The organism is Microbulbifer sp. YPW1, from assembly GCF_013367775.1.
GTDB lineage: Bacteria > Pseudomonadota > Gammaproteobacteria > Pseudomonadales > Cellvibrionaceae > Microbulbifer.
On record NZ_CP055157.1, the window covers coordinates 690,412 to 805,754 of the forward strand.

General features: G+C 57.7%; 78 protein-coding genes and 1 pseudogene (2 of these 79 only partly in view). 28 read left to right on the top strand and 51 right to left on the bottom strand.

Annotation, left to right across the window (positions count from 1 at the left end; translation table 11 throughout):
- On the top strand, positions 1-116 hold the 3' portion of the coding sequence (locus tag HUW35_RS02995; RefSeq protein ID WP_161859444.1) for a lmo0937 family membrane protein. It extends 31 nt beyond the left edge of the window; the window shows 116 of its 147 coding nt (coding positions 32-147); the start codon falls outside the window, past its left edge; the stop codon is at positions 114-116.
- A 106-nt stretch (positions 117-222) separates the two neighbouring features.
- On the opposite strand, the gene ybaL is transcribed toward HUW35_RS02995, so the two are convergent.
- Positions 223-1,923: a YbaL family putative K(+) efflux transporter gene (ybaL, locus tag HUW35_RS03000; RefSeq protein ID WP_181254183.1), complete on the bottom strand. Its 1,701-nt coding sequence runs from the start codon at positions 1,921-1,923 to the stop codon at positions 223-225.
- Positions 1,924-2,013: 90 nt separating this feature from the next.
- Complete coding sequence (locus HUW35_RS03005) at positions 2,014-2,622, bottom strand: MarC family protein (RefSeq protein ID WP_181254184.1); 609 nt, start codon at positions 2,620-2,622, stop codon at positions 2,014-2,016.
- Positions 2,623-2,690: 68 nt separating this feature from the next.
- Here HUW35_RS03005 and aceK point away from each other — a divergent pair, with 68 nt between their 5' ends.
- The 3 genes from aceK (at position 2,691) to HUW35_RS03020 (ending at position 6,193) form a co-directional block, all read left to right on the top strand.
- The gene (aceK, locus tag HUW35_RS03010) at positions 2,691-4,454 is read left to right on the top strand and encodes a bifunctional isocitrate dehydrogenase kinase/phosphatase (protein WP_181254185.1); all 1,764 of its coding nucleotides are present in this window, start codon (positions 2,691-2,693) and stop codon (positions 4,452-4,454) included.
- Between the two features lie 131 nt (positions 4,455-4,585).
- The gene (locus HUW35_RS03015) at positions 4,586-5,626 is read left to right on the top strand and encodes an AraC family transcriptional regulator (protein ID WP_181254186.1); all 1,041 of its coding nucleotides are present in this window, start codon (positions 4,586-4,588) and stop codon (positions 5,624-5,626) included.
- Positions 5,627-5,662: 36 nt separating this feature from the next.
- The gene (locus tag HUW35_RS03020) at positions 5,663-6,193 is read left to right on the top strand and encodes a hypothetical protein (protein WP_181254187.1); all 531 of its coding nucleotides are present in this window, start codon (positions 5,663-5,665) and stop codon (positions 6,191-6,193) included.
- A gap of 22 nt (positions 6,194-6,215) precedes the next feature.
- Here HUW35_RS03020 and ppk1 read toward each other — a convergent pair whose 3' ends face one another.
- On the bottom strand, positions 6,216-8,285 hold the full coding sequence (gene ppk1 / locus HUW35_RS03025) for a polyphosphate kinase 1 (RefSeq protein WP_255463444.1): 2,070 nt from the start codon (positions 8,283-8,285) through the stop codon (positions 6,216-6,218).
- 154 nt (positions 8,286-8,439) lie between these two features.
- On the opposite strand from ppk1, the gene HUW35_RS03030 reads away from it, so the two are divergent.
- Positions 8,440-9,930 carry a Ppx/GppA phosphatase family protein gene (locus HUW35_RS03030; protein WP_181254189.1) on the top strand — a complete coding sequence of 497 codons (1,491 nt, stop codon included), beginning with the start codon at positions 8,440-8,442 and terminating at the stop codon, positions 9,928-9,930.
- Positions 9,931-9,937: 7 nt separating this feature from the next.
- Complete coding sequence (locus tag HUW35_RS03035; protein ID WP_181254190.1) at positions 9,938-11,428, top strand: YdiU family protein; 1,491 nt, start codon at positions 9,938-9,940, stop codon at positions 11,426-11,428.
- Between the two features lie 365 nt (positions 11,429-11,793).
- Here HUW35_RS03035 and HUW35_RS03040 read toward each other — a convergent pair whose 3' ends face one another.
- Positions 11,794-12,996, bottom strand: a complete 1,203-nt coding sequence (locus HUW35_RS03040) for an endo-1,4-beta-xylanase (RefSeq protein ID WP_219932638.1) — start codon at positions 12,994-12,996, stop codon at positions 11,794-11,796.
- A 276-nt stretch (positions 12,997-13,272) separates the two neighbouring features.
- Here HUW35_RS03040 and HUW35_RS03045 point away from each other — a divergent pair, with 276 nt between their 5' ends.
- On the top strand, positions 13,273-14,673 hold the full coding sequence (locus tag HUW35_RS03045) for a glycoside-pentoside-hexuronide (GPH):cation symporter (RefSeq protein WP_181254191.1): 1,401 nt from the start codon (positions 13,273-13,275) through the stop codon (positions 14,671-14,673).
- A gap of 25 nt (positions 14,674-14,698) precedes the next feature.
- On the top strand, positions 14,699-16,303 hold the full coding sequence (locus HUW35_RS03050) for a glycoside hydrolase family 43 protein (protein WP_181254192.1): 1,605 nt from the start codon (positions 14,699-14,701) through the stop codon (positions 16,301-16,303).
- Between the two features lie 136 nt (positions 16,304-16,439).
- Here HUW35_RS03050 and HUW35_RS03055 read toward each other — a convergent pair whose 3' ends face one another.
- Complete coding sequence (locus HUW35_RS03055) at positions 16,440-17,117, bottom strand: NUDIX domain-containing protein (protein WP_181254193.1); 678 nt, start codon at positions 17,115-17,117, stop codon at positions 16,440-16,442.
- A 223-nt stretch (positions 17,118-17,340) separates the two neighbouring features.
- Between HUW35_RS03055 and HUW35_RS03060 the strand changes: the two genes are divergently transcribed.
- Positions 17,341-17,754 carry a DUF2147 domain-containing protein gene (locus HUW35_RS03060; RefSeq protein WP_181254194.1) on the top strand — a complete coding sequence of 138 codons (414 nt, stop codon included), beginning with the start codon at positions 17,341-17,343 and terminating at the stop codon, positions 17,752-17,754.
- 20 nt (positions 17,755-17,774) lie between these two features.
- Here HUW35_RS03060 and HUW35_RS03065 read toward each other — a convergent pair whose 3' ends face one another.
- From HUW35_RS03065 to HUW35_RS03075, 3 genes are read right to left on the bottom strand one after another with little or no spacing between them, the layout of a single operon-like run.
- The gene (locus tag HUW35_RS03065; RefSeq protein ID WP_181254195.1) at positions 17,775-19,169 is read right to left on the bottom strand and encodes a DUF1566 domain-containing protein; all 1,395 of its coding nucleotides are present in this window, start codon (positions 19,167-19,169) and stop codon (positions 17,775-17,777) included.
- Between the two features lie 2 nt (positions 19,170-19,171).
- Complete coding sequence (locus tag HUW35_RS03070) at positions 19,172-20,419, bottom strand: DUF1552 domain-containing protein (protein ID WP_181254196.1); 1,248 nt, start codon at positions 20,417-20,419, stop codon at positions 19,172-19,174.
- A 51-nt stretch (positions 20,420-20,470) separates the two neighbouring features.
- Positions 20,471-24,415, bottom strand: coding sequence for a PQQ-dependent sugar dehydrogenase (locus tag HUW35_RS03075; protein WP_181254197.1), 3,945 nt, complete (start codon positions 24,413-24,415; stop codon positions 20,471-20,473).
- Between the two features lie 245 nt (positions 24,416-24,660).
- Here HUW35_RS03075 and HUW35_RS03080 point away from each other — a divergent pair, with 245 nt between their 5' ends.
- Complete coding sequence (locus tag HUW35_RS03080) at positions 24,661-24,912, top strand: DUF2147 domain-containing protein (RefSeq protein ID WP_181254198.1); 252 nt, start codon at positions 24,661-24,663, stop codon at positions 24,910-24,912.
- Between the two features lie 117 nt (positions 24,913-25,029).
- On the opposite strand, the gene HUW35_RS03085 is transcribed toward HUW35_RS03080, so the two are convergent.
- The 4 genes from HUW35_RS03085 to parC form a co-directional block, all read right to left on the bottom strand.
- Entirely contained in the window at positions 25,030-26,577 is a 1,548-nt protein-coding gene (locus HUW35_RS03085) for a DHA2 family efflux MFS transporter permease subunit (protein WP_255463445.1), read from the bottom strand.
- Positions 26,574-27,746, bottom strand: coding sequence for an HlyD family secretion protein (locus HUW35_RS03090; protein ID WP_219932639.1), 1,173 nt, complete (start codon positions 27,744-27,746; stop codon positions 26,574-26,576). The genes HUW35_RS03085 and HUW35_RS03090 overlap by 4 nt, the downstream gene beginning before the upstream one ends.
- Positions 27,739-28,188 (bottom strand): MarR family winged helix-turn-helix transcriptional regulator, encoded by a 450-nt coding sequence (locus HUW35_RS03095; protein WP_181254199.1) that lies wholly within the window; start codon positions 28,186-28,188, stop codon positions 27,739-27,741. Before HUW35_RS03095 ends, HUW35_RS03090 begins: the two co-directional genes overlap by 8 nt.
- Before the next feature lie 175 nt (positions 28,189-28,363).
- On the bottom strand, positions 28,364-30,613 hold the full coding sequence (gene parC, locus HUW35_RS03100) for a DNA topoisomerase IV subunit A (RefSeq protein ID WP_181254200.1): 2,250 nt from the start codon (positions 30,611-30,613) through the stop codon (positions 28,364-28,366).
- A gap of 199 nt (positions 30,614-30,812) precedes the next feature.
- Between parC and HUW35_RS03105 the strand changes: the two genes are divergently transcribed.
- Genes HUW35_RS03105 through fetB form a run of 3 tightly spaced genes read left to right on the top strand, consistent with a single transcriptional unit; the run spans position 30,813 to position 32,719 of the window.
- Positions 30,813-31,265 (top strand): DUF2214 family protein, encoded by a 453-nt coding sequence (locus tag HUW35_RS03105; RefSeq protein WP_181254201.1) that lies wholly within the window; start codon positions 30,813-30,815, stop codon positions 31,263-31,265.
- A 33-nt stretch (positions 31,266-31,298) separates the two neighbouring features.
- The gene (locus HUW35_RS03110) at positions 31,299-31,916 is read left to right on the top strand and encodes an ATP-binding cassette domain-containing protein (RefSeq protein WP_181254202.1); all 618 of its coding nucleotides are present in this window, start codon (positions 31,299-31,301) and stop codon (positions 31,914-31,916) included.
- The gene (gene fetB / locus HUW35_RS03115; RefSeq protein WP_181254203.1) at positions 31,913-32,719 is read left to right on the top strand and encodes an iron export ABC transporter permease subunit FetB; all 807 of its coding nucleotides are present in this window, start codon (positions 31,913-31,915) and stop codon (positions 32,717-32,719) included. The genes HUW35_RS03110 and fetB overlap by 4 nt, the downstream gene beginning before the upstream one ends.
- Positions 32,720-32,750: 31 nt before the next feature.
- Here fetB and HUW35_RS03120 read toward each other — a convergent pair whose 3' ends face one another.
- From HUW35_RS03120 to HUW35_RS03145, 6 genes are all read right to left on the bottom strand, one after another.
- Positions 32,751-33,920: a phosphatidylinositol-specific phospholipase C domain-containing protein gene (locus HUW35_RS03120; RefSeq protein WP_181254204.1), complete on the bottom strand. Its 1,170-nt coding sequence runs from the start codon at positions 33,918-33,920 to the stop codon at positions 32,751-32,753.
- A gap of 305 nt (positions 33,921-34,225) precedes the next feature.
- The gene (locus HUW35_RS03125) at positions 34,226-34,414 is read right to left on the bottom strand and encodes a hypothetical protein (protein ID WP_181254205.1); all 189 of its coding nucleotides are present in this window, start codon (positions 34,412-34,414) and stop codon (positions 34,226-34,228) included.
- Positions 34,415-34,480: 66 nt separating this feature from the next.
- Positions 34,481-34,945: a GNAT family N-acetyltransferase gene (locus tag HUW35_RS03130; protein WP_255463446.1), complete on the bottom strand. Its 465-nt coding sequence runs from the start codon at positions 34,943-34,945 to the stop codon at positions 34,481-34,483.
- 76 nt (positions 34,946-35,021) lie between these two features.
- Positions 35,022-35,165, bottom strand: a complete 144-nt coding sequence (locus tag HUW35_RS03135; RefSeq protein WP_181254206.1) for a hypothetical protein — start codon at positions 35,163-35,165, stop codon at positions 35,022-35,024.
- 148 nt (positions 35,166-35,313) lie between these two features.
- Positions 35,314-37,257 carry an aconitate hydratase gene (locus HUW35_RS03140; protein ID WP_181254207.1) on the bottom strand — a complete coding sequence of 648 codons (1,944 nt, stop codon included), beginning with the start codon at positions 37,255-37,257 and terminating at the stop codon, positions 35,314-35,316.
- A gap of 56 nt (positions 37,258-37,313) precedes the next feature.
- Positions 37,314-42,791: a DUF748 domain-containing protein gene (locus HUW35_RS03145; protein ID WP_181254208.1), complete on the bottom strand. Its 5,478-nt coding sequence runs from the start codon at positions 42,789-42,791 to the stop codon at positions 37,314-37,316.
- A gap of 427 nt (positions 42,792-43,218) precedes the next feature.
- On the opposite strand from HUW35_RS03145, the gene selD reads away from it, so the two are divergent.
- From selD to HUW35_RS03160, 3 genes are all read left to right on the top strand, one after another.
- Positions 43,219-45,600 carry a selenide, water dikinase SelD gene (gene selD / locus HUW35_RS03150; RefSeq protein ID WP_181254209.1) on the top strand — a complete coding sequence of 794 codons (2,382 nt, stop codon included), beginning with the start codon at positions 43,219-43,221 and terminating at the stop codon, positions 45,598-45,600.
- A gap of 250 nt (positions 45,601-45,850) precedes the next feature.
- On the top strand, positions 45,851-47,161 hold the full coding sequence (locus tag HUW35_RS03155; protein WP_181254210.1) for an NAD(P)/FAD-dependent oxidoreductase: 1,311 nt from the start codon (positions 45,851-45,853) through the stop codon (positions 47,159-47,161).
- Positions 47,162-47,392: 231 nt separating this feature from the next.
- On the top strand, positions 47,393-49,483 hold the full coding sequence (locus HUW35_RS03160) for a TonB-dependent receptor (RefSeq protein ID WP_181254211.1): 2,091 nt from the start codon (positions 47,393-47,395) through the stop codon (positions 49,481-49,483).
- A 30-nt stretch (positions 49,484-49,513) separates the two neighbouring features.
- Here the strand turns inward: HUW35_RS03160 and HUW35_RS03165 are convergent, their stop codons facing one another.
- Both HUW35_RS03165 and HUW35_RS03170 read right to left on the bottom strand, forming a co-directional pair.
- The gene (locus HUW35_RS03165; RefSeq protein ID WP_181254212.1) at positions 49,514-51,571 is read right to left on the bottom strand and encodes a hypothetical protein; all 2,058 of its coding nucleotides are present in this window, start codon (positions 51,569-51,571) and stop codon (positions 49,514-49,516) included.
- Positions 51,572-51,809: 238 nt separating this feature from the next.
- Positions 51,810-52,289 (bottom strand): hypothetical protein, encoded by a 480-nt coding sequence (locus HUW35_RS03170; RefSeq protein ID WP_181254213.1) that lies wholly within the window; start codon positions 52,287-52,289, stop codon positions 51,810-51,812.
- Positions 52,290-53,031: 742 nt separating this feature from the next.
- Between HUW35_RS03170 and HUW35_RS03175 the strand changes: the two genes are divergently transcribed.
- On the top strand, positions 53,032-53,478 hold the full coding sequence (locus tag HUW35_RS03175; protein WP_255463447.1) for a CBS domain-containing protein: 447 nt from the start codon (positions 53,032-53,034) through the stop codon (positions 53,476-53,478).
- 34 nt (positions 53,479-53,512) lie between these two features.
- Here the strand turns inward: HUW35_RS03175 and HUW35_RS18820 are convergent, their stop codons facing one another.
- From HUW35_RS18820 to HUW35_RS03200, 4 genes are all read right to left on the bottom strand, one after another.
- The gene (locus HUW35_RS18820; RefSeq protein ID WP_255463448.1) at positions 53,513-55,600 is read right to left on the bottom strand and encodes an SLC13 family permease; all 2,088 of its coding nucleotides are present in this window, start codon (positions 55,598-55,600) and stop codon (positions 53,513-53,515) included.
- Positions 55,601-55,753: 153 nt separating this feature from the next.
- Positions 55,754-56,683: an SDR family oxidoreductase gene (locus tag HUW35_RS03190; RefSeq protein ID WP_181254214.1), complete on the bottom strand. Its 930-nt coding sequence runs from the start codon at positions 56,681-56,683 to the stop codon at positions 55,754-55,756.
- 42 nt (positions 56,684-56,725) lie between these two features.
- Positions 56,726-57,097 carry a VOC family protein gene (locus HUW35_RS03195; RefSeq protein WP_181254215.1) on the bottom strand — a complete coding sequence of 124 codons (372 nt, stop codon included), beginning with the start codon at positions 57,095-57,097 and terminating at the stop codon, positions 56,726-56,728.
- Positions 57,098-57,177: 80 nt separating this feature from the next.
- Positions 57,178-57,546 carry a DUF2750 domain-containing protein gene (locus tag HUW35_RS03200; RefSeq protein WP_181254216.1) on the bottom strand — a complete coding sequence of 123 codons (369 nt, stop codon included), beginning with the start codon at positions 57,544-57,546 and terminating at the stop codon, positions 57,178-57,180.
- A 667-nt stretch (positions 57,547-58,213) separates the two neighbouring features.
- Here HUW35_RS03200 and pulA point away from each other — a divergent pair.
- The gene (gene pulA / locus HUW35_RS03205) at positions 58,214-61,624 is read left to right on the top strand and encodes a pullulanase-type alpha-1,6-glucosidase (protein ID WP_255463449.1); all 3,411 of its coding nucleotides are present in this window, start codon (positions 58,214-58,216) and stop codon (positions 61,622-61,624) included.
- Between the two features lie 102 nt (positions 61,625-61,726).
- On the opposite strand, the gene ribA is transcribed toward pulA, so the two are convergent.
- The 13 genes from ribA to HUW35_RS03270 form a co-directional block, all read right to left on the bottom strand.
- Positions 61,727-62,335: a GTP cyclohydrolase II gene (ribA, locus tag HUW35_RS03210; protein WP_078085155.1), complete on the bottom strand. Its 609-nt coding sequence runs from the start codon at positions 62,333-62,335 to the stop codon at positions 61,727-61,729.
- A 32-nt stretch (positions 62,336-62,367) separates the two neighbouring features.
- Positions 62,368-63,015 carry a TIGR02281 family clan AA aspartic protease gene (locus HUW35_RS03215; protein WP_255463450.1) on the bottom strand — a complete coding sequence of 216 codons (648 nt, stop codon included), beginning with the start codon at positions 63,013-63,015 and terminating at the stop codon, positions 62,368-62,370.
- A 12-nt stretch (positions 63,016-63,027) separates the two neighbouring features.
- Positions 63,028-63,510, bottom strand: a complete 483-nt coding sequence (locus HUW35_RS03220; RefSeq protein WP_181254217.1) for a phosphatidylglycerophosphatase A — start codon at positions 63,508-63,510, stop codon at positions 63,028-63,030.
- A gap of 18 nt (positions 63,511-63,528) precedes the next feature.
- Positions 63,529-64,518: a thiamine-phosphate kinase gene (gene thiL, locus HUW35_RS03225; RefSeq protein WP_181254218.1), complete on the bottom strand. Its 990-nt coding sequence runs from the start codon at positions 64,516-64,518 to the stop codon at positions 63,529-63,531.
- 8 nt (positions 64,519-64,526) lie between these two features.
- Complete coding sequence (gene nusB / locus HUW35_RS03230; protein ID WP_181254219.1) at positions 64,527-64,967, bottom strand: transcription antitermination factor NusB; 441 nt, start codon at positions 64,965-64,967, stop codon at positions 64,527-64,529.
- A gap of 17 nt (positions 64,968-64,984) precedes the next feature.
- Entirely contained in the window at positions 64,985-65,455 is a 471-nt protein-coding gene (gene ribE, locus HUW35_RS03235) for a 6,7-dimethyl-8-ribityllumazine synthase (protein WP_181254220.1), read from the bottom strand.
- A 209-nt stretch (positions 65,456-65,664) separates the two neighbouring features.
- Positions 65,665-66,780 (bottom strand): bifunctional 3,4-dihydroxy-2-butanone-4-phosphate synthase/GTP cyclohydrolase II, encoded by a 1,116-nt coding sequence (gene ribBA / locus HUW35_RS03240; protein ID WP_181254221.1) that lies wholly within the window; start codon positions 66,778-66,780, stop codon positions 65,665-65,667.
- Between the two features lie 137 nt (positions 66,781-66,917).
- Positions 66,918-67,580: a riboflavin synthase gene (locus HUW35_RS03245; protein ID WP_181254222.1), complete on the bottom strand. Its 663-nt coding sequence runs from the start codon at positions 67,578-67,580 to the stop codon at positions 66,918-66,920.
- An 11-nt stretch (positions 67,581-67,591) separates the two neighbouring features.
- Positions 67,592-68,725, bottom strand: a complete 1,134-nt coding sequence (gene ribD, locus HUW35_RS03250) for a bifunctional diaminohydroxyphosphoribosylaminopyrimidine deaminase/5-amino-6-(5-phosphoribosylamino)uracil reductase RibD (protein ID WP_181254223.1) — start codon at positions 68,723-68,725, stop codon at positions 67,592-67,594.
- Positions 68,722-69,210 (bottom strand): transcriptional regulator NrdR, encoded by a 489-nt coding sequence (nrdR, locus tag HUW35_RS03255; RefSeq protein WP_181254224.1) that lies wholly within the window; start codon positions 69,208-69,210, stop codon positions 68,722-68,724. Before nrdR ends, ribD begins: the two co-directional genes overlap by 4 nt.
- An 88-nt stretch (positions 69,211-69,298) precedes the next feature.
- Entirely contained in the window at positions 69,299-70,396 is a 1,098-nt protein-coding gene (locus tag HUW35_RS03260; protein ID WP_181254225.1) for an extracellular solute-binding protein, read from the bottom strand.
- Between the two features lie 405 nt (positions 70,397-70,801).
- Positions 70,802-72,067, bottom strand: a complete 1,266-nt coding sequence (gene glyA, locus HUW35_RS03265) for a serine hydroxymethyltransferase (protein WP_181254226.1) — start codon at positions 72,065-72,067, stop codon at positions 70,802-70,804.
- 332 nt (positions 72,068-72,399) lie between these two features.
- Entirely contained in the window at positions 72,400-72,897 is a 498-nt protein-coding gene (locus tag HUW35_RS03270) for an outer membrane beta-barrel protein (protein ID WP_181254227.1), read from the bottom strand.
- A gap of 250 nt (positions 72,898-73,147) precedes the next feature.
- Between HUW35_RS03270 and HUW35_RS03275 the strand changes: the two genes are divergently transcribed.
- Complete coding sequence (locus tag HUW35_RS03275; protein ID WP_181254228.1) at positions 73,148-73,540, top strand: hypothetical protein; 393 nt, start codon at positions 73,148-73,150, stop codon at positions 73,538-73,540.
- Positions 73,541-73,749: 209 nt separating this feature from the next.
- Entirely contained in the window at positions 73,750-74,316 is a 567-nt protein-coding gene (locus HUW35_RS03280; RefSeq protein WP_181254229.1) for a hemerythrin domain-containing protein, read from the top strand.
- 27 nt (positions 74,317-74,343) lie between these two features.
- Here HUW35_RS03280 and fnr read toward each other — a convergent pair whose 3' ends face one another.
- From fnr to HUW35_RS03300, 4 genes are all read right to left on the bottom strand, one after another.
- Positions 74,344-75,072 (bottom strand): fumarate/nitrate reduction transcriptional regulator Fnr, encoded by a 729-nt coding sequence (gene fnr, locus HUW35_RS03285; protein ID WP_181254230.1) that lies wholly within the window; start codon positions 75,070-75,072, stop codon positions 74,344-74,346.
- Positions 75,073-75,162: 90 nt separating this feature from the next.
- Complete coding sequence (gene hemN, locus HUW35_RS03290) at positions 75,163-76,605, bottom strand: oxygen-independent coproporphyrinogen III oxidase (RefSeq protein WP_181254231.1); 1,443 nt, start codon at positions 76,603-76,605, stop codon at positions 75,163-75,165.
- Between the two features lie 130 nt (positions 76,606-76,735).
- On the bottom strand, positions 76,736-77,644 hold the full coding sequence (gene mmsB / locus HUW35_RS03295) for a 3-hydroxyisobutyrate dehydrogenase (RefSeq protein WP_181254232.1): 909 nt from the start codon (positions 77,642-77,644) through the stop codon (positions 76,736-76,738).
- A 58-nt stretch (positions 77,645-77,702) separates the two neighbouring features.
- Complete coding sequence (locus HUW35_RS03300) at positions 77,703-78,806, bottom strand: enoyl-CoA hydratase/isomerase family protein (RefSeq protein WP_181254233.1); 1,104 nt, start codon at positions 78,804-78,806, stop codon at positions 77,703-77,705.
- Between the two features lie 568 nt (positions 78,807-79,374).
- On the opposite strand from HUW35_RS03300, the gene ettA reads away from it, so the two are divergent.
- Positions 79,375-81,039 (top strand): energy-dependent translational throttle protein EttA, encoded by a 1,665-nt coding sequence (gene ettA, locus HUW35_RS03305; protein ID WP_181254234.1) that lies wholly within the window; start codon positions 79,375-79,377, stop codon positions 81,037-81,039.
- A gap of 60 nt (positions 81,040-81,099) precedes the next feature.
- Here ettA and HUW35_RS03310 read toward each other — a convergent pair whose 3' ends face one another.
- The gene (locus tag HUW35_RS03310) at positions 81,100-83,805 is read right to left on the bottom strand and encodes a TonB-dependent receptor (protein WP_181254235.1); all 2,706 of its coding nucleotides are present in this window, start codon (positions 83,803-83,805) and stop codon (positions 81,100-81,102) included.
- Positions 83,806-84,286: 481 nt separating this feature from the next.
- Here HUW35_RS03310 and HUW35_RS03315 point away from each other — a divergent pair.
- Positions 84,287-84,609: pseudogene (locus tag HUW35_RS03315) on the top strand (energy-dependent translational throttle protein EttA); the annotation flags it as partial.
- A gap of 126 nt (positions 84,610-84,735) precedes the next feature.
- Here HUW35_RS03315 and HUW35_RS03320 read toward each other — a convergent pair.
- Positions 84,736-87,564 carry a TonB-dependent receptor gene (locus tag HUW35_RS03320; RefSeq protein ID WP_181254236.1) on the bottom strand — a complete coding sequence of 943 codons (2,829 nt, stop codon included), beginning with the start codon at positions 87,562-87,564 and terminating at the stop codon, positions 84,736-84,738.
- Positions 87,565-88,506: 942 nt separating this feature from the next.
- On the opposite strand from HUW35_RS03320, the gene HUW35_RS03325 reads away from it, so the two are divergent.
- The 5 genes from HUW35_RS03325 to HUW35_RS03345 all read left to right on the top strand — a co-directional run bounded on the left by HUW35_RS03325 (position 88,507) and on the right by HUW35_RS03345 (position 98,608).
- The gene (locus tag HUW35_RS03325) at positions 88,507-91,956 is read left to right on the top strand and encodes a LamG-like jellyroll fold domain-containing protein (RefSeq protein WP_181254237.1); all 3,450 of its coding nucleotides are present in this window, start codon (positions 88,507-88,509) and stop codon (positions 91,954-91,956) included.
- Between the two features lie 99 nt (positions 91,957-92,055).
- Positions 92,056-93,396, top strand: a complete 1,341-nt coding sequence (locus HUW35_RS03330) for a serine hydrolase (protein ID WP_181254238.1) — start codon at positions 92,056-92,058, stop codon at positions 93,394-93,396.
- Positions 93,397-93,590: 194 nt separating this feature from the next.
- The gene (locus HUW35_RS03335) at positions 93,591-94,979 is read left to right on the top strand and encodes an RICIN domain-containing protein (RefSeq protein ID WP_181254239.1); all 1,389 of its coding nucleotides are present in this window, start codon (positions 93,591-93,593) and stop codon (positions 94,977-94,979) included.
- A 149-nt stretch (positions 94,980-95,128) separates the two neighbouring features.
- On the top strand, positions 95,129-96,592 hold the full coding sequence (locus tag HUW35_RS03340) for a family 43 glycosylhydrolase (protein ID WP_181254240.1): 1,464 nt from the start codon (positions 95,129-95,131) through the stop codon (positions 96,590-96,592).
- A gap of 132 nt (positions 96,593-96,724) precedes the next feature.
- Complete coding sequence (locus HUW35_RS03345; protein ID WP_181254241.1) at positions 96,725-98,608, top strand: ATP-binding protein; 1,884 nt, start codon at positions 96,725-96,727, stop codon at positions 98,606-98,608.
- Positions 98,609-98,650: 42 nt separating this feature from the next.
- Here the strand turns inward: HUW35_RS03345 and HUW35_RS18940 are convergent, their stop codons facing one another.
- From HUW35_RS18940 to HUW35_RS03370, 5 genes are all read right to left on the bottom strand, one after another.
- Positions 98,651-100,198, bottom strand: coding sequence for a glycoside hydrolase family 11 protein (locus HUW35_RS18940; protein ID WP_305075971.1), 1,548 nt, complete (start codon positions 100,196-100,198; stop codon positions 98,651-98,653).
- A gap of 377 nt (positions 100,199-100,575) precedes the next feature.
- On the bottom strand, positions 100,576-102,792 hold the full coding sequence (katG, locus tag HUW35_RS03355) for a catalase/peroxidase HPI (RefSeq protein ID WP_181254242.1): 2,217 nt from the start codon (positions 102,790-102,792) through the stop codon (positions 100,576-100,578).
- 177 nt (positions 102,793-102,969) lie between these two features.
- On the bottom strand, positions 102,970-104,127 hold the full coding sequence (locus tag HUW35_RS03360; RefSeq protein WP_181254243.1) for a sialidase family protein: 1,158 nt from the start codon (positions 104,125-104,127) through the stop codon (positions 102,970-102,972).
- Between the two features lie 91 nt (positions 104,128-104,218).
- Positions 104,219-104,749 (bottom strand): DsrE family protein, encoded by a 531-nt coding sequence (locus HUW35_RS03365; protein WP_181254244.1) that lies wholly within the window; start codon positions 104,747-104,749, stop codon positions 104,219-104,221.
- A 32-nt stretch (positions 104,750-104,781) separates the two neighbouring features.
- Entirely contained in the window at positions 104,782-106,494 is a 1,713-nt protein-coding gene (locus HUW35_RS03370) for a diguanylate cyclase (protein WP_181254245.1), read from the bottom strand.
- Positions 106,495-106,705: 211 nt separating this feature from the next.
- Between HUW35_RS03370 and HUW35_RS03375 the strand changes: the two genes are divergently transcribed.
- Positions 106,706-109,825, top strand: coding sequence for an autotransporter domain-containing protein (locus tag HUW35_RS03375; protein WP_181254246.1), 3,120 nt, complete (start codon positions 106,706-106,708; stop codon positions 109,823-109,825).
- A gap of 83 nt (positions 109,826-109,908) precedes the next feature.
- On the opposite strand, the gene HUW35_RS03380 is transcribed toward HUW35_RS03375, so the two are convergent.
- The 3 genes from HUW35_RS03380 to HUW35_RS03390 all read right to left on the bottom strand — a co-directional run.
- Positions 109,909-111,462: an alpha-N-arabinofuranosidase gene (locus HUW35_RS03380; RefSeq protein ID WP_181254247.1), complete on the bottom strand. Its 1,554-nt coding sequence runs from the start codon at positions 111,460-111,462 to the stop codon at positions 109,909-109,911.
- A gap of 138 nt (positions 111,463-111,600) precedes the next feature.
- A complete protein-coding gene (locus tag HUW35_RS03385) occupies positions 111,601-113,508 on the bottom strand; it encodes a family 43 glycosylhydrolase (protein ID WP_181254248.1) in 1,908 nt (635 codons plus the stop codon).
- A gap of 15 nt (positions 113,509-113,523) precedes the next feature.
- On the bottom strand, positions 113,524-115,343 hold the 3' portion of the coding sequence (locus HUW35_RS03390; protein WP_219932640.1) for a glycoside hydrolase family 97 protein. 133 nt of this gene lie beyond the right edge of the window; 1,820 of the gene's 1,953 nt are visible here — the last part of the coding sequence; the start codon falls outside the window, past its right edge; it ends in the stop codon at positions 113,524-113,526.

Consider the following 115,343-nt stretch of genomic DNA (forward strand, 5'->3'; position numbering starts at 1 on the left):
TGCTCTGGCTGCTGGGGCTCGTGAGCTCTTACACCATGGGTGGCTTTCTGCACGTATTACTGGTGATTGCGGTAATCCTGCTGATTCTGCGCCTGGTGCGGGGTCGCGGACCGTAAGCAGGAGATCTCATTGACTGCCGGGCTTAATCGCCCGGCAGCCCTTCTCTTCCCCGAACGATTTCCCACGTTTTTATCTGTCACAGCAGCGCACATGCCGCACGCTTTATTTGTCCTGACCAGCCAGATGCTCGACCGCAAAGCGTCCCATATTGAGCGCGAGTTCCCGCTCTCCCACAAATACGGCGGTAGCCCCCTCCCCCAGCAGTAAACGCTCCACCTCTTCACTTTCCGCGCAGACCAGTATGGAAATTCCCGGGCGCAGCAGCTTTGCCGTTTCCAGCATTTTCCGGCTGCGCAAGGTATCCGGCACCGTCACTATCAGCATACGCGCCCGCGCCACATGAGCCTGGATCAACACCTCCTCGTCCGCGCCGTCGCCACAGACCGCGGGAATGCCCTCGGCACGTAGCGCCTCAACCCTTTCCCGGTGCGTATCCGCCACAACGATCGACATGCCGGTCTGGCGTAACTGCGTGCCGATACGCGAACCGAGGTCACCGTATCCGACGATCAGCGCGTGTCCGGTAAGCGAGCGCAAGTCTGTGGTCATGGGAAGCTCGGCCAGCGGATCTGTGGAGCGCTCCATGGCCCGCGCCAGTCTCGAGTGGACACGTATCCAGCGCTGCATCGGCTCAAGCAGATTGAATAAAAGCGGGTTGAGCGCAATAGAGATCAATGCGCCGGCCACGATCAGGTTCAGCCCCTCCTGCGGAAGCAGGCTCAGCGAAATACCCAGTGCAGCGAGGATAAACGAAAACTCACCGATCTGGGCCAGGCTGACGGACACGGTCAGTGCGGTATTCAGCGGGTAGCGGAACAGGAGCACCAGCAGAAACGCGGCGATGGTCTTGCCAAACACGATGATCGCCACCACCGTCATCACCCGCAGCGGTTCCTGCAGCAGCATGGCCGGGTCAAACAGCATGCCGACTGAAACGAAGAACAGAACCGCAAACGCATCGCGCAGCGGCAGGGACTCTTCCGCAGCGCGGTGGCTGAGTGCAGATTCCCGCAGCACCATGCCGGCGAAAAATGCCCCCAGTGCGAATGACACGCCAAAGATCACCGAGGAAAAATAGGCGATTCCCATGGCAATGGCGATAACACCGAGAGTAAACAGCTCACGGGAACCAGTACGCGCCACCTGCCAAAGCAGCCACGGAAAAAATCGGCCACCGCCAACTAGCATCAGTGCGATAAAGATGCCGACTTTGCCCAGCGTCAGCCCAACGGTAACCAGCAGGTTGTCCGAATCCCCGCCAGAAGCGCCGGCGCCTCCCAGCCACCCGGCCAACGCTGGCAGCACCACCAGCGCAAACACCATCACCAGGTCTTCCACGATCAGCCAGCCCACGGCTATCCGACCATTCAGAGTATCCAGCAGTCCGCGCGACTCGAGTCCGCGCAGCAGCACCACCGTGCTGGCGACCGATAACGCCAGGCCGAAAACCACACTGGCACCCGGCTCCCAGCCCCACCAGCGCGCCACAGAGGCCCCCAGCACGGTGGCCACCAGGATCTGCGCCAGGGCCCCCAATATGGCGATGCGTCGCACCGCCATCAGATCGGACAGGGAAAAGTGCAAGCCAACGCCAAACATCAGCAGAATGACGCCGATTTCCGCCAGCTGTTGTGAAAGCTCGACATCCGCGACAAATCCCGGTGTGGCGGGACCGATCAATACCCCGGCGATCATATAACCCAGCAACGCCGGCATACGCAGGCGAACGGCGGCAAAACCGAGGACCAGCGCCAGTCCGAGGGCGACAGAAATGGTGGTGATCAGCTCGACGTTGTGGTGCAAACGTCCTCCTCAGCGCACGTATCACCTGTATCAATAGAAAAGGGTTTGATCCGGCAGTGACGACATCAAGGCGAGTTGACGGCCGAAAAATCAGGTTATGAAAAACTGTTGCAGCCCCACCAGTACATTGGTGGTAGCGACCGATGCCAGTATCAGTCCCATCACCCGGCTGACGATGCTGGCGCCAGCATTGCCAATCCAGCGGAAAATCCAGTTAGCGGTGAGCAACAACAACAGCACAATGCCGAGCACCGCGAGCATGGCACTGGCGGTATTCACCTGGTGAATGGGGTCAAAACGGTGATTGTCGGTCAGCACCACCGCCGCCAGCATGGCGCCGGGGGAGGCGATGGACGGCACTGCCAGGGGGAAGATCGCGGTCTCGTGGCCTTCGCGGATGATTCCGACCTCCATTTCAGGTTTGCCCTCGCCGAAAATCATGGTCAGTGCAAACAGAAACAGCACGATACCACCGGCCACCTGGAAGGCAGACAGCGGCACGCCAATGGCTTCCAGCAGGTACTGGCCCAGCAGCAGGAAAAACATCAGGATACCCGTGGCGACCGCCACCGCCAGAATAGCAATCTTGCGCCGCTGCCACTCGCTGTGGCGGCCGGTGACAGCGATAAACACCGGCAGGGTGCCCACCGGGTCTATTACCGCAAAGAAAAAGACAAAGCTACTGATCCAATCGTCCAAGTGATCTCCCGAAGCGGCGTGCTAGTATCGGCAAGAAGGAAGGATGTGATTCCAACAGAGTCTAGTGCATGACAAACCATTCCCCGACCGCTCGTCGTATCGCCAAAACAATTCTCAATGGCTTTGATGCCTACTTTGCCGATTTCCAGAACATTACCCTGGGGGCAAAGGCGCGGTTCGAAACCGCTGCCTGGGACGCGGTGCAGGAGACCAACAAGGAGCGCATTGACCTGTACAAGGTCAAGGTCAATCAGGTGCTCAAACTGGTACACTCGGTGACCAGCAAGGACACCACCCAGCTGGAACTCTGGGGCCAGGCAAGGGCCACCTATGCCCAGCTGATTGCCAACAACAACAACTACGAGATTGCAGAAACCTTTTTCAATTCGGTGTTCTGCAGCCAGTTCCAGCACGCACACATTCACGACAGCCATATCTTCGTCAAGTCGTCCCGCGCCCCGGACGACAAGCCCCTGCGCGATTACAGCATCTATATCAGTTACAGCGGTCGCGACGGTCTGGAGGCGATGATCGAGGACATTCTTGCGGATTACGGTTTCTCCATCCCGTGGGAAGACATGCCGCGGGATGTGGCCAATATCTGCAACGCACTGCGCAAAGGCCCGCTGGAAGGAAAGCTGGACAGAGAAGAGGACGAACAGCGACTGCGGGTGGACATGCTGGAATCCGTCTTCTACCGCAACAAGGCAGCCTATCTGGTGGGGCGCCTGATGTTCGCCGGCGAGGTCATCCCCCTGATCATGCCCTGCCTGAATAACGGGCGCGGCAGGATATTTGTCGACACGCTCATTACCGACAACGATTCGGCGAGCATCATTTTCAGTTTTACCCGCTCCTACTTTATGGTGGATGCCCCCATTCCCTCGCGATTCGTGCGCTTCCTCTCCACCATCATGCCGCTCAAGGAAAAATCCGAGCTGTACAACTCCATCGGCTTCCACAAACACGGCAAGACCGAGTTCTACCGGCACATCCTCTCCCACATGAAGGTGAGCAACGACAAGTTCGTAATTGCACCCGGTATCAAGGGGATGGTGATGAGCGTATTCACGCTTCCGTCCTACCCGGTGGTGTTCAAGGTGATCAAGGACAAATTCGACAATCCGAAAACCGTCACCGAAGAAATCGTGCGCGAAAAATACAAGTTTGTATCCCGCGCCGACCGGGTGGGACGCATGGCGGATACCCAGGAATACACGAATTTCATTTTTTACCGTAACCGCTTCAGCGAGGAACTTCTGGAAGAGCTGCAGACCCTGGCGCCATCCAAGCTGCATGTCGACGACAAGTGGATCATCATCAAGCACCTCTATGTTGAACGGCGCATGGAGCCGCTCAACCTCTACCTGGATACTGCTGATGAGCAGCAGACTATCGAGGCCATGGAGGAATACGGCAACGCCATCAAGCAGCTGGCGGCCGCAAATATCTTCCCCGGTGACATGCTGCTGAAAAACTTCGGGGTCACTCGTCACGGCCGGGTGGTGTTTTACGATTACGACGAACTTTGCCCGCTGACCGAGTGCAATTTCCGCAAGATCCCGGAACCCCAGACCAACGAACAGGAACTGGCAGACCGCCCGTGGTATACGGTGGCGGAAGCGGATGTGTTCCCCGAGGAGTTTCGCCTGTTCTTCTCCGGCAACCCGGTAGCGCGCCAGGCGTTTGAAAAAGAACACAGCGACCTTTACGACTACCACTACTGGCAGCGTCTGCAAAAACGTATACGCGCCGGGCGGGTAGACAGCACCTTCCCGTATCGCCGCAAAATGCGCTTTCCTCGTCTTCCGATCAAACGCAGTTCACAATGAGGGCGTGGCGACGGTTGCCCGCCGCCGCGCAATTCAGTAAAACTGACTTGAACGAATATCCGCGGTGCAGATATCACCGCCGGTAATATCGGGATATTCCCCAGAAAAATAATAAAAATTCTGGATCAGTTATGGACTTCAATGCACGCCTGATTCCCCTGCACCGGCATCCGCTGGGATTTATCGAGGCATTCACGGCGCTCGGCGCCGACCAGTCAGCGCTGTTGGCCGGCACGGGTATTTCCCCCGCCATGTTCCAGATGCAGGAAGCTCGTATCAGCTACCACCAGTGGCGCGCCCTGCTCGCAAACGGCGTAAGCCAGTGCCGGCACCCACAGCTGGGGCTGATAGTCGGGCTCGAATTTGACTGGAGTTTCTGGGGCCCGATGGGCTTTATGCTGGGGTGCAGCCCGAGCCTGAAGGAAGTCGCGGAATCCTTTCGTCGCTATATGGTTACCGTGCAGCCGTTCTACGCACTGCATGCCGGTCGTTCAAACTCCTATCTGGACAAGGGCAATCGGGTAGTGGAACCGATCAATTACGCCACCTCCCAGGACGCAGACCCGGTACTGAAAGATTTCCTGCGACAGTTCCGCCTGGTCACTACCCTGCGCATCTGGGACAGCTGTGGCAACAAATCGGTCGCCGATCCCGACATCCACGTACGCCTGGATCTGCCACAGCCATCCAGCTACGGCTACTACGATCAGCTGCCCTGCCAATCCCTGGAATTCGGGCATACTGAGTCGAGCATTTCCGGCAGTATCGAACTGGTGTTCAAGCGCTTTCGTCCATTGCGGCTGCGCACTTACGAACATTTACAGCGGGAGTGTGAACAGGAGCTGGAACGTTTCGCCGAACGCTTCAGTTTCGCCGAGCGGGTACGCTGGCATATGCGCTCGCACTTTACCCCGGAACTCGAGCTGAACCAGGTGGCAGAGCAGTTGCAGATTGCTCCGCGCAATCTCTCACGACGGCTGTCTGCGGAGGGGGAGACATTTCGCAAACTGCTGCACGAGATCCGCATGGAAATCGCCGTGCACCATCTGCGTCAATCCTGCCTTGCGGTGGAAGAGATTGCCGACTATACGGGTTTTTCCTGCGCTTCCAGCCTGCGCCGTGCGGTGAAAAACTGGAGCGGCAAAACCGCCAATGAGCTGCGTATTGGCTGACGCCGGAGAATCAGCGGCTATAGTTAGGGAAGCGGTTTGGTACCGATGGAGGTAGAAGTGCGGTATTTCGGCTGTGATGCCCTGTGCGCCGGTGTGGCAATGTGGAGCCTGGCAATGACCGGCTGTGGCTACCTGCCCAGCGAGATGGAGCCAGACCCGAAAGCCGGCAAATCCAAGTCGCCCGCGGCGGCCGCCGGCGTGAGCATCCACGCTGCCAGCTGCGAGACCCGCGCCAAGGGCTACAAAATCCTGTCCTTCGACGATCTCTACCAGTTCACCGACGACCCGCACCATCCATTCCAGCCCGCTCCCAATCTGCCCGCCAAGTACGACGTACGCGCCTATGTGTGGGGATACGACAACTGCCTGGAAAAAGGCAGATGTGAGCACGGGGATTACTACTGGCTGATCAAGCGAGGACCGGAGGGGGACTTCAGTACCTGGGTGGTGACCCCGCAGTTCCCCCGCATCACTATCGAGTCCCGCTGCAAGAATGACCTGAAGGTGGGCCAGCGCTATCGCTTCTCCTTCGATGACGGCAAGCTGGTGGGATTCAGTAAAAACTGACCGACACCAGCCCTGGCCCCTGTCACAATTCGCGCTTCTTCAGAAAGCGATAGATCGCATCCTGCGAACGCACATCGCGCTTGCTATTGCGGTTGGCGATACGCCCGTTGCTCTGGTCCGCGTCCAGCACCCGCGCTTTCTGATTGTCCTGCCACTGCAGTTCCAGAATTTCCATCACCGTTTCCCGGTGCTCGGCCCGCAGCAGCGGGAAGGTAACCTCCACCCGGTGATCCAGATTGCGGGTCATCAAATCTGCCGATGACAGATAGACCTGCTCGTTGCCGCCGTTGTGAAACGCATACACCCGCGCATGCTCCAGATACTTGTCCACCAGGCTGATGACTTTGAAATTGTCCGAGAGCCCCTTGGTCTGGCACAACAGCGCACACATACTGCGCACGATAATCCGCACCTGAACCCCGGCGGCACCGGCGCGGTACAGATGCTGGATGATTTCCGAATCCACCAGGTTGTTGCACTTGATGAAAATCTCCGCCGGCTTCCCTGCGGTTGCCGCAATAATCTCCCGATCGATACACGCCAGCAGGTTCGGGCGGTTGGTATAGGGCGACATCCAGATATGGTGATATTCCGGCTGCAAGTGTGGCTGCTGGATAAAGTCGAATACCCGGTACGCATCTTCCCCCAGCTTTGCATCACTCGAGAGCAGGCTGAAATCACAGTAAAACCGCGCGGTGCTCTCGTTGAAGTTGCCGGTGCCCAGGTGGCTGTAGTAGCGATCGCGCCCGTTTTCTTCGCGCGCGATGGAAATCAGCTTGCAGTGGACCTTCAGCCCGGGCACCCCGTAGATGACATTGACGCCCGCATCACTCAGCTCGTTTGACCAGTGAATATTGGCCTGTTCGTCAAAGCGCGCCTGCAATTCCACCACCGCAGTCACCTGCTTCTGGTTGCGGACCGCATTGATCAGCGCCGCAACCACCCGCGAGTTCTGCGCCACCCGGTAGAGGTTGATGCGTATCTCGCGCACCTTGGGGTCGATCGCCGCCGAGGCGAGCAGCTTGGTAATCACCCGGAAGTCGTGATACGGGTAATAGCACAGGCGGTCGCCCTCCCGCAGCCAGTCGAAAATATTGGCGCTGTCCGGCAGGGTGGGCAGGGGATCAATATTGCGATAGGTGTGCCGCTTGCTATCCGCAGGAAAGCTCATGAAGTCCTTGGAGTTGTGGTAGCGACCACCGGGTGTGTAACTGTCATAGCGTCCCATCTTCAGCTTCTTTTTGATCAGCTGCAGTAGTGCTTCCGGCATGGTGGAGTCGTAAACCAGCCGCACCGGTTCGGCCTGTTTACGTTTCTTCAGGGACTTTGCCACCCGGTCGACAATATTCTGGGTAACGTGCTCCCCCAGCTCGAGTTCTGCATCGCGACTGATTTTGAAGGTGTAGGCGGCGGCGTTTTCGATGGGCAGTACATTGCGGAACACATCCACCAGACAGGCGCGGATCACATTGTCGAGTACGATGTAGACCTTCTCATGCCGCTTTTCCCGGTGAGGAATGGCGACAAATCGCGGCAGGATATCCGTGGGCAATTCCAGCCCGGCAAAGCGCAGCCCCCCATCCTCGAGTTCCAGATAGATACCGAAGTAAATACTCGCTTCATTGAGCAGCGGCATGGTATCCCGGTCATCGATAAAAAACGGCTCCAGCTCCGGCAATACCTCGCCGTGGAAATACTCCTCCACGTAGGCGCGCTGATTGTCGGTGAGCTGTCGTTCATTGATGACGTGGATATTGTTCTGCCCCAGGTCCTTCAGCACCTTGGTATAGGCGTGGCCGAAGCGCGCCTGCAGGCGCAGTACCTTTTCATTGATATGGCCGAGCAGGTCGGAAAAGCGCTCCTTTTTCTTGCTCCCCTTGGCAAAAGTGGCCAGTCGCCGTACATCCGCCACCCGTACCCGGTAGAATTCATCCAGATTGTTGGAGAAGATGCCAAGAAAGCGCACCCGTTCAATGATGGGCACACTCTCGTCTTCCACTTCCTGCAGTACGCGGGCGTTGAAGGAAAGCCAGCTCAGCTCCTTGGGATACAGGGGAATGTCTTTTGCCATACTCTCTACAGCATTCTCCATGGAAAGCGGCTCCGTACGATTCTGGTCCGAACGGAACAGGCCTGTTGGCAGAGCAAAATTATTCGGTTTCAAGCTGATAAGCGCTCTCAAAAGCCATAGGTGATGACTGCACAGTTTGCTACATTTTTGTTACGAGAATTTGACAACGATTAACATGACAGCCGATAACGCCGCTGACACCGGCCACGAACGCTACGCCGCACTCGATCTGGGCTCCAACAGTTTCCACCTGCTGCTGGCTGAATTTCGCGATCAACGGATGGTGCGCCTGCATACCGACCGCGCCATGGTGCGCCTGGCCGAGGGGCTCGACAATGAGCGCAATCTGGCACCGGACGTCGCCGAGCGTGCACTGGAGGCCCTGCGCCGGTTCGCCCCAGTGATCCGGGAACTGCCGCTGGACAATGTGCGGGTGGTAGGCACCAATACCCTGCGCGCCGCCAGCACCCGTGCCGATGGATTCCTCGAGGCAGCGGAATCCATTCTCGGCGCCCCAATCGAAATCATTTCCGGCATCGAGGAAGCGCGCCTGATTTATTCCGGCGTGATGGCCGCGGCAGAGGGAACGCCAAGCCTGCGCTGTGTGATCGACATCGGCGGCGGCTCCACGGAACTGGTGCGCGGCGTGGAAACACCCAAGTTGCTGCAAAGTGTCAGTATGGGCTGCGTGGCCTTCAATCGCCGCTTTTTTGACAGCGGAAAAATCGATGCAGGCAAGCGCAACAATTTTGTGCGCGCCCGTCGCGCCGCCCAGGCGGAGCTACAGGAACTCCAGCATATGGCGGACGATGCGCTGGTGATGGGGGCATCCGGTACCGTCAAATCCGTATCGCGGGTACTGAACGACGGCGAGCTGCTGCCGATCCTGCGCGACGATCTGGAAAAGCTCGCAGACAAGGTGGCCAACTGCAAGACCGTCGACGCCATCGACCTGCCCCATCTCGAGCCGCAACGGCGCCCGGTGTTTGCCGCCGGCCTCGCCATACTGCACGGTATTTTCCGCGAGCTGGATATCCAGCAGATGCATATCTCCCCCTATGCCATTCGCGAGGGCATCGTGCACGACCTCGCCGGCCGCGCCGCCGGTGGCGACCGCCGCGCCGATACCGTGGCGACCCTGATGGAGCACGGAGAAATCGATCCCGAGCAGGCGAGGCGGGTCGCGAATACCGCGCTGCAATTTCTCGGCCAGTTGAACCCTTATTCACAGGTTGCCCAGCGCCGCCTGCTGCACTGGGCGGCAGACCTGCACGAGATCGGTCTGGCTCTTTCCCACAGTAGCTTTCGCAAACTGGGGGCATACATGATCGAGCACGCGGATATGGCCGGATTCAGCAAAAGCGAACAGGAAAACCTGGCCTATCTGGTGCGCAATCAGCGCGGGGATATCAAGGCGATCAAAGAGCACTACGGTTTCCACCCCGGTAGCGAACTGCTACTGTGCCTGCGTCTTGCCTGCATCGTGCACCGGGATCATGTGGACCGCAGTATCGATGGCCTGAACCTGTCGGTGGATGGCCCCGGCTACCGTCTTGAGGTCCCGGAAGACTGGATGTACCAGCATCCGGCCATCGAGGACCTGCTGGAACTGGAAGTAGAATGCTGGGAAGACAAAAACATCAAACTGACCGTACAACAGACCTAGGCCCCCCGTGAGTAAACCCGCCACCAGCGCAACGCCCCTCAGTAAACTACACCTGCAGCATCACTTCGCCGACCTGGGCGCGGTGTTCGGCACTCCCACCGCGCCCACACCGCTGCAGAATCCGCACACCATTCATGTAAATAAATCGGTGATGGCTTTGCTGGGCATGGATCCCGGCGAAGCGGAGCACCCGGAGTGGGCCCTGCTGACCACTGGTGGCCAGCTTTTTCCCGGCAGCAAACCATTCGCGATGAAATATACCGGACACCAGTTCGGCGGTTACAACCCGGACCTGGGCGACGGCCGCGCGTTGTTGCTTGGGGAAATAGAACGCGATGGCGAACGCTGGGAACTGCACCTGAAGGGCGCAGGTAAAACCCCCTACTCCCGCTTTGGCGACGGCCGCGCGGTGTTGCGCTCGACCATTCGCGAATATCTGGCCGGGGAGGCACTGACCGCACTGGGTATCCGCAGTACCCGCGCACTGTCGATTGCAGGCAGTGACGAGCCGGTTGCGCGGGAAAAAATGGAAACCGGTGCGGCGCTGATTCGCGTGGCGCGCAGTCATGTGCGCTTCGGACATTTTGAATACCTGTTTTATACCCGTCAGCTGGAGGCCCAGAAAAAACTGGTCGATTTTTTGTGTGAGCAGTTTTTGCCGGAAGTGTGTGACCAGGCTACGGAGGTCCAGGCTGAGGCTCTGTTGCGGTATACCGTAGAGCGCAGTGCGGAGCTGGCGGCGGGGTGGCAGTCTGTGGGGTTCGCCCACGGTGTGTTGAATACGGACAACATGTCGATCATCGGTGATACGTTCGACTTCGGTCCTTACGGTTTCCTCGACGACTACGAGCCGGGCTTTATCTGCAACCACTCGGACCACACCGGTCGCTATGCCTTTGATGCACAGCCGGGGGTAGTGTTGTGGAACCTGAATGCGCTGGCACACGCCTTTTCCTCGCTGCTGGATACGGAGACGCTGAAGGATTGTCTGGGGAAATTCCAGCCGCTGCTGATCGACTACTACGCGGGGTTGATGCGGGCCAAGCTGGGACTGGCGGTGGAGGACGATGGGGATCAGCAGTTGTGCGCGGACCTGTTGCAGTTGATGGAGCAGGGGCGTGTGGATTATTCACTGTTTTTCCGCGCCCTCAGTCACTATGCCGGTGAGCGTCCGGCTGCCGCGCTGGAGGCGCTGGTTGCGCCGGCACAGCACCAGGCGCTCGCAGATTGGTTGCGACGCTACGACCAGCGGTTGCAAAAGGAATCCCGCTCTGCCCAGGAACGCAGTCGGGCGATGCTGGCAACGAATCCGAAATTTGTTCTGCGGAATTACCTGGCGCAACGGGTGATTGAAGCGGCGGAAGCCGGGGACTACCAGCCTCTGGCGACCTTATTTGACTTGCTGCAGTCACCGTTTGAGGAACATCCGGGATTTGAAGACTGGGCGGCGGCGCCTTCGGATTCAGGGAAGCATTTGCCTATCAGTTGCTCGTCTTAGGTCTTCCTGATCTTTGATTACTAGCTAGGTTACGGGGCACATTTTATTGGTGTCAGGTGGCGGCGGCGCACTGGGGATCTGTTTTTGAAACCGTCATGAATACATCCCTGTAGGCTGCGTCGGAAACATCCCCCAGCACTCCACCTTAATTTTAAATACCGTTACTTCGTTAGCGTTATTTCAAGCCGTCCTTGGCTAAATAATATTCCAGGCTATTCGCTAAGGCCTCGCTAGCAGGTACAACCTTCCCAGACCGTATGCGGCCCGGAAGGCCGCATACGAGCCCCCATGGATGGGTTCACGGCGTGTCTGGGAAGGTTGTACCTGCTGGCGAGGCCGCCACAGCTGCAGTTCAGCGCTCTTGGTCAACCCCGCTGAGTGCCAGATTTCAGACCAGCTACGGAGTAATAAGCCTGCTTGGGCTGCCCCTCTCGATCAAAAATCAGCGGATAGTTGGTGCGCCCTACCACGGGCCAGTCGTTCTTCCAGGACTCGCCATCGGTGGTTCCCCACAAAGAAACCCGGCGAATTTTGTCCCGGTGCTTCAGGAACAGCTTGAACAGAGACTCGTAGCGGAATGCCAGTTCATCGGCGACCTTTTGCGGCAGGGCTTCGGGGAACGGATTGAGCTCATCGGAATATTCGAAATTGGTGGATATCTCCGCGCCCATATAATCGTACGCCTTGGGCAGCACATCCACATCCAGCTCGGTGATATGCACATCCAGCCCGGCCGCAGCGATCGCCTCGATACTCGCCTCCAGTTCCGCCAGGGCCGGATCATCCAGGTGTACATGGGCCTGCATACCAACGCCATCTACCGGCATTCCTTTGCGGCGGAACCTGGTGATCTGCTCCAGTGCAAAGTCGCGCTTTGCCGGCAGGTGCATGCTGTAGTCGTTGTAGAGTAGCTCCGCGTTGGCATCTGCCTCCCGGGCGAGGTGGAAGGCACGGGCAAAGTAGCCCTCCCCCAGGGTGTTGTACCAGTGACTCTTTCGCCACTCGCCACTATCGGTAACCGCCTCGTTGACCACATCCCACGCCTGGATTTTCCCATGATAGCGATCCGTCAGTGTGGCAATGTGGTCCTCCATGGTTTTTTGCACCTCGGCTGCCGGGCGCAATCTACCGTGCTGGTCGACAAACACCGATTCCGGCATCTGAGAATGCCACACCAGGGTGTGACCGATGGTGTACATCTTGTGGCGCTGGCCGAAATCCACGAAGTGATCCGCCCGCTGCCAATCCCAGGTCTCCGCCTGTGGATGGATTTCCTCCCACTTCATGGCATTTTCCGCAGTGATCGCACTGAACTCACGGGCGACCAAGGCTTCAGTGTCGGGGTTCTGGGCCAGCAGCGTGGTATTGGACAGGGCCGTGCCAAGCTTGAAATCACCGGCGAAGAGCCCCGCCAGACCACCGGCCTGCACAGTGCCAGATGTGGTCCCGGCCAGTAGCCGGGTGGGCATGGCAGCACCGCTCACCAGGCCCAGCGCCGCTGTCGAGAGGACTCTGCGCAGGAACTGCCGTCTGTAGCGATTCATCGCCGGATTAATAGTTTGCTTCATGTTTCTCATCCTCTGCTTTATTGTTGTTCTGGAGCCTGACTGGGCAATTTTTGACCACTCCATACAGAAGCGTCCACGGGGGCTAAAACGCTAGACAGCCCGGGCGCCTGTGTTATAGTCAACAAGACTATTATGAATGTCCGGCGAAAGCCACTGGTTCGCCACAAGTTGACCAAAAGAAAAACAACAGCAAATAACAGCGCTGGCACGGAGCGATCCGCAGACCGGGGCAGATCCATATAGCGGTGGATAACAATAAAAACCTGAGAGAAAACCATGCAATCGTCAGCAATCAGCATCCGTGAAAAAATCGGCTACGGCCTTGGTGATACCGCCAGCAATATCGTATTCCAGGTGGTAATCAACTTCCTGCTGGTGTTTTACACCGATGTATTCGGGATTTCAGCGGCCGCAGCAGGCACCCTGTTACTGGTGGTACGTATCTTCGACGGCATCACTGATCCCCTGGTCGGCGGCATGGCAGACCGGACCCGCACTCGCTGGGGCCGCTACCGTCCCTACCTGTTATTGATGGCACTGCCCTATGCAGGCCTCGCTGTGCTGGCATTCACTACCCCGGACTTGGGGGAGAACGGCAAGCTGGTGTACGCCTATATCACCTACACCCTGCTGATGACCGTCTATACCGCGATCAATATTCCCTACTCTGCTCTCGGCGGCGTGATTACCGAAGATACCACCGAGCGCGCCTCCATCCAGTCCTACCGTTTCGCCATGGCCATGGTAGGTGGCGCACTGGTTTCAGCGCTGACCCTGCCGCTGGTCAGCCTGCTGGGCCAGGGGGACAAGGCCTTCGGCTACCAGATGGCGATGGCAGTGATGGCGGCGATCGCCGCGCTGTGCTTCTTTATCTGCTTCTGGTCCACCCGCGAGCGGGTGCAGCCGGAGGCCGACGAAAATGGCAGTGATCAGTTTCAGTTGAAGAGTTTCGCCGGGGATTTTTTCAACCTGTTCCGCAACAGCCAGTGGGCCATTATTGCCGCGGCAACGTTTTTCCTTTTGGTGCTGGTGGCCATGCGCGGCGCAGTCACTCCCTTCTATGTGACCTACTACTTCCAGTCCGAGAGCCTGGTGAGCATGTTTGTGACCCTGCCCATGCTGGCTGGGGTCGCAGGTGCGGTGAGCACCAACTTCCTGACCAAGCGTTTCTGCAAGGTTCAGCTGTTTAACTGGGCCATGATCGGCGTGATCGTGACCCACGCGGCTCTGCTGCCCCTGGGGCGCGACCAGGTGTACCTGGCGCTGGCACTGGCCATGGCCGCCAACTACGTGCACATGATTGCGATTCCCCTGGTGTTTTCCATGGTGCCCGACACGGTCGACTGGTTTGCGCAGAAAGGCCACCCGAAAAAAATGGCCATGGCCTATTCCGGTCACCTGATGGCACTGAAGCTCGGGCTGGCCTTCGGCGGCGCCAGCGCCGGCTGGCTGCTGGGATACTTCGACTACGTTCCCAACGCTGAGCAGAGCGAACGTACCCTCACTGGCATCGTGCTGATTTATGCAGCGGGCCCGGTGATCTGCACTTTGATCACCATGGCGATTTTCCGTCGCTACCGCCTGAGTAACGCCTACATCGCCCGAAGCGCAAACGATGCGCAAACAGCAGACGAAGGACCTACCCCTCCCGAGACTGCCTCCGCGGCTTCCCATTGAACCTGATTGTAGAAGTAAGGACGTGATGAACAATCCAATTCTGAAAGGCTTCAACCCAGATCCCTCCATCGTTCGGGTGGGTGACGACTACTACATCGCCACTTCCACCTTCGAGTGGTATCCCGGTGTGCAAATTCACCACTCGAAGGATCTGGTGAACTGGCGCCTGGTAAGCCGTCCGCTCAACCGGGCGGCACTGCTGGACATGCGTGGCAACCCGGATTCCTGCGGTGTCTGGGCGCCCTGCCTGTCTTATAGCGACGGCCTGTTTTATCTGGTGTATACCGATGTAAAACGCTTCAATGGCAGTTTCAAAGACGCGCACAATTACATTACCACTTGCGAAACCATCGACGGCGAGTGGAGTGATCCGGTGTACATCAACAGCAGTGGTTTCGATCCCTCCCTGTTCCACGATGACGACGGCCGCAAATGGTTTATGAACATGGTGTGGGACCACCGCACTGGCAAAAACCCGTTCGGCGGTATCCTGCTGCAGGAATACGATCCTGTAGAGAAGAAGCTGGTGGGGCCGATCACCAATATTTTCCGCGGCACCGAAGCGGGCCTGACGGAGGCCGCGCATATCTATCGCCGAAACGGCTATTACTACCTGCTCACCGCCGAGGGCGGCACCGGCTACGAGCACCGCATGACCTTTGCCCGCTCAAAAAACATCGAAGGTCCCTATGAGGTGGACCCGCAGGGCTATTTCCTGACCTCTGTGGATAATCCGGATCTGGTTCTGCAGCGCTCCGGCCACGGCGATATCGTGGAAACCCCGCAGGGCGAGATATTTGCGGTACATCTGAGCACCCGCCCCTTACCGGGACTGAAACGCAGCCCGCTGGGACGCGAGACCGCGATACAGCGAGCGATATGGAGTGAGGACGGCTGGCTGCGCCTGGCCCACGGCAACAACCAGCCCCGCGCCACCCTGGACGGGCCGGACCTGCCTCCACACCCCTGGCCTGCGGACCCGTCACTGGATGATTTCGACAGTGCGGAACTGCCCATGCACTATCAGTGGCCGCGCACCCCCTACCCGGAAAATTTCTACAGCCTGGAAGATCGCCCCGGCTACCTGCGCCTGTACGGCAAGCAGTCTATTGGCAATGAGTTTGAGCAGGCACTGATTGCACGACGCCAGCAGGCGTTCTGCTATAGCGCTACAACACGCGTTGAGTTCGAGCCGACAACCTTCCAGCAGATGGCCGGTATCACCTGTTACTACAACGGGCAGAAATTCCACTATCTGTATATTTCCCACGACGACGAGCACGGCAAGCACCTGGGTATCATGAGCCACAGCGAAGGCGAAGTGACCAATGTGCAGTTCCCACTGGGGAATTACGGTTCCGGTGCCGAAAAGGTTGTGCCGGTGCCAGCAAATACACCGATTTACCTGCGCGCGCAGGTGGCTTTTGAAAAGCTGGATTTCCTCTGGTCAACGGACGGGGAAACCTGGCAGAAAGTCGGGGATACGCTGGATTACAGCATTGTCTCTGACGAGGCGGGCAGAGGCGAGGGCGCCAGCTTTACCGGTGCCTTTGTTGGCATGGCCTGCCAGGATATTTCCGGGGCCAACGGCCCCGCCGACTTTGATTTCTTCGAGTATCTGGAGCAGTAACCGGCTCGAGGAGGTCGGAGCCTGAAGATGCCTGAGTTTTCAGGTAGCAAGTGGTGAGTTGTCTCTCTCAAAGACCATTGGCCCGGGGCATTTGCGCTCCGGGCTTTTTTTATTCCGTCGGCGAAACCCGAACGCTTTAAACCTCGAATACAAATCCCTGCTCAGTAAGATCCTTGTACACCTTGAGATCGAACCGATACAGGTTGGCCGCGCGATAACTGACCCCGGATTGTTTCTCATCGGTGGAAACCAGCAGGTTCATTTTCATCATTTTGCGACGGAAGTTTGGTTTGTCGAGGGTGATATTCAGTACCGCTTCGTACAGACGCTGTAACTCCAGCAGGGTGAATTTCTCCGGTAACAGGTTGAAACCGATGGGTTCGTGTCGCACCTTGTGTTTGAGCCTTGTCAGTGCTGCACTCAATATGCGCTGGTGGTCAAAGATCAATTCCGGCGTGTCTCGCACATTGACCCACTGCGCATCCATTTCCGATTTACCCACAGACAGTGCGTGCGCATCGGAACGGACCAGGGCAAAGAAGGCCACCGTGATGATGCGGTCACCCGGGTGCCGGTCCAGGTCGCTGAAGGCGTGCAACTGTTCGAGGAAAATATCCTTTACCCCGGTGCGGTCCTGCAACACGCGACTGGCCGCCTGTTCGAGGGTCTCGCTCTGCTTGAGCCAGTCCCCCGGGAGCCCCCAGCGACCGCGGCTCTCGCCCTCCCCGTGCTTGACGATCAGCACTTTCAGTTCGCCGTCATCAAAACCAAAAATGACATTGTCTACGGTGAGTGCATGCTTCGGAGTATCCATAGATCCGCTTCTGGCCGAGCTTCCGGCATTAGCTGTGGCCGGAGCATTATTTTAATGAAGTAAAACTGCGGATTATTCCACAGATACCGGTGCTTCGCAGCGCCCGTGGGACACGGCACGGGCGCGCCAACAATGAACATCTACACTAGAATGGAAACGCCCATGCAGAAACCGACCAGATATGGTGTTATGGTCACCCCTCTGTTTTAGCGATGGATCCTTTATGAAAACTCTATTTCTTGCCTTAATCAGCCTGTTGCTCACTACCCAGCTTGCGGTCGCCGATGTGGTGGGTCGCTGGCAGACGATCGACGATGAAACCGGACAGGCCAAGTCGATTGTGGAAATTTACGAACAGGGCGGTAAATACTACGGCCGCGTTGTCGATCTGCTGATGAAGCCAGACGATACGGTGTGCGATGCCTGCCCTGGTGACAGAAAGGGCCAGAAAATCGTCGGTATGAACATCGTCACCAATATGGTGAAGAAAGGGGATATTTACGAAGGCGGCCAGATCCTGGACCCGGCCAAGGGCAAGGTCTACGACTGTAAAATGTGGCTGGAAGACGGCAACCTGAAAGTGCGCGGATACCTCGGATTCTTCTACCGTACCCAGACTTGGTATCCGGCGAAGTAGCCCCGGATTAGGTGAACCAATCAGCCTTGCGGCTTTTTCCGGGCGTCGCGCACCAGGCGGATGGCTTTGCGCTTTTCCCGTTCACCATAAGTGAGCGCACCGCTGGCGAAATCCACATACCAGGAATAGTGGGTATGGAAATTGGATGGCGATGAGGACCAAACGCTCTCTGAGGCGGCGTTGGAGAAAAACGCACGGTTGATCGCCGGGCCGGCGCATTGCAGTTCGAGCAGGCTGCCCAACTCGCGGATATTCGGCAGGCGCCAATCGCCATCGCCGGAGACCGCGCCCTTCTTGTCGAGTGCCGCCGCATAGGTCAGAGCCTCGGCCCAGTTGAGCCCCAGGGGTTCACCCCGGTCGCAAGCCTCTCCCGCGACACCTTCCAGGCAGGCGCGCCAGATCAGGCCCGTTTCGGTGTCGGCAACGGAACCATCGTCCTGTTGTCGATAGCGGGAGGCGGGTGCCGAGGCCCGGATCTGTTCGCTGTTGCAGCCCTGAGTGGCCTGCGCCGGGACAGCCGACAGCAGCGGTGCCGATGCCGGGTTGGGTTCGCTTTTCCCGGACCCGTCCACCCAATCCCTGACCAGCCTGATATGGCGACCGTTGTTCCGCGGCATGGGCGCGGAGTAGCCGAACTGAAAGTTGACCGCCCAGGCCCTCTGTTGTAATTCGGCGTCCGGCGAATGGCTCCAGTAAAAACCGTCTTTGGTGTTGGGAAAATAGGTAGTGTCGATGGCGGGGGCGCTGCGTCCGAAGTTCACCAGTCCGGAAAGTTCATCCATTGTCGGTACGCGCCAGTCGTTGAAGCCGCACAGACCTCGGCGGTTGGTGCGGCTGACGAATTCCTCGATATTGCAATAGGTGGCTGGTTGACCTTCGACATAGCCGGTGCACTGCGCGTAGCGGCTGTTCCAGTCGCCGATGGCGCCGCCGTTGGCACTTTTGTCCGGGTTGTACCAGGTGAACACATCGTCGGCGTCGTGGCGTCCGCGGTTGCCGTAGATGCCGTCGCCCGGCTGTTTGACTTCCCAGGCCAGGCCGGTGACTTCATCCAGTACACACTGCCAGCTCTGCGCATCCTCGGCTAGTAGCTCGCCTTTGGCGTCGACCTTGCGATAGGCAAAGCCAGCCGCGCCATCGGCGCGCCCTTCGCGGGCGATGTCCCGGCCCTGATTGCAGTCCTGCTGGCTGAGGATATCGCCCACCAGGGATTCCCTATCGGGCAACCGCTCAAGGTCAACACTTGCGGTGCAATCGCTGTTGACGCCCCTGGGATAATTCGCACCCCAGGTGATGCCGGTGTCGTTGAGTTTGTTTCGCGGCTGAGAAGAATCCCGTCCGGATTCCGAGCATCCGTTCAGGCAGGCGACCGCCAAAGAAAGCGCAATAGCCTGCGCAGTTTTATGCTCGAACATATTCAGGCCAACACACCCGGAATCACTTCACTCTGATAACCCTGGTACAACGGGTGCTGGTGGGCCTGCAGGGCCACGGCCGCCGTGTGTATCTGATGCAGGGGCGTATAGGAAGCGCCGCCGGCATTGGATACACCGCGCTGTATGGCACCGCCGCCGCCGGCCATGATCAATGGAACGTCGGTGTTGCTGTGGGCGTCGCCGTTACCCATATCGGTAACCTCGCAGACGATGGTGCTGTCGAGCAGCCCCCGGTCCTGCAGGCGGCCGATCAGTGAAGCCGACAGACTGCTCAGGTGGGCACGGGTCTCCCGGTAGTGAGGGTAAGTCGGATCGCCGCCGTTACCGCCATGAATGGATGAGTGGTAGGTGTTCTGGAAATCCAGGTAGGGCAGTGTGAACTCGGCACCGTCGTTGCCCAGTGCCAGAGAGCAGGAGGCAGTGAAGTTGCACTCCAGCGCAAGGGCGATGATATCCGCCTGCAATTCCGCCTGTTGCTGAAAGGTGGAAAATTCGATCGGAAACTCCGCCGGTGGGCTGGCGGCGTCGCAGGACATACCACCACCGCCCAGATCCTGCAGACGCCGCTGGGTTTCCTCGATCGCCGTCAAATGAGAATCGAGGCGCTGTTGTTCGTAAGACCCCAGTTTTGTTTTCAGGGCGTTGACTGCATCCAGGTGTGCGTCCACCGCGTTCAGCTTGGGGTCACCGCCCCCGCCGCCCGGCTGCAGATTCCCGAACAGCCGGTTAAAGGCGTTGAAGGGGTTGTCTTCAAACGGCACTTTGGAACCGTTGTCCTTGGTCAGAACGCCGTTGCCGTTGCTGTGTACGCCCAGGTTGACGTAGGTGAATGGCAGGTTCTCACCGAGGATTCTGCCCATGTTCACGTCGAAACTGTCGCCGCCCCAACTGTTGTTGATGATGGTGGACATGACGCCGTGACCGCCGCGATGGTGCCCCATGTTTCTGAGAAAGTTGCACTCGCTGGCGACGGTGCTGTAAGGCTGGGACATGGCCCCGAAACTGGTCAGATCGCCGTTGGGGTACCAGTGCTCCGGCAGGGCGCCGTCCGGCACATAAATCACCACCGATTTGTTGGGGCCCGTCTGCGCCTCGGCCAGGCGGGACGCCATCATGCCCCCGACCAGCGGCGAGGCCCGCAGCAGTCCCTGGCCGATACCCGCAGCGGCGAAAATTTTCAGTAAATCCCTGCGTCTTTTGTCAAACACATTCTTGTATGGCTTTTTCATAACTTGCGCCCTTATTCTGTTTATATGGCTGATCGGCTGGGTCCCGGTGCCTCAGCGCTGCCACTCTTTGCGGTAACGCACCGCATCCAGAGTGCTCATGTTTTCGAGCATCGCCCGGGGGCTCTGCTGCACCAGGGTGTCGGTCATATCTTCTACCGTGCAGGCGTATCCCTCCTCCTCGACCGGATCCAGTGCCCGTCCTTCCGGGTTGGAGCCATCGATGCTGTCGTGCCCCACCCCGAGCATAAAGCGGAACATATTCTGCGATACGCAAGACTGCGCAGCGGGCAGGGTCGCCAGTAACTGGCCCAGTCCGCGGGAACCCTCGAACGCGATCGACTCACCGCGGTTGCTCAGCACATCCGGTGCGTACAACGCGCCGCTGGCGTCTATCAGATTGCCGTTAAGGTCGACGCTGCGAGGGTTGCCCACCGCATCGAAGTCTTCCATGCCGCCGCCGAGGGGGTTGATCCACTCCTGGTGACAGTTCAGACAGGGCGTCACGGAAGTGAGCGCTTCGTACTTCACGCGGTTGGTGGTGGCCGGATCGGCGATCAGATCTGCCAGCTCTTCCAGACGCTCGGCGCGGCTTTCCGTGATACCGGCGGGCGGATCCGGTTGGTCCTGGCACAGCATGCGACGGCGCACGCGCACCGAACGCCGGATCGGCGAGGTTTCGGTCAGCTCCGCCCAGCGCGCCATAAAAGCACCGCTGGTGAGAATGCCGCCGCGGTCACTGGTGGTGACCTGCTGGAAGTCGTCACCGGAAACGCCGCTGATACCGTAGTGCTGCGCCAGGGGTCCGTTGACGAAGGTCCAATTCGCATCATAGAGGGAGGCGAAAGACTCGTTGCCGTTCAGCATCACCTCGGCGAAGACTTCGCGGATTTCCTGCTCCATATGCGGCGCCACATTCTCGAAACCGGGCCAGGCCGCCGTGTCCTTGGGCGCGTTTTCCAGGCTATCGGTGCCCAGCCAGCTTCCGACGAAGTCACCCATGGTGTCCCGGGCCTCGGCCAGGTCCAGCAGCCGCTGCGCTTCCTGGGTGATCTGTGCCGAGTCGCGCAACTGGTCATTGGCCGCCTTCTGCAGGGCGATGTCATCCGGGGTGGAACCGGTGAACGAGTAGCTCAGCCAGGTAGCCATTTCGTGCGAGGTCAACTCGAAGGCGTTCATGTCTATTGCACTGTTGGCTGGATTCGATTCACCCAGTTCGTGGCGATACAGGAACTGCGGTGAGGACAGCATGGTCATCAGCGCGAGCTGCATACCCGTCTGTACATCGCCTTCAGTAAAGGTGCCGTTGGCCAGTTCCGAGTAGGTGTCCACTTCCTGGGTGTCCAGTGGGCGCCGGAAGAGTTTCGGCGCAAAGTCGCCAATAAACTCGTCCACGCAGCTCTGGTTGAAGGAACCGCAGTTCAGCGCCGGTGAAAAGTCGCGCGCCGCCGACCAGGCCGCTATTTCCTCGGCCGCCGTCAAGTAGCGATCGTAGGTGCTGGTCACTATCGAAGCGTGGGCGTTGTTGATGAAGTAGCCCACCTGGCTGTCTTCAGCCAGGCTCTCGGCAGCGGCGAAATTCACCCCCAGCAGATCCTCGACCGTGTTCTGGTACTCGGCACGGGTCAGCAGCTTCAACTGGCGGGCACCGTAACGGACCATCTCGCAATTCAGCGGCTGCTGGTCTTCCCAGAAGGTATCGGCGATATAGTTGCCGACCTTCTGCGCGCAGTCCGCGCCGCAGACCTGCGGTTGATCCTGGGGCATGGTGTCCTCGATAAACCCGATCATGAAATCCAGGTCCTGAGGCGTGGTCAGCGGAATACCGATGGAACCGCCGTCGCCGGCGAAACCGTGACAGTGGGCGCAGTGGGCCGCATAGATCTCGCCGCCGGTCATATTGCTGGTGCCGCCGCTGCTGGAGCTGCCGGATGACGAACTGGAGCCGCTTGACGAGCTCGAACTGCTGCTCGACGAGCCGCCTGGACCGTGGCAATCGGGTGGATCGAAGCTGCCGTCGTGATTGCCCTGAAAGCCGAAGTTGACGCTGTCTCCAGGGGAGAGATCACCATTCCAACCGACGTCGCGGGCGCTGGCGGTGTTGCCCGAAACGGCCAGATCCACATTCCAGTAGCCTGTGATCTGCGGCGCCTCGTTGAACAGAAGCGCAATCTCCCAGCCACTCACCGCGCTAATGCCAGCATTGCGCACGGTGACATCAAATTGGTAGCCGCTATCCCAGACATTCTCGTAGGTGATTTCGCAGGAGACGCCGTCACCGCCGCCACTGCCACCGCTACCGGAGGAAGAGCCGCTAGAACCTGAGCCACTTGAACCTGAGCCGCTGGAGCTGGAAGAGCCGCCTGAGCTTGAGGAGCCGCCTGAGCTTGAGCTGCTGGAGCTGGTGCCACCGTCCCCGACGATCCGGTACAGTGCGCCGCCAATGATATCCACCAGGTAGATTTCGCCGCTGTTGGATTCTCCGAATGAGGAGATCCCCAGATTCGTATCCACCAGTTGGTACATGGCATCGGTATAGGCCCAGACCCGGCCACTGACGTAGTCGCCGAAAATATAGGCGCCGTTCATGCCAGTGATCTGCGAGCCGCGATAGACGTAACCACCGGTGACCGACTGCCCCAGTCCGTGATCGTATTCGAACACCGGATCGTCGTAAGGGCCGCTGGAGTTACAGTTGTTGGAGGTACCGTGGAAACCCTCCCGACAGCGCCAGCCGTAGTTGCCGCCGCTTTCGATCACATTGATTTCCTCATACCCGGACTGGCCCACATCGGCCAGCCACAGATCGCCATTGGCCTTGTCAAAGCTCCAGCGCCAGGGGTTTCTGAGGCCGTAGGCGTAGATCTCTGGCAGGCCCCCGCCGTTCACGAAAGGGTTGTCCGCAGGAACGGCATAGGGAGAACCGCTATCCACATCGATCCTGAGCATGGAGCCGTGCCAGTTACTGGTGTCCTGGCTATTGGCCTGGGGGTCGTTGGCGGAACCGCCGTCGCCCAAACCAATATACAGGTAGCCGTCGCGTCCGAACGCGATGTGGCCGCCGTTGTGGTTAGCGTAGGGCTGCGGCAGGGTGAGGATATCCTGGCGCGAGCCAGCGTTCAGGCTGGCGCCGCCGGTGCTTTCCGTAAAGCGCGCGATCACCGAGGTCATCGGCTCCGAAGCCGGCGTGGTGAACGACAGAAACACTTGGCCATTACTCTGGTAGTCCGGATGGAAGGCCATCCCCAGCACACCGCCCTCGACCGCGGTATCCACCACGCCGGACAGATCCAGGTAGGTATTCTTGGTGGCCGTGGCATTGTCGTTGGCATCGATCCAGTAAACGGTGCCGGTTTTTTCCAGCACATACCAGCGGGAATCGTCCCCCGGCGCCTGCATCAGGCCCAGTGGCTGACTGAAGGTCAGGTTCGGAAACGCCCGCTCCAACGCCACCGCCGGGGGTGGCCCGCTGGGGCCGCCGCTGCTGGAGGAACTTGAGCTGCCGGAAGAACTGGAGCTACCGGAAGAACTGGAGCTGCCGGAAGAACTGGAGCTACCGGAAGAACTGGAGCTGCCGGAAGAACTGGAGCTGCTGGAGGAGCTCGAACTGGAACTGCCAGGCCCGTCACAGATCGAACCGGTGATCGCCGGCACCGAAGCACTGCCGGCACCGTTACTGACCTGCAGGCCGACTTCGGCGAACTGATCCGGCTGGAGATTGCCGTTCCAGGAAAGATTGCTCGCGGTATAGGGGTTGTCGCCGGAGGTTTCGGCATTCCAGCTATCGGTCACCACCGTGCCGTCGCTGTACTCCCAGCTCACTTCCCAGCCGTTGATGGGGCTGGTGCCGTTGTTGGTGATTCGGATACTGGTCTGTGCGCCGGAGCCCCACTCGTTGACCACGACGTACTCGCAGGTCGCAGCGATCGCCGCTGACGTGGAACACCATGCGCACAAGAGCAGCAATAATGATGAGATTTTCTGGACGGGACTTTTCATTATTATTTCCTGCACCGTTGCAATGTAAACGGATGCCACCGTAGTGCGGCGGCGCCTGTACTATTGAACCCCCGGAATTTACCGACGACCTGATGTGGAACGCAGAGATAACGCTCGCCCCACTTTTTCTGCCCTTCACGCAAGTTGACGTTTTAGAAATAAGTTCTTACGCCGATTGCGCATAAATCTTCGCAAAACCCTCTACAGTTTCACGAAAATCTACCTGAAAGGCTTACGGAAAGGGGTTGAAACGGCTGAGGAAGCCGGACGAAACGGTATCCGACGGATGCCCAGACGAGAGAAATGGACAGAGAATTATCAGTATCGATGTCATCACCAATATGGTGAAAAAAGGCGATATCTACGAGGGTGGCCAGACTCTGGATCCGACCAAGGGCAAGGTTTACGACTGCAAGATGTGGGAAGAAAACGGCAACCTGAAAGTGCGCGGTTACCTAGGCTTTTTCTACCGCACACAGACTTGGCAGCCAGTTTAATAGATAGCCTGCTGCGGGCCTCCCGGTTAGAGGTTTTCGGGGCCGCCGCCTTGGTGGCTTTCGCGTCTGGTCGCGAGCTTTGTATGGGCAGTAGGCAACTTTTGGTTTGATTTAAACTCAGCTTGTTGCCAGGCTGCTTTTCTCCGGATTGGATAACAAGAATACCAGTGGCATTGCCGCGAGGTTGATCCACATCAGCATCTGGAAATCATTCACGTAAGCAATTTCCGCGGCCTGGCGAGCCACTTCCTGCATCACCGCCCCGGGCAGTGCTGAAATGGAATCCGCCGATGGCATATCGTTCAGCATCCCAGCGGGCAATTGCACCCGCTCCCCCAGCTGCTGCTGGTTGATCCACAGGTTGCGCGTCAGCGCTGCCATCACAATCGATACCCCGATACTGCTACCGAGATTTCGCGACAGGCTGAACAACGCGGTCGCTTCCCCCCGAAAGCGCGGCGCCAGGGTGGCGTAGGAGAGCGTGGAGATCGGTACAAATACCAGCCCCAATCCCAGCCCCTGCAGTACACCGGTGACAATCAGGTCGTGCTGGCTCACCTGCAGATTGAACCCGGTCATTTCCCATAGGGAGAAGGACACCAGGCCCATGCCCAGCAGGATCAATCCGCGGGCGTCAAAACGCTGCATCAGCTTGCCCACCACCATCATCGAAATCATGGTGCCGACACCGCGCGGCATCAGAATCAGGCCGGTGGTCACCACCGGGTAGCCCTTCCACTGCTGCAGGAAAGGCGGCAACAGAGCCATAGTGGCGAGCAGGATAATGCCCACCACAAAGATGAACAGCAGCCCGGAAACGTAGTTGCGGTCGCGGAACAGCTCCGGGGAAAGGAACGGGTTACTGGTGGTGCGCGAGTGCACGACGAACAGGTATAAACCGAGCGCGGCTAAGATGGCATACAGCTGTATTTCCAGCGCCTCGAACCACTCCACCTGCTCACCCCGGTCGAGCAACATCTGAAGCGCACCCACCGCCAGTGCCAGCAGGCCGAATCCGAGGCTGTCGAAACGCTGCTTGCGGGTTTCACTTTCCGGCACGCAGAAATAGATCCCGAGCATGGAGAGGATGCCGAAAGGCAGATTGATATAGAACACCCAGCGCCAGGAGTAATATTCCGTGAGCCAGCCGCCCAGCGTTGGCCCCAGCACCGGGCCGATCATCACTCCCACACCCCAGATACTCATCGCGGATGCGTGTTTTTCCTTGGGAAAGGTGTCGAGCAACGTGGCCTGGGAGAGGGGCACCAGGGAAGCGCCGAACACCCCCTGTAGCAGTCGCCAAAGGATCATTTCATTCAGGCTACCCGCCTGGCCGCACAGCATGGAGGTGATGGTGAAGCCACCCACAGACCACAGGAACACCTGCCTGCGACCGAAACGCTGGGCCAGATAGCCTACCGGAGGGGTCATAATCGCGGCGGCGACGATATAGGAAGTCAGCACCCAGGTAATCTGGTCACTGCTCGCACCCAGGCTGCCCTGCATATGCGGCAGGGCCACGTTGGCGATGGTGGTATCCAGCACCTGCATAATGGTGGCGAGCATGATACTGACGGTGATCATCGCCTCGCCGCCGGAAGCTCGCGGCGCCGTCATCGGCGCGGCGCTGCCGGAACCTGCCGCGCCGCTTACCCCGGTGCTCATGGGGCCAGCACAACCCGGCCGCCGCTGGCATCGGTCGCGCGGGCGGATACCAGCTTGTTGTCTTCAGAGATATCGATTTCTACTTCCGCGCTCATACCGGCGCGCAATACCGGTCGATCTTCCGCGGGCAGCAGCCGCAGCCGCACCGGCACACGCTGGACCACCTTTACCCAGTTGCCGCTGGCATTTTGCGGCGGAATCAGTGCGAACTCGCTGCCACTGGCGCCACTGAGGCTCTCTACTAAAGCCTGGAATTTCACTCCGGGATAGGCATCGACAGTAATTTCTGCCTGCTGGCCCGCGCGCACTTTCTCCAGCTGGGTTTCCTTGAGATTAGCTTCCACCCACATGGCTTCGGTGCCGAGCATGCTCACCACAGAGAGTCCCGCCGGGGCCATTTCCCCCACCTGCGGCGCTTCGTTGGCGATGACACCGGCCACCGGCGCGACGATCCGGGTACGCGACAGCTGGTAACGGGCCTTGTCCAGCTGCGCCTGGGCCACCATGACATCCGCTTGCTGCTCCAACGGCACCTGGGAATTACCCCCCAGTTCCGCGCGCAGGCTGGCGAGTTTTTCAGAGCTGATGGCGATACGCGCACGCGCCTGATCCAGCTTCTGGCGGGACTCGTCCAGCTGGGATTCCGACAACGCCACCTTGCCGAGCTTTTCATTGCGCGCCAGTTGGCGCCGGAAAAACTCCGCATCGGTCTGCGCCTGATGCAACTCAGCCTCCGCCTCGGCGTAATCCGCCTGACGGGCGTGAACCTGGTTTTTTATCTGTGCCATATGCGCCTCGGCCTCGGCAACCGCGAGCCGGAACGGGGTATCGTCGAGCTGCACCAGCAGGTCTCCCTTGCTGACCACCTGGTTCGCACGTACCGCGACCTCGGCCACAATGCCGCTCACCTCCGGCGCCAGGGAAATCTTGTCGGCCTTCACATAAGCATTTTCCGTGTGCACGCTGCTGCCACCACCCCAGATTGCCCAGGCCGTTACGGCACTCGCCACCACAATACCCAGGGCGAACCCGACGCGGCGGGATTGCTGTTTGTGCCTGGTATCGCGCTCCATGTCGTTAGTTTTCACACTTTCCACCGGCCTACCTTCTGCTGAAATACCTTCTACTGAATTACTGTCCACGGTTTTGTTCTGGGCGGGTTCAGTCACTTGGCACCTCCTCTCGACTCAGGTTCTGGTGAACCCGGCTCAACAGGTTCATCAGCTGCTTCTGCTCTTCGGCAGTGATTCCCGACAACGCCTGGCTGCGCGTTTCCGCGGCAAGCCCCTGCAGAATTTCCAGTACAGGTGCCGCAGCCGCAGTGAGATAAATCCGGAAACATCGGCGGTCCTGAGGGTCCTGCCGGCGCTCTACCAGCCCCTCCCCTTCCAGCAAGTCGATCTGGCGGGCCAGGGTGATAGGAGCCACATCCATGCGTTCGGCAAGTTCTGCCTGCTTCATGCCCTGGCTACGGTTGAGGATCCATAACACCTGCCAGCGCGATCGCGTCAAACCGTGGGTTTTTGCGCGGCGGTCAAAATTGCGCTTCAACAGACGTGCAGAGGTGTGCAGCTCGAACCCCAGCTGCGCAGCGATATCGGATTTATTCATTTTTCACTTAGGAGATTGCGGGACACACAGAGATCCGCCCTGAATAAGCGGGCTTATTGTAAGCATGCTTATCAATTTCGCAAGACAGCTCCTGACCAATGGGTTTCGAAGCAAGAGAGTACAGATACAAAAAAAGCGGCCTGATGGCCGCTTTCTAAAATGATCGGAGTACAAATTACTTTCTCTGCACTTCCACCTTGTCTACCTTCTGGAATCCGCGCGGCAACTTGTTACCGCGACGTCCGCGCTCGCCCTGATAGTGCTCTAGCTCCGCGATCTTGATCTTGGTGTGGCGTTTGCCGGCGTGGACGAGCAGCTGGTCACTGCCCTCCAGCACCGCGATGCCCACCACAAATTCCTCGCGGCTTGCAGCGCGTGCGGCGGGGATGTTGATGATCTTGTTGCCTTTGCCTTTGGACAGTTCCGGCAGCTCGGAGACCGGGAACACCAGCATGCGCCCCTCACTGGTCACCGCTGCAAGCAGCGCCTCGTCCGGGTTTTCGATTTCCTGCGGCGGTAGCACGCGGGCGTTTTTCGGCAGGCTCAACATGGCCTTGCCCGCCTTGTTGCGCGACTGCAGGTCCGCATATTTGGCGATAAAGCCGTAGCCCGCATCGCTGGCCAGCAGGACCTTCTGATCATCTGCGCCCATCAGCAGGCCTTCGAAAGTGGCTCCCGACGGCGGATTGATGCGCCCGGAAAGCGGTTCGCCCTGGCCCCGCGCCGACGGCAGGGTATGCGCGGCAATGGCGTAGCTGCGCCCGGTACTGTCGAGCAACAGCGCAGGCTGGTTACTCTTGCCGCGGGCGGCGTATTTGAAACCATCCCCCGCCTTGTAGCTGAGTGAAGTCGGGTCGATATCGTGGCCCTTGGCCTGGCGAATCCAGCCCTTGTCGGAAAGCACCACGGTAATCGGATCCGAAGTCAGCAGGTCAGTCTCATTGAAGGCCTTGGCCTCCTCGCGCTGAACGATCGGTGAGCGGCGCTCATCGCCGAATTCGTCGGCGGCCTGCAACAGCTCCTTTTTGATCAGTGTTTTCAGGCGGCGCGCGCTTTCCAGGGTCTTGGTGAGGGTATCGCGCTCTTTTTCCAGCTCTGCCTGTTCACCGCGGATTTTCATCTCCTCGAGACGGGCCAACTGGCGCAACTTGGTATCGAGGATGTATTCGGCCTGCACATCGCTGAGCTCGAAGCGGCGCATCAGCTCCTGCTTGGGCTCATCGTGGGTGCGGATGATCTCGATGACTTCGTCAATGTTCAGGAACGCAACCAGCAAGCCCGCCAACAGGTGCAGTCGTTTTTCGACCTTGTCGAGACGGAACTGCAAGCGACGGCGCGTGGTGACGGTACGGAAGCTCAGCCACTCCGTCAGGATCTTGTCCAGGGACTTCACCTGCGGGCGACCGTCGATGCCGATCATATTCAGGTTGACCCGGTAGCTCTTCTCCAGATCGGTGGTGGCGAACAGGTGGTTCATTACCTGGTCCAGGTCCACCCGGTTGGACTTGGGTACGATCACCAGGCGCGTGGGATTCTCGTGATCAGACTCATCACGCAGGTCGGATACCATCGGCAGTTTCTTGGCCTGCATCTGAGCAGCGATCTGCTCCAGCACTTTGGAGCCACTAGCCTGGTAGGGCAGCGCGGTAACCACAATATCCCCGTCTTCCCTGGTCCATACCGCACGCATCTTCACCGAGCCCTTACCGGTCTCGTACATCTTCTGCAGATCGGCACGGGGAGAGATGATCTCTGCCTCGGTGGGCATGTCCGGGCCCTGGATAAACTCGCACAGCTCACTGACCGTGGCCTTGGGGTTCTCCAGCATATGCACGGTGGCATCCACCACTTCGCGCAGGTTGTGCGGGGGAATATCCGTGGCCATACCCACCGCAATACCGGTGGTGCCATTCAGCAGGATATTGGGCACCCGTGCCGGCAGCACCGCGGGCTCATCCATGGTGCCATCGAAGTTGGCCTGCCAGTCCACCGTGCCCTGCCCCAGTTCGGACAGCAGCACTTCGGAATACTTGCCCATGCGGGATTCGGTATATCGCATGGCCGCGAAGGACTTGGGATCATCCGGGGAACCCCAGTTGCCCTGGCCATCCACCAGCGGATAGCGATAGCTGAACGGCTGCGCCATCAGCACCATCGCCTCGTACACAGCGCTGTCGCCATGGGGATGGTATTTACCGATGACATCGCCCACGGTGCGCGCGGACTTCTTGTACTTGGCCGTGTTCTTCAGGCCCAGCTCGCTCATGGCGTACACAATGCGGCGCTGAACCGGCTTGAGGCCATCGCCGATATTGGGCAGGGCGCGGTCGAGGATCACGTACATGGAATAATCCAGGTACGCCTTCTCGGTGTACTCCGCCAGGTGCTGGCGTTCTGACGCGTCAAAGACAGAGGGCTCGGTCATACTGCGAGAGTCTCGTTATTTTGTTTGAAGAGGGGGATTATGGCGGACACCGGCGAGGGGTTCAAAGCCCCTGCACCTTACGCTGTTTCCTGCGGCCGCACACGGTCAAGATTGCGGTGTCTGGGGTAATCCTGATAAAAACAGCTTCAGGCATCGATGCCACACCAAATATCGACGTACTTCAGCAAGGATGTCTCAAATGCCCGCACTGTTTGCCAGCCTCCACCATCTGGCCTTTCTTGCCCTCGCAGTCTCGCTTACCACGCAGCTGGTCCTGCTCGGACAGCCGCTGACGCTGCAGAATGTGCGCAAGTTGCAGGTAGTGGATCGTGTACTGGGTACATCTGCGCTTACCCTGCTGGTTGTCGGGTTTATACGGGTATTCCATTTCGAAAAAGGCGCTGCCTATTATTTCCACAACGGCGCCTTCCACGGCAAAATCACCCTGTTCGTGATTGCCGCGCTGCTCTCTATTTATCCCACTGTTCAGTTTCTGCGCTGGAACAAATCCCTACGCGAGGGCCAGCTACCACAAGTAGCCGACCAGCAGCGGCGCAGGCTGCGCCTGGTCGTACACGCGGAGCTTACCGCCATGGTTGGCATGGCACTGTGCGCAGCGCTAATGGCAAAAGGCATCGGGCAATTCGGTTAAGCTTGCTCTCCGTTACAACAACAGGACAAAGTATTGGCGACGCTCACGCTTTCCGGGCTAAGCATCGGGGCACTGGAGAACATTGACCTGAATGTCGCGCCGGGGGAAATCGTCTGCCTGTCCGGACCTTCGGGCAGTGGTAAAAGTCGCTTGATGCGAGCCATCAACGACCTGGAGCCCCACGATGGCAACGTCACCCTGGGCGATACCAGGCAGACAGCCCTCCCAGGCCACGCCTGGCGCAGAAAAGTGATGATGGTACCGGCGGAAAGCGCCTGGTGGTACGACACCGTGGGCGAGCACTTTGCCGACACCCTGAAAGCGGAGCTGGAAACCACCCTGGTCCAGCTCGGCCTGGAGGCCGATGCCACGCAGTGGCCCGTCACCCGCTTGTCCTCCGGGGAGAAGCAACGTCTGGCGCTGGCACGCGCCCTTTCCCTTGGACCTTCCGCGCTACTACTGGACGAACCCACGGCAAACCTTGATAAGGAGAGCACGGCAAAGGTGGAATCCTGGCTCTGCGACAAGATCCGCGCTGGCTGTCTGCCGACAATCTGGGTAGCACATCACGAAGACCAGATTGCCCGGGTGGCCGACCGTCACTATCGCATCAATGGTTCCGGGATAATTGAGCAGGAGACACCGCAGTGAACGTGATCGCGCTCTCCTGGTGGCAATTGGCTCTGGCTGCCCTGCTGTTGATCGCACTTGCCCTATGCACCTTTGCCGCGCGCCTGGGTGTGGGGAAAGCCCTGTTGATCGCCGCCGCCCGCACCGCCATTCAGCTCACACTGGTGGGGCTGGTGCTGGAAGCCCTCTTCGCTGCCGGCAGTCTGCACTGGGTAGTACTGATGGGAATCGGGATGCTGTTGCTCGCTGGGCGGGAAGTCGTGGCGCGGCAAAAGTACCGCTTGCGAGGCGGCTGGAGCTTCGGTATCGGCACCCTGTCGATGTTTATCTCCGCATTTACGGTAACCATCCTGACACTGGTCGCGGTAATCAGCCCCACCCCCTGGTACGAGCCGCAGTACGCAATTCCCCTCCTGGGCATGCTGCTCGGCAACACCATGACCGGTATCGCCCTGGGCCTGGATCGACTGACTGAAAGTGCGCGCCGCTCCCGGAATATCATCGAAAACCGGCTGATGCTCGGCGAACCCTGGTTCCGCGCCATTGGTGAGTTCCGCCGTGAAGCCATGCGCTCCGGCCTGACGCCGATAATCAATGCCATGGCAGCCGCGGGTATTGTCTCCCTGCCGGGCATGATGACCGGCCAGATACTGGCAGGCACTGCGCCCGCCCTGGCCGTGAAATATCAGATACTGATCATGTTCACCATTGCCGCAGGCACCGGGTTTGGCACCTTTGTAGCAGTGGCGCTGTGTGCCAAAAGGCTATTTGATACAAGGGAGCGACTGCGGCTGGACAGATTGCAAGGCGCGGGAACACCTTGAAGCGCTAGCCTCCTGAAGCCCCCCTGATCCCCTACACCAGAGCTGGCCGTGCCTGCTGTTTTTGACTTGAGGGTGCAGGCTGTACATCCCCCACATACTGATCGTAAGCCCTCGCCAGCATGTCGTCCTTGAGCTTATTGAGACCGTAGATTGTTTTACACTTGTCATAGCTGGCAAAGTCAATCATGACAATATTGGGGAAAAAGGCTTTCATCCGCATCTTGCCGCCCCACTCGAGGCATTTTATACGCTCCAGTTCCATCTGGTGACCAATGGATGCTTCCAGACCACAGCGCCAGAGTTCACCCAACTTATGCACACCGGTACGGTTCCAGAGCACTTCATCACGCAACTTGATACTGTGAGTGAGACCGGTCGCAGTCCAGTACATCATGCCCAGTACATTCGGGGATTGCAGGTCGTCGGAGTTAGCCATTTGCAGCATCAGCTTCTTTTGTTTGTCGAAGTTCTCCTGCCGCTTACCCCGTTTGGTTTTCCAAATATGCGAAATCGGTGTGCCACCTTTACCAAAATATTGCATTCCCTGGTAAGCGGGCTTATAGGCCTTGTTGGGCCCGTTTTTGGACTTGAGGGAACGAAAGCCAAGGATGCCATGCTGAGGCCCCAGTGTAAGATCAGGGGTTTCGGCCAGGGCTTTGTCATTGAAGACACAGACTACCTTGCCTGCGAGGTCCTGCAAGGTGAGCTTACTGAATTCAATATCGTTGGTTTTCTTGAAAATTTTATCGGCCAAAATCGCCACACAGGTTTCGGCAATCAACTTCCAATTACTGCACTTGTCAAACTTGAGGATAAGGAATTCATTCTTGGTAGCAGGCTCAGTGACAAAGCGCTTGGCACTCTTCAGCATATTGGATAATTTCAGACCCGTAGTGCCCAAATTCATTCCCGAGCTGACTTCTATATTGTGCGTCTTGTTGGTGTGGTCGCTGTGCATTTTACGCGCTTTGGCTTTCTTGGCTGAGCCGTGATAAGCCACCAGAGACGCACCTTGCTCATCTCCCTGAGCGAGAATACGCAAGTCAAAAAGTCGAACACCGACCTTTGCCTGCTCATAGATATTCAGATTCTGAGTCTGTGCGTTACTCTTGCCGGAGGTGATCGCAGCATCATGGCTACCGGCGAAAATAATTTCGTGCAGGCGCCTTTGCGGGCCCAAATTGAAGTAAGTAATTTCCATATTGGCGTTCCCTGACCATTCCCAATCTGTTGATTAGATCCGTATAACACGCATAGACAGAAGAGATCGAAGACTTACGATCCACAGTTATACATTCCGCATCGGCATCGATATTTGTACGCTATCTAGCCACAAAATAACCCACAGGTCACGTTATTGGACGCGCCAGCAAACATTCTTTCTGGTGCGAAAGTACCAATTGCAAGGGGCGCATAAACAGGGAAAGGGGGTTCAGTACGGCATTACCAATGTAATTGAATACCCCCTGCGTCGAAGCACGGGGCATTAGGAGAGGGGGATTTTATTCAATGGGTGTCTTCAATCGGGAAGGTTGGGATACGTTTCCGTTCAAGCTTCACCAGCGGCAAGCCATCGAGCGCATTCATGGCGGAGCTCCGCAACTGCTCTTTGCTAAAATTTCGCTTGCGCATCGGAAAGACAATCGCGCCAGCGCCCATTCGTTCCTTTATAGATAAAGGTTTCAGCGCCGCCATAACTGTAGTATTACCAGGCTCGTTTCCTCATGGCACTTTTGGCGATTGCGGGAAAAAGATTTTGGATTAAAGCGCCCTGGATAAAAATCGACTGTATGGATCCGGCCTATAAGTACCGAAGGGACCACACTCCTCGAAACCAAAACGTCGATACAGGCCGACTGCCGGTGTAAAAGCTTCGTTTGTCCCGGTTTCCAGACTGACTCGTTCATAGGCGCGGGATTGCGCTTCTTGCAGAATGCGTTCCAGCAACTTTGCCGCAATTCCCCGCCGCAGAAAACGCTTGTCCGTGCGCATGGATTTAATTTCTCCATGTTCGGGAGAAAGCTGCTTTAACGCACCACAGGCCACCAGTTCACCACCAATTCTCGCGCCCCAGAATGTAATCGATGCATCTTTCATCGCAGACGTATCCAGCGCGTGGATACTGTCTGGCGGAGAATAAAGACGCATTTCAGCAAGATGATCCTCGAGTAACTGGATGATCGAACCATCACTTAAATCGTCAACCAGAATCTCTACTTCCCGCACGCGACTTCTCCAATCATGTCCAGACTTCTATATCAAATATTGTGGTAACACAGTCAGGTCACACCCTGAGTGGAGATTACATGAACGATGCTGCAACACGGCCTACCCAGATCCCTGCGGCAAATATCTGGATCCCGGCAAAAATCAGGCCCAGTACCGTCAATGCATTCCTTTCACGCGGTGCCATGGTGGACCACCAGTTTTTCACTGACTCTTGCATTTTTCTCTCTCCGGAACCTGAATGCGGGGTAAATCTAGCCATAATAATTACGCGTGCGTCACCCGTTGTCATACCCTCGGGCAATCATACTCGATTACAACCCCGGTACGAAACAGGGCTATTTCCAGTGCGTGAATGTACCCAGCCCTCAACCTTGCAGGTGGTTTTTACGCACGTAATCAATCAGGCCACCGGCTATTACTGTCGCCACCTCTTCCTCCCCCATATTGTGCGTTACCTCCAGCTCTTTACCTCCTGTGAGCTTGACCACAATCTTGTTGCCGGCTTGCAATTGCTGCGGGAGCTTGTCGATTTCCAATATATCGTCCTGATTCAGGCGCGCCAGATCCGCTGGCTCTTTGAACAACAGTGGTACCACGCCGAAATTGATCAGGTTGCGACGGTGAATACGCGCCATCGAAACGGCGATCACCACACGTACCCCGAGGTAGCGCGGTGCAATCGCAGCATGCTCCCGGCTGGAGCCCTGGCCATAGTTATCCCCACCGATAACAAAACTGTCGGCATTGAGTTTTTTGGCCCGCTGGTAAAAAGTTTCATCGATACGGGAGAAGGTGTAGTGGCTGATTGCGGGAATGTTCGAGCGCAACGGCAGGATATCGGTGCCGGCCGGAAGGATTTCATCGGTGGACACATTGTCCCCCGTCTTGAGCAGAATCGGCCCACTGAGTACCTCGGGCAGGGGATCAAATTCCGGCAAGGGCTGGATGTTCGGCCCCTTTTCCAGCTCTACCGGTATCTCATCGGTGGTATCCCGGGGCGCCAGCATCAGCGGGCGCATGTCCTGCAGTTTTTCCGGCTCGGAAAATTCGGGATAGTCCATATCCATATCCCGCGGGTCGGTAATCTTACCCGTGAGCGCACTGGCGGTAGCCGTTTCCGGGCTGCACAGATACACCTGGTCTTCCTTGGTACCGGAGCGCCCCGGGAAGTTGCGCGGTACCGTGCGCAGGCTAATACGCCCGCTGGCCGGTGCCTGCCCCATGCCGATACAACCGTTGCAACCGGTCTGGTGCAAGCGCGCGCCCGCCTGTAACAGGCGGTTGAGATCCCCGCTGCGACTGATTTCTTCCAGTAGCTGGCGACTGGTAGGATTGATATCCAAGGAGATTTCCTGAGGAACATTCCTGCCCTCGACCATTTTCGCGGGAATGGCGAAGTCCCGCAGCCCGGGATTTGCGGAGGAACCGATATAACTCTGGTAAATTGGCTTGCCGGCTACCTCGCGCACGGTAACCACTTTACCGGGACTGGACGGGCAGGCAATCATCGGTTCGAGTTTGGATAAATCCAGCTGCTCACGCTGGTCATAGTCCGCCCCAGGCTCCGCCGCCAGCTCGACAAAGTCCTCTTCGCGCCCCTGCTGGCGCAAGAATGCGCGCACGTTTTCGTCTGCGGGAAACACACTGGCCGTCGCGCCCATCTCCTGCCCCATATTGGCAATGACGTGGCGGTCCATGGCAGTCAGGTTGTCGAGGCCCGGACCGTAGTATTCGAATACCTTGTTGACCCCGCCTTTTACGTCGTAGCGCCGCAACATTTCCAGAATCACATCTTTGGCACTTACCCAGGGCGGTAGTTTGCCGCTCACTTCTACACCAATCACTTCCGGCATAACCAGGGAAAATGGCAGTCCGGCCATTGCCAGCGCCACCTGCAATCCGCCCGCGCCCATGGCGAGCATCCCCATGGCACCGCCGGCACAGGTGTGGCTGTCCGACCCCAGCAGGGTTTTTCCAGGTATGCCAAAGCAGGCCATGTGCACCGCGTGACTGATGCCGTTACCGGGGCGGGAAAACCAGATACCCCACTTGCGACTGGCGCTGCGCAAAAAGAGATGGTCATCGGCATTCTTGAAATCTGCCTGGATCAGGTTGTGATCCACATACTGGGCGGAGAGCTCGGTTTTTACCTTCGGCAATCCCAGTGCCTCGAATTCAAGCATCACCATGGTGCCGGTGGCATCCTGGCACAGCGTCTGATCGATTTTCAGTTGCACCGCCTCGCCGGGGGTCATCTTGCCGCTGACAAGATGCTGTTCGATGAGTTGATGGGTGAGATTTTTGGCCATGAGGGCTCTCCTGCTATCGGATCGGAATCGATTGTGCTCGCCGTTTAAGATTCTGCTCAGTTAGAGAATTCCACCCGCGGCTCATCCGTGTCGGTGCCAATGTAATCGGGCGCGCACTGGATAAAGTCTTCCTTATTCAGCCCGGCGTCGATCAGGTGTTTCTGTACGTGAAGACTGCGACGGTTCGACAGTCGCAGTAATTCCTCGCGAATGACCCGCGGGGGATCGCTGTAAAAGTTTTCGCGCACTTCGCGCATACCGCGCATGGCACTGACTTCGTGGGGAAACATGTTTTCCAGATCCCTGGCGGTAGATACACCGCAGATTCCTGGTCGCGCCTTGTCGTTGTCGCGCATTTCTTCCACCATACTATCCAATTGGGTTTTTGCTTTCGCGCTCAGGGTATCGCTGCCCGGGGCAAATTCAAGGTCAGAAAAACTCACGGCGCGGAAACGCGCCCAGGCAAGCTTGGCGAGACTGTAGAAACCTACCGGACTAAAGTAGACGAACAGGGCCTCAAGAATGGCTCGCTGCAGGAGATGGCTGAAAATAAAGCTGAATGAAAATTTAGGATCGTAGAGCTCACCGGTTACCGGCATATTGAAACGTACGTCGCCATTTCCATCTTTAAGCAGTGCGAGCGCCAGACTCAGCGGAATAATACTTTTTTTCACATTTAAATGATCTGTGTCACGCACTCTTCTCACTTTAATTTTTTGCAGCTCCATTTTTGCTAACGCATCGACCTGATTGTCGTCGACCTTGAGGTTAAGCTCAGCATCCAACTGCCCCTGCAGAATTTTGTACCCGAGCAGAGAAGCCATATAGGGGGTCGCGGGAATCAGGTTGGCCCCCTCGACATAGCCGAGCAGCCCGCCATCCCAGTGATTGTTATCCAGAAGGTCGACCTGCCCTGCCAGGTGCATCTCGCTAAACCCGCCGGGACGCGCGTTGAACACCAGCAACGCCGGTGGATCATCGTGATGATTGCTCAATCCGTTCAATAATAGATTGATGCGCCGTATGGGCAGTCTGGCACGTTGCTCGTGGGAGTTGTCTAGCCATAGGAATTTCCCGCGGTCCACATATAGCTGGCGAACCCGGTATTTGAACCGATTGGCTTTGCGCGCGATATCGCCCCGATGATAACGGTAGCTTTCCAATTCCGGCGATGCGCTGCGGAAACGCTCCCAGGCCCCCAGATCTCCCTGACGCCCGCGCGCCAGAATACTGTGCGGCCGGATAAGGTCTATGGTGTCAATCTGCAGAGTCTTTTCCGGCGGGAAATATTCAAATTGGCTGATCCGCAGGGATTCGATTTCCGTATTCCATTGGTGATTGACGAACTCCTGGGCGCGCTCATCGCGCCGGAATACCCGGCTATCGGCGATTTCCATAAACAAAAGACGGATCGCCTGTTTGGCCACACTGAGTTCGCGGATTTCCAAATATGCACTTTCCAACAACTGGTCACCGGCAGTATTCAGAACCAGTAGCTTGTCCAGCTGCGCCAGGGCCAGGGCCAACTGCCGTTGCTCGAAGTCGAATCGTCCTGAGGTAAGCGCCTTCTCCAGGTTGAAACAATGCCGCACTCCCCTGATATATCCTTCGGGGACACAGCTGCTCACATTATCGAGTTGCAGGTTTTGCGCGACCAGTTCCCGATCGCCAAATGCCAACACATCCGCTTCCAGCGTCGCGATATGCAGTAACTGGGATGGCAGGTCCGCAGGGAAATCCCGCTGGGTAATCCGTACGCCATCCACTTTGATATCCCTAAACTGCCGTTGAGCCCTGCCACTGCGCAGGCTGCCCAGCAACACTTTGTGCTCGCTACCCATGGAAATACGACCCACCTCGTAGCAGGGTGCGAGTGACTTTTTCCCAAGTTCGAAAGACTCGAGACAGCCGTTAAGCCCGGTGACCTCACCCTGTTTCAGCGCCACTGCGTCAGAGGAAAACACCAGCCCGTTCACCCCCAGATGGGTAAAGCCAAGGCGCTTTCGGTCTCCCTGGCGAAATGCAAAATCCTCCAGCGCAACTTTTCCGCTGGCACGCAGTGCATCCTTCATTGCCAGTTCCTGTCGCCCTTCCACCATCAGTTGTCGGAAGGTAAAACACAGGGGATCCTTCACCGAGGTGACGCTACCATCGCGCCCCGGTAGACAACCGGAGAAATCCCGCGCGAGCAGGTCTTCCACTCTCACCCGAGCGCCCCCGGCCCAGCGCACCGACTGCCACTCGATATGGGCGAGCTGCATGATCGGAGGCGCCCCGACTTGTGTCGGAGCCGGCAACAACTTCAGGTTTGCTGCCTGCAATGGCCCCAGGGAGAGGCGGTCTGCTTCATCTCCCGGTGACATTTCTCCCGGACTGCCCAGGCTGACCAGGTTGTCGCCGCTCAGATGCAGGCTTCCGGAAGACACACAACCCCGCCAGCGGCCACTGCCTTCTCCTCGCAACTGCGCCGCGGCAAGCCAGTCATTCAGTCCGCAGCCGTTGACACTGTCGACCCGAAGATCGTGCAGGTTCAGCTGTACCGGCAGGTCGGGTGGCGCAGCCTGCACAAGCCCGATCTTTGCTACCTGAAATGCACCCAACTGCAACTGGGACGGGTCTTGCAGTCGATGATGCAGAGACAGATTCGCTACCGAAATTCCTCCGTTTTCAGAACTGAAACGCTGACCGCGTACACAACGCGGCAACATGCGCTCCGGCTCCCCACTTTGCGGCCAGCAGGCAGCAACGGTCTGGGCCTGCAGTTGGGTGATTTTCCAGTCGGCACGGGCGCCGGGGGTGCGCGGCAGGTTTGCATAGAGTCCCAGGCCGAGCAGCTTTTTAACCTCTATCGTGACGTCATCCTTGCCGCCGCTGAGCGCGAAGTGATCCAGAACCAGGTTGTTGAGATCCGCGCTGAATCGATCGCGACCGTAGTCCAGGGAGAAGCGATCACCGGTACGCAGTGTTTCCACATCGATACAGCGTTTATCGCCGAAGCAGAAGTCCGCGATACCCAACGCTGCGCCGGGCAGATTCAGCCGCATGCGAATCGGCCGGGACTGCAGGCGGAAATCCACCCGCGGCAGACGTAACTGAGCAAGGGCCAACAGATCGTTGCCACTGGCGCTTTTCACATCGGCAGATTCCAGGCTGAGATCTGCTGCAGTCAAAGCCACTCGTAAGCGGCCGCCGTCATTGGCGCTGGTACGGCGCTGTCTATCCAGCTTCAGGTGCAGAGGCTGGTGCTGCCGCAGATTGTGAACCGCAAAACATTCGGGGCGACGAGCAGGATCAGAGCCACCGGCAATGGCCTGCCAGGAAACCGGCAGGCAGCCGTCCAGCGCAGTCAATGACAGGGAAGCGAGTTCCAGCTCAGTCTGGCGCGCGACAATATTGTCGCCAATATTTTCTATCTGGCGGTTTTCCAAGGCCTGCGTCCGCGCCCGCTCCAGAGCCAACCGCTCCTCGGGAAGAAGTCCTTTTTCGCGGCCATCGTCTGAATCATTACTCACGCTGCCTGCATCCGCTTCACCGGGGAACCAGCCGTGTCCGTCTTCACTGGCAAAATATTCACCAGGTTTCAATTGCTGGTTGCGTATTCGGAAAAAACCGTTGCCGGTATGCAGCTGGCGCAGCATCAATCCGCTTTGCTCGCTCGTATCGGGGGCCAGGTGATCCGACAATAACAATGACGCCAGGCTTAGCTCGCCCAGCACCATGTAGGGTGATGGCGCCAACGCGAAGACAAAGTCGCCCTTTCCTCGCAGCTGTGCCACGCGACTACACAGGGGAGACATCCGCTGGGGCAACAGCCCCTCCGGCACACATCCGGTGAGTTTCTCGAGATTGACGTCTTCCAGCAGATAGCGCTTTTCCTGTTGCGAAAGCTCAAGACGACGCCAGTTCAGGTCCACCATCAACACCTGGTGCTCGGGACCATCCCGCCCATCGCTGAGCTTCAGTTTTTCCAGTGTGAGCGGCCCGCTATCCAGTGCCCAGCCCTGCGCGGGGAGATGGTCGCGCGGCAGTTTACGGGCAAACTGCATCGCAAAATCTTGCGGCAAATTTAACTGGTTGAGCACAACACAGTGCTCCCGCTCACCCCACAACTGCCCCGGAATACATCCGGATGCACCGTCCAGGGACAGGTTTTGCAGTTGCAGGCGACGACTGTCATTGCGGTACTGCAACTTGCCGAGGCGTAGCATATTGGTATTTAACGGGTCCGCGAGCTGACGATCGGCGCCCAGGTCCACCAGTGTGCCCTGCCCCAGGCTCGCCTCCGCCAGGTCCACGGCAAACCCTTCCCGCCACTCAAAACGGGTGGGCTGCGGCAAACGCAGGCTCCCCGCGCGCACGCAGTAGTGATGAGCGCCGTCCGCAGATGGGACGGTACGCAGGCGGTTGGGACACCAGGAGAAACCGCTGGCACCGGCACTCAGCCATTGCAGGGACTGGTCTTCACGCAGGAAGTCAAAGTCATTGATCGCAATCGTCTCGGCATGCCAGTTGGGATGGCGACGATTGCGATAGCGCAGCCGCACTTCCTGGCCATCGATCCTGTGCCAGGCGATTTCCGATTGTTTTCCGAAAGAAAAGCTCGCCGGTCCACGCAACTGTAAACGACGCGCGGTGGCACAGTGGCCAATGGTTCGCTGCAACCCCGGCACCGCGTCCGCCCATCGCTGGGGTGGGCAACCGCCAAACTTGCGGGTAGAGAGTTCCGCCACGCTCAGCAGATTCTCCGGGCGGGAAAACTGGATATTCCGGGTTTTCAGGCGCACCACTGCGATAGTGGGGTTTTCCTGCGCGGATTTGCGCATATCGCCTTCACCAGGCTCCTGGGTTTTACTGCCGAGGCCCGCCCCCGAATCTGTCTCAGGGCGCTCATCCCAGGCCAGCAGGTTTTCCAGCGCCAGCTCGTCGGCGCCGATGGAAAACTGCAGCGGTTCTCCGGTTTTTTCGCGGTGCCCGGTGACAAAAAAGTCATCCAGGATCAGCTCACCAAATCGCGCGCAGCTGGGGGAATTCCACTCGGGCTTGTGCTGGTAACAGACCACTATTTTGCGCAGGGTGGCGGCGGTCAGATCCACCCGCCAGCGCCTGGGTTTCTTCTCTCCGCCCTCCTTGAGCCGCCATCCGCCAATTTCCCACACCCGGCCGAACTCACCGGGCTCGGACTCGAGATCCATATACCCGCCTTCAAGCTCCACCTGTTTGACGTGGATCTTGCCCTGCAGCAGCTTCCACCAGCTGAGGCCGAGGGTTGCCTCGCGCACATTGAATCCGCGCTCAAACTCATTGCGCACTTCAACCCCTCGCAGGTGCGCACGCAGCCGCGGGAGGGAAATTTCCATGTGCTGAATCTGCGCCTCGAGACCGCGCTCGTGCAACCAGCGTTGTACTGCCCCCGGCAGCACAGCGGAGAGGAAGATGTTCAGTGCGCCAACCAGCAACAGGAAAAAGACCAGCCCCCACAGCAGGCGGTGGCTTCCTCTGGATTCGGCGGACTGACTGGCGGGCGAAGTGGACATCTATACTCGGCGCACAAAGAATTTCGCGCAGCCGCTATTGTGAATTCGGAAACTGCGCGCTTCCTACAGTAAAGACCAGCGCACTGCGGGCAGATGTCGTCAAAACCCGCATCTGACTATTTTTATTCTTCAGCGCAGGGCCTATACCCCGTGACTCGAATATTTCCACGCCACAAGTATCCAAACCGTGCGGCACAGCCGTGCTAATCCTCGGGACCCCATTACACTGTTTATATTTCGAACAGTTCGCAGGGAGCGCCGTGTCATTCAGTCGGCAACCTTAGCCGGGTTACAACAGGCGCCATTGATGCACTGACGCTGACGTAAACGGCTCCGCTGCCGGGTCACAGTCAGTGGACGGCGGCAAGCCCCGACAAAGATCTCTGTGAATCGATGGGTCTCGGTGAAACAGGTAGGTAAACAGAACATGCGGGAACACCCACATTATCAGGACATCGTCCTGATCGGCGGCGGACACAGCCATGCGATTCTTCTGCAGCTGTGGGCCAGCAACCCACTGCCCGGGGTTCGACTTACCCTTGTTTCCCCCCAGGTACAAAGTGCCTACGCCGGTATGCTCCCCGGGATGATCGCCGGGCATTATGGCTTCAGCGATATCCATATCGACCTGCCACGCCTGTGTCGCGCCGCCGGCGCCCGTTTTATCCAGGCCTGCGCACATCAGATCGATCCGAACGAACGCACGGTTTCCCTGCTGGGACGACCGGACCTGGAGTTCGACCTGTTGTCACTGGATATAGGCGCCACCCCCTGCCGCAATATTCCCGGTTCCGAGCTCGCCATACCGGTCAAACCCATCGGCCACTTCCACCGTTACTGGGAACAGCTGAAGCAACAGATCCACACCGAGCACCAGCCGCTGCGGCTCGGCGTAGTAGGCGGCGGTCTCGGCGGCTGTGAACTGGCCATGGCCATCTCCTCGGCGCTGGAGGAACCGGTTTACAGCGGTAGGGTTGAAATACACCTGCTGCACGCGGGTAACAAGCTGCCCGAGGGTTACCCACTGCTGACCCGCAGGCTGATTGCGCGTGAGCTCAACCGGCTGAACATTCACCCCCATCGCAACTGGCGGGTTGCGGAAATTACCCACAGCGGTGTACACAGCGATGATGGCGAGTTTCTGCCAATGGATAAGGTATTGCTGTGTACCGAGGCGGGCGCGCCGCCGTGGTTGAGCCAGTCTGGATTGGCCCTGGATGCCCAGGGGTTTGTGTTGGTAGATGAATACCTGCGCGCCGAGCGACATCCGTATATCTTCGCCGCCGGAGATGTGGCTAGCCCGGCAAAACCACCCACACTCCACACAGCCGAAGAAAAATCTGCCAACACTGCCCTGCACCAGGGACCTACGCTCTACCACAATTTGCGCGCGACCCTGCTGGAGCAGCCCCTCAAGCCCTATCGGCCTCGCAGACACTTGCTTCAACTGGTGACCTGCGGCAATCACCGCGCTATTGCCTGTCGCGGAGGCTTTTCCGTCGCCAACAGTGCCCTGTGGCACTGGAAAGACCAGCGCGAGCGCAACTTCATGCAGCGCTTCAGCGCACTGCCGGTAGGCGCACAACAGACTCCCCCTTCTCTTCTGCGCCAATTACTGCGACCGCAACCCAGGGGGCTGCAACAGCGCAACAATATCTCCGTGGCCGGCCTGCAGGGCGGCGGTACCGGCGCCAGAATCAGCAACGATATTCTCGAGCGGACACTGGCCAGGCTGCCATCGCAGCCGACTGCGGCTGCAGGCCACACCGAGCAATCCGCTACCCCACAACTCCCCCCAGGTCAGTGGCTGGTGCAACGCTCACAGCAGATGCGCGCACCCGTCTCCGACCCCTGGCTATTCGGACGCCTGGCAGCGCTGCATACACTCACGGATGTACTCGCCGCCCAGGCCCAACCGGTGGCGGCGCAGGCGCTGGTGACCTTGCCCACCGCGGCCCCCGAGCTGGCGGTGCGCGACCTGCAACAGATTCTCGACGGCGCCGTACGCGAGCTGAACCAGCACCACTGCACCCTGAGCGGTGGACACACCTTCGAAGGCAGCGAGTTGCAACTGGGCCTCACCGTCAGTGGCGCCGCAGAGCGGCAGCAATTGCTGGGAAAATCGGGCATGCGCGCAGGAGACTGTCTGATCCTTTCCAAGCCCATTGGCACCGGCGTCCTGTTCGCGGCAGAGCGTCACGGCAAAGCCCGCAGTCGCTGGCTACAACAGGCACTGGAAATGATGTTGCAGAGCAACGCCACCGCAGCGGAAATCTTCGCCGCTCATCGCGCCAGTGCCATTACCGGTATCAGCGGTTACGGACTGCTGGGCCATTTGCTGGAGATGCTGCAATGGCGCAGTGACCGGATTAACCCGCAGCGAGTCGAGCCCGCCAGCGGCCAGCACCAGGCCGATCTTGGCGCCAGTCTGTTTGCTGATGCGCTGCCATTGTTGCCCGGTGCGACTTACTGCGCAGAACGCGGCCTGCTTTCCAGCCTGCACCAGCACAATACCCGTACTTACGCGGCGCTACAGAACCCCACAGCATGGCGTGCGGACCCGCTGCTGCCCCTTCTGGTGGACCCACAGATCTGCGGTGGCCTGCTGGCCTCGGTGCCGGCGGATATCGCCGAGCGCTGCGTGGCGGCACTGCACGCGGCGGGCTGTCGCCACGCCAGCGTGATCGGATTTGTCGACGAACTACCGGAAGACCGGGAACAGCTGCCCTACACGCCACAACCGGTACACCTGACCCAAAGCGGCGACTGGAGGAAAATGGCCAATCGCTACAGCGAGATGATTTCCTGACCGACGCTTGCTGCCTTACGCAAAACCCTTACGCTTGAAACCAACTGGCCGTTGCTAAACGGACTGAGTGCGTTAGTATTGCGCGAATAGAATTAAGGGAGAGGCAATGTAGCTTTCCCGATCGAGTCTTCACAGAGACCGCCGCCCGATCAGTAATTATTTTCGACACCTGTCGACCCGGAGCCAGATCTCCGGCAGTGCACGGGCGCGCGAAGAGCACAGTTTTTTAGCTCTACAGGAAATCTCTGCAATGAAGAAGATCGTAATTGTCGGCGGTGGTGCCGGCGGTCTGCAATTGGCCACCAGTCTCGGCCGTCACTTCTCTTTCAAACGCTTTCATCGCCGCAATAAATCCCCCGCGGCGGAAATCACCCTGGTCGATAAAAAACGTACCCATATATGGAAGCCTCTGCTGCACCAGGTCGCCACCGGCGCACTGGACTCCAGCCTCGACGCGCTGAATTACCAGGTTCACGCCCGTGCCAACGGCTTTCAGTTTGAGCTGGGCAGCCTGCAGGGCATTGATCGCGAAGCAAAAACCATAGAGCTTGCGGAAGTGTGCAGTGAAGACGGGCAACCGCTGGTACCGCCGCGCAAGCTCGAATACGACTACCTGGTATTTGCCCTAGGCAGCCAGAGCAATGACTTCAACACCCCCGGTGTGCGTGAGAACTGCCAGTTCCTGGACAGCGCCGAGCAGGCCCAGAAATTTCACACCCGCCTGCTGGATCAGTTCCTGCAACTGGAAAGCCGTGTTGCCGAGAGCGTGGCCATCGCCATTGTCGGCGGCGGCGCCACCGGTGTGGAACTGGCCGCGGAACTGGTGGACGCGGTACACGAGATGGGGCATTACGGACGCATCAAAAACGGCGATCTCAAAGTCACCCTGATCGAAGCCGGCCCCCACCTGCTGCCCGCCCTTCCCGCGAGACTGGGTAACAGTTCGCAGAAGGAACTGTCCAACCTGGGAGTGCGGGTACTCACCGGCACCCAGGTAGCCGAAGCCACCGGCACGGGGTTTGTAACCCGCGAAGGCGAGGAAATTCCCGCGGCGATCCGCGTGTGGGCCGCAGGTGTTAAGGCACCGGACTTCCTGCGGGAGATGGATGGTCTCAGCGTCAATCGCCAGAACCAAATTGAAGTGGAAGCATCGCTGCGCAGTAAAAGCGATCCGAGTATTTTCGCCCTCGGCGACTGCGCCGGCTGTATCGACGCCGCCGAGCACAAGGTGCCACCGCGCGCCCAGGCCGCACAACAGATGGCGAAGACCGCTCGCGACAACCTGATCGCACTGGTGGAAAATCCCGATGCGGACCTGCAGCCATTTACCTACAAAGACCGTGGCTCACTGGTATCCCTGTCCAAGTTCGATGCGGTGGGCAGCCTGATGGGCGGCCTGGTGAAAGGCAGCCTGACCATAGAGGGACGCCTCGCCGGACTCGCCTACCGCTCCCTCTACCGCATGCACCTCGCGGCCCTGCACGGCTGGCCCAAGGCCATGCTGCTGTACCTGATCGGGCAGGCCAACCGCTTTGTGAAGCCGCGGCTGAAAATGCACTGATTCCGTTGTGCACGTTTACCGACAAATTAAAAAGAGGCCCTGCGGGGCCTCTTTTTATTTGTCGCTGCTGCCTTACTGATAACGAATGTCGGTACGCCATCCGAAGGTGAGAATGCGTTTAAAAAACAAAGCTGAGCCACTTTCGCCCGGGCACTGCTCTGCGCAGATATCCCGTACAATGGCAACATTTCCCCCGGCGGGAGCCAGAGAAAGTACAGGAACCCCACAGCGATGCATCGCTTCCATCAATCCCTCGTCGCCACAGGGCTACTGGCCGTCGCTGGTGGCGCGATCGCAGCAGATAGTCTTGCTCAGTCCGAGCAGCTGGAACAGCTGACCGTCACCGGCACCCGCGAACCACGCCCGCGCAGCGAGCTGGCCGAATCCCTGTCCAGTGTCAGCCGGGATACTCTGCTCGCCATCAGCCCCATCCATCCGAGTCAGGCATTGACCGCAGTACCGGGCACCCTGATCAGCCGCGGCAATGGTCAGGAGAGCCTGATCGCCATCCGCTCGCCGGTACTCACCGGTGCCGGCAGCTGCGGCGCCTTTGCGATCACCGAGGAAGGGATTCCGCTGCGCGGTACCGGTTTCTGTAACGTCAACCAGCTGTTCGATGGCAATTTCGAGCAGGCGCAACGTATCGAGGTGCTGCGCGGCCCCGGTGGCGTACTGTACGGCTCCGACGCCCAGCACGGCGTGATCAATCTCCTGAGCCAGCCACCGGCAGATGGCGAGGAATCTACGCTGGCACTGGAGGGCGGTGCCAATGATTACACTCGACTCCGCCTGGGGCACAGTCGCGGCGACTCACAAGGGGGTTACCGCATCAATTTTAACGGTGCCCATGACGGTGGCTTCAAGGAAAACGCCGGCTTTGACCAGCAGAAATTGCAACTGCGCCACGATGGACAGTGGTCGGACTGGTCCAGCCGCGCGCTGCTGAGCCTGAGCAACCTGAATCAGGAGACCGCCGGCTACGTTACCGGTAAGGATGCCTTCAGAGACGGGGATCGAAAACGGGAAAATCCCAACCCGGAGGCCTTCCGCGACAGCCAGTCTGCGCGCGCTCAGGTGCGGCTGGAAAAGTCACTGTACGATGGCAGTACACTCCAGGTCACCCCCTATGTCCGCTACACGGATATGGCGTTTCTGATGCACTTTCTGCCGGGCACGCCCCTGGAGGAAAACGGCCAGCGCGGGCTGGGGCTGCAGAGTACTTATCGCTTCGCCGCCAGTGAAACCCTGGATATGACCAGCGGTGTCGATCTCGAATTCACCGATGCCTGGCTGCGCCAGACCCAGGAAGGGGGATTCTCGGTTTTTCCCGCGGGCAAACAGTATGACTATCAGGTAGACGCGGCACTCGCCGCCGCCTTTGCGCAGGGAGAGAAAGCGATCGCCGACACAACCCGCGCAACCCTTGGCGGCCGGATAGAATACCTGCGTTACGACTACGACAACCGCATGCGCAGCGGCGATACCACCGACAGCGGCGGCCTGTGTATCAGCAGTTTTACCGGCGCTGTGGGCTGTCGCTATACCCGTCCCGAGGATCGCCGCGACGACTTCACCAGTGTTTCCATCAATGCCAGCCTGGTACACGAGTTTTCCGCAGACCTGAACGGGTCTCTGCGTCTGGCGCACGGATTTCGCGCGCCCCAGGCCAGCGAACTGTATCGCCTGCAGAACGGCCAGATGCATGCGGATCTGGAGCCGGAATCCATCGACAGTATCGAGCTCGGCCTGCGCCGCTGGGGTACGACGCTTCGCTACAGCCTGACCGGCTTTTATATGGAAAAGGAGGATGTGGTGTTTCAGTCCTCCGCGCGACTGAACCTGGGCGGCGGTGCCAGCAGGCATTACGGGCTGGAGTACGAAGTGCAGTGGGCGCTGGCCGATCAGTGGGACCTGGGGCTAGCCGGCACTTTCGCCCGCCACCGCTACACCAACAATGTCAGCGCACCGGGCTCCGGGCCGATCGACAGCCGCGGCAACGATATCGATACCGCACCGCGCAACCTGCACAACCTGAGCCTGAGCTGGCAGCCGCGGCAAGCCACACAGGTCGCCCTGCAGTGGCAGTACACGGGCAGTTATTTCACGGATATCGAAAATGCCCATCGCTACGCCGGGCACGACCTGCTACACCTGCGCCTGCGGCAGTCACTGGGAGTGTCCACCAGCCTGGGCATCCGGGTGGAGAACCTGGCCAATGTGGATTACGCGGAGCGCGCAGACTATTCCAGCCTCGGCGGTGGTGACCGCTACTTTATCGGCGAGCCCCGCAGCCTGTATGCGGATATCCGTTTCGTTTTCTAACGGAAGCAGCGCCTGGGTTACAGGTCACCGTTAGGGTCGGACCACCACCGGGCCACCCAGGTTCAGGCCCGGTGCCAACCAGGTTTCGGACCACAACAACTGCCAACGCGCCGGCCAGCTGAGCGCACACACGGGGCCGTCCTGGGCGAAGCGGTAATCCTCACAGGGCTGGTTCAGGTCAGTGACACCGACCTCCGTAAACGCCGGCTCGCGATAGCGGAAATGATCGATCAGGTAACGCAGCCCGTCCGCGATTTCCAGATACTGCCAGCGCAAGCGGATGGGCGTATTGGTAGTGCCGGTGCGGCCCTCACCCTCCCGGTACCAGCTCAGCAGCTGCCCATGGCTACCGTATTCTCGCGAAATGGTCAGCAGGCTTTGCAGGTCCTCGGCGCCGTTGTACACGGCGATCTCCGTCTGTCGCAGCTGACCGCGGCTGTTGTAGCGATATTCGGTCACCTCCCGAGCCTCGGCAATGCCATCGGCATTGTTATCGAGGGTCATCACCTCCTCGATCAGCTCACCACTGCTGCGATAGCGATATTCGAAAGTGCGCCGCGTGTTCACCGCGCCGTCGGCATTCACATCGTATTCCCAGGTTTGCCGGCGCAGCCTTCCATCGCTGAGATAGGCATACTCGAATGTGTTTTCGCGATCCACCACACCATCGCCATTGTCATCAAAGCGCTGGGTTTCCCGCAGCAGGCGCTCGTTGCCACCGTAGCGGTAACCCACCTCGATACGCACATCCACCACGCCGTCGACGGGAGAAAGATCGCCGTTATCCAGGGTATCCACCTGCTCCAGCAGGCGTCCGTTGCTGTTGTAGCGGAATTCAATACGCTGGCGGCGCTCTATGCGACCGTCCGCGTTGAGGTCCGCCTCTTCCAGCCACCAGTCCAGCAGGCCATCATCGTTGAACAGGCGCTCTACCCGGTACACCGAGTCCAGCAATCCGTCGACATCGTCGTCCAGCTCGAACACGGACACTATCCGATTGCCGCCATCGTCGTAATCAAAGCGATAAACCCGTCGCTCACTGACCTGTAGCTGGCCGTCTTCCTCGACCACCTCGACCAGAAAACCGCGCTTGCTGTAAAAGCGCTCGGAGCGGTAGAAAAACTCCACGTTGCCATCTTCATCGGTGTCATTTTCACGAAGGGACAGCACCCGGCGCCCCTGCGTGTCGTACTCGTAGCTCAACCGCTCGCGCCAGCTGTCCTCATCCTCCGGCTCGAAGGTAAGTCGCAGTTCCAAGGGCAGACCGAGGTCGCTGTATACCCAGAGCACTTCCTGCTCGATGGTATTGTTATCCCCAATATCGCGGGTCTCACGCACGGGTACGCGCGCGGGTACGATAATGCCGAGGGCGTCGTAGAGATAGATCAGGGGAAACTCGAGCGGCAACTGGTATTTGATAGAGAAGCGGCTGGTTATCGCCGGCAGGGAATCAATTCCGCGGCGGTAAGGGAAGGCGTAAAGGTCATAGTCCAGATCGAGCTGGTAGTCGGCGAGGTCCGCATCCCAATCGCTCAGGTCGATACCCGTATCCGGGTCCTGGTCCCGATCGAGAATCAGGAACAGCCGCATCATATTCGCTACCTGGTCGAGGGGATCCACCCACTGGTGATTGCCCAGTGCCACACGCAGGTCCACCTCACTGGTGTAGGGGCTCGCTCCTACCAGGTCAAACGGGGTCAACTGCGGTGCGCCAAGCGCAGCGCCCAGTACTATCCCGCCCAGGGAGAATTCCACCACTTCCCCGTCGCGATAGCGAAAGGTGCCGTCGCCGTCAGTGAGCCCGGAAAAGCTATCGGTGCGAAAGCGCAGGCCCTGAACACCCCCGGCGGCGAAAACACCGGTCATCTCCTCGCCACTCCCCTGGCTGCGTCCGGTGCCACCACTGGAGCTGCTGGAACTGCTACTTCTGCTGACGTTGGGGTTACCGAGTGCGCGATTGTCGGAATCGCTGTCGAAGTTACAGGCGGCGAGACAGCCGGTAAGAAGGAGGCAGACAAGCAGTTTCCACCCGTCGTGCAGACACGTGTGGAGGGTTTCGATACCCGGGGATACAGGCCTCACTGGCACGGGGGACTCCTTGTCGAACTTCAATTACGGCATTTGCCTTCGACCACAAAAAAGTATTGCCGAATAAAGCAGCGGTTGTTGACCGGATTGCGCGGTATTCCGCGGATTGACGTGAATTGAATGACGTTGCTCCGGTACGGGAACAGTTGTGCGCCCCATATATAAAAAGCCCCCGACAGCTGGGACTGTCGGGGGCTTTTTAGAGGTTTCCCGGGACGCTTGCCCCGAGAAAGCCGGATCAGATTTTCCAGGTTTTTACCTTTTCCAATCCGTGCTCGGCAACCCACTGGTTCAGCTGCTTGGGATTGCGCTTTTTCTTCTCGATAGTGGCATTGGTGTAGGGGTTGCGGTAGTGACCGGTTTCCAGCTTCGGTTCAGCCGGCTTGGCCGCAGTGGAGGCACGACGGGCGGTGCGACGCGGGGCTTCACCCTCACGCTTGAGGGCACGAGCAACGCGGGCCTTGAGGCTGCGCACGTATTCCGGCGCATCTTCATTGCTGAGCTGGGAGACCAGCCAGTCGACGATCTGCTCGCCGCGCGCACCGTACAGCTCTTCCTCTTCCATTTCGTACTCGGCGGCCAGGTTCACCAGCGCCTTGTCGAAGGCAATCACACCCTGCTTCTTGCGTTCGGCCTTCGCCATCTGCTCCTGCAGTTCTTCTATTTTTGCCTGGTGTTCAGCGATTTGCTGTTCGATCTGATCGTATTCCTGAAACATATATATTTGAGCCTCGATATATGTAGTGTTGTATGTAGTGATAGTAGTTTTCTGGTGAACGGCCACCAGAAGTATTAAATTTCGATTTAATTCGGGAAACCGGATATAAACCCGTAAATATTCAAATATGCCGACGCGCCAGACATCATCGCAAACGCGTCGTTATATAGGATTTAAACTCTCTTTATTTCCTGCAAGGGAAAGGAAGTACCGCACAAAACTCTGATAAACAGCATATAAACCAGAGGCAGGCTCCAGAATTCCCGGTTCAACCGGTGATACGGTGGCAACGGTGAATGCACATTTACGCATCTTATCCAGCTAATGGGATACCTGGGGAAGCCCCCCTAAAATCCAGAAAGGTATACGTTAACCGTTTTCAAACAGATTGATTTTGCGACTAAATTCGTCAATTCCAACATGGTGGTGCCGATTCCCGGCAATTCAAGTGGAGAGCGTTTATTTATCCAACATCCGGGAAACGAAACTGCGGTTAACCGGCCTGACGGGAGAACCCCTTAGCGCGTCAATAATACTGTTTTGTGGTAAATCCGCCAACAAACTTAAACTTATTTTTACTTATTAGCGTGTATATTGCCTCGCCGCTTACATACACCTGACAGGCGTTTCACGCGTAACTCTCCGTATCTTTCTCCATGAAGCCCCGGCCGCTGATCTATTCTTGGGATGGTTTCAGACCTGTTTTGCCGAATCAATAAACCATGCAGGGGGAAAACACGTTATGGCAAAAGTACGGGATATACACCATATGCCCACCCTGGCGGCACTGATGACGCCATTTCCTTACCATATCGATATCGATGCGCCCATCGAAGACGCGGAAGCGCTGATGGAAGAGCACGAGGTTCACCACCTGCCGGTGACCCGTGACGGCGATCTGGAGACCATCATCTCCCGCGGCGATATCGAGCGCACCCGCGCGCCGGGACACCGTCTGGAAGAGCAGCAGCTGTATGTCCGCGACCTGTGCGCCCGGCGCCCGTATATCGCGGATATCCACGACCCGCTGGACAAGATCCTTTTGGCCATGGCGGATACCGGGATCGGCTCGGTACTGGTGATGAAAGAAGGCGAGCTGGCGGGCATCGTTACGGTTACCGACGCGCTGCGCTTCTGCAGTCAGTATCTGGCAGACCTGGCGCAGCCGACGGACGATTCGGTCGCCTGAATACGCTGCCCGATCGGGAAGCTGAAGCGGAGGCTCACAGCGGCCAAATCCACAGCAATGTGGGTACCGATACCGCGACCACCAGCACTTCCATGGGCAGCCCCATGGGCCAGTAATCGCCAAACTTGAATCCACCGGGCCCCAGGATCAGGGTGTTGTTCTGATGCCCCACGGGGGTCAGGAATGCGCAGGAAGCGCCGATAGCCACCGCCATCAGGAAGCTGTCCGGGTTTACCTCAAGCTGCGCCGCGGCACTGAGTGCAATGGCGCACATCACCGCCGCGGTGGCCGCGTTGTTCATGAAATCCGACAGAGTCATGGTCACCACCAGGATCAGCACCAGCGCGATAACCGGGTTGCCCCGGGCCAGGTTATCCAGCATGGATTTAGCCACCAAATCCGCCGCCCCGGTGGACTCCATTACTCCGGCAACGGCAATCAGCGCCCCCAGCAGTACAATTACCGAGCCGTCGATGGCCTCGTACATATTGCGTAGTGGCACTACCTTCAGCGCCATAAACGCCACCGCACAGGTGGCGAAAGAGATGGCTGCCGGCAGCAGCCCAAAGGCCGCCCCGGCCACCGCCAGCGCCATGGCCACCAGCGCCACGTAGGCCTTTTCCTTGTTGGGTATCGATATATCCCGCTGCGCCAGGGGAACACAGCGCTGTTCATTGGCGAAGTTGCGCAGGTTGGGCTCGGTTCCCATCATCAGCAGCGCATCCCCCGCCATCAGCGGTGTGGAACGCAGGCGCTTGACCGAGCGGCGGCCCTGACGGGACAGCGCCAGCAGGTTGATTTCATAACGGCCAGCGAGACGCAGGTTCTCGGCACTGCGGCCGATCAGGAAGGAGTCCGGCATCACCACCAGCTCGCGCAGGGTGAGGTCCGCGCGATCCCTTGCGCGCTTTTTCTCCTGCTCCTCTTCTTGTTTCTCGTCTTGTTTATCGTCTTCCTGCAGTTCTTGTTCGCTCCCTCGCGCCCCCTTTTTTTCCGCTTCTTTCGGTGGGGCTGCGGACGCTGCGCTGGGCTGCCCGCTGTCGGCTCGGGTCAATTCGGGCGGAATCGTCACCTGTTCAGCTTCGCCATTCTTGCGAGCACTGCCATCGCTGGCAGCGGCCCTCGCCGGCGCTTGCTCCGCCTCACCGCTGGCCTCCTCGCCGCGCTCGCCACTGTCTTTGCGTTTGTTCTTGTCTTTGCCGTTTTGTTTCCCGTTGTCTTTGTCGGTTTCCTCCGCAGCGGGTGTCAGGCTAAGGCCCAGATTGGACAGCACCGCAGACAGGGACTCCGGTTCCGACTCGATCACCAGGATGTCCCCCGCCCGCACCCGCAGTCCGGGCATGGCAGTGGAGACCCGCGCATTGTTGTGTACCAGCCCGATTACCTGGGCATCTTCATCGCCGATCATTTTCACCAGTTCGGCGAGGGACTTGCCGACGGCCGCACTCTTTTCCCCCACCAGCGCTTCGGTCAGGTAAGTACCGGTATCGAAGGATGCAGCGCCCGCCTGGGTACGCGCGGGCACCAGACGCCAACCGATCAGGGAAACAAACAACACCCCCACCAGCGCCACCACCAGCCCCACCGGGGTAAAGTCGAACATGCCGTAACTGCCCGCCCCCGCACTCGCGCGAAAACCGGAGACAATCAGATTCGGCGGCGTGCCGATCAGGGTGGTCATTCCGCCGAGGATGGTGCCGAACGACAGCGGCATCAGCACCTTGCCCGGAGGCAGTTGGTAGCGATCGGCCAGGTCCGTGGCCACCGGCATCAAGAGCGCCATGGCACCCACGTTGTTCATAAAGCCAGACATACCGGCCCCCAGCGCAGTGAGCGTGGTAATTGCCAGGGTAATACCGCCCCGTCGCGGCATGACTTTATGCGCCAGAGCATCCATGGCGCCGGTATTCTGCAGCCCGCGGCTCAATATCAATACGCAGGCCACGGTCACCACCGCCGGGTGGCCAAAGCCGGTGAACGCATCCTCCGGTTCGATCAAACCGGCAAATACGCAGGCCAGCAGGGACGCCAGCGCCACCATATCGTGACGCCAGGGGCCCCAGATAAACAGGACCACGGTAACCGCGAGAATCAGCAGGATGACAATCTGGTCGAGAGACATGGAGTATTAGGATTTCCGGCATCTGGCGCCCGAGGAAAATCATCGGGCCAATCACAAACATAGTGGATTTGTCGCGCTGCGCCCGGATGTGGACGCAGAGCGTGCAGCGGAAGTCACATGAAGGAGGAAACCTGCGCAGACATGCGCAGAGGATTAATTGGAGACGTGCAGCCTTTTAAGCCCGAAGCGCTTGGACAGCAGTCGATCGCGCAGCCAGCGCGGCAGCCAGCGGGCCACCCAGGGCAGCAGGCGGCTTTTGTTGCCGATACGCAACAGGGTGGCCGGCCGTTTGCGCAGTAACTCCGCAGCCAGGTGTTTGGCCAGGTCCCTCGCCAAAGTGGCATTCTGCTGGGATTCCACTGCGCGCGCGCGCACGTGGTCTTCACTGCGTTTGTACCAGGAATCCGGGGCCAGCAGGCCACGCAGGGAAATCTCCGCATGGCGCCCGAACTCGGAGGCAATCGCCCCCGGCTGCACCGTCACCACGCGGATACCAAAAGGTTTCAGCTCAAGGCGCAGCACATCGGACAGGGTGTGCAGGGCGGATTTGGATGCGCAATAGGCGCCGGAGAACGGCGTCGGCATCACACCGGAAACCGAGCCGATATTGCAGATGATGCCGTGACCACGGGATTTGAGCAGCGGCGCACAGGCTCGCGCCAGGGCCATGGGGGCGAACACATTGGTGCGGAACTGGGCTTCCAGAGTGCGGGTATCCAGTTCCAGCAGCGGTCCCATCTGGCCGTACCCAGCATTGTTTACCAGAATATCCAGGCGGCCATAGGCGGTCTTGATCGCGTGTACCACGCGGTTGATATCCGCCTGCGAGTTCACATCCAGGGACTCGGTGGCAATACCCACGTCTGCCAGTTCCTGCAGGCTCTCCGCGCGCCGCGCGGTAGCAATAACGATGGTGCCACGACTGTGCAGGGCGAGCGCCAGTTCGCGCCCGATACCGCTGGAGCAACCGGTGATCAGCGCCACCCGGTCCGGGACCACGTATCCGCGTCCGATCTGGGCCAGGCTCTCGACGGCGAAAGCGTGATCGGAGGGACGAAACCGGTTGGCGGGGGGCTTGCTCACGTTACTGCTCCAATACTGCGTCCAATAAACTCGGTCCGGGGTTTATGTCAGTTTGAAGTGGGGGTTTTCGATCAGGCCGAAAACGTTGCCGTACGGGTCGAGGAAACTGGCCATCAGTATGCCTTCTCCCACATCGACAATCTCACCGTGCTGGCGTGCACCCAGGCTGTTGATCCGCTCCACCTGGGAGGCGATATCTTCAACGCCCCAGTAAGCCACAACTCCATCGGCACGGCTGGTCACATTGCGCGCATCCGGATCCAGCCCCAACTCGAAACCGCCGACGTTGAAGCCCACATAGCACTCGGCTTCAAAGTAAGGATCGATTTCCAACAGCGTGGTGTACCACGCCTTGGCCTCTTCCAGGTTTGGCACGCCGTAGATGACACTGCGCACCCCCAAAAACTGACTCACCTCAGACCTCCTCCTGGAGATTTGTTTCCTGAGCTGTCACCGCTTTGCTCTTGTATGTTTTTTGTTCGCCGGCAAACGGACTACTGAAGCTCCTGCTCCAGCTGCTCGAGAAGGTCCAGAGGTTCTATCTCCTCACCCTCCAAATCCGCATTCCAGTTGATGCCCACCAGTAATACATCTTCATGCATACCGGTCAGCCAGTCATCCATAAACTCTTCGAGGTCGACGGGTACTACCTGATAGTCCGCCCAGTCGTCGGCAACATGCGCCTCGGCGAATTCCCGCTGGGACCAGAAAGGCATGACATCGGTGTCAGCATGACGCTCCGATTCACACAGCGCAAACCCCTCTTCCCCTTCCAGGGCCCACACGCACCCCTGCTCTACCGCTTCCGGTAAAAAGCGGTCGCAGTTTTCCTCAAAATCTTCTCCGAGCGGTTCCAATTCCATACCGGCTAGCCTTAAAAGTGATTTTCGCAGTTTACGCCAGAATGGCCCGGATAAGTAGAAACTTGCGCTGATCCGTAGGCTGCCCGAGACACCCTGTGGGCACAGGATCCCGGATAAAACAGCGGTGTGGGAGCACGCGGTCGCAGAGAGAATCAGACAAGGGGAACGGAAGTGAAGGTACAGGACCGCGCCAGGAAAGTGCGGCTCAGGCCCGGAAACAGGGGCGAAACAAAAGTGGCAGAAAAACAAAAGCCGGCATTATGCCGGCCTTTATATCGGAGCGCTGAGGGTACATCACCTTTCTCGACCCTCAGCAATCAGATAACTTTGAGTATAGACGTACTCACTGAACCCGCCATCCCATCAGTTGACTGTTTTGCCCTTCCCTGGCAAGCAGCGGGTGCAACGTCTTGCTCGAGTACAGAATGGCGTTAATTGGTTTCTTTCAGATGACGCTTTTATGAAGGGTTTGTGACAGTGTCAGCGGATACCAGCCCCTCCCATCCTCCCGACCAATCGCTTCCTGAACCTCCCTACCTCTGGCGCCGCTTTCATTCACCCTCCCTCGGGGAGGAGGCAGTCCGGCGCAATATTCCGTCCAATGATCCCGGGGAAGCGATGTCCCCGATTTCGAGCTGAATAACAATAACCAACCAGAGAGACCCTAATGCAAGCGACGCTATCCACGCCCGCTGGCCTGCTGCTGGCCGCCAGTCTGTTATCCCACGCCATTTTTGACGCCAACCGGGCCCAGGCCTCAGACACCCCGAGCCCCACCATGGTGGGAATTCCCGGCAACCTGCAGGAAGCCATCGGTTGCCCCGGCAACTGGCAGCCCGACTGCCCCAGCACGCAACTGACTTACGATGCCAGCGACGACAAATGGCAGGGCACGTTTACCGTACCCGCCGGTAACTGGGAATACAAAGCAGCGCTGAACGGCGGCTGGGAAGAGAACTACGGTGCAAACGGCTACCGTAACGGCGCCAATATCGGATTGCAGCTGGGTGAGAGTCGCGCGGTAAAGTTCTATTACGACCACGAGAGCCACTGGATTACCAGCAACGTCAACAGCACCATCGCCACCGTTGCCGGCAATTTCCAGAACGCCCTCGGCTGCCCCGGCAACTGGCAACCGGACTGCCTGCGCAGCTGGATGCAGGACAGCGATGGGGACGGCATCTACACATTGCTCACCACAGAGATTCCCGCTGGCAGCTACGAATTCAAGGTCGCCCTGAATGAGGGCTGGAACGAAAGCTATGGCAACGGCGGCGGCAACGTGCCGTTTACCGTTGCTGAAGACGGCGACGAGATCTATTTCGCTTTCGATGCCAACAGCAAACAGGTCATTGTCAGCACCAACGGTATTCCCCGCGGGGATCTCACCCAGGAGAAAGCCCACTGGCTGGATACATCCCATTTCGCGTGGAATATCAGCCCCGCCGAAGGGGATCAGGTCAGGCTTCTGTACAGTGCCGATGGCACACTTCAGATCACACCGGACGGCATTGCCTCAGACCGCAGCTTTCCTCTGCAGGCAGTGAGTGGGCTGTCGGAATCGAGCCAGCAGAAGTTCCCCCACCTGGCAGGACAGACAGCGTTCGCGCTAACGGACCAGGTTCCGCTCGCCGAGCTGGTAACCGGCCAGCTCGCACTCGCGCTTTATGACAGCGAAGGCAACCTGAAAGATGCCACCGGTATCCAGCTCGCGGGCCTGCTGGACGAAGCTTTTTACTACGACGGCAAACTCGGTGCCCAGGTTGCGCCGGGCAGCATCGACTTTGCGCTGTGGGCACCCACCGCACGCTCGGTAAAACTACATCTGTTTACCACTCCGGGATCTGACACCGCCGATATGGTGGTGAATATGACCCAGCAGGACGGTGCGTGGCAGGCCAGCGTCGGCAAAGAATGGGACCGCGCTTACTACCTGTATGAAGTGGAGGTGTTTTCCTATTTTTCCGATGCCATGGAAACCAACCTGGTGACAGATCCCTACTCACTCGGCCTATCGATGAATAGCGGCAAGAGTCAGATCATCAACCTGGATGACCGCGACCTGCAGCCCCGCGCCTGGCAACGATTGCACAAACCTGCGCTGGAAAACCCCGAAGATATTTCCGTATACGAATTACATGTGCGGGATTTTTCCATCAAAGATCAAACGGTCCCGGCGAGCGAGCGCGGCACCTTCAAGGCCTTCACCCGCCGCAGCAGCGACGGCATGCAGCACCTGAAAAAACTTGCCCAGGCCGGCATGACCCATATCCACCTGCTACCCGCATTCGACTTCGCCACGGTCAATGAAGATAAAAGCCAGCAACAGGAACCCTCCAACCTGGACGCCTTTGCTGCGGACAGTAGCGAGCAACAAGCGGCGGTCAACGCGGTTCGCGATAGCGACGGTTTCAACTGGGGATACGATCCCCTGCACTTCACTGTTCCCGAGGGCAGCTACGCTACCGATGCCAACGGCCCCACACGAATCCGCGAATTCCGGGAAATGGTACAGGGGCTTTCCCGCTCCGGCCTGCGCGTGGTCATGGATGTGGTTTACAACCACACCAGCTCCTACGGCCAGTACCAGAATTCCATTCTGGATAAAATCGTTCCCGGCTACTACCACCGCCGCAACAGTGAAGGCGGCGTGGAGATGAGCAGCTGCTGTGCAAACACCGCCAGCGAGCATCGCATGATGGAAAAGTTGATGCTCGACTCCATGGAGATATGGGCGAAAGACTACAAGGTTGACGGATTTCGCTTCGACCTGATGGGACACCACAGCCTCGACAATATTCTGAAGACCCGCGCCATGCTCGACGCCCTCACCCCGGCTAACGCCGGAGTGGATGGCAAATCCATCTACCTCTACGGTGAGGGTTGGAACTTTGGCGAAGTAGTCGACGATGCACGCTTTGTCCAGGCGCGCCAGGGCAATATGGCTGGCAGCGGCGTGGGTACCTTCAACGATCGCCTGCGCGACAGCGTACGCGGCGGCAATCCTTTTGGCGGCTTTGAGGAACAGGGATTCGGCACCGGATTGTTTACCGACAGCAACGGCAAGTTCTGGGGCGACGAGCGTCAGACTCTGCTGACCCTCGCCGACAAGGTACGCGTTTCTCTCGCCGGCAACCTGAAGCAATACCGCTTTACGGATTCCTACGGCAATACCACCACAGGCGAGAAGCTTGTCTACAACGGCCAGCCCACGGGCTACACTGGCGACCCGCAGGAATCCATCAACTACATTGCCGCCCACGACAATGAAACGCTGTTTGACGGCATTCAGATCAAGGCCAACAGCACCGCAACCATTGAAGACCGCGCACGTATTCAGACGTTCAGTAACTCACTGGTGTTATTCGCCCAGGGCATACCGTTTATCCACGCGGGCCAGGACTTCCTGCGCTCCAAATCCATGGATCGCGACAGTTACAATTCCGGTGACTGGTTCAATGCCATCGACTTCACGTTTGAGCAGGGCAACTGGGGCAAGGGCTTGCCTATTGCGGATAAAAACGAGGACAGCTGGTGGATTATGCAGCCACTTCTGGCCAACCCGGACCTGGCACCGCAAAAAGACCACCGCGAATTCAGCGCTGCGATTTTCCGCGAGCAACTCGCCATCCGCAACAGCTCGCCACTGTTCCGTTTGACCACGGCAGAGGAAGTGCAACAGCATGTTAGCTTCCTGAATACCGGTCCGGAACAGGTTCCCGGTTTGATTGCGATGCAGCTGGAAGACTCCGCCGGCCAGATCGACCGCCGCTATGGGCGTATCGTGGTGCTGTTCAACGGCGACAAAGAGACCGTTACTTTCACTGACGATACGCTTATCGGCTCTCATCTGAAGTTGCATCCGATGCAGCGCCACTCTGCAGACCACGAGTTACGTTTTGCTGACTTCGATCGAGAATCTGGAACCTTCACACTGCCGGGTCGAACCAGCGCGGTGTTCGTAGAAAACCGGCACGCTGGTAAAAAAGAAAAACTGAAGGACAAAATTGAAGAGATAAAACAGGAGAAGAAGGAAAAGCTACAGGGCTTTTTCGATTTCCTGAAATCTCTTTTCTAATACTTCGAACGAAGCAGGATAGCTGAAGCGAAGGTCCTGATATCGGGACCTTCGCATTCCAGTGTTGCGCCTTAGTGGCGCTTTGGGAGTAAAGAGAGGAAGTTACTTTTCTGAACTCTCTTCATCGTCAAAGAGATGTCCCAGCTTACCCTTCTTGGTAGAAAGATAATTGGTGTTGTGCGGGTTGCGACCACTTTGATGCGGCAGGCGTTCAGTGACCTCGACTCCCAGATCTTCCAGCGCCTTTACCTTGCGCGGATTGTTCGTCATCAGGCGGATGGACTTGATGCCCAGGTGATCGATCATCGGCTTCAGGATCGAATAATCACGCATATCTGCACCAAAGCCCAGACGCTCATTCGCCTCTACCGTATCCGCTCCGCAATCCTGCAACTTGTATGCGCGGATCTTGTTCAGCAGGCCGATTCCGCGTCCCTCCTGGCGCAGGTAAAACACCGCACCGCGCCCCTCCGTCGCAATCCGGTGCAACGCATACTGTAACTGCGCACCGCAGTCACAGCGCAAAGAAAACAGCGCATCGCCGGTCAGGCACTCCGAGTGAATACGGGCCAGTACCGGCGCATCGGTATCCAGATCACCCATGCTCAGAACGACATGTTCCTTGCCGGTTTCCACTTCCTCGAAACCGTGCATCTCAAACATTCCCCAGGAAGTGGGAAGCTTTGAGGATTCCACATAACGAATGGTCAAACTGATACCTCGCGTTCCATCAAAATTCGTCATCAATCGCGCGCGCGCAGCAGTAACAGGCCGTCCTGTTGCTGCATATCCACGCGGCTCAAAAAACTGTTACCCAGCAGAGTCACCTGCGGGAAATCATTGCCAAGTACCGTCGCATCCACATTGTGCACGGTGATACCGCCAATGGTGACGCTGGAGAGCTGTAACTTGTATGCGCGCTCAATACCGCTGGCCGTAGACACCGTCATCGGCTGCGCACGGGCCAGGTCCAGACCGAGACTTTTCGCGGTGGGGTAATTAAACGCAATGCTGGTCGCACCGGTGTCCACCATGACATTGACCCGGCGCCCATTGATCCAGGCTACGGTACTGTAGTGACCGCCACCGTCGGCGCTGAGTCGAACCTCCGCTCGCTCAACCGTTGCATAATTGGCGGCGACGGGCGCGGCCAGGGTCAGCTTCTGTGCGCGGCCATCGATCTCTACCAGCGCATGCTCACTGGTGACTGATACCAGCTTTACCCCCTCAGGTGAGGTCTTACCGGATTTCAGCATGCGCCGCTTGCCATCGATCTCAAACATGGCGCTGCTGCCGAAGATCGCCTGCAGGCGGACCTCCGCGGCCGAGACAAGTCCCGGCACGCCGGCCGCCAGTGCCGTCAGTACAAAGCCTGTTACCAATCTTTTCATGGGCTTCCTGCCTCAGAATGTGTCTAACAGTAGCGCTGTTCCCTGCAATACCAGGGCAGCGTAGATACCCGCCAGTATATCGTCGAGCATGATGCCCAGACCACCGTGCACCCGGCGGTCGGCCCAGCCGATGGGCTGCGGTTTGGCGATATCAAAGATGCGAAACAGCACAAATCCATAAAGCGCCCACATCCAGCCCGCGGGCGCCATAAACATGGTCAGCCAGTAGCCAACAAACTCGTCCCACACGATACCACCGTGGTCGTGCACACCCAGCTTTTTCGAGGCGGCACCGCACAGATAGCAGCCGAACGCGAAAGTAATCGCGATCACTCCCAGGTAGGCAGCCGGTGACAGGAACTGCAGGCCATACCAGAGGGGAATGGCGGCAATGGTCCCGAAAGTACCGGGGGCTTTGCGGGCCAGGCCGGAGCCGAACCCGAAAGCGAGAAACAATACCGGGCTGCGGATCAGTTGTGCGAATGTCGGTGTCATGTCGATATGTTCCGCCGTTCAGAAATGCCGATAGCCGGTGAGCCGGGGTTGCCACGTCTGCCCGTTTAACTGGCAGTGAATACCCGGCACGCTGCGCATACGGCCGACGGCACTAATCGGGAGTTTTAGTTGTTGTACGGCTGAAAGATGTTCGTCCGGTACGGTAAAACAGAGCTGGTAATCATCGCCGCCAGTGAGCGCGGTCTCCAGCGCGGTTTCTGCATCCATGGCCGCGGCCAGTTCAGCAATCGGAAACCTGTCCAGGTCCAGCTGGGCGCCGAGATTGCTCGCACTGCAGATATGCCCGAGGTCTGCGAGCAATCCGTCGGAAATATCCAGCGCGGCACTGGCGTAAGGCCCTATGGCACGCGCTACCGAAAACTGGGGCTCGGGAAAATAGTAGGCGTCTTCCGCCTGTTGCCGCTGCTCCGCACTCGGCTCCAGGTCACTCAGAACAATGGGAAGGCCTGCCGCGGCGGCACCGAGTTTGTTCGATACATATATATGATCGCCACTGCCGGCACCATCCCGTCGTAGCGGTCGCTCACAGGCGCCGGTAACCTGAATGGTGATGGAAAGCGGCCCCTTGGTCGTATCGCCACCGACCAGGGTGATACCGAATAGTCGCGCGGTATCGGCCAAGCCTCTGGCAAAAGGTTCAAGCCATTCCGCATTGCTCTCGGGGAGGGTAAGCGCGAGGGTAAACCACAAGGGTTCGGCGTTCATCGCCGCGAGATCGGAGAGGTTCACTCTCAGGCTGCGGCTGGCGATCCGGTAGGGGTCGGCAGCTGCGGGAAAATGTACATCTGCTACCAGGGTATCGACGCTGGTAGCGAGCAATTTCCCGGCCGGGGGCACCAGGAGGGCACAGTCGTCGCCGATGCCCAGTTCCACGCTGCTTTGCGCGGCATTTCCCCGGGCAACCGGTTTGCCAGCTGGCTGGGCGCCGGTCTGAAAGTGGGAGGCAAAATACTCCCGTATCAGTTCAAACTCACCGGGCCCGGCCATATTTCCGCTCAGCCTTTATCGGCCTTTACTTCGACGCTGCGCTCTGTGGCCGCAACCTTGTCGAGGATGCCGTTGATAAATTTGAAGGCGTCGGTGGGGCCGAATTTCTTGGCCAGTGCGACGGCTTCGTTAATGACGACCTTGTAAGGTACGTCTACCCGGTTTTTCATTTCGAAGGTGGACATACGCAGCAGGGCGCGGGACACCGGGTCCAGTTCTTCGACGTCGCGGTCGAGGTACTGGCTGTAGGCGCCTTCAATTTCGTCGAGATTTTTCGCTACGCCGTGGAGCAGTTCGCGAAAATAGGCCACGTCGGTTTTGCTCATGTCATTGTCGGCATGAAACTCGGCCTCGATGGCATTGAGGTTGGAGCCGGCCATTTGCCACTGATACAGGGCCTGCATGGCGTAGTGACGCGCCTTGCGGCGGGCGGATGCAGTTACGGTCATTTCAATCGTTTCTCAATTCAGATTTTGCCGATCAGGGAAACCATTTCGAGCGCGGTTTCGGCGGCTTCACAGCCTTTGTTGCCGGCTTTGGTTCCGGAGCGCTCAATGGCCTGTTCGATACTGTCTACGGTGAGTACGCCGAAGGTGACGGGGATGCCGGTATTCATGGATACCTGCGCGAGACCTTTGGTGCATTCGCCAGCGACATATTCAAAGTGCGGGGTACCACCGCGGATGACGGCACCCAGTGCAATGATGGCGTCAAACTTTTTGCTTTCGGCAATTTTCTGCGCAGCAAGCGGGAACTCGAAGGCGCCGGGTGCGTAGTAGATGGTGATGTCTTCTTCTTTGATACCTTTACGACGCAGGGTATCCAGGGCGCCGTCTTTGAGGCTTTCCACAACAAAGCTGTTCCAACGGCTCACCAGCAGCGCGTACTTACCAGTGCTGCCTACGAAATCCCCTTCGATTACTTTGATATTGCTCATGGTCTGTTTCCGTTTCTGCTATTCCACTTCGGGCCTTGCTGGAGCTTCGGCCCTGCTTTAGTGGCGGCGGCGCACCGGGGATCAGTTTTCAGGACCGCTGTAAACCCATCCCTGGGCGCTGCGGCGCAAACCTCCTGTTTGCGACGCTCCTGAAAACTGATCCCCGGCACCCCGCCTTCGATTTGAACTTTCGAGTTTTACCTGACCGATTAAATCTCTTCTGCGTTCAGATACTCTTCCACTTCCAGGTCGAAACCGGAGATGGCACTGAATCTGAACGGCGCACTCATCAGGCGCATCTTGCGTACTTTCAGGTCGCGCAGGATCTGGGAGCCGGTACCAACCTGCTTGTACACCAGGTCCTGGCTCGGGCGCTGCTGCTTGCCGCTGATCAGCCAGTCGATGCTCTCTTCAATTTCATCGGTGGTTTCGTTGTGACAGATAACAACCACCACACCCTTGCCCTCTTCCGCGACTTTTTTCAGCGCGTTGCGGAAGGTCCAGGGTTCGTACTTTTCGTCGCCGCGGCGCAGGGAGAATACGTCCCGCAGGGTGCTGGCAACGTGTACGCGCACCAGGGTCGGCTCTTCCGGCTGGAATTCGCCGAGACTGAAGGCGAAGTGGCGCTCGCGACGGGCTTTGTCGAGATAAGTACGCAGTTTGAACTCACCGAATTCGGTCTGCACGTTGCGCTCGTTGACGCATTCAACGGTTTTTTCGTTCAGCGCGCGGTAGTTGATCAGGTCGGCGATGGTGCCGATCTTGAGGTTGTGCTGCTGCGCGAACTTTTCCAGGTCCGGGCGGCGGGCCATGGTGCCGTCTTCATTCATGATTTCGACAATCGCAGCGGCGGGCTCGAAACCGGCGAGGCGCGCGAGATCGCAACCGGCTTCGGTGTGTCCTGCACGGCTGAGCACACCGCCCGGCTGGGCCTTGATCGGGAAGATGTGGCCGGGCTGGACGATATCCGAAGGCTTGGCGTTGCGGGCGACGGCCGCGCGAATAGTGCGCGCACGGTCGGCGGCGGAGATACCGGTGGTTACGCCTTCAGCGGCTTCGATGGAGACGGTGAAATTGGTGCTGAACTGGGCGCCGTTATCGCGGGACATGAGCGGCAGGTCGAGTTGTTCACAGCGGTCGCCGGTCAGTGTCAGGCAGATCAGGCCACGGGCATGTGTTGCCATGAAGTTGATGTCTTCCGGCCGGACCTGCTCGGCTGCGATCACGAGGTCACCCTCGTTTTCACGATCCTCGTCGTCCATCAGGATTACCATTTTGCCCTGACGGATGTCGTCGATCAGTTCTTCAACGCTATTCAGTTCCATAAAACCTCTGGTCTACCCGATGAAACATCGGCCTCATCATTCAAAGTTTGTTCATGCCTCAAATCCCGGGGGCAAATGGCCACCCGGTGTCGGTACCGCTACAAAGCGGCCCTCTGCCATCCCGATTTAGCTTTCTATCAAGCTTTGTAAAAACCGTGCTGCGCCAGGAATTCCATGGTCAAACCTTCGCTGCTGGGCTTGGCGGCGGCATCTCCCAAGAGTAGCCGCTCCAGGTAGCGCGCAATCAGGTCGACTTCCAGGTTCACCTTGGTGCCCGCCTGGTAACCACCAATCACGGTTTCAGCAATCGTATGCGGCACGATGGTGAGCTCGAACTCGGCACCGTCCACCGCGTTTACCGTAAGGCTGGTGCCATCTATGGTAATCGAGCCCTTGTGGGCGATGTACTTGGCCAGTTCGTCCGGGGCGCGCAGGCGGAACTGCTCCGCGCGGGCAGTGGTTTTGCGCCAAACCACCTCGCCGATGCCATCCACATGGCCACTCACCATATGACCGCCTAGGCGGGTCTGTGGGGTGAGCGCCTTTTCCAGGTTTACCTTGTCGCCGAGCTTCCAGCTACCGACACTGGCCACCGCCAGAGTCTCCGCGGAAACGTCTGCCCAGTAACCATCTCCCGGCAGGTCCACCACCGTCAGGCACACGCCATTGGTGGCAATACTGTCGCCCAGCTTCACATCGGACAGGTCCAGCTTGCCGGATTTCACCCGTACACGCAGGTCGCCACCGCTGGGTTGCAGGGCGGTGATTTCGCCAACAGCCTCAATAATTCCGGTAAACATCTGGATACCTTTTAACGCTCGATATCTGTCGTTGCGGTAATGCGCCAGTCGTGACCGACTGCGCGCATATCGGTAATGGTGATCGGCAGCACGGAGCCCATACGCGCGATTGGCAGCTCGAACAGCGGCCGTGCGCTGGAGCCGAGAATCTTGGGCGCCAGGTAGACGATGATCTCATCCACATGCCCCTGGTACATGAATTCACCAGAGAGGGTCGCGCCGCTCTCCACCAGCACTTCATTGCACTCGCGGCGGGCAAGCTCTTTCAGCAGCTCACCCAGGTGCACGCGGCCGTTCTTGTCCGCGGGCAGTGCCAGTACCTCTGCACCGGTCTTTTCCAGGCGCGCGCGGCGCTCTTCATCGGCCGCATCGGTGGTGACCACCAATGTTGGGGCGCCCCCCTGTAAAATAAAGGCTTTGGCGGGGGTGCGCAGTTTACTGTCGACAATCACCCGCAGTGGCTGCTTTTCTGCCGCGGCGGCGGCCTCCGCGTCCGGCAGAGCCATCTCTTCCGGGCGCACGTTCATATTCGGGTTGTCGTGGCGCACGGTATCCACACCGGTGATCACCGCGCAGCTGCGCGCGCGCAGGTTCTGGACATCGGCGCGGGCGGCGGGACCGGTGACCCACTTTGACTCACCACTGTCCATGGCCGTGCGGCCGTCGATACTCATCGCCGATTTGCTGCGCACCAGTGGCAGGCCGAGGGTCATACGCTTGATAAAGCCAGGATTCAGCAACCGGCAGGATTCTTCCAGCAACGGGCCTTCCACTTCAATGCCCGCATCGCGCAGTTTCTGTAACCCATTCCCGCTGACACCGGGGTTGGGGTCCTGCATACCGAAAACCACTTTGGAGACACCGGCGGCAATCAGGGCATCGGCGCAGGGTCCGGTTTTGCCCGTGTGACTGCAAGGTTCCAGAGTCACATAGACGATGTTGCCCCGGGCTTTGTCTCCGGCATCTTTCAATGCCTCCACTTCGGCGTGGCCCTCACCGGCGCGCCGGTGCCAGCCCTGGCCGAGAATATTGCCCGCGCTATCGGCGATCACGCACCCGACGCGGGGATTGGGCATGGTGGTGTACATACCGCGCTCAGCGAGCTGGATGGCGCGCGCCATCAGCTCCCGGGGAGAAAAGCTCATCCTTCCTCCTTTTGAGATGCGCCCTTGCCCGTCTCGCGGGTATTGAGGCGTTCGATCTCCTCGCTGAAGTCGCTAACGTCTTCGAAACGGCGATATACGGAAGCGAAGCGCACAAACGCGACCTGATCCAGCTCGCGCAGCTGTTCCATCACCAACTCGCCAATGTGCATAGCCGGGAGTTCGCGCTCACCTGTGGCCTGCAGGGCGTGTTTGATCTGGGCGACAGCGGCTTCTACCCGCTCGGTGCTGACCGGACGTTTCTCGACGGCGCGCTGGATACCGGCGCGGAGCTTGTCTTCATTGAAGGGTTCGCGCTGGCCGTTCTGTTTGACGACACGGGGCAGGACCAGCTCGGCGGTCTCGAAGGTGGTGAAGCGCTCGTGGCACTGCAGGCACTCGCGACGGCGGCGCACCTGGTCGCCATCGGCCACCAGGCGGGAGTCTACGACTTTGGTTTCATCTGCGCTGCAGAATGGACAGTGCATGGGGAGTAGGCCCTATCGGAAAATGCGCGGAGTTTACCACACGACAACCATTTAGGCCTGAACTGCCCCCAGGCATCAGTAAGCGGCCTTAGATGTCTTCGCGCTCGATGATCCGCTGCCACAGCTTGTGACGCAGCTCAAGGATACGGGGCTTGGTGGCCGCCGGGATCCAGGTGCGTTCGAGCAGATCAGGGCTGGGGTAAACGATGGGGTTATCCCGCAGCGCCGGATCGACGAGATCCTGGGCGTCCATGTTTGCGTTCGCGTACTGGGTCTCATTGCTGATATTGGCGATGACGTCCGGACGCATCAGGTAATTGAGAAACTCGTAGGCGGCATCAACATTGGGAGCATTGGTGGGCATGGACACCACATCGATCCAAAGGGGGAAGCCCTCCTTCGGCATCACGTAGCGGATATCGAAGGACTTGCCCGCCTCTTCCGCCATCTGCTGTGCCACCAGTACATCACCGCTCCAGGCGTGGGCGATACAGCGTTTGCCGCTGGCCAGGTCTTCCACATATTCACCCGAGTCGAAATCGGTGACATGCAGGCGTACCTTGGACAGCAGGTTCGCGACCATGAACTGGTGCGCCATGCTCATCGAGTTCGGGTCTTTGCCCAGGTACTTGAGCGCCACATCGAAGATTTCTTCCGGAGACCGCATCAGGGTCGCATTGCAGTGATCCAGCTTGCCGAGATTTTCCGGCTTGAACAGCAGGTCCCAGCTGTCCTCCGGCAACACTCCACCGAATGCCTTGCGCACTGCCTGCACGTTGTAGCCAATACCCACGGTCCCCCACAAGAACGGGAAGGCGTATTCATTGGCCGGGTCGAACAGGGCCAGACGCTGCATGAACTCGGGGTCATTTTGTTCCCAATTGACGATACGACTGCGATCGAGCTTCTGCAGCTGCCCAGCAGCGATGTATTTGGGAATGTTGTCGGAGCCGGGCACGATGACGTCAAACTGACGGCCCTCTTTCAGCCAGACCTGCTCCAGCTCTTCGATATCGTCAAATTCGAAATAGTGCACTTTGATGCCACTGGCGGCCTCAAAGTTGGCAATGGTGTCCTCGGCAATGGATTCAGACCAGTTGGCAAAGTGGAGTTCTCTCGCCTGGGCTTGAACGCCGAGCCCGATGACAGTAGTCAGAATGACCAGTAGTTTGATTAGTGGGCGCATGCTCTACTCTCGCTCCGCAGCTGTGCTGCACGGTTGTCCAGCGCTGACCGCCGTGCATTCCAGCCACTGACGGCAAGCATCGAATCCTGAAACCGCTTGGACCCGAAAGTACCGGTCGCTTGCGCGAACCTCTGTTGAGCAACGCATCCCTCGTGCTACAGATACCGGGTGCAAATTCCGAGCCGGCTCCGGCAAGCCCCTCGGATTAGTACCGAATGAAACAATAATTGAATTTCAATTCGGTTTTCGAGGGCGCGTATTAAAACAGAAAGTGGCGGTCATTTCACAGACCGGAGGACGATTTCCTGCGTTTGCCCACCCAGGAAACAAAAACGGCCCCTTGGGGGCCGTTTTCGAAGAACCCGGCATAGGCCGGGCTCACAGTGCTTTCTGTCGACTGCGCTATCAGCCTTTGTAGACCGGAAACTTGGCGCAGATTTCCAGAACCTTGGCTTTCACCTCGGCGATGGTGGCGTCTGCATTGCCCTTCTCCAGCGCGTCCAGCACGTCGCAGATCCAGTTGGTGAGCTGCTTGGTCTCTTCCACACCGAAACCACGGGTGGTGATCGCCGGGGTGCCGACACGCAGGCCACTGGTGATGAACGGGGAGCGCGGGTCGTTGGGAACGGCGTTCTTGTTCACGGTGATGTTGGCGTTGCCCAGGGCTTCGTCCGCATCCTTACCGGTGTACTCTTTGCCGATCAGGTCCACCAGCATCAGGTGGTCGTCAGTACCACCGGAGACGATATTGATACCGCGGTCGAGGAAGGTCTCGGCCATGGCGCGGGCATTCTCTACCACTTTCTGCTGGTAGGCCTTGTATTCGGGGGTCATGGCTTCCTTGAAGGAAACCGCTTTGGCCGCGATCACGTGCATCAGCGGGCCACCCTGACCGCCCGGGAATACCGCGCTGTTCAGTTTCTTCTCGATCTCTTCATTGGCCTTGGCAATGATGATGCCGCCGCGCGGGCCGCGCAGGGTCTTGTGGGTAGTGGAAGTCACGACATCCGCGTGGGGCACAGGCGACGGGTAAGCGCCAGCGGCAACCAGGCCGGCAACGTGGGCCATATCGACCATCAGGTAGGCGCCAACCTTGTCAGCGATGGTGCGGAAACGGGCCCAGTCCATGATGCGGCTGTAGGCGGAGAAGCCGGCAACGATCATCTTCGGCTTGTGCTCCAGCGCCAGGCGCTCCACTTCTTCGTAATCCACCTCGCCGGTTTCCGGGTTCAGACCGTACTGCACCGCGTTGTAGATCTTGCCGGAGAAGTTCACCTTGGCACCGTGGGTCAGGTGACCACCGTGGGCCAGGCTCATGCCCAGCACGGTGTCGCCGGGGGCGCACAGGGCCTGGTATACGGCGGCGTTGGCCTGGGAACCGGAGTGCGGCTGGACGTTGGCGTAGTCGGCGCCAAACAGTTCTTTGGCGCGCTCGATGGCCAGGGCCTCGACCTTGTCGACGTACTCACAGCCACCGTAGTAACGCTTGCCGGGGTAGCCTTCCGCGTACTTGTTGGTGAGGCTGGTGCCCTGGGCTTCCATCACCTGCGGGCTGGTGTAGTTTTCCGAGGCGATCAGCTCGATGTGTTCTTCCTGGCGGCGGTCTTCGTCCTGAATGGCGGACCACACATCCGGGTCGTATGAAGCAAGAGTGACGGATTTATCAAACATGGTGTTCCCTCGGATGATAAGGCGCGAATCGCGCTAGCATAATCTCGACAAGGGCAAATCCCGACCTATTTGTGACCGGCCCGCCCCCAGAAAGCGGCGCATTGTACACCAACGGAGAGCCCGCGGCGCAAAGGGTGCACATGAAACAAATTCAATTCAGCGCCCCGTGCAATTCAAGTTGCTCAGTGCAGCGCCGATCCCGGGCGGTACAGGATTCCGCCGCCCGGAAACGCAAAACGCGACCCGAGGGGTCGCGTTCTGATACTGGCAGCTACCCGTCCCTTACCGAGTGGCCCGGTAAAAGCGCCAGTCTCTGGAAGATGGGTATTGCCTCAGAAGCGGAATACCAGGGTGCCGGACCAGAAATCCACATCCTCTTCCACCAGGGTGTATTCGGCTTCCAGGTTAACGGTCTCGGACAGGTTGAAGCCCAGGCCCAGACCTGCAGACAGGCCGGAATCACTTTCTTTCTCGCCTTCGAAATCGACACTTTCGTTCAGCACACCCAGGCGGCCCTTGAAGTAGAGGTCGCCCTGGCTGCGGTAGGTCGCGTAGGCGCCCAGGGTGGAAATGGAGTAATCCCAGCGGAAGTCACCCCAACCGCTGTTAAAACGCGCTTCGCCATCTACCAGGGAAGTGGTGTATTCGCCTTCCAGGCCGAATCCAGAATTCCAGGTATAACCAGCGCGGATGCCCGCATTGAACGGGCTATCGCCATTGATGGAGGTCTTCATCAGGCCCGCCACGGTACCGAAGTAACCGCCTTCACTGGCCTGAACAGAAATTGAACAACCCAGCATCACCGCTGCCGCTAAAACTTTTTTCATCATGTTATTTATGCCCCAAAAGCATCGTGTTTATTTTGCGGGCGGCATTCTAATGAAATAAATTTGGCGCCAACAGCCCCCGGCCATTACACGCGATTACAGCGGCAAGTGAGATCCGACTGTTCCCGTCAGCCGTAAACAGGCAGATACCCATTTGTTGAGAGAGCACTGCAATCTAAATGACATGCAGTTGCAACGGAGGTTTGATAGTTTGGTAAAAAAACACAGAAGAGTAATAAATATGAAGTCTCGAATGAGTTTATTGCTGCCCCTGGCCCTGCTCACTGCCTGTGCCGCCAACCCGGCGCAGCAGGCGGTTACCGCCACGGGGACCCTGGTGCAGGAAAACGGCAAGTTTTACCTGCTCGGTGAGCAGGACCGCTACCACATGAACCGCATGCCGCAGCTCAACTACAGCAACTACCTCGGTCAGGAGTTACTGGTAGAGGGGGAGATTCCCCGTTATTGCCACCAGGCCTGGCAGGACTCTGTGGTAAACGTGCAAGGCGGCGCCGAGATGGTCGACCTGAACAAGGTGGACTGGTCTGATTGCCTGGCACCGGACAAAGTCAGCCTGGTCACCGGCGATGGCCTCCAGCTCGTGTACGACTGGGAAGAAATCGAGCTGCGCGACTACCACTTTTAAACATGCCCCAATTTGCGGTGCGCCGTCTGTTGTTGACGGCGCACCTCAGCGTCCCCGCCTCAAACACACCCACCCGACCGTTCAAAATTCGGGCAGCGGGCGCCTACCGCAACACGATGTAGTCACGGCTTGACCCAGATCAAGCCCAGTTCCCGACGGCAGACAACAATGGATCTGTCGATTCTCACTACCCGTCAAGGAGGCGCGCTATGAACGGTATCTACCGACAGCTCTGCGATGACCACAAGCACATGCAAAACCTGCTGGATGTGTTCGAGGTTTTACTCAAGGACCTGGGACAGCAGGATCGCGATCCCGCTACCCTGAGCATGATCCTCGATGCCCTGGATTACTTTTCCGTCTACCCGGATCAGTGGCACCACCCGGTGGAGGATCTGGTATTCGAACAGCTGCTGGGCAAGCCTGTGGATATCCGGGATGTGGTTGAAAAGATAAGTGCAGAGCACCGGGCTATTGCCCAGGCCACACGCAGCATGAACCGGCTCTTTTATGCCGTCGCGAACGATGCCGCCGTGGAACGGGAACAGCTGTTCAGCACCGCGCGGGAGTACATATCCCTGCAGCGCGAACATATGCGAAAAGAAAATGAGATATTGCTGCCACTGGTGAACCAGTACCTGACAGAAACCGACTGGGAAGAGGTGACCGCAGCGCTCGCGGACAGGCAGAGCTGTCAATTCCACCGCGGCGTCAAGCGCCTCTACGAGGCCATCTATCAGGATCTCGCAGAGAAAGAAGTAGCGACAGCCTGCTGACCGGGGACAGACCGATGCAGGAAACGGTCAGTCGTTTTCGTAGCTGCAGTGGGTGCCCGCCAGCTCGCTGAGAGCAATCAGGTCGAGAATGCTAATCGCCCTGCCCTGCACGCGAATCAGGCCCTGTTTCTGGAAGCGCGAGATCAACCGGCTGACCGTTTCCGCGGTCAGCCCCAGATAATTGGCGATGTCGATGCGCTGCATGGAAAGTTTGAATTCGCTGGCGGAGTACCCGCGGCGGGCATAGCGGCTGGAAATATTGATCAGCAGCGCCGCCAGGCGGCTTTCCGCCGAGCGCTTGCCCAACAGCAACAGCACATCGCTATCCTGTTTCAGCTCTTCCGAGAAAATGTTGTAGATCTGTTTCTGCAGCGCAGGCACCTGCTGGGCCAGGTTTTCCAGCTGGGTGAACGGCAGCACACAGACGCTGCTGTCCTCCAGCGCTTCCGCATAGCCCGGGTGCGAACCACCACTGTAGGCATCCAACCCCAGCAGTTCACCGGGCAGCGCAAAATGCGTGACCTGGGTATCGCCATCGGCACCGATCACCGCCGACTTGAAGCTGCCGGAACGGATTGCGTACAGATTGGAAAAGGGATCGCCGGCGCGAAACAGCGTCTCTCCCGCCTTCAGGATTTTCTTCTTGCGCGTCACCTGTTCGAGGCGCTCGATGTCCTCATCCGCCAGGCCCACGGGCAGGCACAGCCTTCTGACCGAACAACTTCCACAATTGACCGCGGTTGAGGGTTTCGACATTGTCTCTTCCATTTCCCGAATTCAGGGCACAAGCATTGCTTAAATCAGGGGCACAAACGCCCATGTCAAAATTGTATCCCCATCGCCCCTTTAAAGCACACGGGAGTATTGGGCTGCAGCTTCACTGCCGTGCAGGTAGCGATCAAAAGCAGAGGCAATATTGCGCAAAAACCAGCGGCCATGCTCTGTGACTTCCAAGTCATCCCCTTTGTCGAGCAACAGCCCGTCCGCGATCAGGGGCTGTAGTCGCGCCAGCTCCGGCGCAAAGTACGCCGCGAAGGGACGCCCGGTGCGGGCTTCCACATCGCGTTTGCGCAGGCGGAGATGGCACATCAACTCCATGATCATCCACTGGCGCAGGCGATCATCATCATCCAGCTGCCAGCCGCGACAGATCGCCTGACCAGATTCAGAAATTGCCCCGGCATACTCCTTCTGCCCGTGGTGGTTCTGCCAGTAACCATCTCGGCTATAGCTGATCGCCGAGGCACCGAGGCCCACCAGGGCATCCGCCGGCATCAGGGTATACCCCTGGAAGTTGCGCGCCAGCTGCCCCCGTGTGGCGGCGGCAGCCATGGGATCATCCGGACGGGAAAAGTGGTCCATACCCAGAAACAGGTATCCCGCATCCATCAGCCGACGGCTCGCCGCCAGCTGCATGGCGATCTTCGACTCGGGGGACGGGATCAGGTCCGTGCTGATCAGACGCTGCGCCTTGAACCGCTGCGGCAGGTGCGCGTAGTGATACAGCGCAATTCGATCCGGGGCCAGGTCGATCACGGTGTCGATGGTGCGCTCTAGGCTCTCCACGTCCTGACCCGGCAGCCCGTAGATCAGGTCGTAGGAGATGGAGCGAAAGCCGCGCTCGCGCGCCGCAAGGGTAAGCGCCCGCACCTGCTCGGGCGGACAGATCCGGTTGATCGCGCGCTGCACATCCGGGTTGAAGTCCTGAATCCCCATACTCAGCCGGTTGAACCCCAGGCCTCGCAATGTATCCAGGGTTTCCACTTCAAGCACCCGCGGATCGGCCTCAATACTGTACTCCGCATCCTCTCCGGGCTGCAGCGCGAACACTTCCTGGAGCCCGTGGATCAGGCGGGTCAGATCGCTGTCGTTCAGGTAGGTCGGTGTGCCGCCGCCTAAATGCAGCTGCGTCACTGGCACACCGGCGACCCGCTCCCGGTACCACTGCGCTTCCTGCAACACCCGGTCCAGATAGGTGGAAGCGAGACCGTACTGACGGGTGATCACCTTGTTACAGGCGCAGAAATAACACAGGGAACGGCAGAACGGGATATGCACGTACAGCGACAATGTCTGCACATCTTGCAGTGCATCCCAGGGATTGCCGCCGGACTCCGGCGAGTCGGTACCAGCACTCAGTGGCACAAACCGGTCGGCGGTGGGGTAAGAGGTATAGCGCGGACAGGGGCCGGCATAACGCGCCAACAGCGCCTGGGATAACGCCGTAGAAGCGGTAGATATCGCGGAGGCACTGGCGCTGTCAGCGCCGGCAAAGCTGTTTTCGTCCATTGACGGGTAACCTGTGATCCAGAGTCATCGAGCGGGAATGTCGGATCGGGCAAAGGTACCCGTCTGGCAGTGGCTGGCGCTTGATACAGATCAATTGCCGGATCATTGCCAAAACATGCAGGATTTCCCGTCAGTCCCCCACCGGACGCCGGAACAGGTTCTGGATACTGGAGAAGTCCAGCGCACTGTTGATCGGGTCGCCGCCGTGCAGTTGATACAGGTTTTTCGCCAGCGCCCCCAATGGGGTCGAAGACGCACTGCCAGCGGCGGTGTCCATGGCGAGCCCCAGATCCTTGAGCATCAGTGCCACCGAAAAACCGCCCTCGTAATTGCGCGAGGCGGGTACGTTTTCCATGACCCCGGGATAAGGATTGTATTTTTCCAGTGACCAGTTGCCGCCGGAGCTGACGCCCATGATCTGCGACAGGACGCTCGGGTCCAGCCCGTTGTCCACCCCCAGTTGCAGGGCTTCGGCGGTTCCGATCATATGGATGGCGAGCAGCATGTTGTTACAGATTTTCGCCACCTGGCCGCTGCCCGCTGGCCCCGCGTGAAAAATATTTGCGCCCATGGCCGCCAGTACCGGGCGCGCCCGCTCCACCGCCGCCGCGTCACCGCCGCACATAAATGACAGACTGCCCGCAGCAGCGGCCGCGGTACCACCGGATACCGGTGCATCCACCGCATCGATGCCGCGCTCACCGGCGGCGGCAATCACCTGGCGGGCGTCTTCGGCGGCAATGGTGGAACAATCGATCAGCAGCACCTCCGGCCCCATCGCCTGCAGCAGGCCGTGCACACCAAGGTACAGGGAGCGAACGGCTTCGCCACTGGGCAACATGGATATCACCACATCCGCACCTTCAATAGCGGCCTCGGCACTGGCGGCTTTGGTACAGCCACTGGCTACAGCCCTGTCGAGCACCGCGCTGGAAAGATCAAAGGCGGCGACCGGGACCCCCTTCTTCACCAGGTTCGCCGCCATTGGGCCACCCATATTGCCGAGGCCGATAAAGGCGATTTTGTTTACTTCTGCCATTCTGTTTTCTCCTTTTATTATTTTTCTTGCAGCACTCCGCTACCCGGAAAATCACCCGCTATAAATCTGCCAGCGGATTGGTCTCCCAGGGCTGCTTAAAACACGCAGCCACCAGCTCTGGTGTAACACCTTCCAGCGTCGCGGGCTGCCACTGGGGATTGCGATCCTTATCAATCAACAGTGCACGCACACCTTCTTTTACCTGCCCATTGCTGCACATGTTGACCGCGAGGGCCAGTTCCATTTGCAACACTTCGGCGAGGGACATATGCCGGGCCCGACGCAACTGTTCCCAGACGACACCGGCGGTAAGCGGGCAGCCGGCTTTCAGCGTCGCTGCAGCGCGCTGCAGCCAGGAATCTTCACCAGCGTAATTGACGATAGTTTGATAAACGTCGGCAAGGGTCGGCGCGTCCGTCAGTTGCTGGATCACATCGTAGTGCGCGCGCAGGTTGGATGCCGGTCGCTGGTCCTGCGCTATTTCGCTGGTCTGAACCGCCCTGCTGACCAGCACTCGATTCTGCTCGGCGTCCTCAGAGAATGCCTGCCGGGCAAGGCTGGAGAGAAGCGCATCCTTGTCTGCGCTCGCCACCATGCGATCGGCCATTCCCGCATAGATGGCATCACTGCCGTTAAACTGGGCTCCGGTGAGGCCAAGGAACAGGCCGATACGCCCGGGCATGCGATTCAGGAACCAGCTGCCGCCGACATCGGGGAACAGGCCGATGGTGATTTCGGGCATGGCCATGCGCGTGGTTTCGCTGACGATCCGGTGGCTGGCGCCACTCATGATGCCAATACCGCCGCCCATGACAATACCGTTGCCCCATACGATGATGGGCTTGGGATAGGTGTGGATACGGTAGTCGAGGCGATACTCCCGGGTGAAGAAGTCCTGCACAAACTGGCTCGCCCCCTGATCCCCGTAGCTACCGGATTCCCGATGCAGCGCCACCACATCTCCGCCCGCACACAGGGCCTTTTCCCCTGCCCCTTCTATCCAGATACAGGCGACACTGTCGTCGGCTTCCCACTGGTCCAGCTGGGCAGCCATCCGGTCGATCATGTCGAGGTTGAGTGCATTCAGGGCTTTGGGCAGATTGAGCGTCAATTTGCCGATGGGGCCCTGACGGTCAACGATAAGGGGTGATTCCTCGGTCATACTGGTTCCCGGTTGTCTTATTTGGGGCAAAGTTAAACATAGATGGGGTGGTGGAGGCATTACCTCACTCTTCACACGAGGCTCGGTGGTGCCTGCTTTAGCGGGTCCGGTGGCGGCGGAGTACCGGGTAAAGGTTTTCAAAACCGAGCTAGGCGCCCCCCTGTAAATACATCCCTGTACGCTGCGTCGGCGACGTCCCTGTCGCCGACGCTTTTGAAAACCTTTCCCCGGCACTCCACCTTCACTTTACGTTTCTGAACTTCGAAATTGACAGCGCAGAAGCAAGTAGAGGCTATTGAACCCGAAGTGAAGGCGCTGATACCGGGAAAACCCTCGCAAGACCTTCACCGCCATGGATGGCGGTGCAGAGCCCCCAGGGATGGGTGCACGGCGTGTCTTGCGAGGGTTTTACCGGTAGCAGCGCCGCCACCGGACTGCCCGAGGACCACCGCAGGACGACCAACTCCCCCAAAAGAACCGCGAACAAACACCGTGAAAGAGCAGGTTGAACTTTCCCACCAAACTGCTAACTTGCGCCCAAATTCTGACCGACTGGAATGATGCTCTAATGGCTGAATACGTATACACAATGAACCGCGTGGGCAAGGTTGTTCCGCCCAAGCGTGAGATTCTGAAAGATATTTCCCTGTCCTTCTTCCCTGGCGCCAAAATTGGCGTTCTCGGCCTGAACGGCGCCGGCAAATCCACCCTGCTGCGCATCATGGCCGGGGTCGATCAGGACTATAACGGTGAAGCCCGTGCCATGCCCGGTATCAAGGTCGGCTACCTGCCGCAGGAACCGCAGCTGGATCCGGCCAAGAACGTGCGCGGCAACGTCGAAGACGGCATGCGCGAAGCCATCGACGCCCTCGCCGGCCTTGAGCAGGTCTACGCCGATTACGCCGAACCGGACGCCGACTTCGACGCCCTGGCCAAGAAACAGCAACAGTACGAAGACGTGATCCAGGCCTGGGATGCCCACAACCTGGAGCACCGCCTCGAAGTCGCCGCCGACGCCCTGCGCCTGCCGCCCTGGGACGCCGACGTGAACAACCTGTCCGGTGGTGAGAAACGCCGTGTGGCCCTGTGCCGCCTGCTGCTGTCCCGCCCGGACATGCTGCTGCTGGACGAGCCGACCAACCACCTGGACGCCGAATCCGTGTACTGGCTCGAACGCTTCCTGCACGACTTCGACGGCACCGTAGTGGCGATTACCCACGATCGCTACTTCCTCGACAATGTAGCCGGCTGGATTCTGGAACTGGACCGCGGGCACGGTATTCCCTGGGAAGGTAACTACACCACCTGGCTGGAACAGAAAGAGAAGCGCCTGGAACAGGAGCAGAAAGGCGAGCAGGCTCGCGCCAAGGCCATGCAGAAAGAACTGGAGTGGGCGCGCCAGAACCCGAAAGGCCGCCAGTCCAAGAACAAGGCCCGTCTGTCACGCCTGGAAGAAATGCAGTCCCAGGAATTCCAGGCCCGCAACGAGACCAACGAGATCTACATTCCACCGGGCGAGCGCCTCGGTGACAACGTGATCGAGCTGAGCCATGTGAGCAAGGCGTTCGGCGATCGCGTGTTGATCGACGACCTGTCGTTCCGCGTACCCAAAGGTGCCATCGTCGGTATCGTCGGCGGCAACGGCGCCGGTAAATCCACACTGTTCCGCATGATCAATGGCAAGGAACAACCGGATTCCGGCGAGATCAAGATCGGTGAAACTGTGAAAATCGCCAGCGTCGACCAGAGCCGCGAAAACCTGGACGACAACAAGACCGTGTGGGAAGCCGTGTCCGACGGTCACGATATGCTCAAGATCAATAACTACGAAGTGGGCTCGCGCAACTACATCGGCCGTTTCAACTTCAAGGGTTCCGATCAGCAGAAGCGCGTCGGCGAGCTGTCCGGTGGTGAGCGCGGCCGCCTGCACCTGGCTTATACCCTGAAGCAGGGCGCCAACGTACTGCTGCTGGACGAACCGTCCAACGACCTGGACATCGAAACCCTGCGCGCACTGGAAGAAGCCCTGCTGAGCTTCCCCGGCTGCGCCATGGTGATCTCGCACGACCGCTGGTTCCTGGACCGGGTGGCAACACACATCCTGGCCTATGAGGGCGACAGCAAGGTGGTGTTCTTTGAGGGGAACTACACCGAATACCACGAGGACTTCGTGGCACGCAATGGTGAAAATGCCACGCCGCACCGGATGCAGTACAAGAAGATCAAGACCTGATCCAACCTGCTGCAAACAAAAAAGCCCGCGAATGCGGGCTTTTTTGTTGGGTAGTGCAACTTAATACCTGAAACGCATACCTAATGTGTAAGTGCGCTCACGGGCAAACGTATCGCGAGGGTAGAGATATTCGTCTGCACCACTTCCCCCACCAAAGTAATCATTGTAAACCGAGTCGGTAAGGTTAGTTGCTTCCATGGAAACCGTAAGGTTTTCATTGAGGTCGTAATTAAGTGCCAGGTCGAGCGAGTCCGTTTCCTTAACAATCACAGAATTGCCCGGTTGATCCCCTGCCTCATTGAAACTCAGGTAATAATCACTCCGCCAGTTGTATGCCAGTCGAGCGGAGAAATCGTATTTTTCATACAAGAGAATCAGGTTGTAGGATTCATCCGAAACGTTCGCCAGGTTCTGCATTTCGGTATTGCCTTCTGCATCGGGGGGAGACTCCGCCTCGCCATCCATAAAGGTCGCATTTGCCTGAATACCGAAGCCAGACCAGAACCCTGGCAGGTTGTCGAAGAACTGCGTATAGGCAATTTCTAGCCCCTCAAGCGAACCGGAACCGGTATTTTGTGGTCGAGTAACCTGATAAGGCACACCATCCCGCATTTCCTCAGACGCATAGAACTGGATGTAGCCATCAATATCCCGGTAAAACATGCCTGCACTCACGGAACTGGCATCGCCAAAATACCATTCCAGTGATACATCCATGTTTCTGGATTCAATAGCATCCAGTTCCGGGTTGCCGCCATTGCCGGTGCCGAAATCTGGCTGAGTGGGTGTAGGCTGAAAATACGCTGTGGATGGATTCAAGTCCGCAAATCCCGGACGTGTAAGCGTCTCGCTTGCCGAGCCGCGCAAATACAGGTCATCCCGCAATGCCAACCGCGCACTCGCACTCGGCAACAACTTGGTTGCGCTGACTTCAGTATTTACCGGCTGAAGCACAGACTGACCATTGTCATCAATGACACTGGTACCACGCAGAGTGGAATCCAGGCGTACCAATCGCGCGCCCACTACACCATCCAATTCCATATTACCCAATGAGGTCTGGTAATCAGTTTTTATATAAGCTGCGTAATTGTTTTCGTCATTATCGAAGAATAACGCCGGAATAAATTCCGGGCCTTCGGGTAAGGCGTCGTAACCCATCGCCTCGCGAATTTCGGCACGGCGAGACAACAGGTAGTCGCGGCTCGGAGTTAACCATTGTGAGGTATTAAGGTCAGTGACATCACTCAGAAAACCTGACGGCGTCATATCTTCCAGGCCGGGGAAATCGGTCAAACTTAATTCCTGACCAGAAATATTTGGGCTACCACCGGTATCCGCAGACTGGTTAAATGCATTTCGCTGGCTCAGACGCACTCCAAAATCCAGCGATGAAAACAGGCCCTCCTCGAGCGCGTAGCTAAAATCGGTCTTCCATGTGGTCTCGCTACCTTCTTGGCGGCTGCGCTGATCAAAGAACTGATTTAGCAGATACTGAGAAGGATCACTCAGGTCGTAAGAACTGCCGTCCCCATTCTCGATGGTCACATCAGAAACACCTGACGCCGTCTTAGCGAAGTCGTAGGTGATACGTGGAGCGAAGAATGCCAGATCCAGAATAAAGGTTTTGTTGTCTGCCTCACTGGTTGTGTGCGAGAGCTCACTGCTAACCGTCAGTTTGTCGAAGGTCCACTCCCCGCCGAACGCAACCTGCGTGGTATCAGAACTATTGAACAAGGCCTGGTTACTGGTGATAGTGCCCGGTGCATCGTCGCGCACGTACTCCTGCGCTACATTCGTTCCCGGCTTGTACTCAGTTACATATCCGAGCTGCCCACCCCAGGACGGAATCGGCACCCAGAAGTTCAGCTGGGAGTCTTGTTCATACCCAACGTGAAAAAATTCTGCGTAGTATTCGCTGTTGTCATTTGGGCTCCACTGGAAGGCCCCGTTATATGAGGTGCGGTTGCGATCACCGTACCGGAAATAAGATCCGATCACATTGGGAATGAGCGTGGGCTCACCAGGATTCGGCGGCGCTATGGTATTCGGATTAGTAATTTCAGTGGCGAAAGGCGCTGTCACAAAGTTGACCTGATCCATATAGCCGCGATCTTGATACGAGACGCTCAACATTGCACCAAAATCGCTACCGCCACTGCTCCAGTTGTTATTGATCGTGACGCTACCGACCGGGTCGGTGGATTCAGCCCGCTCGCTGTATACGGAGCGTAAGCCACCAGCAATGGTAAAGCCGTCATCAAAATCAAAAGGGCGGCGAAGATGCACATCGACAACACCGGCTATCCCACCTTCAATATCCTTTGCACTCGCGGATTTTTTGACATCTACACGCTGCAGCAGGTCCGCCGGTATATCAGAAAGAGAAACACCGCGACCAGTCGTGGTGAAAATATTACGTCCGTTTAAAGTAGTAACGACGTTGGGAAGTCCCCGCACCAGAACCGTGGAAGCCTCGCCGTTGGCGCGGGCAATTTGCACCCCGGTGACACGCTGTAACGCCTCTGCAACGCTGTTATCAGGTAGTTTGCCAATATCTTCGGCAACAATGGAATCGACCACTTGAAGGGTTTTCATCTTGATTGCCTGGGCACTTTCCACACTGCTTCGCACCCCGCGAACGACAACCTCCTCCATAGTGGCATCGGACTCTTCGTTTTGAGGCACTTGCTGTGCGTAAGCTTGTGACACGCCCAACATTGCCAATAGCGCAATGGACGCACTTAACCTGTTTTGTTTGAACATCATTCTCTCCTGTCATCGAATTTATCGTTATTACTAATAATTCGGGCCAACTTCTCAGCCCGTACAACCTGTGATCACACAACAACGTCGACACGCACTAGCGCGGGATCGACCCTGAACAAAGCGAATCTGGTAACGCACATTGATATGGAGTGGCGGGAATTCGAAGGGAAGTAGAGAGAACAGCGAGACGGGTTTCTGCGGGATACAGCAGCCCCTCGGACACATACATTATCGGCATTTTTTTCTCTCATTATTGGCGCGATTTCAATCATATTGGTATCGCACTTCTTATCGTATTTAGAGGTCTCTTAGGTAAAACGCAATATACCCGCCCCTATTTGTATTACTTTTATCGATATTATCGACCAATATTAACGGAGTCAACGCTATAAATGACGGTATAGTTATATGTTATTACTAATTGGCGCGAATTAATCCTTTGCAGAACCGAAATCCAAATTATGACGATTAGCCCGACGGTAAATGTGGCTGTCTACACTTGGCTTACCCTCTGAAACAGGGCACCAATCTACTGCCGCGAGAGAATCGTCCAACGACCTGAACATCGAAACCCTGTGAGCTCCGGAAGAAGTGCTGTGGAGTTTCCCCGGCTGCGCCATGGTGATCTCGCAAGATCGCTGGTTCCTGGACCGGGTGGCAACACACATCCTGGCCTATGAAGGCGACAGCAAGGTGGTGTTCTTTGAGGGGAACTACACCGAATACCACGAGGACTTCGTGGCACGCAATGGTGAAAATGCCACGCCGCACCGGATGCAGTACAAGAAGATCAAGACCTGATCTTCTTTTCGATAGAACTGAAAAAGCCCGCTGTTGCGGGCTTTTTTATACCTGAAAAAATATCTTGCAACAAAAAAGCAGCCCGAAGGCTGCTTGAAGGAAGATCGTGGCACTAAACCATGGCGATTAGAAAGAGTAGCGCGCTCCCAGTGCGAAGGTACGACTGAAGATCGCATTACCAAGGTTGTAAATACTCTGGTTCTCGTAGTAGCTGCGATACTCTTCATCAGTCAGGTTGGTCGCATCGAAGGTCACAACAAGATTGTCGCTAACATCGTAGCTCGCCTGGAAATCCATACTGACTTCCGCTTCGCGGTAAACGCCCAGCGGGTTGGCGAACGAGCGTGCTTCATAGTTGGCCAGGAAGTCATCACGCCATACGTAGGAAAGACGCATATCCAGATCGTTCTTGTCGTACGCCAGCACAACACTATAGGAAGAATCGGAAACACCAAAGATCGGGGTATCTTCCATCCCGACCAGAATACCCTGGTCATCATATACCGGCACATCCTGCTCGGAATCGAGCATGGTGTAGCTCGCCTGGACACCGAAGCCGTCCAGCAGTCCCGGCAGGTTCTCGGGGAAATAGGTCGCACCGAGTTCCAGCCCCTGCAGCCTACCGTTGGAGGTATTGCCCGGCGTCGTCAGGATATAACGGGACGGCTCATCCTCGGTTTCAGCCTGGTATGTGACATAGCTTTTCGCGTCATAGAAAAAGCCTTCAATATCGCGACGAAATACTGTGCCATACACCGCGCTAGCATCGCCAAAATAGTACTCCAGAGAAATATCGTAGTTTTGGGACTCTACCGGCTCTAGATCCGGGTTACCCGCTGTAGCCGTACCGTTGGCGTCGGTTACTGTAGGCGCATAGTTAATCCATGGGTTCAGCTGAGCAAAACCGGGGCGCTGCAGTGTGCTAGTATAGGCAAAGCGGGCGATCAGATCATCGGTAATACCATAGCGCACTGTGAAAGTAGGCAGTAACTTCGAATTACTTCCGCTGCCAGTTTCGGCCAGCGGATTCCCATTCGCATCCAGTTGAGCAACATCAAAGAAGGTCATGTCGCGGGAGGTGCTCACGTAGCGCAGACCGAAGATCCCGTCGACAACACGCCCGGCAACTTCCATTTCATAGTTTGCCTGAGCGTAAACTGATGTCGTGTCTTCGTCTAATTCAAAAGTTGTCAGCTGCTGCTCAGCGGTCAGACCGTAGAGAGCACGAAACTCGTCGATATTATCGTGAATATAGTGACCATTCGGCGCAGCCCATGACAGAGGGATGTCTGCACGACCATCGTAAAAATTCTTATTGATACTGACCAGGTTTTCATCCAGTTCCGCAGCATTCCGCCCCAGGAAACCCTCCTGTCCACGAGTGGCCTCGGAAGCAAAACGCCCTTCGTGGCGCAGGCCAAAGCTGACCTGATTCACCGGACCCCAGTTGACGTCTAGCTCACCATCCAGCTTCACAGTTACCGCATCACCTTCACGGCTGCTGCCATTGTCATATAGCTGGGCAACATTCCACTGGGCAGCATCCGTCAGATCGCTTTCATCGACGTCAGGCGTTTCCGGGTTGTCGTAAAACTCAAGTGCAGGTTCACCGTTACCGGTATTGAAGTCCACTCCGAGACCGTAAGCTACCCGGTCGAAGCGCATAGCCACAAAGCTGTCTTCAAACTGGCTATCCTGGTAGATCAGCTCAGATGAAAGACGAAAGCTGTCACTAATGTCCCAGTTACCGCCCAGGGCATAGACAAAGCTGTCGGTTTTGCCCGTGGTAATGTCCCCGCTGGTAAAGCCGTACGGGAAAGCCACATCACGGCTTTTGACCACGTTGGTTCCGTCAAACAGCTCAACTTCGCCGCCCCTTGGCAGGTGAGAATTTCCGCCCCACCAATCCACAAAAGTGAAATTCAGAGAGTTGAAAGACTCGTTGCGATAGCCATTGTAGAAGGCTTCGAACAGGTATTCTGATGAGTCGTTCGGTGCCCATTGCAGAGAGATATTAGCGGCCGGGCGCTCGCGCTTACCGGTGAAATCTGAAGCGAATACGGCATCGCGCCCCAGAATGTACTCTACTTCCTCGCCGTTCATGGTCAGAGTTGATCCCGCACCATATGGTAGGCCACTTTCCAGGCCAGGCTCCCATACAGGACTTTCGGCAACACGACCGTCGTCAGTCTGGATGCGCTCGTACGGCACCCAGCCTTCGGGCGCATCACCAGTCACAAATGGCACAGCTGCGCCAGGGGTAATACTTTGGTCGCGGTAGTTGGTCTCGGCATAAGACACGTTCACCAGCGCGCCAAATTTACCGAAGTCGCCTTCCCAGGAGTTAGCAAACAGGCCGCTGAAATTCGGGTCAGTGGAGTCAGCCTGTTCCTGATGGATTCCGCGGCCCGCCAGTACAACTTTACTGCCATCAAAATCGAACGGGCGGTTGGTGCGGATGTCGATCTGACCGGCAATGCCGCTGGAAATCTGGGAGGCGTCACGAGTTTTGTAAACTTCAACTCCGCGCAGCAGGCTCGCGGGAATATCGGCCAGGGCTACGGAACGACCGGAGGCGGTAAAAATCTGACGCCCGTTAACGGTGGTAGTGACGTCGCTTAAGCCGCGGATGGCGACATCGGAAACCTCACCGGCGCCGCGATTAGTAACCTGAACGCCGGTAACCCGCTGCAGAGCCTCAACCACGTTGTTATCAGGGAATTTACCGATATCTTCAGCAACGATGGAATCTACAATCTGGAAGCTGTCGCGCTTGATATCAATCGCTTTAGTCAAACTAGCCCGAACACCAGTTACAACGACCTCTTCAAGTGCAGCAGACTCATCAATCTCCGCATCGTATTGGCTGGATTCTTGAGCCAGTGCGGTAGCGCTCATGCCGCCGAACGCAGTCACCATGGCAATGGATGAACTCAATAGGTGTCGCCTGAACATATTATCTCTCCCATCTGGGGTGTTTTTATTGTGTTGCCGAATTCCGGAGGGTGTATCCACCGCTCCTGGCTTTTCCACGTCGTACCTCTACGCGGGTTTATGCCTGTAACTTGATTGCGGAGCTTGTCCCGGCCAAAAGTTGGCTGGCCTCGCTTCGCTTACGAGATACGGGCATCGAGGGGTTGGTGGTGCTCAGGGAGCACAAACCCCATTCGGTTTCGGGCAGATGAGAGCCATCAAGCTGGCTGGACAGGCAACAGACATGACTAATGACGCTGACCACGAAGGATCGCAGGGAAGTCGTCTCTCGCACATCGCTGGTTCTCGACTCTCTTATTATTCGGCGCTCGTCTCGGCTATACCGGCTCGCACTCGCTTTTATGTGGTGTCTGTAAGCCCCATTTCTGGACGCGTGTCTTGTTGAAATGTGAGACAACGCCAGAGGGACTTCAGTATTTACACCTTATTTGTATTACTTTTGGCCATCCTAGCCCCATATTTGGTACTCGTCAACGGTATTAAAGCCCTTTTTATTATACAAAATGACGATTGACCGTAAGTAAGGTTGCGCCTCCAGTCACACAGGGTGCTGATTTCCGCGCCAGCGCCCCACTTGCAGCCAAAAGTGCGCTAGTACTTACACACTTATTTGGCGTCAAATTCTCCACATGCTGTGCAATAAATCAACAATCCCTGGGAACCTACCAGATTTATCGCGCCAAAAGAGTGCGCACCTAGAGATAGTGCACAAACTAACTACACATATTATTGTAATACGATAATCCTGTTGGCAACATTACGGTAACCCGAAGCTGGATATGGGGGCGCACTACTGGGGGCCCTTAGCAGCAATCTCTTTTGGTACTGCGGTATTTGGGTGCCGACGAGACGGGTAATAGCGGAGAGAAAACTCCAGATAATAAGTAAAAGAAGGATTCACCCATGAAGACCATTCAGCGGGCCAGCTACCTGGCCCTAGTGCTATCCACCTTGATGTCGACTACCGGCTGCTTTGATTCCGGCTCAGGCGATGACGGCGACAATGGCGGACCGATAGTAACGCCGGAGCCACAACCTGAGCCACAACCTGAGCCGGAGCCCGAGCGCGAGAAAATTCCCGACGCGGCGGACCCCACTGCCGACGCCAGCGCGATCAACTACAACGATATGGCGGTGCACGATCCATCGGTGATCCGTGACGACGACGGCACCTTCTATGTGTTCGGCTCACACCTCGACGCGGCGAAAAGTACCGACCTGATGCGCTGGGAGCGTATCGCCGGGGGCGGTGTGAACGATGCCAATCCCCTGTTCAACACCTATGCAAGCGAGATTTCAGAAGGCCTGGAATGGGTGGGTGGCCATCAGGGCAGCTGGGCGGCCGACGTCATCAAGCTGAACGACGGTAAGTACTACTTCTACTACAACCACTGCGCCAACCCTGCCAGTGAAACGGGCGATTGCAATACACCGCGCTCTTACCTTGGCGTGGCGGTGGCCGATACCATCGAAGGCCCCTACATCGATCAGGGAATCTTCATTTACTCCGGCATGACGCCAGAAGAAATCGCGGCGGGTTATGTTCCCGACGGGTTCACCGGCACCGAGTACAACCCCACTATCCACCCCAACGCCATCGACCCGGATGTTTTCTACGATAAGGATGGCAAGCTGTGGATGCTGTACGGCTCCTATTCCGGAGGGATTTTCATTCTGGAAATGGATGAAACCACCGGCAAACCCAAACCCGGCCAGGGCTATGGCAAGCATCTCACCGGTGGTGACCACAGTGCCATTGAAGGCACCTACATGCTGTACAGCCCGGAGAGCGACTACTACTACCTGTTTATGTCCTTCGGCGGATTTTTCTCCACCGATGGCTACAACATCCGCATCGCCCGCTCCAAAACACCTGATGGCCCATTCCTGGATGCGGAAGGCAATGACATGGCGGAAGCACGTGGTAGTAATTGGGACAGCTTTGCCCCCTACGGGGTGAAAATGATGGGCGGCTTCGAGTTTGCCTCAGATGCGGGCGACCCCTACCCAAGCCGCGGCTACCTGGCACCTGGTCATAACTCGGCCTACTACGACGAGGAAACGGGCAAGCATTTTCTGATTACCCACACTCGCTTCCCCAATCGCGGCGAAGCCCACTCGGTGCGGGTGCATGAGATGTTCGTCAACGCAGACGGCTGGCTGGTCGCCTCACCCCAACGTTACACGCCCATCGAGGGTGACAATATTGTCGACAGCAACGACCTGAACGGTACCTACAAATTCATCAACCACGGCAAGGATATCAACCGCACCGCCAAGCCTACCCTGTACGTCACCCTGAATGACGACGGCAGTGTGAGCGGGGAAGTCACCGGGGAATATGTCCACGATGTGGAAAACCCGTCGCGGATCAGCTTCACCCTGGAAATCGATGGCGAAACGGAGGAATACGAAGGTATTACCCGGTGGCAGTGGAATGCCCAGGCGGAAAAGCTGGTACCGGTATTCACCGCCGTTTCCGGCACCGGTGAATCCATCTGGGGCCTCAGAATGGATGACCAATCCGATTCCAATACCCTGACTGCGATTACTGCAAACCTGAGTGTGCCCGCTAATACTGCTGATGACAGTATCGATCTGCCCACCCGCGGTACCCGCGGCGCTACCATCGCGTGGGTAAGCAGCGACGACAGCGTAATTAAACCCAGCGGTCGAGTAACGCGTCCGAATGCAGGGGAAGGTGATGCGACGGTGACCCTCACCGCTAATGTGAGCCTGAACGGCATGGATACCACCGTCAATTTCACTATCACGGTGGAGGAGCGCCAGCCCTATAACCGCACCGCCTGGTACCCCTTTGAAGACAATCTGCAGGAGTCCGCCGGGCGCTTTGCTGCAGGCACCGCCACCGGTGACCGAATCTTCAATAGCGGCAACGTTGGTTTTACCGCTGGTCACGACGGCCAAGCGCTGCAGCTGGATGGAAGCAACGGCGTACTGCTTCCGGAAGGACTAATCGACAACTACGAGTACACGGTTTCCTTCTGGGCCAAACCGACTGCGATCACGCAGCACACACCGACATTCTTCGGAACCGTGAAGGAAGAGGCCACTGATAGCAACGCGCCGTACTCCAACCACTGGCTGAGCTTCGTACCGCATGCCTGGGACGGCAACACCATGCTATGGGGCAAAAATGGGGATCCTATCTATTTCGACGGAGCAACCGGCGAGCTGATTCCCGCCGCTACGTGGACCCATATGGCCTTCGCCGTCGATAACGGGCACGTACGCGTGTACTTAAATGGTGAAGAGAAATTTTCCGGCGGAACGCTGATCGACTTTTTCAGTGGCAACACAGGAAATTTCGCCCTCGGTGTCAACTACTGGGACCTACCTTTCAACGGCCAGATCGATGAGTTTAAGGTTTACGAAAGTGCGCTCACTGCTGAAGAAGTCCGCAACCTCGACATCGACAATCAGTCTGATGAAGAGCTGCTGGCATCCGCCGCGGCAATTCTCGATCTGGGTGATCTGTCTGCAGTAACCGCAGATTTTGAGCTACCAACAACAGGCCCCTACGCAGCCGCCGTCCGCTGGACTTCCTCCAATCCGAACGCGATTTCTGTTGACGGCGATACCGGCGTAGTCACCCGCCCGGAAGGGGCTGACTCAGAGGTGACACTCACCGCAACCCTGAGCCTGAACGGCGCACAGCAGGTCAAGACCTTCAATGCAACGGTGAAGTCCACCGGACTGCCAGCCCCTGTGGCCCACTTCGGCTTCGAACAAACCCTGGATGACGCCGCCGGTAACTTTGGTTCCGGCGCAGTCGTTGGCGCTCTGATCAATGAAGCCGGCGGCAGCATTACTTACGCCGAAGGTGTGGTCGGGCAGGCCGCGGTGTTCGACGGCGCTTCTGGTGTGGTACTGCCAGACGACCTGATCGCCGACCACAGCTACAGCTTTACGCTGTGGTTGAGCCCATCGGCCCTGAGCCCCTACACCACCAGCTTCTTTGGCTGGGCCGCCAACAACAGCTGGATCAGCCTGCTGCCCAACGGCTTCGGTGAGGACACCATGCTGTGGTCTGGTGAATCCTGGTTTGACGCCAACACCGGCATCCAGATTCCACAGGATTCATGGAGCCAGCTGGCGGTCACCGTCAATAGCGGTGAAGTCAGCGTGTACGTCAATGGTGAGCAAGCCTTTACCGGCAGCAACTTCCCGGACGTATTCGGGCCGGCAGCAGAGCGCAACTTTGCACTCGGTGTGAACTTCTGGGATACCCCTTACGCCGGGATGATGGACGAGGTAAAAGTCTACGACTACGCCGTATCGGCGGAAGACGTCCTTGCCCTGTACGAAGCAGAGTTACTCGGCGAACAGTAATTACCTGCCATTTGATGGGCGTTCTATTGAACGCCCATTTTTTATCAATCACAAGAAAGCTTCAGATCCATGAATTTTCGAAATGTGAAAGTCACAGCGATGTCAATTCTGATCGCAACCAGCGCAGCCGCTCCAGCTGCGGAATCATCACCAGAAGTCGGGCAATCAACACAACCATTGCCGCAGCACTTTGTCTTTCCCGAACCGGAGAAAAACAAAAAATCCCCCGATCAACGCGCAGCAGTAGAAGAGATTGACGCCTTACTGCAAAAATTTATCGAGGAAGAGAAAGCCAGCAGCCTCGTCGGGTTTGTTGCGGTAGATGGCGAGGTGCGCTATTCCAAGGCGTTCGGTTGGAAAGACAAGAAAAATAAAACCCCTGCGTCAGTAGAGGATTACTACGTTCTGTTTTCCCAGACCAAAGCCATCACCACCGTCGCCTTTATGACGCTGGTAGAACAGGGGTTGGTCAACATCGATGATCCGGTTTCCAAATACTTTCCCGGTATACCCAACGAGGTCATCACCGCCGTCAACGAAGACGGCAGCTACGAAACCCGCCCCGCCACCAGCCCCATGACCTTTGTTCACTTGATGGCGCACACCTCTGGGCTGAATGCCGGTCTCGCGGGCGAAGCCCGACTCGCAGACAGCGGCACTCCGGGAATGCCTTTGGGATTTGATGGGAAAGAACCCGATATACAGCCCGCGGGGCAGCATACCGGCGGCGGTAATTACCAGGCTCGAACCCTGGAAGAGGAAATGCTGGAGCTGGCGAAATATCCCCTCGGTTTCGACCCCGGCTCTGAATGGAACTACCACGTCAGCACCAACATGCTCGGCTATATGATCGAGCGTATTTCTGGCCAGTCACTACAGCAGTACGTTAAAGAGAAGGTACTTAAGCCGCTGGGTATGAACGAGACGGACTGGTACTACGAACCTGAAGCTTTCGAGCGGTTTGTAAAACCCTACAGCCTGGTGGATGGAAAGCTGGTACCCGGCTCCGATGTTTACGCCAGGGGCGCAGTGAGTACTCAGCAAACTTACGCCGAAGGCGCCATCGGACTCAACGGCCCAATTACGGATTACGCCAAGTTCTGCCAGATGCTGCTCAACAAAGGCACCTTCAACGGCAACCGGATTCTCAAGCCGGAAACCATAGCGTTGATGACCACCATAAACCGGCTTCCGAAACCAAAAGGCGAAGACAACGGGTTTCGTTTTGGGCTCGGGTTTGAACTCTACAACGAACAGAAAAAACCGGCCCCTGAGGTTTCCAACGCGGCCTTTGCATGGGGCGGCATGATGGGTACGGATTACATCATTGACCCGGATAAAAATCTGATCGCGCTGTTTTATCTAAATATGTATCAGCGAGATGCCCTCTATCCGGAGTTTCTGCGTCGCGCTTACGCATTCGCTGAAATAAATCGCTAAAACTCGGCAGCTCTAAATAGTCTAAAACAATGGCGCTACCAGCAGTAAAAAAATAATAACCCGTCGCCTTGCGCCAAAGGCAGGATGGGCGGGTAAACGGGCCAGAATCTGCTCATGGATGAGTAATGACTCGGGCACATTCTTACACACGTAAGAGGATCAAAATGATAAAAATAGTGACAAGACGTATAGCGATGTTTCTAGCAGCTCTGCTGTCCTTGATTGCATTAAATGCAGCGGCGGTGTCCAACGGGGTATACACCCTTACCTCCAAACACAGCGGCAAACTTGCTGAAGTTGCGAGCGCCTCACTGGAGAACGGTGCCAATATCAGCCAGTGGCCCGCCAATGGTCATGAAACCCAGAATTGGATCATTACCCACGAAGGCAATAACTACTACTCCATCGTCAACGCCAACAGCGGCAAGGCCATGGAAATTTACGACTGGCAAACTGCAGATGGTGCCAACGTAGCGCAATACGCCTATTGGGGCGGAGACTCGCAGCTATGGGCGATCACAGATCTCGGCAATGGGCACCACAGCATCATCAACAAGTACAGTGGTAAAGCGCTGGACCTGTTGAACTTCGATACCGCCGATGGTGCCAATATCGCCCAGTGGAGTTACTGGGGTGGCGATGCGCAACAGTGGGCTCTGACGCAAGTGGGCTCCGTGGGCGAACCGCCGCTGGACACCTCCACTACCAATGGTGCGGTTAACCACTGGTCCCTCACCGGCAACCTAGGTACCCACGACCCGAGCATGGCCTGGGAAAACAATCAGTTCTGGCTATTCCAGACCGGCCCCGGTATCTACGGCAAGGTTTCCTCCGATGGCCTGCACTGGGAACCCCTGCCCGCGGTGTTCCCCAATGGCCTGAGCTGGTGGAAAAACTATGTTCCCGATCAGGAAGGGATCGATGTCTGGGCGCCGGATATCGAGTATTACAACGGACGCTACTGGCTGTATTACAGCATCTCCACCTTCGGCTCCAAGGTATCCGCGATCGGTCTCGCGTCCACCAACAGCATCGCCGGTGGTAACTGGACCGATCACGGTATGGTGATTTCGACCAACAACGCCAACGACTACAACGCGATCGACCCGGATTTGGTGATCGATGCCAATGGCGCGCCGTGGCTGACCTTCGGCTCATGGAACACCGGTATCAAGGTGGTGCGACTGAACCCTATGACCATGAAACCCATCGGCGACCTGCACAGCGTTGCCGCCAATGGCCAGGGTATCGAGGCACCGACCCTGATTTATCGCCAGGGCTTTTACTATTTGTTCGTCAGCGTGGGCACCTGTTGCCAGGGCGTGAATAGTGGCTATCACATCCGCTATGGCCGCTCCACCAGTGTCACTGGTCCCTTCCTCGACAAGAATGGCGCAGACATGCTGTACGGCGGCGGCAGCCTGCTGGATGGCGGCAATTCGGTATGGGTCGGCCCCGGTGGCGAAGATATTCTCAATACCGACGTGATCGTCCGTCACGCCTACGATGCCACCGACAACGGTGCGCCCAAGCTGCTGATCAGTACCCTGAATTGGGATTCCAGCGGCTGGCCGCGCTACTGAGAAGATAACCGTTGATAGAGAGGAACCGCCCGCTGCGGCGCCTCTCCATCAAAGAACATGACACTGTCTAAATAGCGATTAGATAGGCATCGAACACGCTTAAGCTGTGCGTGCTCCCCAAACCATAACCACTCATGGAGAGTACCAAGATGATGAGAATAAGCAGATATTCAGTAAGGCTCCTGGGCCTGCTTTTTGGTCTTATATGTGCCTTCCAAAGCCATGCCATTACCTTAAATGGCACCACCGATATTCACGACCCCTCAACCATCGTGAAGGACGGCGATACGTACTGGACTTTTGGCACCGGTGCCGGGGCTTCGAACTTCCCCATTAATGCACTCTACTCCACTGACCTTGTTAACTGGTCTCGCGGACCGTCACCAGTTCCGAGAAACACCTACCCCAGCTGGATAAACAATAAAGTTCCGGGTTTTGACGGTAACTTTTGGGCACCCGACATTATCAAGATGAACGGGCGCTACTACCTTTACTACTCGGCGTTTTCCAATGCCACCGGCATGAAGTCCGCCATCGGCGTTATGGTGACTGACTCGCTGAACAATCCCAACTGGCAAGACCTGGGAATGGTGGTATCCACCGTCGATGAACCCTACTCCGGGGGCCAGCCAGTCAATGCCATTGATGCCGGACTGTTCCGAGATGCGAATAACAATGTGTGGATGGTGTACGGGTCGCACTATGCAGGCATTTACATGCGCCAAATCAACCCGGCAACTGGCCATTTAATGAACGGTAACCGCTACCCGGTAGTAGGTAACAACGGTGGCTGGCATGAGTTCGAAGCCGCTCAGGTACAGTATCTGAACGGCTACTACTACATGTTCGTCAATCTGGGCGAGTGCTGTGCCGGAAACGCCAGCGACTATTACATTGTGGTAGGCCGATCGCGTAACCCTACCGGTCCTTACCTCGACAAGAGCGGCGCTGACATGTGGCACTATGGTGGCAGCACGGTTCTGACGACTCAGGGTAACTACATCGGTCCCGGGCATTTTGGCTACCTCAATAATTACGGCCAAAACCTTGCCACCATTCACTACTATGATGGCAACACCTTTAACGGCTGGCCCGCTCGCCTGGACATTTTGGAACTCACCTTTTCCAATGGCTGGCCTGTCTTTAACCGCAACTTTACCCTTGCCGATGAACCTGCCGGCCCCCTGGCAAATGGCCGCGTTACTTTCACCTCGGTACACAGTGGAAAACTGCTTGAGGTTATCTCCGGCAGCCACGATGACGGCGCCAATATTGTACAGTGGGAAAGCAACGGCAGCGCCAACCAGCAATGGGATATCGTGAATCTGAATAACGGCTACTACTCAATCCGCGCAGCCCACAGCGGCAAATCGCTAGACGTCTACGAATGGAGCACCGAAGACGGTGGTGAAATTCGCCAGTGGGAATACTTTGGTGGTGAAAACCAACAGTGGAAAATTGTCAATGAGGGTGATGGCACTTACGGTATTATCTCGCGCCATAGCGGTAAGGCTGTGGATGTATTTGAGTTCAGTACCGAAAACGGTGGCGACATCCGTCAATGGGAATACTGGGGCGGGGAGCCACAGCGCTGGATCGTTAACTACCAGTAACTCAGTGTAACCTGCCAGGCACCGCGCACCTGCAACGCGGTGCCTTCACTAGTTGTGGCTGGACGGAAGTATTGCCCTGTCCCTGCCGTTTGAGTAGGGTATCGGAAAAACAATAGCAAGACGGCCCACGCTATGATCCTTCCCTCCGGCACGCAGTTTCCGCTCAAACGCTACTACCTGCCGGGCAGCCTGGTTGTACTAACGCTGATGGGAGCCTGCGAATGGATCATCGCCATGTTGCTGCCGCAAGACAGGGTGATACTGGGCTCAATTACCAGAATGCTACTGGCCACGACGCTGGTAGGCGTCAGCTGTTATCTTCTCTATCGTCGGCACCGGCGACTCACCCGTCGCCTATCGTCTATGCTGGCGCACCAGGAAAAACTCAATACCGAGTATCAGCGAGAACTGCTGGAGCGGGAGGCGACGGAACTGGCACTGTCTGACCAACTGCAGTTTCTCCAGATTCTCATCGACGCTATTCCCGCGCCCATTTTCTACAAGAATGCCAAAGGTATTTACACCGGCTGCAACCGGGCATTTGAAGAATTCCTGGGCAAGGGGCGTGAAGATATTGTCGGCCGCTCGGTCTACGGTGTCTCGCCGGGGCCGCAGGCGCAGGTCTATCACGAGAAAGACATCGTACTGATGCAGCAGCGGGGACAACAGGTTTACGAGTCCCAGGTAGTCTATGCCGATGGCACCCTGCACGACGTTATTTTCAACAAGGCCGCCTATGAGCTGGAAGACGGCCGGCTCGGCGGCCTGATCGGTGTGATTCTGGATATCACCGATCGCAAATCCCTCGAGCGGGATCTGCTTCAGGCCAAGGAAAGGGCGGAGTTTTACAGCCGCTCGAAAACCGAATTCCTGACCAACATGAGCCATGAAATCCGCACCCCACTGAACGGCATTGTGGGCTTTAGCCAGCTGCTGCTCAATCGCAGTGCCAACGGAGGGCTGCCGCAGGAATTTCGTGACTTTCTGCAAAAAATCGCGATCAGCGGCCAGAGCCTCGCAGAACTGGTGAATGATGTGCTGGATATTTCCCGTATAGAAGCCGGCAAAATCGAGGCCGTTGAAGAAGATTTTCAGCTGCGCGGCCTGATGCAATGCATTCTCATTTCCTGCGAATCCCAGGCCGCCCGTAAAGGGCTTATCTTCCAGTGCGATATCGACGCGGCCCTGCCGGAGTTCATCCGCAGCGATCGGGGCAAGCTTTCCCAGATTCTGATCAACCTGATCGGCAATGCCATCAAGTTTTCACCCGCCGATAGCACCATTGAAATTCGAGTCTGCTCGCAGCGGAAGGACCACCAGAGGGAACAGGACCGGGATCTGATCCGTATCGAGGTCATCGATTGTGGTATTGGTATTCCTGAAGAGCAGCAGGCGGCGATCTTTGAACCCTTTGAGCAGGTGGACAAGTCACCCGACGGACAGGCGCGCGGCACCGGCCTGGGGCTTCCCATCACCCGCAGCCTGGTAGAGCTGCTCAATGGAGAAATCAACCTGCAGAGCACACTCGGTGAAGGTACACGTTTTCAAGTTCTGCTGCCCTTGCAGGAAGGTTGCCCGGTAACGCCTCTGAGCCAACACAGTGACTCGGCAATGGCGGAGCTAAATGGCATAAACGCACTGATTTTTGAGGATAACGCCCTCAACCAGACATTGATGCAGGCATTCTGTGATGACCTGGGTATCAATGCTACGTTTGTGGCCGATGGTCGTGAAGGGGTAACTCTCGCGCGGAAAATACGCCCGCAACTGATTTTTATGGATGTACAGATGCCCGGCCTCAGCGGCCTAGAAGCCACCCGGGAAATTCGCCAGATTCCGGAAATCCACGATACGCCGATTATCGGTCTGTCGGCGGCCGCGTTCAGTGAACAGCGCAATGCAGCACTGGATGCGGGCATGAATGACTACCTGACAAAGCCCATCGCACTTCCGCAACTGGTCACCACCATGCAGAAAAACCTGGGACGCCAGCCACAGCCGGTACGAGCTGAATAGGGGGCGAAACTTCGCCCCCAGGTTTAACTAGCAGAAAATGGTTTACTGACAGCTGCCACTGAAACAGTCGTCCGAATGACCGAAGCCGATCACGCCACTGCAGTGCATGACCTCGGAGTAGGAGCCACCCCCACATGAGCCGTTGCCATAGGTTGCGGTGTTGTAGTCCATATCTTCCGCCTGACGGATTTCACCATTGACCTGGATATAATCCAGAATCACATCGCGGCCGTCGCCATCGTTGGTAAATTCCACATCCACATTACCGAAGGCACCACCGATATAGGTGTAATCCTGAGCACTGGTGCTCAACGTCCAGTTCGCCACCACGGTACCGCCGACGATCAGGTTGATTTGTTCACTGCCACTGGTGCCGCGCGCGCGCACCACGATATTGTCGGAGGTACCGCCGGAACTGCCACCCGATGAACCGCCACTGCTGCCGCCGGAAGAACCGCCGCAATCACCGCTAAAGCAGGCACCGGTACCGCCGAAGCCGATCACACCGGAGCAATGCATGGTGTCAGAATAGGAACCACCGCCGCACTCGCCATTGGCGTAGGTCGCGGTGTTGTACTCCATATCTTCTGCCTGACGGGTTTCGCCATTGACGTACACATAGTCGAGAATCACATCGCGGCTGCCGCCGTCATTGTCATATTCCACCTGGATGTCGCCGGCCGCACCGCCGGAGTAGGTGTAGTCCGCGAGACTTGTAGTCAGGTTCCAGTCGGCAACCACATTGCCACCGATGAGCAGGTTGATGTGCTCACCACCGGCCACACCCTGTGCCCGCACCACAATATCCGTGCTGGAAGGTGTGCTGCCACTGGAGCTACCACCGGAGCTGCCACCCGAACTACCTCCAGAGCTGCCACCACTGGTGCCCAGGGTAATATTGGAATTACCGCTGCTCTGGTAACCCTCGGTGGCCATTACCATGTAATCGTGGGTACCCAGGTTCAGGCCGTGGCTGGCCCAGGCATCGAAGTGGTTACCGGTGGTGATGGTGCCGCCGGTGCGCTTTTGCTGGCGCACACTCCAGTACTGGTAAAAGGTCGCGGTGCCCTCGATGGAAGGCTGATTCACCCGCTGGGTGCGATAGATATCGTAGGTGCCGCCATCGGTGTTGACGGTGCCGTAGTAGGTCCCGCTTTCTCCGGGACGGTATGAACCCCAGTTATCCACGATGTAATACTCCACCAGTGGATTACGGGTCCAGCCGTACAGGGTGAGGTATCCGTTGCCGGATGGATTGAAGGTGCCGGAATAGCTCACGGTCCGACGCCCACCGGGGTTCCAGCCCTTGCCGCCCACCCAGTTGCCGGTATTGCTCCAGGAGGAGCTGTAATTACCGCCCGCACCCAGAGTCATCGATACAGTGCCGGGGGCATCGGTCCAGAAGGAGTAGTAATAGCCGTTGTGATTACCGGTCTGGTTCGAGGTCAGCGTCTGGGCGTCGGCTGCGGAAAAACCGAGTGACGCCACTACGCACAGGGCAAAGGCGGACACAGCGCCTCTGCGCCGCGGTTGGTCTTGCGGTGTGTTTTTTCGGTACATCCAGTCAAACGGGTTGCGTAGATTTCTCATCTAGTCGCGTCTCCATGTTGTGGGTATTTATTGTTTTTGGGAGAGGTCCCGCTGCGCGCAATCGCGGGAACTGCCCTCTCTTGGAGCCAACATGTTAGCGCTACCAAAAATGGGTTCTGGCCGGTAGCAAGTCAACACCCACAGGCAGAAAGGCGTCATATACCACTGAATGGCGTGTAGTTAATTGCAAAAAAGCGACCGGGCTCTCATGTTAGAAAACCGTCGTACAGGGGAATGCGCGCAATACCCGATTCCCTGCACCGGAACGAAGCCCCCACAGGTCACGACAGGCACAAAAAAGGGGCAACCAATCAGGCTGCCCCTCCAGGGTGAGTCACCACTTTCCTGCGACACTAATCCATGCTGTAAACACTGGACTATTTCAGGTCAAACCGGTCCAGCGTCATCACCTTGGTCCAGGCGTCAACAAAGTCGTTGACGAACTTCTCGCCGTTGTCGTTGGTCGCGTACAACTCGGACAGGGCGCGCAGCTCGGAGTTGGAGCCGAAGATCAGATCCACCGGAGTGGCGGTCCATTTCTTCTCGCCAGTCTTGCGGTCAAACCCTTCGTAGAGACCATTTTCCTGTGGAGACTTGGACCACTTGGTGTCCATATCCAGCAGATTAACGAAGAAGTCGTTGCTGAGCGTACCCGGCTTGTCGGTAAAGACTCCGTGGCGGGTGTCGTCGTAGTTCGCACCCAGGGTACGCATGCCGCCGACCAGCACGGTCATCTCCGGTACGCTCAAATCCAGCAGGTTAGCGCTGTCGATCAGCATATCTACGGGCATCAGGTGCGCGTCGTCGCTGTAGTAGTTACGGAAGCCGTCGGCCTTGCGCTCGAGATAACCAAAGGACTGCACGTCGGTCATTTCCTGGGTGGCGTCGTTGCGGCCCGGCTTGAACGGCACGATTACGTCGTAGCCCGCGTTTTTTGCCGCCCGTTCAATCGCCGCGGCACCACCGAGGACAATCATGTCGGCCATGGAGATTTTCTTGCCGCCGCGCGCTTTGCGGTTAAAGTCCTGCTGAATTTTCTCCAGCTGGTCCAGAACCTTGTCCAGCTCCTGCGGGTTATTCACGGCCCAGTCCTTCTGCGGCGCGAGACGGATGCGTGCACCATTGGCGCCACCCCGCATATCGGTAATACGGAAGGAAGAGGCGGAGGCCCAGGCAGTACGTACCAGCTCAGGCACGGTGAGGCCGCTGTCCAGTACCTCGGTTTTCAGGTTCTTCACGTCACGATCGCTGATCAGTTTGAAATCCACTTCCGGGATCGGGTCCTGCCAGCTCAGCACTTCCGCCGGTACTTCGTCACCCAGATAGCGCGCACGCGGACCGAGGTCGCGGTGGGTCAGTTTGAACCACGCCTTGGCAAACGCCTGCTGGAACTCTTCCGGGTTCTTGTGGAAACGCTCGGCGATCGCCTTGTACTTCGGATCGAAGCGCATGGAGAGGTCGGTGGTGAACATCATCGGTGCGTGACGCTTGCCCTCAACGTGCGCATCCGGAACGAACTTCACCTGCTCGGCATTCTCAGGCTCCCACTGGGTGTGGCCAGCCGGGCTCTTGGTTTTCACCCACTCGAATCCGAACAGGTTGTCCAGGAACTGGGAGCTCCAGGCAATCGGGTTGGCAGACCAGGCGCCTTCCAGACCGGAAGTGACGGTATCTTCGGAGTGGCCCTTGCCACACTTGTTGGTCCAGCCGAAGCCCTGCTCTTCCAGCGCGGCACCACCCGGCGCTGCACCAACACATTTGTCCGGCTTGTGCGCACCGTGGGCCTTACCGAAGGTATGACCACCGGCGATCAGCGCTACGGTCTCTTCATCACTCATAGCCATGCGGCCAAAGGTATCGCGAATACGGTGGCCGGCAGCAACCGGATCCGGATTGCCGTTGGGCCCTTCCGGGTTTACGTAGATCAGGCCCATATGATCCGCGGCCAGCGGTTTTTCCAACTTCTTCCCATCAAAACGCTTGTCGTTGCCGACCCACTCGCGCTCAGAGCCCCAGTAGACGACGTCGGCTTCCCAGTCGTCTTCACGCCCACCGGCGAAGCCGAAAGTTTCGAAGCCCATGGATTCCAGAGATACGTTACCGGCCAGCACCATCAGGTCTGCCCAGGAAATGCTGTTGCCGTATTTCTGCTTTACCGGCCACAGCAGGCGGCGCGCCTTGTCCAGGTTCACATTGTCCGGCCAGCTGTTCAGTGGCTCGAAGCGCTGCTGGCCACCACCGGCGCCACCGCGACCATCGTAGACACGATAGGTACCGGCACTGTGCCAGGCCATGCGGATAAAGAAGGGCCCATAGTGCCCGTAATCAGCCGGCCACCAGTCCTGGGAACTAGTGAGGACTTTTTCGATGTCTTTTTTGACCGCGCCCAGGTCCAGCTTGCGGAAAGCTTCGGCGTAATCGAAGTCTGCCCCCATCGGGTTGGACTTTTCCGCGTTCATGCGCAGCGGTTGCAGGTCGATACGATTCGGCCACCAGTCCTGGTTGGACATGGGCTCGTTTGTCTGAGCGGCATTGACGTTGACAGAGATGGCAGTTGCCATAGCCACCGCCAGGGAGAGGGATTTCTTGAGCATTGGATTGCATTCCTTATAGTCTCATCAATCGGACGAGAGAATCCTATAGGGTCACGCAATCAGCTTGAAATTAGACGTTATTATCGAGCTTATTAATATCCACAATCTGATAGAAACCATTTATAGCTCGATAATATCAGCCTGATAGCGAGCTGCAATTTATCGAGCGAAATTCCATCAATCTGCACTCAGACTAACCAGGGGAATACGGGTGATGACAATATCTTCTTTATTTTCCCCGTAAGCCACGTACAGGTGGCCTTTCCACACATAGGACTTGGGGTAACTGAACCCCTTTCTTTTATACAGGCCGGTGTAACGCGGGCCTTCGAGCTTGTCACCTCCCGCGCGCAGCAGATAGGCGCGGTCAAAGAGGGCTCCGTCATCACTCAGGGTGATGGTGAGCGGCTCGCGCGTTTTTGAACCACTGGGGTTGTTGACAATATACGCGGTGCCGCCGGGTAAATTACCCGCACTCTGCTTGGCCCGGGAATCCGGCATATCGGTTTTCTGTGCCCGGGTCCAGGTCTCACCACAGTCTTTACTCTCCGCAGCCAGTACCCGGAAGCTGCTCTGTTGATCCCGGAAAACCATCACCAGAGAACCGTCCTTGCGGCGAAAATTACTCGGCTCCAGTTCCCGGCTGATATGCTTTTTGACCGACGAATTTTCAAACTTGCCCAGCGTCCAGCCGCGCAACCCCGACAGGTCTCCGGTAAAGATGGGTGTGGCCAACAAACCGGGCTGGCGGTGCAGAGCGGTTACCAGCCTGCCGCAATAAGTATGAAAATCCTGTTCGATCACACCGTCGAGCAGCTCACCGGAAGCAAATTGCGGCCGCACCGGCCCACTCCAGTCTCCACCTTTGTGGCTGGTAAACACTTCCGGATAACCGCCCCGGGGCGATAGCTGATGCGGCCATACATTGATGAAGGCATACAGGTCGTCGCCCTCTGCCCACCAGCCACCGCTGGTTACTACGGCCTCCTCCCGTGCCGGCGCCAGCACCTCGGGGGCGCTCCACTGCAGGCCATCGCGGCTGGTGGCGTAGAGCACGCGGGTATCCGCGGCGTCTTCATCCCGCGACGAACTCTGCCACTGCGCGTAAAGAGTTCCGTTGTGCGCAAACAGCACGGCGCCGTGGTTGTACTGGCTCTTGCCCTGTTCGGCCGTATAGACGGTCGCTGTCTCTACCCCTTCGGGTACCTCAAGCCCCAGATTTTGTGGCTGGGAAAAATCGAATAACTCGAGAGCCACTTCGAAGGGCTGTGCAGCGACAGTGAATGAAAAGCAGATACAGGGAATAGCCCACAGGGCGCTCAAAAACTTCTTCATAAAACCGGAAACCAGAATGATCAGCTATGGCAAGGCATAACAAGCAGTGTCAAAGGATAAGAATCGCTGAGAAAAATCGTCTCACTCAACTTTAGAACGGGTTCAGCGTGTACCCCTGTTGCTGCAACAGTGCGTGGGTGGTCATGGCCGAAATCGACATTTCAACACCGGGCAACAATTGGGTATTTTCGATGCCGTGATAGGCGGCGGATTGGCCACATAAAATTACGCGCACGCCGTGTTTTTGCAGCTCCGCGAGTAAGGGTGCGTTGGCATTGTCACTACCAAACTTTTCCCTGTGAACCTTGTTGTCGAGCAAATCAAAGCCCGCCTTGCCATGTACCACTAATGCAAGCTCGATTTGCTCCGGGGGGACACCTGCGCGGGCCTGCATATTCAGAAAACGGGCCAGGCTCTCGAAACGGCGATTCGCTTTATCCTCTCCGCCCTGCTCGGCGACGTCAAAAGCGATTTTAAATCGTTCCAGTCCCGTCAGCGACAAACTCTGCTCCACTTTGGCTACAGCACCATAGTTTTTGATGACCGGTCCCTTGGAAAATTCCGCTGCCGATGCAAGGGAGGAAAACAGAGATACAACGAATAGGGTAAGTGTGATTTTCATGCTTCAAATATCACCGTTTAACAAGCTGTTGGTTAGCCTGCCGATTCGACAGCGGGCGCGGATACAACCGGATCTGGACTGGAGGGCGCGAGCTCCAGCCGGTTACGACCGGCCTGCTTCGCGCGATACAGAGCGGCATCTGCGGCTTCAAACAATTGAATCGCCGATGCGTAATTACCGTGCTGGAAAGTTGCGACGCCGATACTCACGGTAAGCGGCATTTTGTCCAGTTTCAGTTCTGCCACCAGTTTGACCAGGCGCTCCGCAACAATGACGGCCTGTCCCGGCGTTGTGCGCGGCAACAGGATGGCGAACTCTTCTCCCCCGTAGCGACAGGCCAGTACCGGTTTCCGCACCTGCTTTCTCACAAGCTGACCTACCGCACACAGCGCCGCATCCCCGCGGGCATGCCCCAACCGATCGTTGATGGCCTTGAAATGGTCCAGGTCGAGAACCAGCAGGGCGAGGGGCGTGTTATTGCGGGTAGCGAGGGTAAATTCCCGCGGCAGCTGTTCATCAAAGTAGCGGCGGTTAAACAGCCCGGTTAATTGATCCGTAATACCGTGGCGCTGAATCTCCCCGACTCTGGCACCCAAAGCCAGGGAAAGCAAAACCATTTCCACCAGCGCTCCCACCTGGAACGCGTTATGGGTAAAGCTGTTGTGGGGCACGAGACCAAAGGTCTTTAGCATGTAGATAACGACACTGATCAACAGCGCGCCCCACCCCACCAGAAAGTAGCGGGCGGGCACCGATCCCCGCAATAGGCTGATCACCCCCATCACCATAAACAGCATGGAAAGTACCAGGGTCAAAATCGCGAGGCTCAGGATCATCGGGCCATAGCTGACAAACGGCGAGATGGCGGTCAGCGGGAACAACAGATAGAGCAACCAGCGTGCAACCCTGTCGGTGCGCGGCGCCAGTTGCGGGCCGGAGCAGACGGTGCGCACAAACTGGATACCGAAAATCAGCGTGAAGCCGAGAAGAATCAGCAGGCTCTGGTTGGCCAACCACGGATTGCCCGGCCACAGATACTGGAATGAAACCCCGTTGTGCACGCCAAAGTAGAGCCCATAGCTGACGGCGTATCCCATGTAGTAGGCGTAGGCTCGGTCGCGCACCGCCATAAACAGGAACAGGTTGTAAATTACCAACACCAGGAAGCCACCGTAGTAGATTCCCAGCAATATCTGTTCTTTGCCCAATTGCGGTAGAAAAGCGGTTTCGCTACTGACGGTAAGACCGATATTCATCGAGCCCGCGGTCTGGTAACGCAGGTAGTAGGTTTGTGTTGTGTGCGCCGGCAGGGTGATGGGGAATACGAAATCGCGTAGGTTCAGGGGCCGGGAGTGGAAATTGCGTCGGTCGCCGGTTTCTGTCAGCGACCAGCTGCCATCGGCCGCCGGCTGCCAGAAATCCAGTTGATCAATCAACGGGTAATCCTGGCGGAGAATCAGTCCAACAGGCTCTGCGGTTGGGTTTTGCAGGGTGACCGCCACCCAGTAGGTTGCACTGCTGAAGCCGAAGTTGGTGCCCTGAATTTCGCTGGCCCGCCATCGCCGCTGCGAGTCCGCTGCGGTTACGTCCTGCAGGCCAAGGCTACCCTGTTCATCCACCAGAATGCGCAGATAGGGCGCAAGGCTTTGCGGCCGCTGCTCCTCCGCCACGACAAACGGCCCGGCCGAGGCACTCACTGACAGGCAAATCAGCACCAGCCCGCAAACCCACCTTGCGATATGCATCGCCGTCGTTTCCCCATGTTTATTTTTCTGATAACTGACGCGAAATCTTACCACAACCACCTGGAAATCCCGGCCAGGTTAGAACTCCGGCCTAAACTGGATCAGTCTTGATGACCGACGAAAAGCGGTCATTTTTCATGCAGCATGATTCAATACCGGAGCCAGGATGGCAACGGCCAATAAGCGATCAACAGGAAGTAGAGTAGAGGTAATGGATTTAACGCATCAGGGATACGGGAAGAGTGCGAAACTGATCCCGTTGCTTTTACTAGTCTTACTTTTCGCCGCGGTCAGTTTCCCGAATCAAGCACACGCCGACTGCCAGCCAAAACCTCCCGCTTCCGGCGGAACCTTAACCTGCTCCGGCAGCGACCCCGGATTTTCAGTCAGTAACCTCAGCGACCTCACCATCGATATTCTGCCGGGTGCCAGCCTGAACGGCCCGATCAATGCCGCCGACATCGGGACCTTAACCATCGACAATGAGGGCATTCTCCAGTCTGTCAGCTTGCTCAATATCGGGCTACTGAACTTCGACAACGCCGGTACCATTAACCAGGGGTTGGAAATGGCCGGCGATGGCGACCACAACGTGATCAATCGCGCCACCGGCAATATCAATCAGTTTTTTACCTTCAGTGGCGACGGCGACAACTCCGTCGTGAATGAAGGCATCCTGAACCAGGGCATCAAGGCCAACGGCAACGGTTCCATGCGAATCCTCAACGAGGCAACGGCGACCATCAACTCGGGCATTCAGGTTACCGGTAGCGCAGATACCCTCGTCGATAACTACGGCACGATTCAGGGAGATCCGTTCTCACTGGATGCGGGTGATGATGTCGTCATCAACCGCGCTGGTGCGAGAATTAATTCACAGGTAAATCAGGGTGCCGGCACCGATACCTTTCTGATGGAGGGCGGCTTCGTCAATTCCATGCAGCAGGGTGAAGGCAACGATCAAGCTACGGTGCTCGATGGCGAGTTGCCCACCTATATGGCCGGTGCAGGTGACGACCAGCTCATCTGGAGCGGTGGTGAGATCCGCAATCTGGATATGCAGGATGGCGATGATTATGCGCGGCTTATCGGATTGGATGACAACAACCTCAGGGGTTACCCGATTAATGGGGGACTGGGTTCTGACCAGCTGGATTGGGAAAACACCGTCGGCGGCCGCCCCGACCGATTGACCAACTGGGAACAGATCCGCCTACTGAACGGTTCGGAACTGACCATGAATGGAAACCTGATCCTGGGTGATAGCGGCACTGGGGCAGGTAGCCTTTTTATCGACCGCAGTGCCACACTGTTTGCCAACCAGGGATCACACAGCATTCAACCGGCGATTGCCGGAAATTCTGCCCGTCTGCGCAACGCCGGCCTGATCGATATGACAGGCAATGACAACCCCAACGATATCCTGTCACTCACCGGCGACTACGTTGGTCAAAACGGACGTATGGCACTGGATACTTTTCTGGGGAGCGATGGTTCGCCTTCGGACTACCTCCGCACCGACGGGAACGAGCGGGGAACCACCACACTTTTTATCAACAACGCCAACGGCCCCGGTGCATTGACCAGCAGGGACGGTATTCTCGTCAATCAGGTCGTCAATGGCATCAGCACCCCCAGAGCCTTTACCCTGGGTAGCAGGGTAGCTGCGGGTCCCTATGAGTACTTCCTGTTTCGCGGTGGGGTCTCCGCGGGTACCGAGAATAACTGGTACCTGCGCTCGCACTCGGCACCGGAAATAAGTCCTCCCAACACTGGCAGCTCAAGCAGCTCTTCCAGCTCCGGGGGCAGCACCTCGAGTAGCTCGTCCAGCTCCGGGGGCAGCACCTCGAGTAGCTCGTCCAGCTCGGGTGGCATGACTTCCAGCAGCTCTTCCAGTTCTGGGGGATCCACCTCAAGTAGTTCATCCAGCTCCGGAGGAACCGCCTCGAGCAGCTCATCCAGCTCCGGGGGCACCACTTCCAGCAGTTCATCCAGCTCCGGGGGCACCACTTCGAGCAGCTCATCCAGCTCCGGCGGAACCACTTCCAGCAGTTCATCCAGCTCCGGGGGCACCACTTCCAGCAGTTCATCCAGCTCCGGGGGAACCACTTCGAGCAGCTCATCGAGCTCCGGCGGAACCACTTCCAGCAGTTCATCCAGCTCAGGAGGGACTACTTCCAGCAGCTCCTCAAGTTCCGGCGGCAGTACGTCCAGCAGTTCCTCAAGCTCTGGTGGCAGCACCTCCAGTAGTTCATCCGGATCCGGAAGTAGCTCCTCATCGAGCAGCTCCGGCGGCAGTAGTTCTAGCAGCAGCTCGAGCAGCTCCAGTTCAGGCGGCAGCAGCTCCGGCGGCGCCGTGACCGAAGCAAAACCGATCCCGCTATACCGCCCCGAGGTCTCGGTAAATGTGGCCCTGCCGTCGGTGAGTCGTGCGCTTGGGCGTGAAACACTCGGCACCTTCCACGAACGGGAGGGCGAGCAGGCGTGGTCGAAACGCAATGACGGACTCAGTGCCCTGTGGGTGCGAGCATTCGGCAATCAACTCAAACTGTCCCATGGAGGCTCAGTAGACCCCAAATTCGATGGCAACCTGTGGGGGCTACAGGTCGGCGTACCCGTATACGGCCGGGGAAGCGTGCACGGGCAGCGGGATATATTCGGGGTAATGCTCGGTACCGGAGGCGCCAATGGTGATACGCGCGGCTTCGCGCTGGGCGAACGCAACCTATCCACCGGCAAGGTGGAGCTGGATCAGTACAACCTGGGAGGCTACTGGACACACCACTGGGTCGGCGGTGCCTATTTTGATGGCGTACTGATGTATTCCAGTTTTGACGGCGAGAGTCGTTCTAGCCTCGGTATATCCACCGATATCGACGGTGACGAATATCTGGCATCCATGGAGGTCGGTTTACCGATTCCCCTAGACGGGACCTGGAACCTGGAACCTCAGGCCCAGTTAATCTGGCAGCACCAGAGAATGGATAACACGCGTGATGTATTTTCATCGATCGAATTTGACAACATAGACTCACTGACCGCGCGTATTGGTGGGCGCTTTGTGGCAGATATCGTGCGCGGTTCCAGCGTATGGCGGCCCTACTTCAAGGCGAATATCTGGTATGAAGACGCCGGCTCCGACAAGGTCTACTTCAACACCACCCCCATACTGGTAGACAGAGGACAGGCAATGCTCGAAACGGGTATCGGGCTAACCGCAGACTTCAGCGGCACCACCAGCCTGTTCGGGATTATTGACTACACCCAGGATATCGACACCGGGGATCTCGAATCCTTTGAGGCCCGGATCGGTTTCCACAAGCGATGGTGAAGTAATAAAACGGTTTAAAAAATAAAAAAGGGGCTGCAAAGTTGCAGCCCCTTTTTATTTACAGTGATTAAGGAATTACTCGCTTAATCGTTCAATGCCACTACCAGCACGGATTTCGCCGGCACCTGCAGTTGCAGCTCTCCGGTGGCTTCCCCTTCGGCATGGTATTTCGCCGGTTCCACCTGGCGCGGCGCCTCAAACGTATTGCGCGCATCCATGGTACTGGCAGTGATCAGACGGCCACTGGCGTCGGTCACTTCCAGGCCTGTCACATCTACCGAAATGGTATGTTCCTGGTTCGGGTCCAGGTTCACCAGCGACAGATAAATCTTGCCATCCTTGCCGCGGGCGGCAGATGCGCTAATGCCCGGCAGCGACTGGTCACCCATGCGATAGCTGCGCGGGTTCTCTATTTCGAATGGTAGGGCCGTAGCATCCTGAAATACCTGGTACAGGTCGTACACGTGGTAGGTGGGCGTCAGCACCATTTTGTCCTTATCAGTGAGAATCATCGCCTGCAGCACATTCACCATCTGCGCGATATTGGTCATGTGGACCCGGTCCGCATGCTCGTGGAATACGTTGAAATTCAACGCGGCAACCACGGCATCCCGCAGTGTGTTCTGCTGATACAGGAAACCGGGTTCACGTCCCTCTTCCGGGTTGTACCAGGTGCCCCACTCATCCACGTAAAAACCCAGCTTTTTCTCCGGATCATTCTTATCCAGTACCTTTTTGTTCAGCCGAATAAATTCATCTATGCGGAGGGTCTGCCGCAGGGTGGCGAACCACTCATCTTCGGCAAAGCCTGTAGACTCCCCTTTGTCGTCCCAATCACCCGTGGGCAGGGTGTAGTAATGGAAACTGATTCCGTCCATCTGACGCTGAACATTCTTGCTCAGGGTATCGGTCCAGGAGGTATCGGTAGTGTGACCGCCGCTCGCAACATATTTCGGCTCACTGCCGCGGGGGGTCTTCAAAAAGGTGGCGAAGTGGTTATAGAGATCCGCATAATAAGCCGGACGCATATGTCCGCCGCAGCCCCAGGCCTCGTTACCCACACCGAAATAGGCAATTTTCCACGGCTCATCGCGGCCGTTTTTACGACGTTCTTCCACCACCGCGGAGTTACTTGTACCGGTCATGTATTCCAGCCACTCGGCCATCTCGCGCGGGTTACCGGTGCCCAGGTTGCCGTTCACATAGGCTTCCGCACCTATCAGTTCCACCAGCTCGAAAAATTCGTGAGTGCCGAAGGCATTGTCTTCCTCAACCCCGCCCCAGTGGGTGTTGACTCGCACAGGGCGCTGGTCACGCGGGCCGATACCATCGCGCCAGCGGTACTCATCGGCAAAACAGCCTCCCGGCCAGCGCACCAGAGGTACATTGATTTCCCGCAGCGCCTCGATCACATCGGTGCGGAAGCCGTTGATATTTTCTATTTCCGAGTCTTTGCCGACCCAGATTCCCTCGTAGATGCCGCGCCCCAGGTGCTCGGCAAACTGACCGTAGATATCGCGATGGATGGTGGCGCCCGGTTGGGTACTGTCGATGGTGATGCGGGGGGTGTCTTGTGCAACCACGGTGGTCGCCGACAAACCGATTGCCAGGGTGGCAAGGTAACGTTTCAACTTCATTTTTTCTCTCCGTTATTGTTAAACCTATGACGTTCGAAAAATAAAAAAAGGGGTGGTCTACATTGCTGCAGCCACCCAAGCCCGATAAAAACCGGTCACACACTCACTAACGAATTACTAACTTTGCACGGGCAGAGCTCAGCCTTGCACGGGTACCTCACGCAACTGGAACTTCTGGCACTCGTTATCCGCCGCAGGTGCCTGGGCAAAGGTATTGCCCTCGGCCAGGCCGCAGTGGGCCAGGTCCAGGTTGTGTTTGCTCTCGCGGTTCTGGATCTGCAGGTTGCCGTCCGCCAGCGGCTGCAAGCGCCACTGACTGCTGGCACCTTCACAATTGCCGAGTACCGCCGGCGCGCCGGGTACCACAGCGTTGTCGGCAATGGTCATGCACTGGTCGCCAGTCTGGATTTGCACAAAACCTTCTTCCGCCGGCGCAATGCTCCAGCGCTGGCAGGACTCGCCCTGCCAGGCTCCCTGGCTGATCTCGGCACCGCTGGCGCAGCCAGTGGTCTGCAAAACTCGACCGCTCTGTACACTGGCAATCGCCACCTGTTCCGCAGGTTGCAGGGACCACTGTGCACAGCCATCGCCACTGCAATCTTTCGCAGCCAGCGGCTCGCCGGTTTCCCGGTTGCGTAGCTGCACCCACCCGTTTTCGTCCTGGTCCAGGGTCCAGCGCTCGGCTTCGGTATTGGTCCAGGGTGCCAGCTCGCTGCTGGCGTTGAGGAAGTTACCGCTGGCGGCGTTGGCCAGGCGATAGGCACCATCGGCAGTGTTATCCAGTACCCACTCGCTGTCGCTGGATTCACAGGCACCGGTGCCCGCGCCGGTCAGGCACTGGTTGTTTGCGGCATTGGCCAGCTTCCAGCGAGCGCCCTGCACCTTAGTGGTGATCGGGCCATTTTCGCCGGACGGCAACTTCTGGAATTCGCCTTCCGGTACGGGTACGCCGAAGTTCGGGGTGCCGTCGTCGCTCCAGGTAAACTTCTGTGCCCGCACGGAGCGGGTTGCACTGCAGCCATCGGTTTCTTTGGAGTTACCGTGGTAAACGATCCAGTCCTCCGTACCGTCCGGCGACTTGAAGAAGCCGTTGTGTCCGGGGCCAAAAACACCGTTCCCGCGCTGGAATACGGGCTCCGGATACTTGGTCCAGTGATCCGGGTTCATCGGATCGTCGCCGGTGAGCTCTTTCATCGCCAGCTTGTAATCCGGTGTTTCGCAGTAACTGGCGGAGTAAATCATGAAAGTGCGACCGTCTTTCTTCAGGATTTCAGCACCTTCGTTCACTTTGCGTCCGCTCTGTGCCCACTCTTCTTCCGGACGGGTAATCACCACTCTTGGTCCTTCGATAGACCAGGGATTAGTCATCTTGGAGATCCAGTTCAGCTGCTCATCCCCCACCCACTCGGACCACAGTAGATACAGCTCGCCATTGTGCTCAAGATAGGAGCCGTCGATGTTCCAACTGTTGGGCATGGGCGAGCCTTTGTATACGTACGGGCCCATGGGATCGTCGCCGACGCTTTCCAGTACGGAAAGATGCTGGTGATCCAGGGTGCCGTGCTGACCGGAGGTGTACATCAGGTACCAGCGCCAGCCGTTGGGACCGTTCAGGCGGTGAAATTCAAACGCCCAGAAATTACAACAGCGCGCCGGATCGGTATCGGACCAGATATTTACCGGTGCCGCAGTTGCAAGACCATCCAGGGTCGGGGATTTACGCATGACCAGCTGGGAGGTCCAGGTGGTGGTAGTGAGGTAATAATTGCCGTCCCAGTACTCCAGCCAGGGGTCTGCACCATTGGCAAACAGCGGGTTGGCGAACATACCTTCCGGGGCACCCGCCTGGGTATCGACCTGGGCTGGCTGGGTGACCGGCGCGGTACTGGCGGATTTGCCTTCAGTCTTGGCTGCAGATTTGTCCGAGTCATCTACAGATGGCTGACAGGCGGTGAGCGCTGCCAGAGCTACACCGGCAGCAATACTTTTTGGGATAAGGCCCTTGGGGGTAAAACGGGTCAGGCTGAAAAGTAACTTACTGGGCATTGTTCTACCTCGTTATCAATTTTTGACCAGGGAATCCGCGGGGAAGACCATCGCAAATCCACCATTGGCATTCATGGAAACTTTGACACTGGCACCGCTTTCGAGCTCGTTGCGCACCAGTGTGCGGGCGTCGTCACTATCGCTAATAACGCTGCCCAGACGGGCACCGATAAAGGAAAGGTCCAGCTGTATATTTCTTTGCTCCGATGTTGCATTGATACCGGACACATACCAGTTATCTCCACTGCGACGGGCGATAGCCGCGTATTTGCCCGGGTAGCCGTCCAGCAGACGGCTCTCATCCCACACTGCGGGAATATCCTGCAGGTAGTCGCGTACAAACTGCGGGACACCTGCCATGCCCTGATCGGTTTCGGCTATATGCTGCAGACCGGAGAGGAACAGCACCGGCAGGGCCAGTTCGAATCCGTTACTGGTGTGCCGATTTATATTGGGGATTTCAGAAAATACCGTGGGGGTAAAATCCATCGGGTCAAAGGCGTTGCGGCTAAACGGCAGCATCGCCATATGTGCGGCGGCCTTATCCGCGGAGTCCTGCATAAAGGTGATCATCTCGAAACCGTGCACCGCTTCCGCCGTCATAAAGTTGGGGAAAGTGCGATGCAGGCCGCGCGGCAAGGTAGCCCCGTGGAAATTCACCAGCAGCTGGTAGTCCGCAGCATCACTGAGGATCTGGCGGTAGTAGTCGATTACCGAGACCCCGTCGCCTGCAAAGAAATCCACCTTGATACCGGCAATGCCCATCTCCTGCAGGCGGGCGAATTCTGCGCGGCGCTGGGCGCGAGTCAGCAGTTTTCCCTTGGGCGTATATTCGGTTTTATTCCAGGAGCCGGACGAGTTGTACCACAGCAGCAGGCCCACATTTTTCTGCGCGGCGTAGTCGGCCAGCGCGGACATTTTTTCGTAGCCGATATTCTGATCCCAGTTCACGTCTACAAGCACGTACGGCCAACCCATACTGGATGCGTAATCGATAAAGCGCACCTGGGTCGCGTAATTGACCGAGTCATCTTTCAGCAGTGCCCAGCTCCAGCTGGCGATTCCCGGCTTGACCCAGTCCATCGGCGCGATGGCGGGCTCGGCCAGGTCAGTACCTAGCGTGGATTCCACAATGGTATCCAATCCACCCACCGCGATAATCCGCCAGGGAGACTTCAGCGGTAGCGGTGATTCGGCCAGCAACGCGCCGTCGGTATAGCGCTCAGCATCCATTGGATAACCGATGCGGAATTCACCGGAAGTCGCTTTACCCTGCAGGCGCGATGCGTGATAGCGACCATCCATCCCCGCTTCGGTAATCAGCGCCCAGCCACCCTCGGTGTTGAACAGCGCGGGGAAAACCCAACCCGCTTCACTGGCCGGAATATCGGTGACCGGAACATCCATATGATAGTGCTCTTCATAAGATGGGTTGGTATTCATCCAGCCGGTCTGGGCCACAGCAACCGGCTGCAGCCAGGCGCGCGCACCGTGGGTGAAAGAGAAACTTGTGGTTTCTGCCTGGAAGGCCCTGGCCACAGTAGTCTGTTCTGGCAGGCGGTACTGAAACGCGACGCCGTCGTTGGAAACGCGGAAGGCGATATCCAGTTTGTTACCCGCAGTATTTTGCAGATGGAAAACCTGTTCCACAGCGGTGTAGGTATTGCGACGACGCTTGCCCTGGCGCAATTCGTACTCCGTGTGCACCAGTGTCGGGTTGCTTGCAGAAAGCAGTTCCAGATCCTTACTCAGGTCACGGTCATCCAGTACGATGCCGAGTTCGGAAGTATTCAGCACCGTGACCTGATTGCGACTTAGCGCATAGCGGGCCTCCC

Excerpts from the sequence above, each read along its gene's own strand:
- HUW35_RS03175 (WP_255463447.1), top strand. The coding sequence starts at position 53,032 with ATGGCAAAAGTACGGGATATACACCATATGCCCACCCTGGCGGCACTG.
- HUW35_RS03380 (WP_181254247.1), bottom strand. The coding sequence starts at position 111,462 with ATGAAGTTGAAACGTTACCTTGCCACCCTGGCAATCGGTTTGTCGGCG.
- HUW35_RS03075 (WP_181254197.1), bottom strand. The coding sequence starts at position 24,415 with ATGAAAAGTCCCGTCCAGAAAATCTCATCATTATTGCTGCTCTTGTGC.
- HUW35_RS03060 (WP_181254194.1), top strand. The coding sequence starts at position 17,341 with ATGAAAACTCTATTTCTTGCCTTAATCAGCCTGTTGCTCACTACCCAG.
- HUW35_RS03375 (WP_181254246.1), top strand. The coding sequence starts at position 106,706 with ATGGATTTAACGCATCAGGGATACGGGAAGAGTGCGAAACTGATCCCG.
- HUW35_RS03070 (WP_181254196.1), bottom strand. The coding sequence starts at position 20,419 with ATGAAAAAGCCATACAAGAATGTGTTTGACAAAAGACGCAGGGATTTA.
- HUW35_RS03300 (WP_181254233.1), bottom strand. The coding sequence starts at position 78,806 with ATGACCGAGGAATCACCCCTTATCGTTGACCGTCAGGGCCCCATCGGC.
- HUW35_RS03370 (WP_181254245.1), bottom strand. The coding sequence starts at position 106,494 with ATGCATATCGCAAGGTGGGTTTGCGGGCTGGTGCTGATTTGCCTGTCA.
- HUW35_RS03050 (WP_181254192.1), top strand. The coding sequence starts at position 14,699 with ATGAACAATCCAATTCTGAAAGGCTTCAACCCAGATCCCTCCATCGTT.
- HUW35_RS03280 (WP_181254229.1), top strand. The coding sequence starts at position 73,750 with ATGAACGGTATCTACCGACAGCTCTGCGATGACCACAAGCACATGCAA.
- HUW35_RS03320 (WP_181254236.1), bottom strand. The coding sequence starts at position 87,564 with ATGTTCAGGCGACACCTATTGAGTTCATCCATTGCCATGGTGACTGCG.
- HUW35_RS03155 (WP_181254210.1), top strand. The coding sequence starts at position 45,851 with ATGAAGAAGATCGTAATTGTCGGCGGTGGTGCCGGCGGTCTGCAATTG.
- HUW35_RS03330 (WP_181254238.1), top strand. The coding sequence starts at position 92,056 with ATGTCAATTCTGATCGCAACCAGCGCAGCCGCTCCAGCTGCGGAATCA.
- HUW35_RS03345 (WP_181254241.1), top strand. The coding sequence starts at position 96,725 with ATGATCCTTCCCTCCGGCACGCAGTTTCCGCTCAAACGCTACTACCTG.
- HUW35_RS03045 (WP_181254191.1), top strand. The coding sequence starts at position 13,273 with ATGCAATCGTCAGCAATCAGCATCCGTGAAAAAATCGGCTACGGCCTT.
- HUW35_RS03220 (WP_181254217.1), bottom strand. The coding sequence starts at position 63,510 with ATGACACCGACATTCGCACAACTGATCCGCAGCCCGGTATTGTTTCTC.
- HUW35_RS03275 (WP_181254228.1), top strand. The coding sequence starts at position 73,148 with ATGAGTTTATTGCTGCCCCTGGCCCTGCTCACTGCCTGTGCCGCCAAC.
- HUW35_RS03325 (WP_181254237.1), top strand. The coding sequence starts at position 88,507 with ATGAAGACCATTCAGCGGGCCAGCTACCTGGCCCTAGTGCTATCCACC.
- HUW35_RS03310 (WP_181254235.1), bottom strand. The coding sequence starts at position 83,805 with ATGTTCAAACAAAACAGGTTAAGTGCGTCCATTGCGCTATTGGCAATG.
- HUW35_RS03270 (WP_181254227.1), bottom strand. The coding sequence starts at position 72,897 with ATGATGAAAAAAGTTTTAGCGGCAGCGGTGATGCTGGGTTGTTCAATT.
- HUW35_RS03200 (WP_181254216.1), bottom strand. The coding sequence starts at position 57,546 with ATGGAATTGGAACCGCTCGGAGAAGATTTTGAGGAAAACTGCGACCGC.
- HUW35_RS03140 (WP_181254207.1), bottom strand. The coding sequence starts at position 37,257 with ATGGCCAAAAATCTCACCCATCAACTCATCGAACAGCATCTTGTCAGC.
- HUW35_RS18940 (WP_305075971.1), bottom strand. The coding sequence starts at position 100,198 with ATGAGAAATCTACGCAACCCGTTTGACTGGATGTACCGAAAAAACACA.
- katG (WP_181254242.1), bottom strand. The coding sequence starts at position 102,792 with ATGCTCAAGAAATCCCTCTCCCTGGCGGTGGCTATGGCAACTGCCATC.
- HUW35_RS18820 (WP_255463448.1), bottom strand. The coding sequence starts at position 55,600 with ATGTCTCTCGACCAGATTGTCATCCTGCTGATTCTCGCGGTTACCGTG.
- ribBA (WP_181254221.1), bottom strand. The coding sequence starts at position 66,780 with ATGGAACTGAATAGCGTTGAAGAACTGATCGACGACATCCGTCAGGGC.
- ribD (WP_181254223.1), bottom strand. The coding sequence starts at position 68,725 with ATGAGCTTTTCTCCCCGGGAGCTGATGGCGCGCGCCATCCAGCTCGCT.
- nrdR (WP_181254224.1), bottom strand. The coding sequence starts at position 69,210 with ATGCACTGTCCATTCTGCAGCGCAGATGAAACCAAAGTCGTAGACTCC.
- hemN (WP_181254231.1), bottom strand. The coding sequence starts at position 76,605 with ATGGACGAAAACAGCTTTGCCGGCGCTGACAGCGCCAGTGCCTCCGCG.
- parC (WP_181254200.1), bottom strand. The coding sequence starts at position 30,613 with ATGACCGAGCCCTCTGTCTTTGACGCGTCAGAACGCCAGCACCTGGCG.
- HUW35_RS03030 (WP_181254189.1), top strand. The coding sequence starts at position 8,440 with ATGACAGCCGATAACGCCGCTGACACCGGCCACGAACGCTACGCCGCA.
- selD (WP_181254209.1), top strand. The coding sequence starts at position 43,219 with ATGCGGGAACACCCACATTATCAGGACATCGTCCTGATCGGCGGCGGA.
- fnr (WP_181254230.1), bottom strand. The coding sequence starts at position 75,072 with ATGTCGAAACCCTCAACCGCGGTCAATTGTGGAAGTTGTTCGGTCAGA.
- HUW35_RS03145 (WP_181254208.1), bottom strand. The coding sequence starts at position 42,791 with ATGTCCACTTCGCCCGCCAGTCAGTCCGCCGAATCCAGAGGAAGCCAC.
- HUW35_RS03245 (WP_181254222.1), bottom strand. The coding sequence starts at position 67,580 with ATGTTTACCGGAATTATTGAGGCTGTTGGCGAAATCACCGCCCTGCAA.
- HUW35_RS03125 (WP_181254205.1), bottom strand. The coding sequence starts at position 34,414 with ATGGCGGCGCTGAAACCTTTATCTATAAAGGAACGAATGGGCGCTGGC.
- HUW35_RS03170 (WP_181254213.1), bottom strand. The coding sequence starts at position 52,289 with ATGTTTCAGGAATACGATCAGATCGAACAGCAAATCGCTGAACACCAG.
- glyA (WP_181254226.1), bottom strand. The coding sequence starts at position 72,067 with ATGTTTGATAAATCCGTCACTCTTGCTTCATACGACCCGGATGTGTGG.
- HUW35_RS03365 (WP_181254244.1), bottom strand. The coding sequence starts at position 104,749 with ATGAAAATCACACTTACCCTATTCGTTGTATCTCTGTTTTCCTCCCTT.
- HUW35_RS03260 (WP_181254225.1), bottom strand. The coding sequence starts at position 70,396 with ATGCGCCCACTAATCAAACTACTGGTCATTCTGACTACTGTCATCGGG.
- HUW35_RS03340 (WP_181254240.1), top strand. The coding sequence starts at position 95,129 with ATGATGAGAATAAGCAGATATTCAGTAAGGCTCCTGGGCCTGCTTTTT.
- HUW35_RS03160 (WP_181254211.1), top strand. The coding sequence starts at position 47,393 with ATGCATCGCTTCCATCAATCCCTCGTCGCCACAGGGCTACTGGCCGTC.
- ribE (WP_181254220.1), bottom strand. The coding sequence starts at position 65,455 with ATGAGCAATATCAAAGTAATCGAAGGGGATTTCGTAGGCAGCACTGGT.
- HUW35_RS03215 (WP_255463450.1), bottom strand. The coding sequence starts at position 63,015 with ATGAAAAGATTGGTAACAGGCTTTGTACTGACGGCACTGGCGGCCGGC.
- HUW35_RS03095 (WP_181254199.1), bottom strand. The coding sequence starts at position 28,188 with ATGAATAAATCCGATATCGCTGCGCAGCTGGGGTTCGAGCTGCACACC.
- pulA (WP_255463449.1), top strand. The coding sequence starts at position 58,214 with ATGCAAGCGACGCTATCCACGCCCGCTGGCCTGCTGCTGGCCGCCAGT.
- ettA (WP_181254234.1), top strand. The coding sequence starts at position 79,375 with ATGGCTGAATACGTATACACAATGAACCGCGTGGGCAAGGTTGTTCCG.
- HUW35_RS03335 (WP_181254239.1), top strand. The coding sequence starts at position 93,591 with ATGTTTCTAGCAGCTCTGCTGTCCTTGATTGCATTAAATGCAGCGGCG.
- HUW35_RS03385 (WP_181254248.1), bottom strand. The coding sequence starts at position 113,508 with ATGCCCAGTAAGTTACTTTTCAGCCTGACCCGTTTTACCCCCAAGGGC.
- HUW35_RS03055 (WP_181254193.1), bottom strand. The coding sequence starts at position 17,117 with ATGGATACTCCGAAGCATGCACTCACCGTAGACAATGTCATTTTTGGT.
- HUW35_RS03015 (WP_181254186.1), top strand. The coding sequence starts at position 4,586 with ATGGACTTCAATGCACGCCTGATTCCCCTGCACCGGCATCCGCTGGGA.
- HUW35_RS03135 (WP_181254206.1), bottom strand. The coding sequence starts at position 35,165 with ATGCAAGAGTCAGTGAAAAACTGGTGGTCCACCATGGCACCGCGTGAA.
- mmsB (WP_181254232.1), bottom strand. The coding sequence starts at position 77,644 with ATGGCAGAAGTAAACAAAATCGCCTTTATCGGCCTCGGCAATATGGGT.
- ppk1 (WP_255463444.1), bottom strand. The coding sequence starts at position 8,285 with ATGGAGAATGCTGTAGAGAGTATGGCAAAAGACATTCCCCTGTATCCC.
- HUW35_RS03120 (WP_181254204.1), bottom strand. The coding sequence starts at position 33,920 with ATGGAAATTACTTACTTCAATTTGGGCCCGCAAAGGCGCCTGCACGAA.
- HUW35_RS03065 (WP_181254195.1), bottom strand. The coding sequence starts at position 19,169 with ATGTTCGAGCATAAAACTGCGCAGGCTATTGCGCTTTCTTTGGCGGTC.
- HUW35_RS03040 (WP_219932638.1), bottom strand. The coding sequence starts at position 12,996 with ATGAAGCAAACTATTAATCCGGCGATGAATCGCTACAGACGGCAGTTC.
- thiL (WP_181254218.1), bottom strand. The coding sequence starts at position 64,518 with ATGGCCGGGCCCGGTGAGTTTGAACTGATACGGGAGTATTTTGCCTCC.
- HUW35_RS03360 (WP_181254243.1), bottom strand. The coding sequence starts at position 104,127 with ATGAAGAAGTTTTTGAGCGCCCTGTGGGCTATTCCCTGTATCTGCTTT.
- aceK (WP_181254185.1), top strand. The coding sequence starts at position 2,691 with ATGACAAACCATTCCCCGACCGCTCGTCGTATCGCCAAAACAATTCTC.
- HUW35_RS03085 (WP_255463445.1), bottom strand. The coding sequence starts at position 26,577 with ATGAGCACCGGGGTAAGCGGCGCGGCAGGTTCCGGCAGCGCCGCGCCG.
- nusB (WP_181254219.1), bottom strand. The coding sequence starts at position 64,967 with ATGACCGTAACTGCATCCGCCCGCCGCAAGGCGCGTCACTACGCCATG.
- HUW35_RS03105 (WP_181254201.1), top strand. The coding sequence starts at position 30,813 with ATGCCCGCACTGTTTGCCAGCCTCCACCATCTGGCCTTTCTTGCCCTC.